This is a genomic window from Nonomuraea sp. NPDC005650 (assembly GCF_040605375.1).
Classification (GTDB): domain Bacteria; phylum Actinomycetota; class Actinomycetes; order Streptosporangiales; family Streptosporangiaceae; genus Nonomuraea.
On the sequence record NZ_JBEXCR010000034.1, the window covers coordinates 25,426 to 140,768 of the forward strand.

The window sequence follows — 115,343 nt, forward strand, 5'->3', positions numbered from 1 at the left end:
GGTACCGGGCCACCGACAAGGCCGGCAACACCTCCGACCCGGGCACCACGACGTTCACCGTGGTGGCCCCTCCAGGACAGGACACCACTCCCCCGCAGGTCACCGCCCAGGTGACGGGCGACCGGAACGACGACGGCAACTACGTCGGCTCCGCGACCGTGACCCTCACGGCGACCGACGCCGAGTCCGGGGTCGACAAGGTCGAGTACTCCCTCGACGGCCAGCCGTACGCGGTGTACGCGCAACCCCTCGCCGTCAGCCAGCCGGGCGCCCACACCGTGACCCACCGGGCCACCGACAAGGCCGGCAACACCTCCGACCCGGGCACCACGACGTTCACCGTGGTGGCCCCTCCAGGACAGGACACCACTCCCCCGCAGGTGACCGCCCAGGTGACCGGTGACCGGAACGACGACGGCAACTACGTCGGCTCCGCGACCGTGACCCTCACCGCGACCGACACCCAGTCCGGGGTCGACAAGGTGGAGCACTCCCTGGACAACGGCGCCTTCACGGCGTACTCGGCTCCGGTGTCGGTCAACCAGCCGGGCGCGCACACCGTGCGCTACCGGGCCACCGACAAGGCCGGCAACACCTCGCCGCTGGGCTCGGTGACGTTCACCATTGCGGCCCCTCCGGGACAGGACACCACCCCGCCGCAGGTGACGGCGCAGATCACCGGCAGCATGGACTGGGCCTGGAACTACGTCGGCTCCGCGACCGTGACGCTCACCGCGGCCGACGCCGAGTCCGGGGTCGACAAGGTCGAGTACTCCCTCGACGGCCAGCCGTACGCGGTGTACGCGCGTCCCCTCGCCGTCAGCCAGCCGGGCGCCCACACCGTGACCTACCGGGCCACCGACAAGGCCGGCAACACCTCGGCTGTCGGCACGGCCAGGTTCATGCTGGTCAAGGCCGCACCGGAATGCCCGAAGCCGGGCAAGGGCAAGGGCTGCAAGGACACGTGATCGCGGCCGGCGGGCGGCCTCCCTCTCGAAAGCCGCCCGCCGGTCTCGGCGTTCCTCGCGAACTATCCCACCGGTTGAGGTGCGGGCGACGGGCGCAGCACGCCGGCCAGGGCCAGCGCCACCAGGATGCCCCCGCCGCCCGCGACCGCCATCGCCGGCCCGGGCCCGATCGCCTCGCCCAGCACGCCGACCAGAGCGGCGCCCGCCGCCTGGCCGGTCATCAGCCCGGCCGACTGCAGCCCGAACGCCTGCCCGCGCACGTCCTCGGGCACCGCGTCCACGAACCGCCGCTGCAGTCCCAGCTGGTAGGCCAGCCCCGCCGCCGCCACCGCCGCCAGCACCGCGGCCCACCCGATCCCCGGCCCGAGCGCGAACCCGATCCAGGGCACCCCCAGCAGCACGGCGAGCGGCAACGACAGCCGCTCCCGCACCGCGGGCGCCGCGAAGCGCCCGACCGCGAACTCCCCGACCGCCATCCCACCGGCGGCCGCCGCCAGCACCACCCCGGCCTGCCCCTGCCCGCCCAGGTAGGGCACCACCATGGCCTCGGCCCCGGCCAGGCACACGCACGGCAGCCAGCCGGCCAGCAGCAAACCGCGCACCCGCCCGTCGGCCACCAGGCGCCGGTTCACGCGGAGCGTCTCCCGTACCGCACTGCCCCGAGTTTCCTGGTCCGCACCCCGTGCGGGCCGGCGCGGCAGCCACACCCGCAGCACCACCATGGCCGCGAGCGACAGCACCGCCGTGACGGCCAGCGCCCCGGAGGGCCCGGCGAAGCCGAGGAACGCGCCCCCCGCCGCCAGCCCCACGATCTGCGCGCCCGCCGAGGCCACGTTGAGCACCGACCGCCCCAGCACGAACGCGTCCCCTGGCAGAATCTCGGGCAACATCGCCGCCCGCGCCGCGAAGAACACCGGCGAGAACAGCCCGGTGACCAGCACGAGCGCCAGCAGCCCCCACACCGGCAGCCCCGCGTACGCCAGCACCAGGCAGGTCACCGCCCTGACCAGCTCACCCGCGATCATCAACGCCCGCGGTGGCACCCGATCGGCCAGCGACAGCAGGAACAGCCCGCCCAGGATGAACGGCAGCCACCCGGCCATGTACGCCGCGGCCGACAGCCCGGGAGAGCCGGTCCGCGCGTACACCAGCACGGACAGGGCCAGCATCTTGATCACGTCCCCGCCGATCAGCAGCACGAAGCTGCCGAACAGCACCCGGAACTCCCTGACGGCGAACACCTCGCCGAACGTCGCGCTCTTCACGCATCCGATGCTGCGGACCCGCCCACCATCACGCGATATTTTCGGATATAACCGAAAGGTGCCTACGACGATCGAGGTCACCCCGCAGGACCTGGTGAGCAGCAGGTTCGCGATTTCCCCGCTGGTCGAGGCCATGCACGCGCAGTGGGTGCTGGCGGGCCGCGTGGAGGCGGGCGTGCACGGGCCGTGGGTCGCCCGGTGGCGCGCGACGTACCGGATGCTGGAGCGCGAGCACCTCGCCCTGCGGGCCGTCGCGCTGATCAGCGGCAACAGGGGCAACGCGAACGTCGACTTCATCGCCCCGCCGCCGACGGCGACAGACGTGCCCTTCGAGGACGAACTGGCCGCCATGCGGGCGACGTCGCCCGCGCAGGCCCACGCGGAGATCGCCGGTGCGCTGGCCGGGCGCCCGCCCGTCACCGGCCCGTTCCGGGAGCTGCTGCTGGGCCCGTACGTGGTCGAACGGCTCGCCGACGCCTACGAGGCGCTCTGGACCGAGATCCTGTCCCACGAGTGGCCGCGCCTGCGGGCGATCCTGCAGCGGGACGTCGCGCAGCGCGCGGGCCGGCTGGCGGCCTACGGCTGGGCGGCGGCGCTGGAGGACCTCAGCCCCCGCGTCCACTGGCGGCGTGGCGGCCAGATCGAGATCGAGATGTACTCCAGCGGCACCCACCGGCTCGGCGGCAAGGGCCTGCTCTTCCTGCCCTCCGCGTTCACGGGCGGCGTCGGCGCCTATCTGGCGGACGCGTGGCCGTACGCGCTGGTCTATCCCGCCAGGGGGACCGCGGCCGCGCTGCCGGCTCCCGACGCGGACCTCTCGCAGCTCATCGGGCGCAGCCGGGCACGCATCCTCGCCGAGCTCGCCGAACCCGCCACGACCACGCAGCTCGCCGCGCTGCTCGGACAGAGCCTGGGCACCACGGGCGAACACGTGGCGGCGCTGCGCCGCACGGGCCTGATCGCCGGCACCCGCACCGGCCGCAGTGTCCTGTACGCCCGCACGCCTCTCGGCGACGCCCTGATCAACGCCCGTCTCGACCGGGAGGCTGAGCCTGAACATCGTGCTGGACCTTCAAGTCGACTCGACGGTCCGGCCGACCGGGTCGCGGGGACGGTCAGCGGGAGGTGAGGGGGGTTTCGGACTCCACGCGGGTGAGCTTTTCGGGGTTGCGGACGTAGTAGAGGCCGGTGACGCGGGCGTTCTCCACGCGCAGGGCCAGAACGCCGTCGATCACGCCGTCCAGGCGCAGGATGAGTCCGGGGTTGCCGTTGACCGTCGTGGACTCGCCGGTGAAGGTGCCGCCGGCCTTGCCGACACTGCCGGCCATGTAACTGAGCACCTTGTCGGCGCCGACGACCGGCCGCAGGGCCGCCAGTCTGAGGCCGCCCCCGTCGCTGACGAAGACGACGTCCGGGGCGAGCACGTCGAGCAGCCCCTGCAGGTCGCCGGTCACGAGCGCGGTCTGGAACGAACTCAGCGCTGCCCGGGCTTCTTCCGGGGAAGCCGGTGTGCGCGGCCGGCGGGCGTCGACGTGCCGGCGGGCGCGGTAGGCGAGCTGGCGTACGGCGGCGGGGCTCTTGCCGATCGCGGCCGCGATGTCGTCGTAGCCGATGTCGAAGACCTCGCGCAGCACGAAGACGGCGCGTTCGGTCGGTGAGAGGGTTTCGAGGACGAACATGAGTGCCAGCGACAGGTTCTCGGACAGTTCGACGTCCTCGGCCACGTCCGGCGCGGTGAGCAGGGGCTCGGGCAACCAGGGGCCGACGTAGGCCTCCTTGCGCCGTTTGAGGGTGCGTAGCCGGTTGAGTGCTTGCCGGGTCGTGATCCGTACCAGGTAGGCGCGCTGGTCCTGCACCTGCGCCAGGTCGACCTTGACCCACCGTAGCCAGGCCTCCTGGAGGACGTCCTCGGCGTCCGCCGCCGATCCGAGCAGCTCGTAGGCGACGGTGAACAGCAGGTCGCGGTGGGCGACGAAGGCCCTGGTAGCGGGGTCGGTGAGGTGGTCGTTCATGTCGTGCGCTTCGCTCTCTCGCGGTCGGCCCCACATTCCGGAAACAGGCCGTGGAAATGTACCCGGTCTGAAGACAGACAGCAGCCTCCCCGCTGATCAGGCCAGGTGGGATGGCGGCGTCGTGCGGTGTTCCGGCTGAGGCGTTTGCAGGGCTGCGCGGGAACCGGCCTTGCGTGCCCCGGACGCCAACTGGTCGAGGGGGAACCGGCAGGCGAACTCCTTGACCTTGGCACCGAGCCGCCCGCTGATGTGGAGCGCGTTCACCCGGTCGTCCAGGTAGGAGAACTGGGTGACGCCCTCGTTCCGGCCGAGGCTGATGCACTGCCCGGCGAACATCAACCGGACGGGAGCGGGTGTTCTCCCCCCGATCCTGCGCAGGATCGTGGCCGCGGCCCCCGCGCCCAGTTGCACGGCGGCCTGGCAGCTCATCCGGAATGGCCGGTCCGTCATCGCCGCCGCGTCCCCGGCAGCGACGATGCGCACGTCGTCCACGCTGGTCAACGTCGCGTCGGTCAGCAGGCGGCCTTCGGTGTCGGTGCGCAGCCCGCTGCGGGCCGCCAGGTCCGGGACCCGGAACCCCGCGGTCCAGATCGTCACCGCGCTGGGCAACTCGCGGCCGTCGTCGAGCCGGACGGCGTCGCGGGTCACTTCCGTCACCGTCGCGCGGGGACCTTCGAGCACGGTCACACCCAGCTCGGCGAGCCGGCGGGCGACCGGGCGGCGGCCCCGGGCATGCAGGTAGGGGCCGAGCACGTCGCCGCAGACCAGGGTGACCTTGCGGCCCTGTTCCGCAAGCTCGGCGGCGGTCTCTATACCGGTCGGGCCGGCTCCGGCCACGGTCACCGGAGCCGTCGCGGGCGTCGCGGCCAGCGCCGACCGCAGTCGTCGCGCCCCCTCGAGGTCCGACACCGAATGAGCGAACTCCGCCGCTCCGGGCACGCCGGGATCGGCGGCACCGCTGCCCACCGCGTAGATGAGGTAGTCGTACGAAACCGTGCCACCGCCCGCCAGCGACACCCGGCGCGCGGCGGCGTCGATCCGGGTCGCGGCGTCGACCACCAGCCGGACGTTCCCGCCCAGAACCTCGCCGAAGCCCTCGACCGCGTCGTCGGAGCCGGTCGCGAGCTGGTGCAGGCGGATCCGCTCGACGAAGTCGGGACGTCGATTGACCAGGGTCACCGACACGCCGTCGCGCCGAGCCAGGCGATTGGCCGCCATCACACCCGCGTACCCGCCGCCGACCACGACCACCTCGACGTTCCCGTTCATCCTGTCTCCCTCGTGTTGTGGACTCGGCATTGAGACACCAGCCGCGCATCCGGCGTAACGGCCCGCGGATGAGACGTGACTCACATTGGACGCGGCGTGTGTCTCGACGCGGTCCTGACGAGGTCGGGCAGGTCGGGGGGGGTGCCGGCGGCCGGCGAGCAGGAGCGGCGGATCTCGGTCCGTACGAGATCAATCAGACAGCTCCCACAACTGGATGATCTTGTCTGCGACGGTGGCGAACAGGGACCCGTCGGGGCTGAAGGCCGCCGCGGTGGACCACCGGCCGTGCGGGACCCGCAGGATCTCCCATACGTCCGTACCGTCCCCGACGTCCCAGAGCCGGACGTCGGCAGGGTGATCAGGCGGGCCGCCTGGGCGCCCGCGGCTGCGGTGTTGACGAGGGCGGCGGTGGATTCCGCGGCGGCCCGGGCGACCTCGGGGTAGACGCTGGTGTAGGTGTCGCGGGTGAAGGTGGAGGAGACGTGGCCGAGGGTTTCCTGCACGACCTTCAGATCGACTCCTGCGGCCAGCATCAGCGAGGCCGCGCCATGGCGCAGGTCGTGCAGCCGCACCGGCGGCAGCCCCACCTGGAAGGCCAGCTGGTAGAACTGGTCGCTGACCTGCTGCGGATGTAGCGGCCGGCCGATCTCGTCGGTGAAGACGAACCCGCTGTCGGTCCAGGCCTCGCCCGCGATCAACCGCTCGGCGGCCTGGCGCTTGCGATGCGCACGCAGCGCGGTGACGGTGTCCTCATCCAACGCAATAATGCGGTCGCTGGCCTCGCTCTTCGGCCTGCCCTGTACCGGCTCCCAGCCTAGCTGCGTGATCTGCCAGTGCACCCCGGCCGTCCCGGCGGACAGGTCGACATCCTTCCAGCGCAGCCCGACCGCCTCCCCCCGACGCAGCCCACGCAAGGCGATCAACCTATACAGGGCGGACAGCCGGTGGGTGGCCGCCTGGGCGAGGAAGGCGAAGGCGTGCGAGGGCGTCCACACCATCACCGGCGACTGCCTCGGCACGGACGCGTACACGTTGATCATGCTGGGCCGGCTGAGCCGGGCCCCACGCCGCCGCTCCTCGACATCGAGCCGGTCCTGCAGGTCGCGATTCCAGGCGGCGACCCGCTCATCGGTCCACACCAGCGCCTTGGGACGTTCGACATCGGGAAGTTCGACCACCGCGGCCGGGTTGAAGTCGATCAGCCGATCCTGCTTGATCGCAATGTTCGGCGCGTGCCGCAGGGTGGCGCGGATTCGATGCATGGTAGCCGGGCCGACCGGCCGCCGGTACCGCACCTTGGCTCGCTCCTCGGGATCGCCGCCGGCGCGGGCGGTAGTGATGACGTCGTTGAACTCCTCGATCGCATCGAACATGCCCGCCACATCCGATACCCGCAGCCGATCCAGCCGGATATCACCCAGGTAGAGGGTGAAGTACAGACGGATGTGCGCCTCATAGGAGCGGCGGGTGGTGGCGTCGATCTTCCGCTTGCGCCGCAGGAACTCCTGCATCCACTCGGCCACGGTCACCGTGCGATTGAGGTCCTGTCGAGTGCGGACCTTGCGCCGTACCTCTTCCACCGGCGGCAGCGCCTTGGTGTCCTTGAGCACCGACAGCATCAGCTCGGCGACCTTCCGCTGGATGTACGGGTCCTCATCCAGCGCCAGCAGCGCCCCGGCCTGCTCCAGTTCGGCCTCGGCCTCCTCCAGCGTGGCAAAGCCCCGGCGGCGCAGCGGGTTACGCCGCCGCCCGTCGGCGTGCGGGGGCAGTTCCAGCTGGTAGGCCCACCGGCCATGGGTGCTGCTCCACCACTCCCCGCCGCCCGGACGGCGCAGCTTCGGACAGGCCTTGCCCAGTCTCCTCCCCGTCGCCACATCCCGGCAGGAACACGTCTTGAAGGTGGTTCCATTCATCGTCGCTGTCGAGCCTTCCCTTTGTTCACTGACCTCGCGTCGCCGCTTGCTGGACGCCGCACTTCCTGCGGCCCACCCCGCCCCGCCGCCGAACACCGCCGATGCGGTATCGCCCGACAGGACGCCACCAGCGGCCTTGCGCACCGGACCGATCCCCGCGCGGGTCACAGCCCAGCGACCCCGGGGTCGGGTATGCCACGCCCCAGGCCGAATGACGACCCCCTATCGGCCCACAGGCCCGTAGGGGCGGCAGCGGGACGGTGGGGGCCATCGATTGGTCGGGGCGGTCGGTATCGACGCCCACCTTCACCGCCCGCGTCAAGCGATATCCGCTGGTCACATATCCCGGCCCACGCACTGGCCGAACGTGGGATGTGAGGATGTGCTACTGCTTGTCCCGGTCGTAGGAAGCCGGCCAGACGTCAAGAGCCCCGCGCTGACCGCATGGCGGCGGCTCCAACCGGCGCGAGGAGGCACGGCATCGAGATTCGGTGAAGTGGCTGGGCTGTACGGTCACCATCAGACGCCCCGATCTGGCGGGCGAATCATCCCTGTCACTTATCCAAATACCGGCCAGAAAGGCCGAGTTAGGACAGCCCGATAGGCCAAATCTTGGTCAAACCGGCATCGGATTCCGAACCGCGCAACCGAGCAACCAGCAGCAGCACACGGTTTTAGATCGCGACATACACGAAGAAATCGCCGCGATCGCTACGTGCATATATGTCCAAATTCAACGCTTCCGCACTGACACTTTCTGGACCCGCGCGACAGAATGCGGCACACTCTGGCATGCAGGAACAGAGCTTCGGGACTTTTAATCCGTAGGTTCCGGGCTCGAGCCCCGGGCGCCCTACCACCTCACACCCCATCCGACCCGCACTTTCTCGATTCTCAACCGTCTTCAGCAAGGCGAAAACGGCCGAGTTCATGCTCGTCACATGCTCTTCGGCACGTGTCCGGCGTATCTGTGGGTCCATAACGAGAGCGAACTGTCCCGGTTTGCGATGTCGGATGTTTGCCGCCCCAGGCCGGACCACAAAGCCAGACCCAAACGACACCCAACAGAAGTGTCCGAGGGAAGGGTTGCCGGGCGTGACGCACCCGGCTTGATCGCAGACCCGTCCAAGCTCTGGTCGAGACTGCGGGTGCTGATCTATCATCCGGCCAGGTCAAGCCGCGTGTGGATATTCCTTCAGGTCACCTCCACACCGATCACGTCGGCGGATATCCAACAAGGCGATCGAGGCGAAGTCGATGCCGGGATCAACGAGTGGTCGAAGCGGAGCAGCCTGCCGAGAGCCCGATGAGACTTGTGTTCGGTATAGAAATTCTCGAACGCGCGCAGCGCATACAGGAGCGTTGCTGCACGTGGATGGGCGGGCCGTCAGTCCGCTGCCAGCGGCTCCGTGGGAGTCAGGGCTTCGTGGGTGGCTGCCCAGGAGGCGAGCAGGCGCAGGCCCTCTTCGGAGGGGGAGCCAGGTTCGGCGGTGTAGATGGTGAGGGTGAGGCCGGGGTCGGCGATCATCTGCAGGCCCTCGAAGGCGAGGGTGAGTTCTCCGACGGCGGTGTGGTGGAAGCGTTTGGTCCCGGTGCCGTGCTGGCGGACGTTGTGCGAGCCCCAGCGGGTGCGGAACTCGTCGCTGCGGGTGGAGAGTTCGCCGACGAGGTCGTGGAGCTCTTTGTCGTGGGGGTTGCGGCCGGCGTGGGTGCGCAGGATGGCCACGCACATGTCCGCGAACGGTCCCCAGTCGGGGTAGAAGCGGTGGGAGGTGGGGTCGAGGAAGGCGAAGCGGGCCAGGTTCTCTTGGTTGTCCGGACAGGCGTAGAGGTCGGCGAAGAACGCGCGGCCGAGTGGGTTGACGGCGAGCACGTCCATGCGGCTGTTCTGCACGAGGGCGGGCCCGGCGGTGATCGCGTCCAGGGTCCACTGCAGGCTGCGATGGAGTGTCTGCGGCCGGGCGGCGCGGCGCCGGGGGCGGGTGAGCACATCGGAGCCTTCGGCGGCCTGGGCCAGGTGCAGGAGGTGGGCGCGTTCGGCGTCGTCGAGTTGCAGGGCGCGGGCGACGGCTTCGAGCACTGCTGGGGAGGCGCCGGCGAGGTGGCCTCGTTCGAGTTTGGCGTAGTACTCGGCGCTCAGGTCGGCCAGGGCCGCGACCTCGCTGCGGCGCAGGCCCGGGACGCGCCGCCGGGATCCGGCGGGCAGGCCGGCCCGGGCCGGGGTGATCTTCGCTCGCCGCGAGGTGAGGAACTCGCGGACCTCGTCACGATTGTCCACACTGCGAGCGTACGGCCTGGTCAGGCAGGGAGGGGTGTACTGGCGGTACACCCTTCGACGGTAACTGGTAGCCGCCGCGAAATGCCGGTTTCCTGGAGTGCGGCGGGTACCCGCGCCTTCAGCGAATGCCGCGGGTGACGCCGCGATCGAACAACTAGGCACGACACCTATACATGTAAGGAAATCCTGATGCGTGGAGCAGTGATCCACGGCCCCGGCGATGTGCGTTTCGAGACTCTGGAGGATGCGAAGATCCTCGAGCCGACCGACGCGATCATCCGGACGGCCGTCACCTGTGTGTGCGGCTCGGACCTGTGGTCCTATCGCGGCCTGGAGCCGACCGAACAGGCTCACCCGATGGGTCACGAGTACGTCGGCTTCGTGGAGGAGGTCGGCGACCAGGTCACCGCGGTGCGGCCCGGCCAGTTCGTCGTCGGCTCGTTCGCAACTTCGGACAACACCTGCGCGAACTGCCGCAACGGCTTCCAGTCCAACTGCCTGAACCGCGAGTTCATGAGCACCTGCCAGGCCGAGTACGTGCGCATCCCCAACGCCCAGGGCACCCTCGTCGCGACCGACCAGGTGCCGGACGAGGAGCTGTGGCCCGGCCTGCTGGCCGTCTCCGATGTCATGGGCACCGGCTGGTGGGCCGCCGACGCCGCCGAGGTCACCCCCGGCTGCACCGCCGTGGTGGTCGGCGACGGCGCGGTCGGCCTGTGCGCGGTCATCGCGGCGAAGGAGATGGGCGCGGAGCGGATCATCGCGATGGGCCGCCATGAGCCCCGGCTGAAGCTGGCCACGGAGTTCGGCGCCACCGACATCGTCACCGAGCGCGGCCAGGAGGGCGTCGCCCGGATCAAGGAGCTGACCGGCGGCATCGGCGCCGACGCGGTCCTGGAGTGCGTGGGTACCGCCCAGGCCATGCAGCAGGCCCTGCGCTCGGCACGCCCGGGCGGGAACGTCGGCTTTGTCGGCGTTCCCCACGAGGTCGCCATTGACGGGCAGGAGTTGTTCTTCTCCCAGGTGGGCCTGCGTGGCGGTCCCGCGCCCGTGCGCCGCTACCTGCCCGACCTGATCGACCGCGTGCTGACCGGGGCGATCAACCCCGGGAAGGTCTTCGACCTCGCTCTGCCGCTGGAACAGGTCGCCGAGGGTTACAAGGCCATGGACGAGCGCCGCGCCATCAAGGCCCTTCTCAAGCCCTGACACCGCCCACCCCTGGACCGGGGGCCGCACGCGGGCGCCTGCGGGCACTGCGCAACCGGATCACGGGAAGGGTCCGGCTCGCGCTGAGCGCCCGAACAGCCCTGGCTGGCGCGAAGCCGTGGGTTCCTGGCACGCCGGCCTACGCGATCGGGAAGAGCCCTCACATGCTTTCGAAGGCGTGCTCCGTAGTGGTGGCCGGTGAGAAAGACCAAGAAGGAAAGTCGAGTATGAGCATTCCGAACGTGACACTGAACGACGGCCATCGCATTCCACAGCTGGGATTCGGTGTCTGGCAGGTCTCGCGGAGAGATATCGTCCGCACCGTTTCGGCGGCTCTGGAGGTCGGGTACCGCCACATCGACACCGCCTCGGCCTACGGCAACGAGGCCGGCGTCGGCCAGGCGATCCGGGAGTCCGACATTCCTCGCGAGGACCTGTTCATCACCACGAAGCTGGATAACTCAGACCAGGGGCGCGCCCGCCAAGCGCTCGAGGACAGCCTGCGACGGCTGGGGTTGGACTATCTCGATCTCTACCTCATTCACTGGCCGGTCCCCGGACTGGACAAGCGGGTCGAGGCGTGGGAGGCGATGGAGCAGGCGCAGGCCGAGGGCCTGATTCGGTCGATCGGGGTTTCGAATTTCACGCCCCGCTATCTCACGGAAATCATCGAGCATGGCAGCGTTGTTCCTGCCGTCAACCAGATCGAGTACCACCCGACGTTCCAGCAACGCGACGTTGAGACAGCGAACGCGGAGCACGGCATCGTTACCGAGGCTTACTCGCCGCTGGGCATGGGTTCGGCCCCACGCAACAGGGTCGTGGCTGACATCGCCGAGCGCACCGGCAGGACCTCGGCTCAGGTCGTGCTGCGCTGGCATGTGCAGGCTGGCCCGGTCGTGATTCCGAAGTCGGTCACGCCTCCGCGGATTGCGGAAAACTTCGCCGTCTCCGACTTCCAACTGTCCTCCGCGGATCTGGCCGCGATTGACGCATTGGATACCGGCAAGCCGCTCGGCTGGGACCCCGAAACAGTGCGCGGATGACGTCGCCGCACTACCGGCAACCAGGCGCTGCCGCGAATCAGCCTTGGGTGAACAGGCCAGTCAGCCTACACGACGGATCTCATTGGCGAAAGAGAGGAGACACGCATGTTGAAGAGAGCAAGTTCCACGGTGGCAGCGCTGACGTTCGCGGTGTTCCTTACCGGTTGCGCGAGCCAGCCGGGCGATCCCGGCGCAGAGTCACGGCAGGTCTCGCCTGCCGCTGGTGAACCAGCGGAAACCAGCAGCAGGGCGCAAGGAGTAGGTTCTACGAACGACAATTTGAGGACGCTGTCTGGCAGCAGAATAGCGGTCCGTATCGGCGACAAGGCGTTCACCATCCAGTTGTACAACAATCCGACGGCAAAAGATCTTGTGTCGCAACTTCCGCTCACTCTGACAGCCGATGATTACCCGGGATACGACGAGAAAGTCGTCAGAGTTCAGAACCCGCTTTCAATGGAGGGTGCGCCTGATGGCGACGAGCCAGCGATCCCTGAAGTTGGCTATTACGAGCCCGGCCAATGGATTGCCCTATATTATGGCCCAATTGGCTACTGGCCTGGAAAAGTGCCACTAGGGCGCATTGACGCGAGCGTAGAGGAGCTTCGTGCGATTCCAGATGGCGCGTCGGTCACCATTGAGGTCGTGAAGAACTAGCCTCGGTCTTTCATCGGGTTGCCGGAAACCCGCATGCAAAGGATCAAACCGCCGGGGCCTGGCACCGACGCGGACCTGGCCAACTCTCCCAGCTTCCCGCTTGACCGGCCCTACGTGACGCAAGGCGTCCATCCGCGGCCCGCGATCATCACTCGTACGCTGGGAAGCGCACGTTCCGTCCCGCCCCTTGGCATCGATCCCGACCCACGCGGCGGACTTCGTCGTCGTGGTCGACGCTGCCCGTCGACGGTGGCCAGACCGCCCGCTGATCACACCAGTCCCGATCGCCGTCACCTCCGGCACCTCGATCGGCGTCCACACGCGGCTACTGAGCCCAGACCCGATCCGATTTCACTTCTGGCCCAGAGGGCGGCCCTACTGTGCCCATCCCCGCCCACACCGGTGCCACTGCAGTGCTGCTGATCCTTTCCACGATGCAAAGGCCTTCCCACATGCCCACCGAACCCGTACCGCAGAGCTCGATGCCCGTGACCGCTGACGAAACCTCCTCCGTGGAGCTCAGCCGGCGCACCTTCATCGCCGCCGGTACTGCCGTCGGCGGGACCGTCGTCGCGGGCGGCGTGCTCGGCGCGAGCCTCATCTCCGGTCCCGAAGCGGAGGCCGCCGCTTCGACGCCCGCCAGCCGCCTCACCCTGACCGTCAACGGCACCCGCCACGCCGTGACCGTCGACAACCGCACCTCGCTGCTGGACCTGCTGCGCGAGCACCTGGGCCTAACCGGCTCCAAGAAGGGCTGCAACGCGGGAGCCTGCGGAGCCTGCACCGTTCTGGTCGACGGGCGTCGGCAGAACTCCTGCCTGATCCTGGCGGTGCGACTCGACGGCGCCGAGGTCACCACGATCGAGGGCATCGCCGACGGCGACGACCTGCACGCGCTGCAGCAGGCGTTCATCGATCAGGACGCCTTCCAATGCGGCTACTGCACCCCTGGCCAGATCGTCTCCGGCATCGCCTGCATCCAGGAAGGCCACACCCAATCGCCGGAGGAGATCCGCGAGTGGATGAGCGGCAACATCTGCCGCTGCGGCTGCTACCCCAAGATCGTGCGCGCGGTCCAGCAGGCCGCGGGCCGGAAGTGAGGGCACCTCACCATGCATCCCTTCACCTACACCCGAGCCTCCGACACGCGTGACGCCCTGGCCGCGGGCAGGCGCGGCGGCCGCTACATCGCCGGCGGCACCACCCTGGTCGACCTGATGCGCGAAGGTGTCGAGCAACCCGGCACGCTCGTCGACATCACCGGCCTGCCACTGGCCGAGGTCAAAGCCACCGAGCGCGGCGGGCTGCGCATCGGCGCCCTGGTGGCCATGGCCGCGGCAGCCGCCCATCCCACGGTGCGCACCCTGTACCCGGTGATCTCCCAGGCGCTGGAGCTGAGCGCATCGGCCCAGCTGCGGAACATGGCCACCATCGGCGGCAACATCATGCAGCGCACCCGCTGCACCTACTTCCGCGACGTGACGGCCGCCTGCAACAAGCGCGACCCCGGCTCCGGCTGCGCCGCCCGCGACGGCTACAACCGCACGCACGCCATCCTCGGCACCTCCCAGGCGTGCGTGGCCACGCACCCCTCCGACGTGGCCGTCGCCTTCGCCGCCCTGGAAGCCCAGGTGCACCTGCTGGGCCTGGACGGCGAACGCCGCCTGCCCTTCGCCGACTTCCTGCTGGGCCCCGGCACGAGCCCGCAGCGCGAACAAGCCCTGCACCCAGGTGAGTTGATCACAGCAGTGGAGATCCCCGCGCTCCCGCGTCCGCTCGCCTCCGGCTATCTGAAGGTGCGCGACCGGCAGTCTTATGAGTTCGCGCTCACCTCGGCGGCCGTCGCCCTGCACGTACGCGGCGGCATCATCCGCGCGGCCAAGGTCGCCGCCGGCGGCGTGGGCACCGTGCCGTGGAAGCTGCCCGCCGTCGAACAGCACCTGGTCGGCGAGCGCCCATCCGATGCCCTGTGGGCGGCCGCCGCCGAGAAGGCGACGGACGGCGCCAGCCCGCTCGCCCACAACCGGTTCAAGGTCGAGCTGCTCCGGCGGACCGTTGAACGCCAGCTGCGCACCGTAGGAGGTCCCCAGTGAGTCCCCAGCCACGGGCAGCCGTCGGCGCCCGGCTCTCCCGCGTGGACGGCCGGCACAAGGTCACCGGCCAGGCCCTTTACGCCGCCGAGCACGACGTGGACGGCGCCGCGCACGCCGTCACCGTCGACGCGAGCATCGGCCGCGGCCGCATCACCGCGATCGACACCCGCGCCGCCCTGGCCCACCCCGGCGTCCTGCACGTGATCAGCCACCGCAACGCGCCCACCCTGCCATACCGGGACAACACCGCATCCAACAATCCACCAGGCCACCGGCTGCGCGTCTTCCAGGACGACAAGGTCCTCTTCCACGGCCAGCCGGTCGCCGTCGTGATCGCCACGACCCTGGAAGCCGCCCAGCACGGCGCGAGTCTGGTCAAGATCAGCTACACCGCTGAGAAGCCCGCCACCGACCTGACCGAGGCCGAGCCGGACAAGCCCACGAACTACACGCGCGGCGATGCGGAGGCCGCCTTGCGGACGGCGGACGTGCGCCTGGGCCTGATCTACCGTACGGCCCGCAACCACCACAATCCGATGGAGCCGCACGCCACCATCGCTCGCTGGAACGGCCACAGGCTCACCGTCTGGGACAAGACCCAGTGGGTCGTCGGCACCCAGACCGAGCTCGCCGCCGTCTTCGGCCTGCCACTGGCCTCCGTGCGCGTCATCTCCCCCTTCGTCGGCGGCGGCTTCGGCAGCGGGCTGCGCTGCTGGCCCCACACCGTCGTCGCCGCCCTCGCGGCCCGCGTGGCGAAACGCCCGGTCAAGCTGGTCCTCAGCCGCAGGCAGATGTACTTCAGCAACGGTTTTCGCCCCTCGTACGAGTACCGGCTGCAACTCGGCAGCAACCGGCGCGGCCGGCTGACCGCCATGGCCCACGAGATGGACGCCGAAACCTCCTCGTACGAGACGTTCACCGAGGGGGTCATGCAGCCCGGCCAGATGCTCTACAGCACCCCGAACGTCAGCCAGGCGTACCGGACGGTGCCGCTGGACGTGAACACTCCGATCTGGATGCGCGGCCCCGGCTTCGCCACCGCCTCCTACGTCATCGAATCGGCCATGGACGAGCTCGCCGACAAGCTCGGCATCGACCCGATCGAACTGCGCCGGCGCAACGAACCGGACCTGGACGAGTCGTCCAAGCTCCCGTTCTCCACCCGCCGCCTGCGCGAGTGCTACACGATCGGCGCCCGCGAGTTCGGCTGGCACCGTCGCGACCCGAAGCCGCGCTCACGCCGCGAAGGGAACTGGCTGATCGGCATGGGCATGGCCGCCGGTGTCTACGACACCGTCCGCGTCACCGCCCAGGCCCGCATCCGCCTGAACGCCGACGGCACCGCGGTGGTCGAAGCCGCCTCCAGTGACATGGGCCCGGGCACGTACACCTCCCAGACCCAGGTCGCCGCAGACGCCCTCGGACTGACCGTGCCCACCGTCACCGTCCGCCTCGGTGACTCCCTCTTCCCGCCGACCCCGCCGCACGGCGGCTCGATGACCATGGCCAGCGTCGGCTCCGCCGTCCTCGACGGCTGCAACCAGGTCCGCCGGCAAGCCATCACGCTGGCGATCGCGGATCGCGAGTCCCCGTTGCACGGCGCGGACACCGACGACATCGTCGTCCAGGGTGGCCGGCTCCACGTGAAGAACAATCCGGCCCGCGGCGAGACCTACCGCGCCTTGCTGGCCCGCAACGGGCATGCTCACCTCGAGGCACTCGGCACGTTCACCGGCCCGGACGGGAAACAGCGGTACTCCTTCTACGCGTATAACGCCACCTTCGCCGAGGTCGCCGTCGACGCGGAACTCGGCCTGGTACGGGTGCGGCGCATGCTCGGCGTCTACGACGCGGGCCGCATCATCAGTCCCAAGCTCGCCGAGAGCCAGGCCATCGGCGGCATCGTGGGCGGCATCGGTACGGCTCTGCTCGAACACACCGCCACCGACCACCGGGACGGCCGGATCGTCAACGCCAACCTGGCCGACTACCTCGTCCCCGTCAACGCCGATGTCCCCGACGTCAAGGTGATCTACCTGGACGGCGAGGACCACGAGGCCGACCCGCTCGGAGTCAAGGGGCTCGGCGAGGTCGTGCACGTCGGCGTGGCCCCCGCGATCGCCAACGCCGTCTTCAACGCCACCGGCCGCCGCATCCGCCAACTGCCCATCACCGCCGACGCCTTGCTCTGACCCGCCGCGTGGACGCACACAGCGTGCACCCGACATGTCTGGCTGACCCGGACCGCCCACGCTGCCAGGCAGGGCCGCCGTCGCACCCGTTCCCCGTCGAGGTCGGCGGCGGCCGGCGCACACGACAGATCTTGATGAAAGAGAGGAAGACAGGCATGGTGAAGCGAGCAAGTTTTACGGCGGTGGCGCTCGCGTTCGCGCTGATCCTCACCGGATGCACGAGCCGGCCGGACGAGGCCGGCGAGCCGGCCCGGCAGGCCTCGCCCGCAGCTTCTGAACCCGTCACAGCCTCGGAACCCGTCACGAAACCCAAGGTTGTGACCAGCGGGCTGGAAGCGCCCTGGTCGATCATCTTCCACGGCGACACCCCGTTGGTCAGTGAACGGGACTCCGGCCGCATCCTGGCTCTCCACGACGACGGCACGACCTCCGAGATCACGACCGTCGACGACGTCCGCGCCGCAGGCGAAGGCGGGCTCCTCGGCCTCGCCGACCACGACGGCTACCTCTACGCCTACGTGACCGCCGCAAGCGAGAACCGGATCATCCGATACCCCCTGCAGGGCGACGGTGCACAGTTGGCCGTGGGCCGCGCGGAGACGGTGCTCGACGGCATCCCCGCGGGGACCTACCACAACGGCGGCCGTATCGCGTTCGGGCCCGATGGGATGCTGTACGCCACCACAGGGGACAACCAGAACTCCGACAACGCGCAAGACCGCGCTTCCCTCGCCGGGAAGATCCTGCGCATGACCCCCGAGGGGGACGTACCCGGCGACAACCCGTTCGACGGCTCCCACGTATACAGCTACGGGCACCGCAACCCCCAAGGGATCGCCTGGGCGGCCGACGGCACCATGTACGCCACCGAGTTCGGGCAAGACACCTGGGACGAACTGAACATCATCAAACCCGGCGGAAACTACGGCTGGCCCATCGTCGAAGGCATCTGCAAGAACCGGCAGTACATCGACCCGGTTCAGCAGTGGCGACCCGCCGAAGCCAGCCCGAGCGGGATGACCATCCTCGGCGACGACATCTGGGTCGCCAACCTCCGCGGCCAGTCGATCCGGCAGATCCCCCTGTCCGCCCCCAGCACCTCCACCCGGCACTACGTCGGGCAATACGGGCGCATCAGCGACGTGGTCGTCACCCCGAAGGGGAAGCTCTGGGCCGCTACCAGCAACACCGACGGCACCGGCCGGCCCAACCAGGATGACGACCGCATCCTCACCATCCCCACCGAATGACCACCGGGCACGGGGGTGGCCTAAGCCACAGCCATCCTCCCTCACCCCCTGCAAGGAAAGCGCGCACGATGTCACAGACCACCACGCCGCCCAAACCTGTAGCGGGACGGCTGCTGCCGTCCCTGTTGCTGTTGCTGACGGTGTTCGGGCCTATCTCGATGGACCTGTACCTGCCCGCGCTGCCGGCGCTGACGGTCGAACTCGGCGCCGCGACCTCGATCGCGCAGCTGACCGTCACCGCGTGCCTGATCGGGCTGGCCGCCGGGCAGTTGATCGCGGGACCGGTCTCGGATCGGTTCGGGCGGCGCGGCATCCTCCTGGTCGGCGTCGCCGCGTACATCGTCACCTCCACGCTCTGCGCGATCAGCCCCAATATCGAAGTGCTCATCATCGCCCGGCTCGTGCAAGGACTCACCGGAGGGGTTGGCGTCGTCATCGCCCAGGCCGCGGGCCGCGACGTCTACTCCGGCGGCCGGCTGATCCGCTTCTACGGGCGGCTCACCGTGACCGGAGCGTTCGCGGCGATCGTCGGCCCGCTGCTGGGCGGACTACTCACCGCGCGCGTCGACTGGCGCGGCCTGTTCGTGGTCCTCGCGATCATCGGCGCCGCCATCTTGATCGCCACTCTGCTGACCTTCGCGGAAACACTCCCGGCCGATCACCGCGTGCAAGGTGGATTCGCCCAGACCGTGCGCGACTACCGCACGCTGCTCGCCGACCGAGTCTTCCTCGGCGCAGTCCTCAACCAGGGCTTCCTGTGGGCCGCCGTGTTCGCCTACCTCGCCGGAGCCACCTACGTCCTGCAGAACATCTACGGGCTTTCCCCGCAGTGGTACGCGGCCGCCTTCGGACTCAACTCGGCCGGCTTCGCGTTCTTCGGCTGGCTCGGCGGACGCGGCGCCGAACGATGGAGCATCACCCGCACCCTCGCCACCGGCATCCTCCTCGCCGGCCTCGGCGCCGCCGGGCTGCTCACGTCCGGCTTCACCCCGATGCCGCTCTGGGTGGTCATCGCCTCCCTGTTCTTCCTGGCCAGCGGCGTGGCGATCTCCGCCGCACCCGCCAGCACCCTCGCCCTGGCGAACTACCCGCAGATGGCCGGAACGGCGTCCTCTCTGCTCGGCACGGTCCGGTACGGCTTCGGCGGTGTAGCGGCCCCGTTCGTCGGCATCGCGGGCGCCACCAGTATCCTCCCCCTCGGCGTCGTCACGATCGTCGCCGTCCTCCTCAGCGCGGGCGCCTGCCTCCTCTTCGCCCACCGACACGCTTCTGCTGCGGATGCCGAAGCTGGGACGGCTGAAACGACGCCGACTCCATGAATGCGGTGCTGTGAGTGCCGAATATTGTGTCACAGGGTTTGACCTGGGGTTTGCTGTGTTCGATGGCTCGGCTCCGGCAGGATCGCAGGATGGCTCTGCGGCTGCTGTACTTGATCGTCTTACGGGTATTCGGCGGGATCGCGCTGCTCGGCCGATCGCAGGCGTCCAAGGATGCAGAGATCCTGGTATTGCGGCATCAGCCGGCTGTGCTCCGGCGCCAGGTCGCCGCTCCCCGGCCATCGTGGGCGGACCAGGCGATCATTTCCGCGCTCGCGCGGCTCCTGTTCCGACGCCGCGATGTCAGCTGTTCGTCATACCGCGGACGCTGCTGCGCTGGCACGCCGACTTGGTGAAGCGACGCTGGACCTACCCCAAGCACGGGCCGGGACGACCATCGATCCGACCCACCATCCGAGCCCTGGTGCTGCGCCTGGCCGCCGAAAACCCGGACTGGGGTTACCGGCGCATCGCCGGGCAGATCGCCGGCCCGGGCCGGAAGGTGTCCCCGGCCACCGTGTGGGCGATCTTGAAGAGGACCGGCTTCGATCCAGCGCCCCGGCGCAGCGGTCCGACCTGGGCTCAGTTCCTCCAGGCTCAGGCGTCCAGGATTCTTGCCTGCGACTTCTTCAGCGTAGAGACGGTCATGCTCGCGCGACTGTACTGCTTCGCCGTGGTCGAGCACGCCACCCGGCGGGTCCACATGCTGGGGTTCACAGCGAACCCAACCGCCGACTGGGTCACCCAACAAGCCCGCAACCTGCTTGTCACTAGTGCGGTGTCCGGCTGCCTGCCGCCGGTGCCTTTGCACTCAGACGGGGCGCCAGGTAGCCGGTGTTCCTTCGACAAGGCTGGTCAGGCGGCGCTGGAGTTCGACACGAACTTCTGGTTGGTGGGATGCGCGGAGGTACGCCGCCAGGGAGCGCAGTTCGCGGGCGGCGCGGAGAGTGGCAGCGGCAGGATGATCTTCCACATCCGAATCGATGCCGTAGTCGCGACAGAAGCTGATCCAGTCGGCGCGTGAACGACCGAAGCGGCGGTGTTGCATCATGGCCGGGACGAGGTCGGACAACACCGGACCGTGAGCGATCGAGTCCCAGTCCCCGAAGACCCAGCGGTCACAGTCGCGGAAGAGATTGCCGGTGTGGGCGTCACCATGCAGGAGTCCTTCGCCGAGCGGTGGGGTCAGCTGCCGATAGTCCTGTTCGATCTCGACACAGCGCCGCAGGAGCCAGCGGTGGTGCTCCTCTGGCAGTTCGGTGGCGTGCTGTGTGAGATCAGCATGTAGAGTGCCCAGCGGCTGCAGGGCGGGCACGTCGATCGGAGCCCGGCGGGTATGAAGATCGCGTAGCAGCACAGCCAGATCATGCGGCGCCGACGCGCTCCTGGCCGTGCCGGAAACATACCGCCAGGCGGTGGCGATCCAGCCGTGCACGGTGACGGGCTGGTCGACGGGCAAGGGTTCGATGGTGGCGAACCCCTCGTCGGCCAGCCAACGGGTCGTCCGGATGGCGCTGTCCAGCCGCTGGAGTGCTTGCCGGTTTCCGGGAGCGTGTCGCATGCGCAGGACGGCGTTCGGACCAGGGAGGTGGTAGACGGCGTTGGCGCGCAGGTGCAGCAATCGAGCGCCGTCGGCCTTCAGGCCGAGCCGCGCGCTGGCGGCACCGAGTGGCGGACTGGTCATGGGACAGGTCAGCCGGTCAATGCGCTGTGCCGATAGTCCTCGAACTCTCGCACCCGACAGTCGGAGGAGCGCGACTGGAGACGTTGAGCAAAATCGTCCATCAGAGCGCGGCCACGAACCGAAGCAAGCTGCTTGGTCGCCGGAACAGCCCTCCGGGCATAGTGCAGCGACTGCTCAAGCTCGCCCAGTTCGAGGTAGGAGCGGGCGGCGTGGAGCTGGTTGAAATGGGTGGAGCGCGGAAAGTCTGAGCCGAACCCCTTGAGGGCTTGCTCGGCGCACGCGGCGGCGCGCTGGTGTTGACCGGCGAGTTGCCAGCAGTAGCCGATCTCGGCGGCCAGCTCGGCTTCGGTGAAGGTCGCGCTCCAAGTCGCGTCCCTACCGCTGCTGTCGCGGTCGAACGCGGTCTCGGCCTGTGCCAGCAGCTTGGCGACCTCGCCTACGGTGTGCGCGTCGTGGTGTTCGCGGTCGTCGTCAGCGACGGCCAGTGCGCGAGCTTGGCGGATCAGCAGCTCGGCTGTCACCCGGGAGGGTGCTCCTGCTTTGCGGGCCGCTTCCACTGCGGCGCCTGCCAGCCGGATGGCCCAGCCAGTCGGCTCATTTGTGAGGCGACGGTGAACAGCTGCGCGCGGACGTCCTCGCTGGCGCTGCTCTGCAGAAGCGGCGCCACCCTCAAGTTCAGGAAGTCCATCACTGCGGGACGTACGAGCCCGGCGCCGTACTGGTGGTCCATCCGCGTGAACGCCTGATGGGCTTCCTGGATGGCTTGCACTTCTGTCATACCGACCCTGACTGACCCTGGGCCCGGCGAGGAGGTTGTGGTCGGTGGATCGAAGCTCCACGAAAGCAGCCACTCGCCAAGAACCGCCGGAGTGAACGGTAGGGCTGTCAGTAGATGACGTCGTGTTGTGTCGATCTCCCACCTCCACAAACGGCACGCCGACTCCGTGCAACACCCGGCCCCGTCATCGTGCTCGTCCAGTGCGGACACGGGCTCGATATGGAGCTGTTCGACGGCCAACCAGCCCTCGACTTCCTCCACCGGCACCTGCCACACCAGGGCGATGCGGACACGGTAGACAGGGCGCATGCTTTGCTCGGCGCGCTCCCAGCGAGCCCAGGTAGTCGCCGAGATCCCGATCAGCTCCGCGGCTTCCTCCTGGGTGAGGCCCTTGCGCTCACGTGCGCGGACCAAGCCGGGACGGCTCTTGCCGGGTTGCCGTTTGGGCTGGTCCACCGCGCCACGCTCCCTCACCGTCTAGGGGACCACACAGTGTGCGACACCGATACCCATCAAGCCAGTCCCCGGCCGAAACGACCAGCAAACGACCACCGCATTGACATGGAGCGTGACCGGGCACGGCAAACGACCACATCACGCCGTTCACAACCCCACGTCGTCCCGATTGCATGGACGTCGTCACAGCGCGTGACCGTCCGGGCTCCCACCGACCGCGCTGGTGACCAACGGGGAATCCTCGCCCGGCCGTGCCTGCCAACTGCCAACGGCCGGGCGAGTCCCCTGTGAAGTGATGAGGAGAAAGGTGGCGCCGTGCTCCGTTGGGACACCGCACGAAACGAGCACACGATGTCGCCGCCGGCTGGTCGGATGCGGGAGAGGCTGGGCGTTGCCTTCCTCGCCACCGGCCTCACCGCAGTATGGCCGGGATTGGCTCCTCCCAATGAAGTGCCCCGGCGACGACCGTACTGCCACCGTCGGCCCTGGCCAGTACCGCCTCAAAGGGTGACCCCTGACCGGCAGATATTCGGCTTCGGGCCGCCCATTCCCCTGGCCGTCCCCTGCGCGCCGCCCAAGCCTGCTTGCTCGACGCGGTTTGCGGCGGCCGGGCCGGGGAGGGCAGATGCCCCTGAAAGCACCACCGTCCGCCCTCCCCCTCAGCCGGTCCACGCTCATCACAGCCCGGAATCCGAGCTGCCGAGTGCGTTAACGCTACCGGTGTCGCTCTCACCCGTGTCCATGGCCATGGCGAGCCACCGGCAATCAAGGCAGTCCATTCCCCCGCCAGCCCGCATACCGGACTACAGGGGACCCATCCACGCTTGGAAAGAGCAGACAAGTGGTTTACGTGGGACGTGGCCCCGGGACGGGTGATCATCGACGCGCCGATCAAGTCGGCGAGCTCGTACGTCATCACGGAGCAGCCATCAGAATCCGGTGGAGCTGCCGTCTCCTGAGCAGTGGGGGCCGGGCTCCGTGCTGAGGTGGGATCCGTATCAGCGTTCGGAACGCGACCCGTCCGAGTCAGGGAAATCTCATGCTGCGACGTCTACGAGTACGTCTGTCAGGGCGGTGAATATGTGATCCTTCGCCGCAACGATGAGGGCCGCCGTGAGGAAACGGCACGCGGGCCTCGTCTCCGAGCTCTCAAGGTGTGGCAACAACTTCTCGCCGAGCACGACCGGACCTGCCACCAGACCGAGGACTCGCCATCGCGGCAAAACACTCTGGCTACCGCCCTCGCGCCACAAGCCAGGAGGCTGGTCCGCTGAGACGATCTGGTCGGCCCACCTCTTCGAGCGGGATGCTCGTAGAGGTGGGCTCCAAGTGGATGGGCCCGTGGCACCCTGCGGGCACGCCGGGTGCCACCTGATGTCACGACATCGGCCCTGCACACCGCCTCAGCTGCTAAGGCTTCGTTGGGACGGCTTCGGCGTTCTGGCCGACGTCAGCCTCGCCTGATGTGGACCCGAACCGCTCGTCGTCTCCATAGCCCAAGAGCCCATGTACGCCGCGAAGCGGCACCGCGTAACGGCCGCCGATTCTCAGGATGGGGCAGGGGAACTGGCCGGCTCGAGCAAGCCGGTATGCCTTGGTACGACCCATCCCCAGCATCCGCCCGGCTTCGACGACACCCAGCACCAAAGACGGCTTGGACACCGCGGACGCCTCGGAGGCATGTTGCTCTGCAGAAGCATTCTGTTCGGCAACGATCTGAGAGGTCTGATCCTTCATTGATCAACACCCCTCAAAGAGGAGCCCGGCGGCCTAGGGAACACCAGCAGGTCCTCATGCGCGACCGCGTGGATCGGCAGGCCGCGCGCCCAGCCCTTGCGTGCCTCGTGGAGCTGGAAGAATGACGCCCGGTTGAGGAGTTGGCCGTCGCCGGGCCCGCACAACAGGCACACGATCCGATCGGCGAACACCAGCCCGGCCTTCTCGGCTAGGTGGTGGACGTGGCCGGGTAGATCGACCAGCTCGCCGCGTACCCGGTACGGCCGCACCGTGACCGCCGCCACGCCGCCCGGCCGCAGCAGTGTCGCGCATCCGGCCAGGATGCGGCCGAACCCGTCGAGGAGTTGCGGGAGCTGCTGGTGGGCGAGGTTGGCGCGGTCGGCCGAGTAGCGCTGGTTCCACTTGCGCACGCCCGGCTCGCCGGTATCGCGGGTGGAGCGGATGTGCCCGTGCGTGGCCGCCCCGTACGGGGGCGAGGTGAGCACCAGCGCCACCCGGCCTGCCAGGTCAGGCAGCAGCCGGGCGATGTGCCGGGAATCTCCGGCCACCACCTGCCCGAACCCCGCCGCCCCCTGCTTGCGGGCGTGGCCAAGGTTGGCGACCGCCAAGCGCGCCCACCTTTCCTCGTACTCCACGCCCGCGGCGTGCCTGCCGAGATGCGCGGCTTCGATGAGGGTGGTGCCGATCCCGCACATCGGATCGACCACCAGTTCACCCGGACGGGTGTAGGTCTCGATCGCCCGGGCGGCGATCGAGGGCAGCATCTTGCCCGGATGCCTCATCGACTCCGGCACGTACCGGCCCTTGCGTTGAACCCGCGACGGCTTTTGCCCCGTCGCCCATACCGACGTGGTCACCTCCACCATCAACGCTCACCCCCGGCCTGAACCGGAGCCTCGGCGCCGTCTGGCTCGACGGCACCTTCCGCGGCCAGGGCCGTCGATCCGTCAGAGCCCAAGGGCGTCCTGGGTTTCGTGAAGAGGATCAGGTCGCTGTGCGCGCGAGCACTCGCCGGCAGCCCGGCGCATTCCGGCAGCTCCTGGATCGCGGCCAGGGCACAGTGGGAGAGGTCCGGGTCGATGTGCTCACCGCGAGCGGGATGCCGCAGGGCGATGATGTGCTGCAGGTACACCAGCCCCGCCTCGCGGGCCTGGGTGATGATCTTCGGCATCGGGTCGACCACACCGGCTTCGCGGTGCAGGCCGGTGACCACGGCCAGGTGCCCGCCCGGCTTCACCAGCCCTGCTGCGCAGGTGACGTCGAATTCCTCGGCTTCACTCTCGGTGCCCGGCCGGTCAGTGCGCTTGGACCGGCTCAGGGACTGTTGGCAGGTCTGCTCGGTCACCACCAACCCTGCACCGCCCGCGAGATCGGCCAGCGCCGAGGACTCATCGCGAGGATCGGTGACGCGCAGTTCGGTGACCTCCAGGTCGTAGTCGGGGTGTGTGCGCGCGAGGCAGGTCCAGGACACACCCGCGCGAGCCACGTCGGCGAAGACGGCCACCGGCAGGCAGCCCGCCGTCAGCGCGGCCGAGACCAGCTGATGATCGCTCGCGCCGAGGTGAACCACCGTCTCGCCGGGCCGGGTGCACGCGGCGACGAGGTGACGGGCCAACCGACCGCTGGCCGGATGGCAGCAACCCGCCGGACAGGTCGCGACCGATTCGGTGTCGGCTTCTGCCAGCCACACCGACAGCGGCAGATGTCCCCGAACCGCATCCCGAACCTCCCCAACCAGCCGAAAGCCTGGCTCACCGAGCCGAGCGTCCGGTTCGGATGCGAGGAACGAGGAGCCGGCCGTGGCAGGCGTGGTGGGAGGGCAGGAACTGGCGGCTGTGGAAGCGGTTGAGGTGGTGGGTTCGGTCATGTGGGTGTGGCCCGAGTACCGGGCCACCGATCCCTGTCACCGTTCCAAATACCTGCCGCAAGACCCGAGTTAGGACAGCCCATCAAGCAAAGGTTCGACAATTCAACAGCCTGGGGCCGGATCGTGTGGTCAGGCACTCACCTGATCATCGAGGCTGTCTCGCACCTGAAAGGACGCATTTCCGCATCCCACCCGCACCTTCACCCTCCGCAACCAATCGGCCACGCAGATAATGGCACGGTGCGGGTCGGACGCTGGGGGTCCGGCCTGTACGGTGAGCTGGCTCGGTGTACCACCTATCCAGGCCAGCGCCCATGTTTCCGCATCTCCTTCCTCCGACATCTCGCCAAGGACACCGTTTTCGCAGGTCACAGCGCTTTCTTACACGTTCCGGGCAACATCCGTCACCGGCTCTGCCACGCTTGCCGGTTGTTCTGTCGCGGCGAAGGTTGAGCGATTCTCATCGAAGTTTGAGTGATCGAAGCTCGGCTGTTGTGCTCTCAGCTGCCTCCTGGTCCTTCCGGTGATGTTCAGAGGGCCAGGGCTCGCTCGACGGTGCCCAGGTCCAGGTCGACGAGATGCGCGTCGGGAAAGCGGAGGTCCGCCCAGGAGTCACCGGGGCTCTGCAGGCCCAGCCGCGCCTTCACCCAAACAGTCATCGCCATGCCGTCTGTCGCCGCCACGAGCGGGCGCCCGCCAGCAAGTGCGAGATGCTCGGTGATCCCGGCGTCGAAGCGCCTGGCGACCTCGGCTCGCGGCTCCCAGTCCGTGTGATCCGCGCCTTCCACGTATGCCCGCCGCAACTCGCGATAGTGGCCTTTCCATGGCTCTACGCGGGTGACCTCGTTGAAGCGTCGATCACGCGCGACCGCGTCGTCGCCGCCCAGGGTCTGCCAGGCCTTTGGCTCGTTGCTGGCGACGAGGCGGGCGTCTTTGGGTACGCCCACTTCACTGCTCGTCAGTATTCCGGTCGTTTGTGAGGGCGGTCAGGTGAAGTCAGGCGCATGGTCGCGCGCCCACTCGGCGAACGGGCGGGCTGGCTTGCCCGTGACGTCTGCGGCGGTCGGCATCGGCCCCAGCATGGCAGGATCGAACTCCTCAGCCACTGAGGGGTCGGCTTCCTCGCCCGAATAGTCCTCGAAGCCGGTAAGGAAGTCGGCGTTCTCCGCGGCGAACCCGCCCTGGGCCAGGTACAGTTCCCGAGCCTGTGCGGGGGTCACCACCTCGAGGCGTATGTCCTCCCCGATGGCCGCGGCAATGGCCGCTACCTGAGCGCGCCGGCTGATGAGCTCGGGTCCGTTGAGGGTGTAGGCGGCGCCCTGATGCCCGTCCTCGAGCAGCGCGGCCGCGACCACATCGGCGATGTCCTGCTCGTGCACCGGGTACCAGGCCAGGTCGGGCAGCGGTTCGTGCACGACACGCTCGGCCCGTATGGACGGTCCCCACAGCCACAGCTTGTTCAGCATGAACTCGCCGGGCCGCACATGCGTCCATTCCAGCCCGGACGCCTCGACCGCCTGCTCGACCGGCAGGTGGAAATCGGTGTCGTAACCGGCGGTCACCGCGCCGGAGGACAGGACGACGATGCGGCGCACCCCTGCCTGCTTGGCCAGGGCGACCACCTGCGGCGCAGTCGCGGCGTGAGGGAAGAGGTACATCCTGTCGACCCCGTCCATCGCCGGGGCGAGGCTCTGTGGTTGCGCGAGGTCGCCCTGGATCACCTCAACGCCCTCGGCGAACCGGGCGCGGCTGGGATTCCTGCTTAGCGCACGTACGGCGACCCCGGCGCGGACCAGCCGGTCGACCACGAGCCGACCCACGTGCCCGGTCGCCCCCGTTATCAAAACTCTCATGGCCATCATCCTTAACGGCCGGCGGTTACCTGCGCAAACGCGAACAACATGCTCATGTATGACATCTGACCTGCGAAAACATCGCTGTTAGATGATGAAAAATTGCGTGGTGCGCCGGTGAGGATGCAGCCTATGCGGGGACCAACGTCGAGCGCGAGGGGCTGTTCAACGGCACCCGCGGACAGCAGATCGCCGGGCGCTTCACCCTGATCCCAACCGCGCCGCTGGCCTACAACGCCGAGTGGCAAGGCCTGGTAGCTACCTTGGAGAACGTGCTCCGCCTGCACGCGCACCGCCCCGGAACCCTCACCTCCTTGGACCGCTACCTGCACCAGCGCACCGGCGGCATGATCGGTTCCCTGTCCCACCTGATCCGCGGCGCGGCCCTGGACGCGCTCCTGACCGGCAACGAGAAAATCACCAAGAAGAGCCTGGAGGCGATCCCGCTCGACCACAGCTCCGAATCCAACTGACCCGCCGACCCCCGGAAAGACCCCCGGCATGCCGCCCAGCAGCCCGGACGACCACCGTCTCCCCGCCCGCCTGCCCATGCCGCGCCGACGCCGGTTGGCGCGTTGATCGCGCGGCTCGGGGATGGTGTGGCGGATCTTGCGGCGGCGCAGGTAAGCGCGATTGGCCCGGGAGGAGTAGGCCTTGTCCGCGGTCAGGCTGTCGGGCCGGGTGCGCGGACGGCCCGGCCCGAGCCGGGGGATGCCGATGCGGCTCAGCACTCGCCGGAACTGCGGGCTGTCGCCGTACTGGCCAGGTGTCAGCACCAGTGACAGCATCCGCAGCGGCCGTCCGCCGACAGGTGGATCTTGGTGGTGAAGCCGCCGCGGGAACGGCCTAAGCACTCCCCAGTCTGACCACCTCCGCCAGCCGGGCGGCCAGCGCGGACAGCACCGGATCGCCCCGTTTTGTCCCTGCGGCGTCCCCCTTTTGCCGCCCTGGCGCGGGTGGTGGGGGTGTGCGGGGCGCGCCGGCCGCGTGCTGGTGCGCCCGCACGGTGGTGGAGTCCACGGCGATGTCCCAGTCCACCCGCCCCTCGGCGTCCTGCTCGGCCTGGATCGCGGTCAGCAGCATCTGCCAGGTGCCGTCAGCCGACCAGCGGCGATGCCGTTTGTAGACCGTGATCCAGGAGCCGAACCGCTCGGGCAGGTCCCGCCAGGGCAGTCCGGTGCGGGCCCGGTACAGCACGCCGTCGATCGTCGTGCGGTGGTCGTTCCATCGCCCGCCCCGCTGGCCACCTTCGGGCAGCAGCGGCCGGAGTCGCTCCCACTCGGCGTTCGTTAAGTCACCACGTCCCATGCACTTATCGTGACAACATCACCACGATTAGTCAGCAGATCTAAGAAACAGCGCTTAGTGGATTCGCCGCTCATATCACGACTGGCCCGCAACCGGACGTCGCAGTGGTGGCGATCGGTGGCGTCCAGCCGCACAGTAAGGGCTAACGCGCCTCGTGCCCACTCGACTCCGTCTCTGTGCACGGCGACGGACTGCCCGTACTGCCGAGCGAGTTCGGGCAGCCTGTCGCCACGGCTACATCAGAGCAACCTCCAGAACGTGCAGTTGTGCTCGCTGTCGAAATCGTTGATCACGTGGTCACGAGTCGACTGGAACTGATGGTTGAGTTCGCCGGTTCGTACGAACCTGCCCCAAGAGTCAGTCATCCGCTCGGACAGTGTCGTCTGCGCTTATCCGCGGAGCCGGTGTGACCCGGTCGTCAGCTGCCGTCCGGGCTCTCCCGGAAGGATGAGGGTTGCCGTGGCGCCAGCGGGAACATGCAACTCGACCTCCCAGGCAGTGCCAGTCCGTCGCCAGTCGATCATCGCTTCGCCTCGCATGGTGGAGTGAGCGATGCGTGCCCAGGTGATGCGATCGTCCATAACAGGCCTGACCTCGAAGGAGGCCCAGCCAGGAGTCGTCGCCCTGAATCCTGCGATGCGCTGCTGGATCCAGGCTGCCACGGATCCGAGGAAGTAGTGGTCGTGAGAGCGGGCGGTCTCGTCCCAGGACTCCAGAAGTGTCTGCGCGCCGGCTCGCCACCACACGCCCCAGCCGGGTCGGGTCTTCTGCGTTGCGACGGTGATGGCGAGGTCGTCGCGGCCGTGGTCGCTCAGCACCGGCAGGAGGTACTTGACGCCTATCGCTCCGCAGTCGAGGTGGCCGCCGGTACGCAGTTCGATGTCGTCGAACAGGCCTTGGGCGACCTTCGCGGCATGCTCCGCAGGGACCGTGCCGAAGGCCAGCGGCAGGACGTTCATGGTCTGCCGGTATCCGACGTTCGGGCAGCGATAGGTCCCGGTGCGCCTGTCGAAGAACGTTTCGTGATAGGCGCTCGCGATCGTCTGAGCGGCTTGCTCGTACCGGCTCGCCTTCGCCTCTATACCAAGCTCGCGGCAAATGGCCGCGGCGCGCGTGATGACGTGGTGCAGCATCATGGTCGCCGTCGGCGCTGGCCCTTCCGGAGCGAATTGGTGCCCAGGCGACAGCCAGTCCCCCCAGCTGTGCAGCGGCCAGACGCCATCGCCGCTGAGGTCCAGCATGCGGTCGACGTACTTGCAGATCGGTTCAACATACCGGTCAAGGATGGCCAGATCCCCGTACTCCCAATAGAGGTTCCAGGGGATGAGCACCATGGACGCGCTCCAGGCAGGGTCAGGACCGTATCCCCAACCGGGGGTGGGGACGATCTGAGGCACCGTGCCGTCGCCCGCCTGCGCATCGACGTGGTCATCGAGCCATTTGCCGAGGGTGGTACGCATGTCGAAGTGGTGCAACACGGCTTCGGTGGCCAGGTGGGCGTCTGCCGTCCAGCCGTTTTTCTCATAGATGGGGGTGTCGGTGGGGATGCCGTGCAGGTTGTTGAGAAAGGTACGGCCGGTCGCTCTGTCGATCCAGGTCAGCAACTCGTTGCCGCACTCGAACCGGCCTATCTTCCGTACGTCCGTGTGGAGCGGAACGGCCGTGACGTCATGGACGGCAACTGGGCCGACCGTTTCGATGCCGACGTAGCGGAACCCCTTGTAGGTGAACTGCGGCTGCCACGTCACCTCCTCCGACGAGGCGAGCACGTACCGGTCCACCTGCGCGGCGCCGGCAGCGAGCACGTTGTCGCAATGGACGGATCCGTCCGCGGCGAGGTGTTCCCCGTAGGTGACAATGATCTGCGCGCCGGGCTGCCCGCGGAGCGTGCAGGTGATGTGCCCGGCCATGACGGTGCCGAAGTCGTGGACGGTCGTCGTTTCGCTGATGTCGTGGCCGGTGACGGGTTCGACAGGGGCGAAGCGCCGGATCGGGGGCAGCGGGGCCGGTCGTAGCACACCGCCGGGCGGTGTTGCCGCGATGGCCTGTTCCCAGGAGGGAGAGTCGAGGCGGTCGTGGTGCTCGCCCGTGTAGAGCAGTTCGCTGACGACGGGTCCTGCCGCGGCCTGCCATGTGGGGTCGGAGTGTACGACGTGCCGGGTGCCCGCCTCATCGAGGTACTCCAGCTGCGCGAGGAGAACGGGTTCTCGATGCCACGGCGCAAGGTTCCACGCCCAGGTGCTGGCGCCACGCGCGGAGTAGAAGCCGCGGCCGAGCGCCGCGGTGATGGTGTTGGTCCCGATGCGCAGCAGGTGGGTGACGTCGTGGCTGCGGTAGAGGATCGTGCGGTCGTAGGCCGTAGGGGCCGGGTCCAGGACGTCATCCGTGACCGCTTCGTCGTTGATGCGAAAAATGCCGTAGCCAAGTCCGACCGCGTGGAGGCGTGCCTGACGCACCTGCCCCGTCACGGTGAAGGAGGTACGGAAGATCGGATTGGCGGCGGGGTGCGTTTCGACGCCGATGGCGCGAACGACGTGCTCGACGTCGCCGTCACGCAGTGCGGTGCCGAGGACGGGCAACGGTGAGAGCCCGTCGTCAGCTTCGTGGTGCGGTGGCCGGGTGTGCGAGCGCCAGCCAATGCGGCCTCGTTCGGCGTGGACCCGCAGCAGATACTCGCCTGCCGGTGGGGCGGGGTCCAGTTCGAGGTAATGGGCGAAGCGGTCCCACGGGAACGGGCCTCCGAACAGCTCGCGCTCCGCCAGGACCTCACCGTCGAGCGTGCACAGCTCCAGGCGACCGACGACGTCATCGCCGAGCTCGGCGACCAGGTCGGCGGTGACGGCGGTGATCGGGCCATCGGCCGTGAAGGTCTGTCCCAGCCAGTGGCCGGAATCCGCCCACGCGACGTGATCGGAGGTGATCGAGCGGACGATACGCCGGCCCGGCGGGGCACGGTGCCCGATCCACGTGGCGCTCCAGTCTTCGGGGCGTAGGAGCGGAGTCTCCCATCGGCCCTCGTCGTTCCAGGCAGAGGCCTGTCCGTCGGCGTCGATGACGCGTACCCGCCATCGGTAGGCGGACCTGCTCGTCAGTGTGCCTCCGCCGTATCTCAGGCGCGGGACCGTCGTCGGAACCGGCCCGGAGTCCCATATGAGGGTTCCCTCCTGGTCGTGAACGACGATGTGGGCGGCCTGCTGGGCCGGGTGTGGGCCCCAGTTGAGCACCGGGGCGTCGGGGCCGATGTCGATGGGGTGGGCGGAGCCGTTGACCCGCAGGCGGCACGGCATGTCGAGAGCTGTCACGACGAACTTTCCATGAAGCGAGGGCGGCCCGAGGGGTGTCGGGAGCCGCCCTCTGTGGCGAGTGTCAGTTGAGGGCTTCCTGCATGGCGGTCAGCACCTGCTCGGGGGTGGCTTTCCCGAGGAACAGGTTCTGGATGCCGACGAGCTGGGCGTTCTGGATCTGCGGGTTGGGCCACCCGGTGTCGGGGAACGGGCTGACGTGGCCGGCCGCGACGAGATCATTGAACGGATTCAGCAGCTCTGCGGGCTGGAATTCCTGATTCGAGATCGCCGGGACGCCACCGCCGACCGTCTTGGCCATGGCGTTGAGGTTCTTGGGCAGGGCCATGAAATTCACGAAGTCGATGGCCAGCTTCTTGTTGAGAGACTTGGCGTTGACTCCTACTCCGTGGCCGGGTGAGGCGGGGATGTAAGTCGCTTTGGCGTCGTCGGTCGCAGGCAGCGCCTGGAATTGGTAGCGGGCGTCCTTGTTGAGGTTCTGGATCTGTCCGAAGACGCCGCCCACCTGGACGATGGCGACGGCCTCGCCCTTGGCTACCGGAGGCAGGGTGTTGTCGAAGCTGATCCCGTTCGGGTCGGCGCTGAAGCAGCCGGCCTTCTGCAGTTCGAGGTACTTGCCGAAGACCTGTTCCCAGGCCGAGTCCGGGAAAGTCACCTTGCCGGCCTGCAATTGCGCGTTCCAGTCGGGAGTGGGCCCGTACACGAGCGTCGCGGCGAGCGCGTACGGGACGAGCTGACCGACCCATTGATCGGACAGGCCCAGGGAGAACGGGACCTTGCCGCCGGCCTTGGCCTTGGCACAGAACTTCAGCAGTTCGCTCCAGGTGGCGGGGGGCCGCAGACCGGTCTCCTGCAGCGCCTGGGTGTTGTAGAAGGCGCCGAGCGGCTGCAGCAGACCGGGCAGGACGTAAGTCTTGCCGTTGATGTCGGTCTGGGAGCGCAGGCTGTCAGGGATTTCGGCGGCCCAGCTCGTACCCGACAGGTCCTCCAGATGGCCCTGCTTGACCAGCGAGCCGACGGTGATGAGGTTGCCGCCGGTTCCCGGCAGCACGTCCACCAGGTCCGGCCCAGATCCGCTGGTGAGCTGGGTGGCCTCGGTCGACTCGAATTCGTTGCCGGACCCCCAGGTGACGTTGATCTTGACGCCGGGGTTGGCCCCCTCGAACGCCTTGATCACTGGCTCGTACGCGCTCTTCGCATCCGTGGAGGCGAACATGGTGAGCGTCCGCGACTCCCCTTGCGGGTTGTTGGAGCACCCTACGAGAGCGGAGACGGCCAGGGCGGTCACCACTGGGATGTGGATGATGCGTCGTCGCATCGCTGATGTCCTTTCATGTGAATCCAACCCCCGAAATGATCTTGTTAAACGTTTTACACAACTAGCCCTTAAGGCCGCCCGCGAAGCCTTTGATGACATGTTTCTGCAGGACGAAGAAGGCTGCGAGGATGGGCAGGGAGGCGATGATGAGGCCGCCGAAGATGAGGTTCCATTGGGTGCCGTACTGCCCCACGTAGCTGTAGAGGGAGACGGTGACCGTCTCGGTGCCGCTGCCGCTGAGGTACAGCCGCGGGGTGAAGAAGTCGTTCCAGATATTGATCGTGTTGAGGATGACGACCGTACCGGTGACGGCCCGCATCATCGGGAATACCACGGAGAAGAAGACCCGGACCGGGCTCGCGCCGTCGACCTCGGCCGCCTCCTCGAATTGGATCGGCAGGGCCCGGATGAAGGAGGCGTACAGGAAGACGGAGAACGGCATGAGCGTCGCCGCGTAGAACAGCACCAGGCCCCAGATGGTGCCGAGCAGGCCGAACTGCTGCATCAACTGGTACAACGGGATCGTCGCGAGCTGGAAGGGCAGCAGCAGCCCGAGCAGGAACGCGACGAACGCGGCCCGCGACCACAGGCTGGTGCGGCGTGCGATGGTGTAGCCGGCCAGCGAGGCGGCGACCACGAGCAGGGCGAGGGACAGCACGACGATCACGGTGGTGTTGATCAGCGCGTTGCCGAGATGGGCCCCGTTCCAGGCCTCGACGAAGTTGTCCAGCGACGGCCGCCTCGCGGGCGCGAGGGGGTTGGTCATGTCGCCGTCGCCCTTCACCGCGACGTTGACCAGGATGTAGAGCGGGCTGACGAACGCGACCCCGGCGAGGATCATGATCACTTCGAGGGCACGGGTGCCCGGACGGTATCGGTTGGTCATGATGCGCTCGACTGCCTTCTCAGGCCCAGGTACTGCGCCCCGGACAGGATGATCACGAAGATGGTCAGCATGACGGCGAGCGCGGCGCCGTAACCGAACTCGCCGAACTGCAGGGCGACGCGGTAGATCACCGTGGACAGCGAGTCGGTCGCGCCGCCGGGGCCTCCGTTGGTCATCGCGACGATCTGGTCGTAGAGCCGCAGTCCGCTGATCAGGCTCAGTGTGAGGTTGACCGTGATGGCCGGTGCGAGGAACGGGCGGACGACCGCCCAGAAACGGCGGAAACCGACCGCCCCGTCCAGCTCGGCCGCCTCGAGCACCTCGCGTGGGACTCCCTGCAGGCCGGCGAGGTAGATCACCATGGTGGAGCCCGTGAACTGCCACACCACGATCCCAACGAGCGAGGCCAGCGCCAGGCCGGGCTCGCCGAGCCAGGGTCGTTGCAGGACGTCGAGGCCGATCGCGCCGAGCGCCTGGTTGAGCGGGCCGTCGGGGGCCAGGATGTATTTCCACAGGAAGCCGGCCACCAGAGGGCTGACGACGAACGGGGCGAAGAAGACCACCCGCAGGATGTTGCGGCTCTTGATGGCGGAGTTCAGCGCGAGGGCGATCAGCAGGCCGAACACGTTCTGCAGCACCGTGATGGCGATCGCCATGATCAGGGTGTGCGCGAGCGGTGCGACGGTGGCGTCGTCGCCGAAGATTCTCAGGTAGTTGTCGAGGCCGACGAAGCCACCTCCGGTGCCGATCGTGGCGTCGGTGAAGGAGAGGCCGGCGCCGAAGGTGGACGGCGCCAGGACGATCACCGCGTACAGCACGATCCCCGGCACGAGGAACCACAGCGGGGCCCCCCGGCGCCGGTTCCGCCGACTGGCCGCGTGCGCGGCGGTGCCGGTCATGTGCGCCCCCCTTCGCCGCCGGGCGCGCTCGCGGGCGCGGGAACGGAGGACCGGCGCACGATGAGGCGCGGCCTGAGGGTCACCTGGACCGAGGGCCTGGCCTCACCGAGCCGGTCGAGCAGCAGCTCGGCGGCACGTCTGCCCAGCTCATGACCGGGCTGGTCCACGCTGGTCAACGAGATGCCGGGATGGTCGGCGAAGCGGGTGTTGTCGTAGCTCACCACCGCGATGCCGGACGCGAGGTCGCCGGGCAGTTCGGCGATGGCCCGCTGGGCCCCGAACGCGGCCTCGTCCGCACCCGCGAAGATGGCCGAAGGGATGCGCCCCGACTCGAACATCCGGATGGTGGACAGGTACGCGGCACGCTCGTCGAAGCTGCTGTCCAGCACGTACAGGTTGTCCGCGAGATTCGCCTCACGCATGCAGCGCTCGTACACCTGACGGCGCACCTGATCGCCGTGTGGGTTCTCCGGACTCGTGTCACCGGCGTGGTGGTTGGCGATATGGACGATGTCACGGTGGCCGAGCTCGAACAGATGCCGCATGACCTGCAGGGCGCCCTGCTCGTCGTCGCCGCACACGGTGTCGTACAAGGTGGACTCGTCATGGCGGGCGACGACCACGACCGCGGTGCTGCTCGTGATCTCTTCGATCCAGGAGCGGCTCACCTGCGGCGCGATCAGGATGATCCCGTCGACCTGCCGATCGAGCAGGTCGTTGACAGCCGTGCTGTAGCTCTCCTCGTCCAGGGAGGCGAGCGCGACGATGGCACGGTACCGGGTATCGGCGATCTCATCGGCGACGCCGCCGTAGACGTCGGAGAAGAACGGGGAGAAGACCCCCGGGACGACGAATCCCAAGGTGAAGGTCGTACCCCGAAGGGAGCGGGCACCCACCTTGGGCCGGTACCCGAGCTCGGCGATCGCGCGGCTCACGGTCTCCCGCATCTGCGGGGAGACACCGTAGGAGCCGCGCATGACTTTCGACACCGCCGCGATCGAGACGCCGGCCGCCTCGGCGACGTCCACGATGGTGGGGCTTGCGCGTTTGTCCATGACACCCTTGCCTTGAGAGTGTTAAACGTTTTACACAAACTTCGGAAGGACGCTCTACACACCGGTACGGGTGTAAAACGTTTTACGTGAGTGTGGAGCGACGTTACACGCCGGACATGCGCGCATGCAAGAGGTAGCGTCTGAGCGGGCGGCCGGGCACCACCGGCCTATCCGAGACAGTGCTGGTCAGAGGCCAGTTTCTGGGTCCAGCAGGACGCTCCGGGCCCTTCATCCAGTTCTGGGTGTCCCGCTCGACGCCGTACAAGAACGTCCCCGAGCTGTCCGGCGGCCGCGCCGACCTGGCTGTCGGGGAGGGTGCAACCACGAGCTGAGGAGCTGGCGCCGCGGCTCCGGTCCTGGCCAGTCGTCCTGCTTTTCGATGTCCTCATCGGCATCCTCGCGGCGGCCGACCGCTGACTGCGCCCGCTCGTCGAATCCGGACCGGGCGGTATCGCCGTCGGGGTCTTTGGCCACGGCGGGCTGGATCCGGGATCGCGCGATTCCGCACGGCATTTCGCGTCGGTTTCTATGCCCCGTGATCACGAGCCTAGTGGCGGTCGCGGTGGTGCGGCGGTTCATCCTCCAACCGGACGGCCTGCTGAACACCGGGCTCAACGCTGTCGGCATCCAGAGGCCGGACTGGCTCAATGCAGCGAGCGCAAAGCCGTCATGGCTCGGCATTCTGCACCACCAAGATCGGAGCCGAAGGCAGAATCCGACAACTCAACCTGGACACCAACACGAGCACCGACAACAACTCGCGAACACCGGCAGCTTCAACTGCACCCGACAGACTCGGACCAGCCTGACCGTCCCTGAGGCATCGAGCGGCTCCGCAGTGGTATCCCCTGGTTCGGTCTCACCGTCGAGCGCGTCTTGCCCAACCAGTTGGCGGCTCGCCATCTGCCCTCGCCGCGGCTCGGAACAGCTGCCTGGCCCCGACTCAAGCCAGCTCTGACCGAGATAGCCAGCAGGGGTCGTCCACCGGGTGAGCGATCGGAACATGGCTGAAATTTTCAGGCATCAGTCCAAATTACCGTGACGGGCAGAAACGGCCTTTGCTCGCGCGCGTAGTGAGCGCGAGTGTGATCTGACGTCGCCTTATGCGCTGTCGAACTCGGTGAAGCGGCATTCGCGGCCGCCTCGTCACCGAGCGCCAACCATCTGACCGCCCCTGGCCAGGCCCCAAGGCCCACGTTATGTTACGTCCCGCTTTTCCGAAACAGCGAAAGGCCCGCGGACTCCCAGCGGCACTCCCACCATCCCGCAGTTTGAGAGTGGACGACAGAGGCCCGATCGCTACGCGGCCTGGACACGCCGTGCTCCTCCCGGGAGGGCGCGTGCAGCGCCTGTGTGTGCAGCTCATCTCCGGCGAGGTGGAAAAGAAGACCTGGCGAGGGGGATGGTACTCGGCTGCCAGTCGGTGCCGGTGAGGAAGTTGGTCAGGGTGAGCTGCGGCACCTGATGGTCACACGCTGGCGGCGACGCGCACCGTCACCGTGCCGAGCCGGTCGAACTCGGCTTGGAACACGTCGCCTGCCTCCATTGGCACAGCCGCGTGCAGTGCCCCGGTCATGACGAGGTGACCGGGTTCGAGCGCGACGCCGTCCCCGCCCAGCACGTTGGCCAGCCAGGCGACGACGCCCACGGGATCGCCCAGGGCGGCGGCCCCGGCTCCGGTGTCGATGACCTCGCCATTGCGGGACAGGACCATGCCGATCAGGCGCGGATCGAAGTCGTCGGCCGGCACGGTGACGGGACTCGTGACCATGGCACCGTTCGAGGCCAGATCGGCGACGGTGTCGGCGAGCTTGATCCGCCAGTCGGCGATCCGGGAGTCGACGATCTCCATGGCGGCGCGGGCGCCGGAGATGGCCTGCCGGGCGTCATCCACCGTGATACCAGGGCCCTTGAGACTTTCTCCGAGGACGAAGACGATTTCGGCTTCCAGCTTGGGAGCGATGAAGCGGTCGAGCGGGATCGTGGCGCCATCGGCGTAGACGGTCGAGGCGAGCACGGGGCCGTAGTCCGGGGAATCCAGCCCAATGAGCCGCTGCATGGCCTTGGAGGTCGCGCCGACCTTGTGGCCGATCACCCGGTCGCCGTCGGCGAGGATCATGGCGACCAGCTCCCGCTGGATGGCGTACCCATCGGCCATGGTGAGCGAGGGGTCGGCATCGGTGAAGGGCGGGATGGGCGTGCGGTCGCGGCGGGCGGCGTACAGAGCACGGGCCTTGGCGGAGGCGTCGGTCGGGGGCATCAGGGTTCCTATCAATTCTCGGAGTGAGCCATCCGGCAGACTCCTGGTGGTAGCCGCCAGTTCCTGGATGTCGTGCCTGCCTGAGGGGCGTCAGCACCGCTTGATCAGGGCGCTGAGGTTCTCCCGCCGGCTGCTCAGGGTGATCGGCATCGAGAACGGGAGGACCGTTGCGACTGTTCGTGGGAGACGGCTGGGCTGAGGACCATCACGAGGTGGAGGTGATGGACGGCTCCGGTCGGCGGTCGGCCAAGGCCCGGCTGCCTGACGATCGGGCAGATCAGTGGCGGGCGACGTAGGCGAAGAATCAGAGGAAGCCTCCGTTACACGTTGACCGGCACCAACTGCGGCATCCGGTACCCAGCCGTGGGCCATGAGATCGACGTCCTCGTCCCCGGCCCCAGGGTTGGCGGCCGGGGCACCGTGGGCAGGATACGTTGTAGATCGTCAGTGCCTCCACCGTTCAGAACCGGACTCTCCGCCGATGAGCAGCGTCGGGCCGCCCGCTTCATCGGCCTCAGGCCCGGTCCGCGGCGAGCTGGATCGCCACATCGATGATCATGTCTTCCTGGCCGCCGACATATCCCAGCTCGCCGCATCGGCGGAGAATGGCGTGAGCAGGCACCTTGTACCGCTCGGCCGCCCGCTCAGCGTGCAGCAGGAACGACGAGTACACCCCGGCCCAGCCCTGCACGATCGCGTTGCGATCCATCTTCGGCCACCGCGTCAGGTACGGGCGTACGACCTCTTCAGCAGCGTCCACCAGCGCCGCCACGTCCAGACCCGTCCCGACGCCGAGCCGGTCGAAGACGGCGGCCAGCACTTCGGTCGGCGAGTTCCCGGCGCCCGCGCCCAGCGCGCACAGCGACCCGTCGATGGAGCGGACGCCGCACTCATAGGCCAGCACCGAGTTGGCGATGCCCAGGCCCAGGTTCTGGTGGCCGTGGTAGCCGACCCACGCCTCCTCCCCCACCTCGGCGACCAGCGCCTCGAAGCGGGCCTTGGCCTCGTCCATGAGCAGTGCGCCCGCCGAGTCGGTCACGTACACGCACTGGCATCCGGCATCGACCATGATCCGCGCCTGCTTGGCCAACTCCTCCGGTGAGGTGCGGTGGGCCATCATGAGGAACCCGACTGTTTCCATGTCCAGCTCGCGCGCCGCACCGAAGTGCTGCGGCGAGACGTCGGCCTCGGTGCAGTGCGTGGCCACGCGCACCATGTCGGCGCCGGCGTCGCGGGCGCGGCGCAGGTCCTCGACCGTGCCGATGCCGGGCACGAGCAGCACCGCGATCCGCGCCTGCGTGGCTTCCTCGCGGGCCGCGGCGATCAGTGTCATCTCGTCGGTGGCGGAGAATCCGTAGTTGAACGAGGACCCGCCCACGCCGTCGCCGTGCGAGATCTCGATGACCTCGATCCCGGCCCGGTCCAGCGCCCGTACTGTGTCGCGGACTTGTGTATCGGTGAAACGGTGCGCCATCGCGTGGCTACCGTCCCGCAGGGTCGTGTCGGTGATCCGCACCTCGTCGCGCAACTCGGACCGGCTCATGCGCTCGCTCCCGTCGTCTCAACCAGCCTGGCCGCGGCGATCAGCTCGCCAACGCGGGCGGCGGCGGCCGTCATGATGTCGAGGTTGCCGGCCCAGGGCGGCAGGTAGTCGCCGTTGCCGCGCACCTCCAGGAAGATCGCGACCCGGCCGTCGCCGTTCCACTCCGGGCGCGGGTCGTCGAACTGTGGCTCCGCCCGCAGTGTGTAGCCGGGCACGTACTGCTGCACCTCGGCGACCATCTCGTGGACCGAGCGGGTGATCCCGTCGCGGTCGGCGTCCGGACCGATCGCGCAGAACACCGTGTCCCGCATGATCATGGGAGGTTCGACCGGGTTGAGGATGATGATGGCCTTGCCGCGGCGCGCGCCGCCGATCTCCTCCACGGCCCGGGCGGTGGTCTCGGTGAACTCATCGATGTTGGCCCGCGTGCCCGGACCGGCGCCGCGTGATGCCACCGAGGCCACGATCTCGGCGTACGGGACCGGCGTCACCCGCGAGACCGCGTGCACCATGGGAATCGTCGCCTGCCCGCCGCACGTGATCATCGAGACGTTCGGGGAGTACAGGTGGGCCGCTCCGTTCACCGGCGGGGCCACCAGCGGCCCCAGATGGGCCGGGGTCAGATCGATCGCCTGGATGCCCGCCTCGGCGTAGCGGGGTGCGTTGGCGAAATGCGCCTTGGCCGAGGTCGCTTCGAACACGATCTGCGGGAGCGGCTCTTGGCGCAGCAGCCAGTCCACGCCCTCGGCGGAAGCGCTGACCCCGTGTTCCCGCGCCCGCCTGAGCCCTTCGGACTCCACAACGCCGACCATGTATCCAACCTCGATCACGGAGCTGCGGCGCAGCTTGGCGAGCAGGTCCGTGCCGATGTTCCCGGGGCCGACGATCGCGGCCGTCACCTTCCTTGATCCCATGCCTCGCACTGTCGCAGCACTGGCCTCGGCGGCTGAAGCGCATTACCCACTCAGCGGGACACTCGGGAATTGTCGGTTTGTTCGGCTCCCATCACCCAGCCGTCAGGACGTGCGCCGAGTCGCCAGTGCGCGAACAGGCGGGGAGATCGCCGGGCGATCCAGGCCGGCCGACGTCGGCGCTCGCCCTGGCGGGCCGTCGATTTCTCCTGGACTCTGGCTTGAATAAGGGTCCTGTTAACGAGCCTGTTACACAGTCTTGACAGCACATCTACCAGATGTGACCCTGACCACGAGAGAAACAGTATCCTGATTAGGCCAACAGCCCGGCGGGAGACTGCCTCGGGGAGGGCGACAGCGCCCCGAACGGGAAGGTGGCAGCCGTGTCATTCAGCTCACCACGAAATGCGCCGGTTATGTCGGCGAGCACACTTGAGCCGTGCGCCGCACGTCCGCCGGCGACGCGACGGAGGCAGGACGAGGACGGCGGTGACCAGCGCAGCCCGGAACGGACCGTTCTGGGACGGATCGGCGCAATCATGGAGGCGTTCAACGACGGTCAGCAGGTGCTTAGCCTCGGTGAGCTCTGTGAGCGCACGCAGCTGCCACGTTCGACCGTGCATCGCCTGGCGGATCAGCTGTGCCGGCTCGGTTGGGCCGAACGCGACCCCGGTGGCTACCGCGTCGGTATGAAACTGTTCGAGCTGGGCAACCTCGCGGTCGAGGGGAACCGGCTGCACGAATCCTCGTTTCCGCATCTGCAGGCTCTCGCGGCCAAGACCGGGATGGCCGCGCAACTCGGCATCCTCGATCAAGCCGAGGTCGTCTATCTCGAACGGATCGTGGCGGGTCCGTTCCGGCTGCCGACCCGGCGCGGCGGCCGGAAGCCCGCCTACTGCACTGCCCTGGGCAAGGCGATGGCGGCGTTCGACGACAAGGCCTTCCGGGCGGTGATTTCCTCGCAGATGCCGAGGAAGACCGCGAACACGATCACGGAACCCCACGCCTTGCGGGAGGAGCTCAACCATGTTCGCGAGGTCGGAATCGCGTTCGACCGTGGCGAAGCCTACGAGGAGCTCGTCTGCGTCGCCGCGCCGATTCGTGGTCAAGGGCGCGTGATCGGAGCGGTGTCCGTCACGGGGCCGACGGGTCGGATGAGGTGGGGCGTCGCGACCGAGGCCGTGCGTAGCACCGCGGCCGCGATCTGGAACGCGACCTTCAGCCTCAGGAGCGCGGGCGCCGGGACGTAGCGCTCCCGGTGAAAGGCCGGCGCGGCTGATCAGCGATGGACCCAGCCCGCGTCATGCCAGTACGTCTCGAGCTTCTCCACCGGTTCGGGCCAGGTCTCGACGTAGGTGACGCCCTCGGGCCCGGCTGTCATGAGGTAGGGCGTTCCAGCCGTGCTGATCCAGAACTCGCCCGGACCGACGGTCCGGCTGCCCTCCTCCCCATCCTTGCCCCAGGCGACATGGAACCGGCCGGCGAACACGATGATCAACTCGTCGAGGTTGTGGTGGTGGCGCGGCACCGCGAAGTTCGGGGCGCATCGAAGCCCGTTCAAGTTGAAGGACCTGTCCATCTTGGTGGAGAGCCACATGTTGCCCTGGAAGGTCTTCTCCATGTCGACCGGGGCGTCGGCGAGCAGGCCGCCGCCGTGCCAGAAGTACGAGGGAGCCGCCTGATCGACCGGCAACTCGATCCAGCCCTCATCGGACACGAGACTGAAGTTCTCAATCGCCATGACCGCGATTCTGCCGAACGCTCTCCAGCGTGTCCTCGATCGATCCCGTTGGGCGGGAACAAATGCCGTTCCGCGGGCTCGTCCCATCGAACGGAATCTGCCGATGACAGCGTGGCCGGCCATGCATACGGTTCACGGCGTGACACTCATTTTCGGCAATCTGGTGGAAAATGCGGACTGGGTCCCGATGGACCTCGATCAGCAGAAGCATCCGAGTTACTTCTGGAAAGACGGTGGCTTGCTGGCCGACGCGCCGGTGGATTTCGCGGCGACGTTCGACGGCGCGATGTGGGTGACGACGAAGCCGATCGACGTACCGCGCTTCAATCGCAACCCGCTGCGCGTCCGCCCGCACTTCACGGTGCCCCGCCACCATCACAACGTCGACGAGATGCTCTTCGTCTTCTCAGGCGAGTACAACATCGAGCACTACGACGCCGGCGAGCCGCGGTCCGTGCGGGTGGGACCGGGAGAGTTCTTCCTCAGCCGGGCCGGCACGCCGTACACGATGACCGCCGGGCCTGAAGGCGTCACCTACATCGAGACCTGGCCGAAGCCGGTGACCCAGCTTGAGACGGTCTGGCATGACTTCGGCTGGGTTCGCCGCTGAGCCATGAGCGAACTGACACATGACGGCACCAGCAGGACCGTCGAGACGCCCAGAGGGACACTGCACCACCACGAGGCCGGTGACGGCCCACCCCTGCTCCTGCTGCACGGCTCGGGCCCGGGCGTCAGCGGCTGGGCGAACTTCCGCGGCAACCTGCCGGTCTTCGCCGAGCACTTCAGGACACTCGTTCTCGACTTCCCGGGATTCGGCAAGAGCTACTCGTGCGAGGGCAGCCCGATGCTCGCGGCGCTGCCGGCGGTGCTCGACTTCCTCGACGCCCTGGCGCTCGGACCGCTTCCGGTCGTGGGCAACTCGATGGGCGGGAACGTGGCCGCCCGGCTGGCGGCCGGCCATCCCGAGCGGGTGAGCCGGCTCGTCACGATCGGCGGCATCGGGCTGCCGGTGTTCAGCCCGTCACCTCCCGAAGGCATCAAGCTCCTCGTGCAGTTCGTCGAGGACCCCACGCGGGAGCGGCTGATGGCCTGGATGGAGTCCATGGTGTACGACACCGCGATCCTGACGGAGGAGTTCGTCGAGATGCGGTGGCAGGCCGCCTCCGATCCGGCCGCGCTGGCCGATGTCAAGAAACTGTTCAACTTCCGGTCGCTGGCCGCCATGCGCGACCGGGCGCCCAACGCGGCCGAGCAGGTCGGCCTGCTCACGAAGATCCAGGCGCCGACGCTCATCACCTTCGGCCGCGACGACCGGGTGACCCCACTCGACAGCTCGCTCGTCCCGATGCGCCTCATCCCGAAGTGCGAGCTGCACGTTTTCCACGACTGCGGTCACTGGGCGATGATCGAACGCAAGGACGAATTCGAGAGCGTGGTGCTGTCCTACCTGCTCCGCGATCTGAAACCCACGGTTGGACCGGGAGCTCTGTGAACACTGCTGAGGGCCCCCTGACGGAGGCCCTCAGCAGCCCTCAGGTCAGAGGGGTCAGCCGACCGGGGGCGGCGTGAACTTGTGGCCCCAGAACGCGCCCTCCGTGATCTCGTAGGTCGGTTCTTCGGCCGTCACCCGCAGGCCGTTCCAACCCACCTCGATGGCGTAGAACTCGGGCGAGTAGACGTAGAACGACACCATATGGTCGTTGGTGTGCTTGCCGAGCGTGTTCATCATAGGAACGCCCAGCTCGGCGGCCCGGTCGAGGGCGAGCCCGACGTCGTCGAGATCGGCCACCTCGACCATGATGTGGACCAGCTTGCCCGGGCCCGGCCGCGGGGTGATGCCGAAGGTATGGTGCCGCGGATTGCACCCCAGGAAGTACGTCGACCCCGCAGTGTTCCGTTCGACGAATCCGAGCACGCGGACGTAGAAGTCGAACGTCGCCTTCACGTCCTCGGCGGTCACGATCGCGTGCCCCATCCCCATGTCCCCGGTGACGAAGCTACTGCCCAGCAGCGGGGTGCGGACACGGACGTGGTCGAGGACCGGGCCGTAGAAGAGCTCAACCGGGTTGCCACCGGGATCGAGGAAGCGCGCGAACCCGGTCACCCGCCTCTCCGCGCACTCGGCCGGCGTGCCCGCCGTCACCTTGATGCCCTCTGCCTCGACGGTGCTCACGAGCTGGACCAGGTCCCGCTCGTTCATCACCTCGAAGCCCATCGCGCTCATCGTGGGCTCTCCCGCAGGCGAGACCACCAGGCGTGGCGGGTAGTGATCGATGCGGAAGTACAGTGATTCCTGGTCGCCTCCCTCAACGCGCATCATGCCGAGGAAGTCCTCGCCGAACACCCTCCACCGCTCCATGTCGGTCACGCCTAGCCGGATGTAACCGAGCGATCTGATTGCCATCTTCCGCTCCTATCGTGAAACGACGTACGCCGCGTGCACGGGCCGCCTCGACCGGAGTCCCGCGCCTGCCCCGGAACAACTCAGCGCTCTCATCAGGTCCAGAGGAACCGGTCGGCGACACGGTGGTGGTTGTAGATGGTCATCTCCTGCTCCTCGCTGAGCCGGTGCCCGTCGAAGCTCGGGGAGTGCATGCCCACCGTGACCTCCTTCGCGTTCATCAGGTCCTGGGTGAAGACCTCGCCCAAGTCCGCCTCGCGGAAGTCCTCGAAGAACTGGGGCTGGAAGTCCCTCTTCTTGTCGTAGTCGGCGACCGGGACCTGATCCAGGCTGAATATCTCGAACAGGCAGCTGTCCGGGTCGGGGCCGTTCGGCCGCGCCCGGTACCCGAATGCGGAACCCTGGTTGGGCAGCAGGATGGTGTTCGGGAACACGTTCCACGCCGTACCGGCCTCCCCCCACTGCTGAGGGGTGATGACCGGCCAGTCGTAGCCCTCCGCGATCGACAGGCCCCGGTACAGCTGGAGGAAGTACTGACCGGCGGTCATCCCCTCCGGCACGTCCGCGGTCTTGAGCGCCTCGGCGGCCCGCCAGCTCCGCTCGTTCTCCAGGCCGCGCATGTCGTCGGCGATGTACTGAACGCTCAGCGCGACGCTGAGCCGCTCGTCGATCACGCCGTCCGTGTTCCGCCGGCTCGGATCCTTGCCGGCGGACTTCGTGTTCTTCTTCTGCCCGACGCTCGAGTAGTGGGCGTGCCGCTCGTACGCCGTCGTGGGCGCCCACATCCGGTTCTCGAGTTCCTTCAGTGAGGCGATGTTCGTGTTCGATTTGTCGAACCGATGAAGCTGCGGGTGCGTCCCCGCCACGTGGTACGCCTCGAGGAACCCGTCCAGCGCGGTCTTCCAGTTGCAGGGCAGGATCACGCCCTTCATCCAGCGGTACCGCATGTTCTGGAACTGGAACGGCTCGAAGATTCTCGGGATCGGGTCGAGGTACTCCAGCAGCGGCGCGGCGTTCGGGTCCATGTTGATGAACACGAATCCGCCCCACTGCTCCGCCCGCACCCTGACCAGACCCAGGTCGTCGTCCGAGCGCGGCACGAACTCCTCACGGTCGAGCACCAGCCGGATCGAGCCGTCCAGGTTCCACCGCCACCCGTGGAACGGGCAGATGATCGAACCGACCCGGCCCCGGCCCCGCGCGAGGCGGGTGCCGCGATGCCGGCACGCGTTGTAGTACGCCCGGATCGAGTCCTTGGCCTCCCGTACGATCAGGATCGAGTGGGAGCCGATCTCGTGCTCGACGAAGCATCCGACGCCTGGCAACTCCTCGACCCGGCAGGCCATGAGCCACGTCCGCGTGAACATCTTCTCGAGCTCCAACTTCAGGAAGTCGGGATCGAGGTACCGGGTCTTGGGCACGTACGCCTGGGCAAGCCGGTACTTCTCCGGGACCATCTCGGCGGGGACGTCGCCCTCGAACCACGGAGTCTTACCGCGCACACGAGGTTCAAGCACCATGGACACCGAAATCACTCCTCCACTACTCGTACGTCTGCGAAGCGGGTGTCAGCCCGCCTCAGGGCCGGCGACCTCGACTCCGTCCTCGCGCCGCACCACATGGATGCAGTTGCCCGGGCACCCGTCAGCGGCGTCGATCACCTCCAAGCGCAGGTTCTCCGGCACGTTGGCCTGCGCGCCCTCCGCCGTCAGCAGTTCCTGCTCCTCGGAGTTCTTGACGTAGGCCAGCCCGTCGCCGCCGAACTCGAAGACCTCGGGCGCGTACTGGACGCACAGACCGTCACCGGTGCACAGGTGCTGATCGATCCACACCCGTACTTCATCGCTCATGAACCGACCTCCTCATCCGTGAATGCTCCGAGCACCTCACGAGGTGCGGACATCCATGAAAAGCATCCACGCCCGTCGCCCTACCGCGGAGCCGCGCGTATTCGCCATTCGTCGCCAGCGCAGTGGCGCTGAAGACGACTCTCTCCACGGTGTCTCCGGCCGTCCACCGCCCGTCCCATCTGATGGAATCAGCGGTGACGGACCGGCTTCGGCGAGTCATACACTCGCCGGACCACCCGCTGCCATGTCGCGCGAGCCGGGTGGCGGCGTCCCGGTCGGCGGCCTCGGGGTGCCTCTGTTCCCATGCGAGGGCCGCGCCCTCGACGTGGGACGACCGGACGCGCGCGGAATCCCGCCGGCGCGGCGGCGGGACGTGATGGGCACAGGACGGCGTCGTCCCAGACGCCGCACCTCGAACGTCAACCCATATCCCCGCTGGCGGAAGCGAGACGCGCCACGACCGCCACCCATCTCCAGCCGGAGGGCTCTCATGGTGGAACCACCCCACGCAGTGAACGGGTCAGCAACCAGGGGCGGCCCCGCCGCCGGCCAGGGCTGGACCGCTCGGCTCGTCCTGTCGACGATCTTCATGGCCATGGTCCTCGAGGCGCTGAGTCTTGGCGCCTCCATGATCTCGATCGGGCTCCCGAGCGTCCTCAAGGAGTTCCCGACGACCCAGGGCGGCTGGCTGACCACCGTCTACTTCCTGGCCGGGGCGGTGTCTGCTCCGCTGCTCGGAAAGGCCGCGGACCTGTATGGCAAACGGCGGACTCTCATGGTCACCATGCTCGTCTCGGGTGTGGGCGCCGTCATCTGCGCGCTGGCCCCCAGCTTCGCCGTCATGGTGGTGGGCCGGACGCTACAGGGCGTCGTCCTGGCGACGCTCTCGCTGGTCCCCTCCCTTATCCGGGACGTCTACCCGCCGCGGCAGGCCGTCCTCGCATCGAGTATCACCGTCAGCGGGATGGGGGCGTTCGCGCTGGTCTCGCCACTTCTCATCGGCTGGCTCATCTCGGTCGGGGGCTTTCGGGGGCTGTTCTGGTTCGACGCGGTCTGGACGTTCACGCTGTGCCTGGCGATCCGGCTGAGCACCCCTGAGTCGACGTTGCGCCGCACGGCCCGCCCGGATGTCCTCGGCGGGGCTCTGCTCGCCGCCGGCGTCCTGGCCGTGCTGCTCTACGTGAGCATGGGCCGAGCCTGGGGCTGGGGGTCGGTGGCCAGCATGATCCTGCTGCTGGCCGGCGCCCTGCTACTGGCGTCCTTCTACCTGCACACGCGCCGGGGACCGGAGCCGATCGTCAAGCTCTCGCTGTTCCGCCGTAAGCCGCTGTTGTTCGTCGCGGTCGGCGGCGCGACCGCTTACGCCATCTCCGCGTCGACCTTCCAGCTGATCCCGATGCTCGCCATGACTCCTCGCGAGGCCGGGGGCACCTACGGGCTCGGGTTCACCACCTTGCAGTACGCCTCCGTCGAGACCCCGAAGGCGCTGGTGTCGGTGCTCGCCGGCCTGCTGCTCGGATTCATGGTCGCCCGTGGTCGGCACCCCCGGCTCTTCCTGACCCTGGGCCTGGTCGCGTGGGCGATCGGCACGACGCTGCTCGCGTTGCGCAACGACACCTACGGCGACCTCCTTCTCGGCGCCCTGGTGGTCGGCATCGGGGGCGGTCTCACGGTCGCAGGTGTACCGAACCTCGTCATGCGTGCGACGCCCGCCGGCGACCAGGGCTCCACCGCCGGCGCCGTGCAGCTCTGCCAGACCGGGTTCGCGTCCATTCTGCCCACCGTGATGTTCGCGGTGCTGGCCCCATACGCCACGATCATGCCCGGGGGCGGTGTGGTCTACGCGGAAACGGGCTTCCGCCTCTGGCTGCTGATATCGACCGTGCTGGCGGTCGGCATGGTCCTGATCGGCGTGACGTTCCTGCGCGAGCGGCGCGACGAAGCCGTGGAGTTCGCCGTCGAGGAGCGACCGCCCGCGGCGGTGTCCGCCGAAGCCGGGACCGCCATCGCCCAATCGGCCGAGACACCAAAGATCTGAGCAGCGAGTGACAGAACGCCCCGCCCGGCGATGGGCGGGGCGCCCTGTGACCGTTCCCTCATCACTCCCAGGAGGTCGAGAGCATGACCACCGACATCAGTACGGACATCCTCATCGTCGGCGCCGGCCCGGTTGGCCTCTACGGGGCCTACTGCGCGGGCTTCCGCGGGCTACGGACCGCCCTCGTCGACGCGTTGCCGCAGTGCGGCGGTCAGATCACGGCGCTCTACCCGGAGAAGGAGATCCGCGACATCGCGGCCGTCCCGGGTGCCCGCGGCCGCGACGTGGTCGCCGGGCTCAAGGACCAGGCTGACGCGTTCGGCCCCACCTATCTGCTCGGCCGTCAGGCGGTCGGGCTCGCCCGCTCCCCCGCCGGGCGGCCGCAGGTCACCCTTTCCGACGGCATCGTGGTCGACGCCGGTGCGGTCGTGGTGACAGCCGGGATAGGTACGTTCACCCCGCGACCGCTCCCTGCCGGAGAGGAGTTCCTCGGGCACGGGCTGAGCTACTTCGTCCCGGAACCAGCGGAGTACTCCGACCGGGACGTCCTCGTCGTCGGCGGAGGGGACAGCGCGGTCGACTGGGCACTGGCCCTGCACCCGATCGCCCGCTCGGTGACCCTCGTACACCGCCGCGGCACGTTCCGGGCACACGCGGCGAGCGTGCGCGAGGTGCACGGGTGCGGCGTCGAGATCGTGACCAACGCCCAGGTCGTGGCCTTGGTCGGCGATGACCGGGTGCGCGAGGCGCACCTGCGGGTCGACGGTGAGGACGAGGTCCGGGTGCTGAAGGTCGACGCGGTCGTGGCCGCGCTCGGCTTCATCAGCAACCTCGGCCCGCTCGCCGACTGGGGTGCGGAGCTGGAACGGCGCACGATCGTCGTCGACACCCGGATGCGCACCACGGTGGACCGGCTGTACGCCGCCGGCGACATCACCGCCTACCCCGGGAAGGTTCGCTTGATGTCCGTCGGCTTCGGGGAGGTCGCCACCGCCGTCAACAACGCCGCGGTCGCCCTTGACCCCGAGCTGTCGCTGTTCCCCGGTCACTCGACCGAGTCCACCTGAACGCCGGCACCCTCTCGGGGAGACTCTCCCGAGAGGGTGCCGGAGCGGTGCCCGGTCGCTATTGGCTCCCGCCGGCCATGTCGAGGGCGGCGATGTAGGAGAAGGCCATCGACGAGCCCACAGGGCCTCCCGCGCCCGGGTAGACCCGGCCGGACATCGGGGCCATCGTGTTCCCCGACGCGTACAGGCGGGGGATCACCGAGCCGTCGGGCCGGAGGACACGCGCGTGGTCATCCGTCTTGAGGCCTCCCTTGGTCCCCAGATCGGACAGCACGATGGTGGCCGCGTAGAACGGCGGCTTGTCGATGACGCCCAAGCACGGATTGGGGCCATCGGTGTGGGCCCCGACGCCCTCCACGATCGAGAGGTCCCAGGGTGCCTCTCCACGATGGAACTGCTCGTCCGTGCCGCTGCGGGCGTACCCGTTGAACTCGTCGACCGTCTTGGTGAGCGCGCCCGCGGGTATGCCGATCTGGTCCGCGAGCTCCTCGAGCGTGTCGGCCCGCTTCAGAACGCCCGCATCGAGGAACTTCTCGACATCGAACCATCCCGGGACCTGTGGCGCGACGGGCAACACCGCGAATGCCTTCTCGTTGTCGATCTGGCGCTGGTCGAACACCCAGTGTGTGGGGATGTGGGACACGCCCGAGATCGTGTGCGCCCGGAGCATCTCGTGGCCGGCCCGGTCGTATGGCAGGCGCTCGTTCATGTAGCGCTGCCCGGCGGCATTGACCCAGATGCCACTCCACACCGACGTGTAGAACACCGGGCGCGAGTCGGGCACGACGAGACCCGGCGCATACCACGACTCCTCGAGCAGGTCGGCCGCCGCACCGATGGCGATGCCCGCGGTCAGGGCGTCACCGGTGTTGCCCTCGCACCCCTGAGTCCATTCGTCGGTGACCCCGGGCTGGAACTGCTGGCGGAGTTCGCCGTTTCGCTCGTATCCGCCGGCTGCGAGGAGCACCCCTCGGTCAGCGCGGAACGTCACCCGCTTGCCTTCGCTGATCGCCTCGATTCCGACCACAGCGCCGTCCTCGACGAGGAGGCGCTCCAGCGCGGTGTTCGTCCGCACCGTGCCGTTGCCGGTCTCCATGAACGCGAGCAACGCACGACCGATGAGGGCCTGCCCACCGATCATCACCCGGCCCGGATCGACGCCCCAGCGCTCCGTCCAGAGCGGCCTGCGCACCAGGGCCTCGAGACTACCGAGTTCAGAACGGGCGAAGTCCGGCGGGAAGATCGTGCGCCCCTGCGGCAGGCTACCGGGCAGCCCGGCGAAGTAGTCGGGGACGCCCCGCCATTCGAACCACTGGAACAGGGGATTCTTCTCCAGCTCGTCGATCATGCGAGGTCCCGCCTGCAAGAACGCCTCCCGCAGCGAGGCCGGCGAGTCGCCACCGACGATGGAGTCGAGATACGGACGTGCGACGTCGGGTCCGTCCTCGATGCCGGCTCGACGCTCGGCGGCGTTGCCGGGGAGCCATATCCCGGCGCCGGAGTAGGCCGTCGTCCCGCCGACGTATTCGGTCTTCTCGATGACCAGCGTACGCAACCCGCGGGACGCCGCGGCGTAGGCGCCGACGAGACCTGCCCCCGAGCCGACGACGATGACATCGTAATGATCAGACACGCCTTCGCCGCTCATGATGATCCTTCCAGGAAATGTCAAGCGTTGGATCGTCACGGCGGAACGAGAACCGAAGACCGCCGTGCCGAGAAATAGTCCGTCTTCATTGACGAAAGCGTTTAGCCTCGGATCAGATTCGAGGCCGCTTCGAGCTGGGCGAACCCCTGGGCGCTGTCCGGCCCGAGTTCCATGACCTCGACGAAGTGCCCCAACTCTGCTCTCATGTCGAGATATCCGAAACGAATGCCGCCGCTGTCCCCGAACTGCTTCCAGGTCTTGCCGCTCGCCGTGACGGCGGCCGCGGCCTCGTCGAAGTCATCGACGACGAAGCCAAGGTGATGCAGCGTCGCCGGCTCCCCGGGCCTGATGGCGTCCCGGTACAGGTCGACGGCGCCGCTGACCGGGCGGATGATCTCCAAGTTCGTCGGACCCGCGTTGACCAGGACTACGTCGATGACCCATTCGTCGGCCACCTCACCATCGACCACCACGAAGGCGGACCTCGGGTCGCCGACGTTGAGCGGGGGGCGACCGCCGCCCAGTGAGGACTTGTAGTGCTTCACGCAGTGCACCGTCCCCAAACGGGACTCGAGGTACGACGCTGCGGCGTCGATGTCATCCGTTACGTAGCCAACCTGCATGAAATTGCGGAAGAGGTCGCTCAACGATCGCACCCAGACCCCCTAGGTTCCGGTGAACGGCGCCGCGTATTCTCGCCGCCCGATTGCCATTCAGCGCAGGAGACGACTCTCCACTGTGGCGTCTTCGGTCGTCCACAGGACGTCCCATCAGACGGAATCAGCGCCGATGAAGGCCCGCCCACCCCATCAAGAGGACTCAGCCCTCCAGGGCACGGGCCGCGGTCCAGCGGGCCACCTGTCGCACGTACTCCCTGTACGCGGACAGCGCGGCGGACACGACCGCCGCGACCTCCTCGGGTTCGGCGTCCAGGCACAGCTGCATGAGGACGTTGTGCGGGCCGTCCGTCGGCGCGAGGGCGATGGCCAGCTCCGCGTCGATCATCCCGGCTTGCGCGGCCGCGCTGAACGAGGCAGCGATCGACTGCGGCGCTTCACCCAGCACTGCCACGGAGACATGCCTGTTGATCGCGAAGGCCAGGTCGACCAGGAGCGCCAGGATCCGCTCGACGACGAGCCCGGTCGCCGGATCGCTCTCCAGACGCGCGAGGTCCACCGGCCCGAGGGCGTCGAGCTGCCCGATCGACCTGCGCATCGTGATGAGCCTGTGCTCGACCGAACCACAGTCCAGGCGTGGGGTCACCGGTCGATCATCTCCAGGTGGAGTCGCCGGTCAGCGTGCGCGCCCATCCGCTCCGCCGGCCCTTCCCTCGATGTGCTCACGTCCGTATCGTCCCACATCTGTGATCTGTGACCCGTAGCCAGATCATCCGCGACGGCGACGGTTGGGCCGAGAGGCCGAGCTCGGCTCGTAGCCGTCGCTGCAGGTCGTCGGGAACGGTGTGCGGCGAGATTCCGGGCCGCGTCAAGGGTACGGGCGCGCACTCGCCAGGAAGGCCGCGCGCGCGAGCACCGGTTCCACGCACCCCACGGCACCAGATCCATTGCCGGGTGCGGCGGGCGGCCCATCGAGCCCGGTTTCGCCTTCGAGTCGGTCACTGCATGGAAGCGAAGGCATCGAGCGAGCCGAGCACCTCCTGACGACGCAGGCGAGACTGCTTGGGCATGTTCCAGCCGAGGACGCCCGTGACCACCCCCTCGCTGTGATAGCGCGCGACGAAGCGCCGGGCTGACACGTCACCGTCAACGATGTGCACCTCTGCGCCGGCGGACAGCACGCCGTGCACCTGGATCTTCGCGTCGAACTGATCGGTCCAGAAGTACGGGACCGGCTCGTAGGGGCGGTCCTCCCCCAGGATCACATCGGCGACGGCCGCGGCCTGCTCCATGGCGTTCGTGCGGTTCTCCAGGCGGATCAGTCGGCCGAGCCGCTCGTGGTACCAGCGCGCTACGTCACCGACCGCGTAGATTCCCTCCGCCGCACGGCACCGGGAATCGCACACCACGCCGTTCTCGAGGCGCAATCCACTGTCCACCAGCCACTCCGTCGCTGGGGATCCGCCGATTGCGACCACCGCCACGTCGGCCGGCAGGACCTCACCCGTCGCCAGTCGCACGCCGACGACCCGCCCTCCATCATCGACCAAGCCCACGACGCCGACGCCCAGCCTCAGCCGGACTCCGCGCTCGCCGTGCAGCTCGCCCAGCAGCCCCGAGACCAGCGAACCCACCTGCAGCGCCATCGGGGCCGGCTGCGGACCGGTCATGGTCACGTCGACGCCCAATGTCCGGGCGGTGGCCGCGATCTCAGCACCGAGAACGCCTTCCCCGACGACCACGAGCCGGGAGCAGGCAAGCAGGTCCTGCCGCAGCGCCAGCGCATCGTCGAGCGTACGCAGCACATGTGCGCCGGTCAGCCCCGTCTGCCCGGGCAGTGTGCGGGGCCGTACGCCCGTGGCGATCACGATCGCTTCCGCCCGGAGACCCCTGCCGGACCGTGTGCGCACCGTCCGCGTCACCGGATTCAGCGCGATCGCCGGGTCGCCGAAGATGAACCGGGCGTCCAGCGCCGCCAGAGCCTCCTGCGCGCGTAACGATGCACGTGCAGGCTCCCACGCACCGGAGAGAACCTGCTTGGACAGCGGCGGCCGGTCGTACGGAGCATGCGGTTCGTCGCCGAGCATCGTGATCTCGCCGGTGTACCCCTTGCGGCGTAGCGCCTCCACGGTGGCGAGCCCGGACGCGGAAGCCCCGACCACCAGCACTCGGGCCGGGGGCGTCATCGGACCGGCCCGTGGAGGCACGTGCCGGTCGCAGCGCGGCACCCGGTCATGGTCGATACCGGGAGCCGGGAGGTGCCTCGGCGGACGCGATTGCCCTGGATGTCCTCGATCGTCACAGCGGACTCCTGTCGCAGCTCTGGTGCGATGTTCACCGCACGCCAAAACGTTCTATGGTTCAGAGCAGGTAGCGGCCACCGTTGGTGCTGAGCGTCTGGCCGGTCACGTAACCGGCTCCCTCGGAGGCGAGGTACGCGACCGCGTAGGCGACGTCCTCCGGCCGGCCGGCCCGCTTCATCGGCATCGTCGCCGCGACTGCGTCCACATCTACGGGGCCTTCGCGCACCAGGGGAGTGTCGATGAATCCCGGCGGGACGTGGTTCACGGTGATGCCCTTGTCGGCGTACTCGATCGCCAGGGCCTTGGTGAGGCCTATGACACCGCCCTTGGAGGCGACGTAGTGGCTCATGGCGGGCGCTCCGGTCTGCGCAGACGACGAGGAGATGTTGACGATTCGGCCCCATCCGGCCTCGAGCATGTCGGTCACCAGTTCCTTCGTGACCAGAAACGGCCCCTTGAGGTTGATCCTGATCATGCGGTCCCAGGATTCCTCGGTGATGCTCGTGAAGGGCTCGTAGGCGGTGACCCCGGCATTGTTCACGAGGATCGCGACCGGCCCGAGCTCGCTCCGAGTCCGGGTCGCCGCCGCGGCCACGGCAGCGGCGTCGGCCGCGTCGCCCGCCAGCGCGATCGCCGTGCCGCCGGCCGCGCGGATCGCGGCGGCCGTCTCCTCCGCGCCCTCTGAACTGAGGTCCCAGACCGAGACCGCGGCGCCCCGGCCCGCGAGCACGGTCGCGATCGCCCGTCCGATGCCGCGTCCGCCGCCGGTGACGACCGCGACCTTTCCTCCTAGCGACATGTGCGCTCCTTGAATGCCCTGATGTCGTGATATCGAGTGCCGATGGCCCGGTGACAGGGTCCCGGCGTCTTTGGGTCCGTGTCCGTCCGCGCGATCGCGTCGCGACGGAGACGCGGGCGCCTTAGCTAGCTCTCCAGCGCCTCGCGGGCGGCGTTGCGGGCCGCTGTCGCCGCGGGGAATCCGGCGTAACCACTGGCGTGGTAGATGACCTCAGCGATCTCTTCCTTGGTCAATCCGTTCGTCATCGCGATCTGGAAATGGGTCTTCAGCTCGGTCTCGGCTCCGAGTGCGATCAGGATGCCGAGCGTGACCAGGCTGCGGTCGCGGCGGCCGAGCTCTGCGCGGGCCCATAGGGAGCCCCAGACGCTGGTGAGGCCGATCTCGACGAGTTCCTCTCCAAGTCGGCCGTCGCGCAGGTCGAGGTCACCCTCGGGGAACCTGCCGGGGAGCGCCTCGCGCATGGCCTGGAGACCGGCCGCCCGCAGATCGGCCTGGCCGTTGTGCCTGGGGGAAACCTGAGCGGGCTCCGCCCCGTCAACGGGCTCATCCCTCATATACGGCTCCTCTCCGTGTCACATCGATGCGTTTCATGGCCAGACGCGGACCAGCCGATCGGAAGTGGTCGCGTGCTACCGCTCACGAGGACGCGGCATCCGCACTCGGCGCGAACTGGTGCTTCAGGAATGAGCCGGACCAGGCCATCAGGTCGGACGGCACGTAGTAGCCGGTCTCATCGTTGATGGCGTCCCAGTTCCCGGAGACGTCCTCGATCGTGGGCATGCCATCGTGATGCAGGTAGCCCTCGGTCGAGGCGATGAACAGCCGGGCGAAGCGTCCGGCCCCCGCCGTATAGATCTCGCCGTTGACCGGGCAGCTCTCGTGCGCGAGGAACGCGACCATCGGCGCCACCGCCTCTGAGGACATGAAGCGCTGCTCGGGGGAGGTCTCCGCGGCGCTGCCCAGGGGATCGCCGCCGGCCATCCGGGTGTACGCCGCCGGCGCTATCAGGTTGACCTTGATCCCGTGCGCTTCTCCGGCCAGCTTCGCGCTGCGGGCCAGGCCCACCAGGCCCGCCTTCGCCGTCGCGTACGACAGGTTGTTGCCCAGGCCGAGCAGACCGCTCGAGGTCGTCAGCACGACGCGGCCGTAGCCCTGATCGACGAAGTGCGGCCAGACGGCCCTGGTCGTGTTGAACGCACCGATGAGGTGGACGGCGAGATGGCGCCAGAGGTTGTCCAGATCGACCTCCGGCAGGCCGGCGTATTTGATGATCCCGGCATTGTTGACGACGATGTCGACGCGGCCGAAGTTCTCGAGTGCGGTGTCAACGATCGCCTGGCCGCCCTCCTGCGTGGACACGTCGTTGATGTCGGCCACGGCGTCGCCGCCCGCGGCGACGATCTCCTTGACGACGGCCTGCGCCGGAGCGGCGTCGACGCCGTCGCCCTCCATCGATCCGCCGAGGTCGTTGACGACGACCTTCGCTCCCCGCTCCGCCAGGAGGCGGGCGTGTGCCCGCCCGATACCCCGGCCGGCGCCGGTGACGATGGCGACGCGCCCGTCGAACCTGAAATCGTTCATGCGTGACTCCTGTCGCGCTCCATTGCCGCGCCAAGCCCGGCTCGACTCAGAATTTCTTGATGGATGACCTGGACCCGGGCGGGCCGAATCACCTGGTCAACGCCCGCGCGATGACGTTGCGCTGCACCTCGTTCGTGCCTTCGCCGATCTCCAGGATCTTGGCGTCGGCGTAGAACCTGGAGATTTCCGATTCGCGAATGTAGCCGTAACCTCCGTGGATCTGCAGGCTTTGGGAGGCGGCGCGGTTGGCGAGCTCCGAAGCGTACAGCTTGGCCATGGCCGCTTCCTTGGCGTGTGGCCGTCCCTGGTCGGCGAGCCAGGCGGCGCGGTAGACCAGGCCGCGGGCGGCCTCGTACTCGGTCGCGATATCGGCGATCTTGTGGGAGACGGCCTGGAAGGCGGTCAGCGGCCGCCCGAATTGCCGGCGGGTCCTGGCATGCTCCACCGCCAGCCGCAGCGCGGCCTTGGCGAGCGACAGCGACAGCGCGGCGACGCTGATGCGTCCCTTGTCCAGGACGGCCAAGAACTGCCGCAGGCCGTTGCCCTCCTGTCCGACCAGGTGCTCCGCCGGAATCCAGCAGTCCTCGAAGACCAGCTCGCGGGTGTCGAGCGCATGCCAGCCGAGTTTCTTCAGCCGCTGCCCCTTGGTGTAGCCGGCCGCGCCGTCGGGGATGAAGAACGTGCCGTAGCGTTTCCCGCCGTCCGGTGTCGTTCCGGTCACCGCGAGGATGGTCACGCCGAGGCTCATGTCGGTGCCGGCGTTGCTGATGAACATCTTGGTGCCGTTGATCAGCCAGCCGTCGCCGGAGCGCTCGGCGCGGGTAGTGATCCCCGCCGCGTCCGACCCGGCTTCCGGCTCGGTAAGGCCGAACGCGCCGAGCTTCTCCCCCGTGGCCAGCGGGCGCAGCCAGTCCTCTTTCTGCTGCTCGGTACCGAACTCCGCCAGCGGCAAGCTGGCAATGGTCGAATGGGCGTTCCACGCGGCGGCCACCGACTGGTCGACCGCGCCGAGCTCCTCCATCACCGCGACGTAAGCCACCATGCCGGCATCAGAGCCGCCGTACTTCTCCGAAACGAGCATCCCCATCAGTTCGAGCTCTCCGAGCTGCCGGAACAGCCGGCTGGGGAAGAGTTCGTCCTCTGACCAGCGCGCCGCGTGCGGCGCGATCTCCTTGGCAGCGAAGTCCCGGCACATCTCCTGCAAGGAGACGATCTCGGGCGGCAGGTCGAAGTCCATCATCACAGCTCTTTCGGGGTCAGCAGCACTTTCAGGTGGTTTCCTCGTCCGGCGGCGAGGCCGGCGAACAGCTCCGGGCCGGCTTCGAGCGGGAACCGACCGGTGATCATGCGGGCGGGATCGAGCGCTCCGCTGTCCAGCAGGGCGACGACCCGGGGGACGTCGTATTGGTAGCCCAGGCTCCCCACGAGCGTGCGCTCGTAGAAGGTGAGCGCGGTCAGGTCGAGCGAGGCGGGCCGGTCGCCGATGCCCGCCAGCACGATGCGCCCGCCGCGGCGCGCCGCGGAGATGGCCACCGCGGCCAGTTCGGGGACGCCGGTGGCCTCCACGACGACGTCCGGGCCGACCCTGCCCGTTCGCAGGTAGACCTCGCGGCGGACATCGGACGCGCCCGGATCGTACGTCTCGGTCGCCAGGTCGGCGATTCGCTTGCGCCGCTCGGGGACCGGCTCGCTGACGAAGACACCGGCGGCGCCGGCGACCCGCGAGGCGATCGCGGCCGCGACCCCGATCGGACCGCCCCCCAGGATCAGCACGTTGTCTCCGGGGGCGACGCCGCCGCGTCGTATGGCGTGCAGGCCGACGGAGAGCGGCTCGGCCAGCGCGGCCAGCTCGTCCGAGACCCCGTCCGGCACCCGTACGAGACCGGCGGCGGGAACAATGACCAGTTCGGCCAGACCGCCCGGCGAGGCGAGGCCGACCGAGCCGCCCTTCGGGCAGATGTGGTACTCGCCGCGAACGCACCAGCGGCAGGTACCGCAGCTCCAGCACGGGTCGACCGCCACCCGGTCGCCGACCGCAACGCCGGGGACCGGGCCGCCGAGCGCCCGCACGATGCCGCTGATCTCGTGACCCAGCGCCAGCGGCGGCCGATGCCAGGTCAAAGGGTGCGGCCCGGAGCGGATCATGTGCGGACCGGCGGCGTACTCGTGAACGTCCGTGCCGCATATCCCGCAGTACGCCACCTCGACCAGGGCTTGGCCGGGCTCTGGAAGCCCCGGCTCCGGCACTTCCTCCAAGCGCAGGTCCCGTGGTCCATGCCAGCGCAGAGCCCTCATAGCTCCCCCTTGGTCGGACGCCCTGAAATTTGAACGGTTGGTCTATGAAATAGTCACATCGTCGCAACTGTCAAGCTCGGAGCCGCTTTTGCGGGGTCGTGACCCAGCGTTTCTGCGTGCTCAAGAACGTCCTTGTCAGGCCACCGACGGCAGGTTTAGGGTGCCTTGCATCCGATTCATAGACCATGTGGAAAAATTTATGAGGCCACGACGGGGCAGGGCCCGGAAGGAGAAGGCCGCACATGTACAGTCTCGCGAGCGTTCTCGACCAGCACGCGGCACGGCGACCTGACAAGACCGTCCTCACCCAGGGAGACCGGCGTCTGACCGGGGCCGAGCTGCGCAACAGGGTCGGCGCGCTCGCCCGCGGGCTGCTCGACCTGGGCGTCGGCCGCGGCGACGTGGTCGGGATCCTCCTTCACAACCACCTCGAATTCCTGGAACTGGTCTTCGCGGTCAACCGGATCGGCGCGGTCTTCCTGCCGCTCAACTTCCGGCTCGCCCCCGCCGAGTGGGAGTACATCCTCCGGGACGCCGAGGCGGCCGCGGTCGTCACCGAGAGCGAGTTCGCGGGGGCGATCGACGACCTGGCGCCGAGCCTGTCGTCGCTGCGCCACCGGGTCATCCTCGACGCTCCTGCGCCCCGCGGCTGGACGTCCTACCCCGCATTGGTGGAAGAGAATCACGGCAGCCCCCGGCCGGAACCGGTGGACGTGGGCGAGGACGAACTGCAGCGGCTCATGTACACCTCGGGCACCACCTCGCGGCCCAAGGGAGTCCGCATCACTCACGGCAACGTGATTTACAAGAACCTGGGGCAGATCATCCACCTGGGTCTCACTCACGAGGACAAGACCCTGGTGTGCGGACCGCTCTATCACGTCGGCGGGCTCGACCTCCCCGCCCTCGCGACCTGGCATGCCGGCGGCAGCCTGGTGCTGCTGCGCAAGTTCGACGCCGGGGATGTGCTGGCGGCGATCGCGAGGGAGCGGCCGACCAACCTCTGGCTGGCTCCGGCCATGGTGAACGCCGTGCTTCAGCAACCTCGGCTGTCGGACTGCGACACCTCGTCGGTGCGGTTCATCGCCGGGGGTGGCGAGAAGACGCCCGAGCCTGTCGTCCGCCGGATCATGGAGGCGTTTCCCAACGCCTGGTTCGCCGACGCCTACGGACTCACCGAAACCGTCTCCGGCGACACCTTCCTGGACCGGGAACACACCCTCACCAAGATCGGGTCGGTCGGCCGCCCGATCCCGCACGTCCGCGTGCGCGTAGTCGACGACGAGGGCCGGGACGTCCCGCCCGGCACGCTGGGCGAGATCGTGCTGCGTGGCCCCAAGGTCTTCTCCGGCTACTGGCGCGACGAGGCGGCCACGAACCAGGCAATCCGTGACGGCTGGTTCCACACCGGCGACATCGGGCGGCTGGACGAGGACGGGTTCCTGTACATCGAGGACCGCAAGAAGGACATGATCATCTCTGGTGGTGAGAACATCGCCACGCCCGAGGTCGAGCGGGTCCTGTACGAACACCCGGCGGTCCTGGAGGCCGCCGTCGTCGCCCTCGCTCACGAGCGCTGGGGGGAAGTCCCCAGGGCGTTCGTCGTCCTGCGGGCCGGCGAGAAGGTCACACCGGCGGAGATCCAGGAGTTCTGCCAGGCCAGGCTGGCCAGGTTCAAGGTGCCCGCGCGCGTGGAGATCACCGACCAGCTACCTCGGACCCCGTCCGGCAAGGTGCTCAAGCGCGTCCTGCGCGACCGCCCGTAGATGACCGCCTTCGACCTGACGGGCGGCCCAGCGGCCGCCACCCGGCCAGAGGGAGAGCGACACATGACCCAGACCGAACTGAGCACCCCCCGGCTCCGGCCCGCCGCCGAGCTGCTGGAGATGTACCGCCGAATGCGGCGGATCAGGAGATTCGAGGAGCGAGCCGCCGAACTGTACCGGGCGTCGGAGGTACCCGGGTTCCTGCACCTGTCGATCGGGCAGGAGGCGAGCGCCGTCGGCGCGTGCTGGCCACTGTCTTCAGACGACGTGGTGACCTCGACGCATCGCGGCCACGGGCACTGCCTGGCCAAAGGGCTGGACACCCAGGGGATGTTCGCCGAGCTCATGGGCCGCGCCACCGGAACGTGCCACGGGCGTGGCGGCTCGATGCACATCGCCGACCCGGAGCACGGGATCTTCGGCGCGAACGGCATCGTCGGCGCCGGCCTGCCCATCGCCGTGGGCGCCGCCACCGCCTCCAGGCTCCGCGGTACCCACGGGGTCGTGGTGGCGTTCTTCGGAGACGGCGCGGTAGCCCAGGGAATGTTCCACGAGGCAGTGAACCTGGCCGCCGTCGAGAACCTCCCAGTGATCTTCCTGTGCGAGAACAACCACTACGCCGAGTTCTCCAGCGCGGCCGACCAGCACCGCGCGCCGCTGTCGGCCCGCGCGGCCGGCTACGGCATCGGATACGAGCACGTGGACGGCAACGACGTCGTGGCCGTGGCCGACCTGATGACCGCGATCGTCGGGCGGATCCGCCGCGGAGCGGGGCCGGTCCTGGTAGAGGCCGAGACCTACCGCTGGCACGGCCACTACGAGGGCGACCCTGAACGCTACCGCTCCGCCGAGGAGGTCGCCGGCTGGAAGGAGCGTGACCCGCTGCTGGTGCTGCGCCGACGCCTGGCCCCGGAGGATCTCCACGCCGCGGACGCCGTCGACGCCGAGATCGAGGCGGAGATCGCCGCCGCAGTCGAGGCCGCCAGGCGCGCACCGGCACCCGCACCCGAGACCCTGTTCCACTACGTCTCCGAGGTCCGGCCCTCCGTTCCCGAGCCCGCCCCGCCCACCGGCGAGGTCTTCCGCACCATGGATGCGGTACGCCTCGCGCTGGAGCACGAGCTGGCCGCCGATCCGGACGTCTTCGTCGCCGGCATCGACGTCGGAGCGGGCGGGAACGTGTTCGGGCTGACCAGAGGGCTGGCCGATCGCTTCCCCGGCCGGGTCAGGGACATGCCGATCTCTGAAACGGCGATCGTGGGGACCGCCGTCGGCGCCGCCATGGCGGGGATGCGCCCAGTGGTCGAGATCATGTACATGGACTTCATCGGCGCCTGCTTCGACCAGTTGCTCAATCAGGCCGCCAAGCTGCGTTTCATGACCGGCGGCCGGGCAAGCCTGCCGCTGGTGGTCCGGACCCAGTTCGGCGCCGGAAAGTCGTCGGGCAGCCAGCACTCGCAGAGCCTGGAGGCCCTCCTGGCCCACATCCCGGGCCTCACCGTGGTCATGCCCTCGACCCCCGCTGACACCTATGGCCTGCTCCGCGCCGCGATCCGCGACCCCAACCCGGTGGTGTTCGTGGAGAACCGGCTGCAGTACGGGCGCAAGGGGCCACGCCCGCCGGCGGACCACCTCGTGCCGATCGGGAAGGCGAAGGTCGTCCGTGAGGGCCGGGACCTCACACTGGTCTCGTATTCACGGATGCTGCACGACTGCCTCGCCGCCGCCGAGACGGTCTCGGCCGAGGGCATCGAGGTCGAGGTCATCGACCTGCGTACGATCGCCCCGCTGGACCGCGAGACCGTGCTGGCCTCGCTGGCCAAGACCAACCGGCTGGTGATCGCGCACGAGGCCGTCAGGGACTTCGGGGTCGGGGCCGAACTGGTGGCGATGGCCGCCAACGAGGGGTTCTGGCATCTCGACGCGCCGGTCGTCCGGGTGGCTCCGCCGCCGATGCCCGCCCCGTACACGCCTGAGTTGGAACGCCTCTGGCTGCCGGATCACGACGCCATCGTGCGGACGCTTCGGCAGGTTGCGTCGGTCTGACGCGGCGCGGCCGACGGTGACGGCCCGGTCAGGAGCCGGCGCTGTCGGCCGCGTCGAGCGGATCCAAGATGATCTCCGGGTGTTCCTCGCGGTACCGCCGGACGCGCTCCTCGAAGTCGGCGGCCTGATGAGATGGCGCGCCGAAACCGGCGAACAGCGTCGCGCAGTATTCACGGGACAGAAAAGACGGGTCCCATTCGCCGTCCGGCCGGATCCATTGATAGGTGTGATTGTGCATGTTGAGAAATTGCAGCATGGCCAGCCGGGGATGCATCTCTCGAAACGTGCCCGCATCCATCGCCTCGGACAGCAGATTGGCGATGATTCCCTCGAATTCGCCACGCTGCCGCAACAGCCGCGCCCGGTTGCCGTCGCTCAGCATCCGATAATCGTGCTCATACACCCAGATATATTCCAGGCGGCGCACGATGATCGAGAGAAGCGCCTCGGAAAGAAGGCGCAACCGCAGCACAGGGTCCTCGTCCAGGCGGGCGATCCGGCGGGCCGTGTCAAGCAACGGCCTCATCACCCTCGACTGGATCTCGACCAGCAGGTCCTCTTTTGAGCCGATGTAGTAATACAACGCGCTCTTGGTGAGCCCGGCCGACTCGCCGATCTCGTTGATCCCCGTGGCCGCGTATCCCTTTCGCGCGAACAGCTGGGCAGCACGTTCAACGATCTCTTGGCGCTTGGTCTCGTAACCCGGTCCATGGCCCGGAGGCCGAGGCATCGCACTCCCCGTTGTTCGGCGCGGCGGGACGCTTCTTACCCCCGCTCGACGAGATATCGTACCAATCCTGAGGCTCTCCGTGAGCGACTGCCCTGGGTCGAGAGCGCTCGAGAATCGCCACGTTTCCGCGCCGGCCGCACGCCGATGCCGTCAGCGAATACGCGACCGGCAGGCGTCCGCCGGTTCCCCGGACACGTTTTCGCGCGCCCGCCGTCGCCGGTCACCACTGCTCCCGCGCAGCGCCTCCGGTCCAGGTGACCGCGAGGGCGACGGCGGCGCCACCGACACCAGTGGCGCGCCGATGTCCTTGGGGCGTGCCGGCGGAGCGCTCACGCACTCGACTTGACCAGCTTGAACATCGAGTACTCCGTTTTCACGGCCTCGGCGATGAGCTCGTGCAGCTTCCACCGCCCGGCCGGGTTCAGGAGCTGCCGGACCGGCTTTCCGGGGATGTTGGATCCGTAGAAGTAGCTGCTCTTCAAGAAGGACGATTGCGTGCTGGAGTTCATCGCCCCCGTCCACTCGTCCTCGGCGGCGCCGTCCACTTCGATGACGCCGTAGCCATGGTCGCGGGCGTAGACCAGCAGATCCGTGATGAAATCCACCTGATCGCCGGAATACCGTGGGTTGTTGCCGGCGGCGCCATGCGGGCCGCCAGGGAAGAAGAAGTTCGGGAACGCTGCCGTCACGACCCCGAGGTAGGTGAGCGGCCCCTCGCTCCAGTGCTCCTTGAGCGCGAGCCCCCCACGGCCTTGGACGCCCATGCGATTGAGCGCGCCGGTTCCGAAGTCGTAGCCGGTCGCCCAGATGACGATGTCGAACTCACGCAGCCCGTCGGCCGTCTCGATCCCCGTTTCGGTGATACGGGTGATCGGCCTCTCGTTGAGGTCGACGAGCGAGACGTTGGAATTGTTGAAGGCCTCGAAGTAGCCGGTCACGAAGGGTGGCCGCCGTCCACCGTAGCCATGGCCCTTGGGGATCAGCTTCTCCGCCGTCACGGGATCTTTGACGATGCCACGAATCTTCCCGGCCATGAACTCGCACCACTCAGCGTTGATCTCGGGATCGGTGGTCATGTCGAGATACGTCTGGCTGAGCTTCCTGAAGCCAGGGCTGTTCCACAGTTTCTCGTAGAACTCCCGCCGCTGCTCCTTCGTCTCGTCGGCGCCCTTCCGGGTGGGCAGCTCATGCAGGAAACCGCTCGGTGACGTGTTCAGCGTCTCGCGAATGGCCTCGAAGTCGGCCTTGAGGTCGGCCTGCTCCACCGGTGTGATCGGCGCGTTGTTGAGCGGCGTACACCAGTCGGCCACCTGCTGATAAACGGTCAACGACGCGACCTGATCGGCGATCGCGGGAACGATCTGCACGCCACTGGACCCGGTGCCGATCTGCGCGACGCGCTTGCCGGTGAAATCGATCGGCGTCTTCGGCCAGCGCCCCGTGTGATGTTGCTCGCCGCGGAAGCTCTCGCGCCCCGGTATCCCAGGGATGAACGGGATCGAGAGAACGCCGGTCGCAGCGATCAGGAAACGCGCCCGGTACAGGAATCCGTCGTTGGACGTGACGGCCCACCTGCCGGCAGCTTCGTCGTACACCGCCGAGGTCACCGTGCTGTTGAAGACCATGTGGCGTCGGAGATCGAACCGGTCGGCCACGTGGTTGAAGTAACGCTCGATCTCCGGCTGACCGGCGAACTGCTCCGACCACTCCCACTCCTCCCACAGCTCCTTGGAGAACAGGTAACCGTAGGTGTAGCTCTCGGAGTCGAAGCGCGCCTCGGGATAGCGATTCCAGTACCAGGTGCCGCCCACGCCGTCGCCTGCCTCGAGCAGCTTCACCGAGAAGCCCGCCGCACGGGCGCGGTACAGCTGATAGATGCCGGTGACGCCCGCGCCGACGACCAGAACGTCGATGTCTCCCGCTCCGTCTGCCCGCTCCGCCGCCGTTTCCGCTGCCCTCGACGATTCGGTCATGTGCCCTCCATGTCATACGGGGCGCTCAGTAGTGAGCATCACAATAGCTTCGACCGATCGGTCGAATGCTAGGCAAGCTTGAGAGTAGGCGACTCGGCAAGTGTTCATCAACCGTCATGTGCCTGCGAAATGCGGCGATCTACCAGCGAGCCGCACCAGTGCCCTCCAGGCGGCGATCGCACCCGCCTTGCCTCACCCCGATCTATCGGTCTCCTCACTTTCCTTCATGGACGCTTGTTTGTATCGATCGATTGGTCTAATGTCGGCGTTTGTGATACCCGCCACACCCCTCCGTACGGGAGTTATGAGGTGAGGATGTTGCGGTGCTCGGGTGGCGAACATGCAGATCACAAACCCCTTTAGGACCGAGATGGCTCGTGCCGGGTCAGTGTGACGGCCGGACCCGCCCACCCAGCAGACTGCGGCCGTCACCGGGGTGATCCCCTGGCGAAGACCGCTCCACGTGCCCGTACGCCATACCTTGACCGATCGGTACGGCATGAACGTCAGCGCCGCGGTGAACGCGCAAAGGGCGACCCGCAGAACCGACGCCTCGTCGCCCGGTATCGCAGCCAGGACATGGTCACCGGCGTTCCCGCCCGGAAGCCGTGCCGGCCGGTCGCACGCCTGATCATTCCTCCCTCTCTCGCATCGACTTGGAAAGGGTCTGAGGCGAACTCTCGTGATACTCAACATTTCAAGACGCGTCGGACGCGCCCTGCTCGTGATCTTCCTGGTCACGGTGGCCGCGGTGGCGCTCCTCGGCGTCGCCCCGGGCTCGGTGGCGACGGTGATCCTGGGTGAGAACGCCACTCCCGAGGCGGTTGCCGAGCTGAACGCCCGGCTCGGGCTGGACCAGCCGTTGTGGCGTCAGTACACCGACTGGATCGGCGCCGTGGCGCACGGGGACTTCGGCACGTCGCCGATCACCGGTGTGGGGGTCACGGAGGCGATCCTCGATCGGATGCCGGTCACCCTGCAGATCGCGGTGATGGCCCTGGCCATCGCGCTGGTCCTTTCCATCCTCCTCGCGGTCGTGTCGGCCGCGACACAGGGAAGCCTGCTCGACCGTGGCATCAGCGCGCTTTCCTCGGCGTTCCTCTCCATCCCGGCTTTCGTCGCCGGCCCCGTCCTCATCTACTTCCTCGCGTTGCAGGTCGACTCGTTCCCCGTCTCGGGCTGGTCGCACATCGAGGACGGTCTGTGGGAGAGCATCCGCAGCGCGATGCTGCCCGCCATCGCCATCGCTCTCACCGAGATCGCCGCCTTCCACCGGATCCTGCGGGCCGACCTGATCGGCACGCTGAGCGAGGACTACGTGGAGGCGGCCCGGGCAAAGGGGATGAGCCGGGCCTACGTCCTGTTCCGGCACGCTCTGCGGCCGTCGTCGTTCTCCCTGGTCACGGTCGCCGGCATCAACCTGGGCCGGCTGATCGGCGGCACGGTCGTCGTCGAGACCCTCTTCGGTCTCCCCGGGCTCGGCCAGCTGGTCGCCTCCTCCATCACGCTCCGCGACGTGATCACAGTCCAAGGGATCGTGGCGTTCGTCGCGATCGTCTACGTCGGCGTCAACATGCTCGTCGACGTCAGCTACGGCCTCCTCGACCCGCGGGTACGAAAGGCGGTTCGCGTATGACCGCCACCGCCACGTCCCACGACGCCGTCGTGCCGCCGCGGGTGGCACAGGCGCCTGTCGTACCTGCCTACAAGAAACGGCGCTCCGTCATCGTCTGGGCGTCGTACGCCTGGCTCTTCCTGATCATCGCCCTGGCAGCGATCGTGAGCCTCCTTCCCCTCGCCGACTACACGGTCCCGGTGGGCACCTCGCGGCTCACACCGCAATTCGGCTCGCCCGACCTGCTCTTCGGCACCGACAATCTCGGCAGGTCCATCCTCTCGCGCAGCCTGTACGGTGCGCGTGTCTCCATGGTGGTGGGAGTCGTGGCCGGGCTCACCGGCTGCCTCATCGGGATGGTTCTGGGGCTGTTGGCCGGCTACCTCGGCGGTCGGACGGACTGGTTCATCTCGTTCCTGGCAGACGCGATGCTCGCATTCCCGCCGCTGATCCTGTTGCTGGCGCTCGCCTCGATCCTGATACCGAGCGTGACCACGATCCTCATCGGCCTGAGTCTCGTGACGGTCCCGACGTTCATCCGGCTGGCGCGGGCGAACACGATCGCGTGGGCCTCGCGTGAGTTCGTGCGCGCCGCGAAGAACATGGGGGCCGGCAACGCCAGGATCCTGACCAAGGAGATCCTGCCCAACCTGCTGCCCGGCATCGGCGCCTATCTGCCGATCGTCGTCGCGGCGCTGATCGTCGCGGAAGGATCGCTGAGCTTCCTCGGGCTGGGAATCCCATCCCCGACGCCGAGCTGGGGCGGCATGATCAACGACGGCAAGGACGCCATCGCCACGTCACCGCACATCGTGTTCATCCCGGCGGCGGTCATCTTCTTCACCGTCTTCTCCCTCAACCAGGTCGGAGACCACCTCCGGACGCGGTTCGACCGCGCGACCCAGCGGTGAGCCCGATCGACTCTCATGGCCCTCCCCCGACGATGACTGAAGGTGAACAGCGATGTTCGGTAAGCATGCCCGGGCAGGCGCAGCGGCCGCCCTCGCCGTATTCGCACTGGCCGCCTGTGGCGGCGCGAACGTGAGCAATCGGCCGTCGTCCGGTGCGGGACCGACCGGCCGGCCGGTGACCGGAGGCGTCGGCCGCGTGATCGAGTCGGCGGAACCACGCAGTCTGGATCCGGCGCTGCTGGCGAACTCCTGGGCGAACTCGACAACCGTCGGCAACGCGCTGTACGGGCAACTGATGATCAACGACCCGCAGACCCAGAAGATCGAGTACAGGATCGCCGAAAGCTTCTCCACCGACGATGGCGGGAAAACGCACACGCTCACTCTGCGCAAGGGCGTCCTCTTCTCCGACGGGACGCCGCTGACCGCCGAGGCAGTGGCCTTCAGCTGGGAACGGATCAAGGACCCGAAGCTCAGCTCCCCCGACCTGCCTCAAGCCTCCTTGATCAGATCCACCAAGATCGTCGACGACAGCACCCTGGTCGTGACCTTGACCGAGCCGGTGCCCAACTTCGCGTTCGCGATCGTCACGACCTCGCTGAACTGGATCGGCAAGCCGGACGTCCTCAAGCAGGGCCGGCAAGCCGTCGATTCCCAGCCGATCGGCGCAGGACCGTTCGTATTGGAGAAGTGGGCGCGGCAGGACCGGATCGTCATGGTGCGCAACAAGCGCTACTGGGACGCTCCGCGGCCCTACCTGGACCGCCTGGAGGTCAGGGGGATGCCCGACAAGGCCCAGCGTTACAACAACACGACCAGCGGAGCCGCCGACGTGGTCGTCGAGGGTGACTCCGACAACCTGAAGAAGGCGTCGCAAAGCGGACGCCAGACGGGTGTGGTCCCTCTCGGTGGCGGCATCGCTCTGGTGCTCAACAACTCCAAGCCCCCGTTCGACGACCCGCGGGCGCGTAAGGCTCTGTCCATGGCGATCGACCCGCAGGGGATCAATGACGCCATCTACAACGGAACGGCTCAGGTTCCCGCCACGCTGTTCCCCGAAGGCTCACCTTTCTACCGGAACATCCCGCTGCAGCAGCGGAACCCTGCCGAGGCGCAGAAGCTTTTCGACCAACTCGCCGCCGCCGGGAAGGCACTGTCGTTCACCTACACCGCGATCAGTCCCGCGACTCGCCAGCTTGGTGAGACCCTCCAGACCCAGCTGAGCACCTTCAAGAACGTCAAGGTCGGCGTCGAGGTGCTCGACCCTTCGGAGTCCGGCGTGCGCACGGTGACCGGCGACTTCGAAGCGATCAGCAGTTCGGTGATCTTCGGCGACCCCGAGCCGCGCCTGTGGTTCGGGGTCCACAGCGAATCCCGTGGCAACTTCAGCCGGGTGAAGGACTCCGCTATGAGCGTGGCGCTGGAGAAGGGCCGAACGGCGCAGTCCGCGCAGGAGCGCGCCGCCGCCTACGAGATCGTCCAGCGGCGGTTGGTCGAGCTCACGCCGGTGATCTTCTACGCGCGGGCCGAGCCCGGCTTCATGGCGAACGCCAACGTGGGCGGCGTCAAGCAGTACGGCTTGGGCTCGCTGCTTCCTGATCAGCTCTGGATCCAGGCGAAGTGAGGCGGCCGTGGTCACGAACGACGGATCAGACGGCGGTCGCGTCCGCCATGAAAGGCCGCGAGGACGATGACTGACGATCCTCTGCTGCAGGTGCGGGATCTGCACGCGCACATCGGCTCGCCACGGGGCGTGGTGCGTGCGGTCGACGGTGTGTCCTTCGAGGTGAGAAAGGGTCAGGCGCTCGGCGTCGTCGGAGAGTCCGGCTCCGGCAAGTCGGTGATGGCGCGGTCCATCATGGGCCTCATGCCGGCTCGCTCCGCGCATTCCGGAGAGGTGTGCTTCCAAGGCAGGGACCTCCTGGCGCTGAACCACAAACAGTCGCAGGAGGTCTGGGGCAAGCAGATCGCGATGGTCTTCCAGGACCCCGGACGCTCGCTCAACCCGGTCGTGCGCGTCGAGCGCCAGCTGACAGAGGGCATGCGGCGGCATCTCGGCGTATCCCGAATCGAGGCCCGAGACCGGGCGCTCGGTCTGCTCAAGGAGGTCGGTGTCCCCGACCCTGAACGTCGGCTGCGGAGCTACCCGCATGAGCTGTCCGGCGGCATGCGCCAGCGGGTGATGATCGCCATCGCGCTGGCATGCGAGCCGGACCTGCTGATCGCGGACGAGCCCACGACCGCCCTGGACGTGACGATCCAGCGGCAGGTCCTGGACCTGCTGCGCAAGGTCCAGCTTGAACGCGACATGGCGCTGATGCTGATCAGCCACGATCTCGCCGTGGTGGCCGGCCGTACGGACCGGGTCGCGGTCATGTACGCCGGCAAGATGGCCGAGATCGGCGCCACGCGCCAGGTGTTCGAGGCGCCCCGGCACCGGTACACCCATGCACTGCTCGGGGCCACGCCGACGATCGACCATGAGCGCCACACGCCGTTGCGCCTGATCCCGGGCTCGCTTCCGGCGCCCACGGATCCTCCCGCCGGATGTCGCTTCGCGGCGCGGTGCGACTACGCCGAAGCGGCGTGCACCGACCCCGGTCCTGCCATGAAGGCGGTGGGGCAGGACCACCAGGTGGCGTGCGTGAACCCGGCGCGTAGCGGCGCCGCCGACTCCAAGGACAGTGATCTCGTTGGCCGGTAGTGGAAGCGCTCACCTCAGGAGCGACGAGGAGACCCTGCTCACGGTCGAGGGCCTTGTGGTCGTCCACCACACCGGAGGCGGGTCTTTCAAAGCGGTCGCGGGCATCAGTTTCGATCTCGCCCGAGGAGAGACCCTCGGCATCGTCGGCGAGTCCGGCTGCGGCAAGTCCACCACGGCGCGGGCCGTACTCCGCCTGGACCCGATCGCCGCTGGACGGATCCGCTACGGCGAGGAGCAGATCAACCACGTGCCGGAGAAGCGCATGCGGGAGCTGCGCCGGGAGATGCAGATGATCTTCCAGGACCCGGTGGCGTCGCTCAATCCCCGCCGCCCGGTGAAGGACCTCGTCGTGGAAGGGCTGGCGATCGCCGGCGCGCCGGCGAAGCAACAAGCCGAGAAGTCCGCCGCGATGCTCGCGGAAGTGGGACTCGGCAACGATCGTTTCGCCGGCATGTACCCGCGTCAACTGTCCGGCGGCCAGGCTCAGCGGGTGGCGATCGGCCGGGCGCTCGCGCTCGACCCGCGCCTGCTGATCTGCGATGAGCCGGTGTCGGCCCTCGACGTCTCGGTGCAGGCACAGATCTTGAACCTGCTGGAAAGGCTCAAGAAGGAGTTCGACCTCACGATCGTCTTCATCGCCCACGACCTGGGCGTGGTGCGAACGATCAGTGACAACGTCCTGGTGATGTATCTCGGCAAGATGTGTGAGTTCGGCGACTCCGTCGAGGTCTACGACAAGCCGGCGCACCCGTACACGCGGGCGCTGCTGGATTCGGTGCCACTGACGGACCCGGACAAGGGCTTCGCCGGACCGGCGCTCGCCGGAGACATCGCCTCGCCGTTGCGGCCTCCCGAGGGCTGCCGGTTCAAGTCACGCTGCCCGATCGCCCAGAACATCTGCGGCGTCGAGGAGCCGACCGTGCGCGAGGTGCGGCCTGGCCAGTACGCCGCCTGCCACTTCCCCCTGAACTGATGCCGATCTACCGGAAGCTTCGGAGGCAACCCCATGAAAGTTGTCATTGACCAGGACAAATGCGTTGCGGCCGGGCAATGCGTGACGGCGGCGTCGGCGGTGTTCGACCAGCGTGACGAGGACGGCATCGTCGTGCTGCTGAACGGGTCCCCACCGGCCGAGCAGTCCGAGGCCGTCCGCGAAGCGGCGGCGATCTGTCCCGCCCTCGCCATCCATATCGAAGACTGATCACCCAGCGGAGGAACGCCATGGCCGACACGACAACCGGCGCGGCAGACAGCGCCGAGCAACTCCCCGAGTTCCCGACACCCCGAGACGCCACCTGCCCGTTCGCGCCGCCGCCAGACCTGCTCAAACTGCATGATGCGGGCAAGCCGGTCGTACGCGTCCAGACGTGGGACGGCAGCACCCCGTGGCTCGTCCTCAGCCACGCCACCCAGCGGAAGATCTTGGTCGACCCCCGGCTGAGCGCGAACATCGGCGCGCCCGGTTACCCGCACACCACCAAGGCCATGAAAGAGCACGCGAGCCACATGCAGCCGTCGATCAACAACACCGACGGTGCCGAGCACGCCCGATGGCGCCGGATGCTGACCAGTTCGTTCACCCGCAACCGGATGGAGAAGCTGCGGCCAGCCATCCAGGCCATCACCGACGACCTGATCGACAAGATGCTGGCGGGTCCCAACCCGGCCGACCTGAACGAGGCGCTGGCACTGCCACTGCCGTCGCTGATGATCTGCGAGCTGCTGGGCGTGCCCTATGAGGACCACGTGTTCTTCCAGGAGCATGCGGGCGCGACCAACGCCCGGTACAAGACCGCCGAGGAATCGGCCGCAACGGCTGCCGCGCTGCGTTCCTACATCTCCGGCCTGATCGTGAAGAAGATGGACGCCCCGGCCGACGACGTACTGTCGGACCTCGGTGAACGTGTGAAGGCGGGCGATCTGACCCTCGGGGAAGCGGCGCCCTTGGGCCACATCCTGCTCGTCGCCGGCCACGACACCAGCGCGAACATGATCACGCTGGCCACCGCGCTGCTGCTGCGGAACCCGGACCAGCTCGCGATCCTGCGTGAGGCGTCCGACGACCCGAAGGTGGTGGCCAACGTCGTCGAAGAGCTGCTGCGCTACCTCACCATCCCGCACCTCCTCGCGCGGCGGGTCGCCGTCGAGGACATCGAGATCGACGGCGAGACCATCCGGGCGGGCGAGGGCGTCATCGCGTCTTTGCCGGCGGCCAACTGGGATCCGCAGGCGTTCCCCGAGCCCGAACGGCTCGATCTCACCCGCCCGGCAACGCACCACCACGCCTTCGGCTGGGGCCCCCACCAATGCGTCGGACAGCAGCTCGCGCGCATCGAGCTGCAGGTCGTCTTCAGCACCCTCTTCAGGCGGGCGCCGACGTTGCGGCTCGCCGTCGGCTTCGAAGAGCTCAAGTTCAAGGAGGACTCGCAGGCCTACGGCATCTACGAGCTCCCTGTCGCCTGGTGACCAGGAAGCGCCCGGTCGGTCCCCCCGCCGACCGGGCGCAGCCTCCTTACGGCAGGAAGGTCGTGACTCTTCGCTGGAACCGCCATGCGCCACCGTGCCGGTGCAAGGTGTCGTCGTAGCGCCCGACGAGCTGCACGGCCCAACCCGGCTCACCGCGGTGGAAGAACGCCAGGTTGCTGGTCGCCGTCGCCTCGTCCTCGGTCCACGAGGTGATGACGGTGTTGGCCACCAGGTGCAGCTGCGGCGCCGTCGGCACCCAGCCGGAATAGCCCGCCCGGATGTCGTCGTGGCCTTCGAACGTGCCGGCGCCGGCGATTTCGGCGACGCCGTCGGGGCAGAACAGCTCAACGAGATCGTCGATGTGGCCGGCGTCCAGCGCATGTGCGTAGGCGGCGATGGCCGCGTGGACTCCCGCCGCGACCGATGCCTCGATGGATGGGTTCATCTCTCTCCAAGTTCGACTGGCAGTCCGTTCGGAACGGGGACGCTATGGCTGGTAGGTCGTACTCCTCCGGGCCAGCCGCCATGTGCCGTCCTGGCGGCGCATGGTGTCGACGTAGCGCCCGATGACCTGCACCGCCCAGCCGGACTCCCCGCGCTGGAGGAAGGCGACGTCACTCACGGCCGTCGCCTCGTCCTCGGTCCAGGAGTTGAGGACGGTGTTGGCCACCAGATGGAGCTGCGGCTTCGTCGGCGCCCATCCTTTGAACGCCTCGCGGAGCGCGTCGTGGCCTTCGATCGGCGCGGCGCCGGGCAGCTCGAGAACTCCGTCGGGCGTGTACAACGCGACGACGTCGTCGGTGCGGCCGGCGTCCTGTGCCTGGGTGTGCGCGCCGATCACGGCACGCACACCCAGCGCGACCAACGCCTCCATGGGCTCGCTCATCGTGTCTCCAGGATTCGGAGGGGTCGCCGCTCGGAGGCGACGACACGCCTATGTTTCGACCAACCAGTCTAATATTGCCTTCGCAGCAATGGGAATAGCTGCTCAATGGCCTGTCAATGAAGCGTGAACAGGTTTTATCTATTGACCGATCAGTACAACCGTCCATAGCATGCGAACGTCGTCAAGGTGGAATTGCCGCCAGGAACGAGAAGGAGTGACCATGACGAAGCGGTGGGAGCAGCGTCCGCCAGGCTCGACGTGGGGCGATTGGGGCGAGGACGATGAGCTGGGGCGCATCAACCTGATCACTCCCCAGAAGGTCCTGGAGGGAGTGCGTGAGGTCGAGCACGGGATCAGCTTCAGCCTGAGCCTGCCCCTCGACTATCCCGGCGGAACGGCGCTCAACCAGCGGCGATACCCGCCGATCCTCAAGCCGACCGAGGATCTGCAGCACAAGCAGGACACCTTCTACAACGTGATCGCGCGTGAGTCGATCAACCCCGACTACATCGACCTGTGGGCCGATGACGTGGTGACCCTATGGCTGCAGTACTCCACGCAGTGGGACTCACTGTCCCATCAGGGCGCCGAGTTCGACGCCGACGGCGACGGGATCGACGAGCCGGTCTACTACAACGGATTCCGGCCTGGCCACGACGTCGTCGGACCGCAGGAGGACGCCAAGGGAGACGGCAGCGGGAGCCTCAGCTTCGCCCGCCACCTCGGTCTGGAGCACATGGCGGCGCATGGGGTTCAGGGCCGGGGCGTGCTCGTCGACCTGGCGCACCACCTGGGCACCGACTGGAAGCCGGTGAACCTGAAGACGCTTCAGGAGATCATGGCCGCGGACAACGTGGTCGTCGAGCCCGGCGACATGCTCCTCCTGCACACCGGCTTCGCCACCCAGGTCCTCGCCTGGGGGCGCAACCCGGACCCTGTTGCGATCCACACCACGGCCTCCTACCTGGACGCCGAGGATCCGGCGTTGCTGGACTGGATCGCCGATTCGCAGATCTCGGCGCTGGTGGCGGACAACTACGCGGTCGAAGGGGTGGGCGTCGACACCCGCGAGGGCAGGCGAACGCTGCTTCCGATCCACCATCTGTGCCTGTTCAAGCTCGGTGTTCCGCTCGGCGAGCTGTGGTACCTGCACGAGCTCGCGGCCTGGCTCCGTGAGCACAACCGCAGCCGATTCCTGCTCACGGCTCCCCCGCTACGCCTGCCGGGAACCCAGGGCAGCCCGCTCACCCCGGTCGCAACCGTCTGACCGGAGGCGACGACACACCACAGGCCGCTGCTCCCGTCCGGCGAGGTCCGATGTCGCGCTCTCCCCCGCTGAGCCGGTTCCGAAGGGAACCAACGAAATCCGGCAGCTGATGATCGCCCGAGAGCTGAGTCCCCCGTACAGATGGAGAGTGAGATACGAATGCCGACGGTCCATGCCGCCGTGTCGGGGCGGCGAGTGGTGATCACGGGCGCCGGGCGCGGCCTGGGACGTGTCCTCGCTGCCGCCTTCGATGCGGCGGGGGCGCAGGTGGGACTGGTGGCGCGCTCCGAGGCAGCTCTGAAAGAGGTGGCCGGCTCCCTCCGCGGCGACCCCCTCGTGTGCGCGGGAGATGTGCGTGACGCCGCGTTCAACGAGTCCGTCGCTGCCGGCATGCTGGAACGCTTCGGCGGTGTGGACGCGTGGATCTGCAACGCCGGGGTGTCGCCGGAGATCTCGGCAGTCACGGAGACGACGCCCGACGTCTGGCGGGAGATCGTCGATGTGAACCTGACCGGGACGTTCCTCGGGGCGCGGGCGGGGGCGGCGGTGATGAAGGCCGGTGGCCGCATCATCGTGACAGGCTCGGTGCTGGGCGACCGGCCGCGGGCCGGGCTGGCCGCGTACTCGGCCTCCAAGGGCGGCGCGCACTCCCTGGTAAAGGCCCTTGCACAGGAGCTCGGGCCGCAGGGCATCACCGTCAACGCGGTGGCACTGGGATGGTTCGACACCGGGCTGGGCGCCCACTGGCGCCGCGACACGGAACGCGACAACGACATCGTGTCGCACACGGCGCTGCGACGTTGGGGCACGCCCGCCGACCTTCCCGGCATCTATCTCTTCCTGGCCTCCGAGTCATCCGCCTATGTGACCGGAACGACGATCACGGTCGACGGCGGATATTCGCTGCTCTGACGGGGTGCCCTCCCGAGCGCGACCCCGCACCGTACGTTGCGCGGTATCAAGGGCGGGACTCCAGGTCGTCGCGGTCGCACGGACCGGACGACGCCGGATCTGCCCCTGACCGCGTACCCGTTCCTACGGCTTCTTCCTGATGAAGAAGCACTCCACCTCGGATCGCCGGTAGCTGAGGCCGCTCTCGACGAGTTTGCGCACGCACAGAAGCTGAAGCCTGGTGAGCTTGGGCCGGCCGCAGAGTGTCACGCTCGAATACGTGCGGCATCTGAGCGTGGGCCTCTTGACTCCGGCAGTGCCGCTGTTCCCGGCCTTCACCCAGCAGTGCTTGCGGGCGGGGGCGGTCTTCGCCCCGATGTGCCCGCACTGGTCGATGAGGATCTGCTGCGGCTTCCTGCCGGTCGACTCCAGGGCGGTATGGCTCGTCGCGTGTCCGGCCCCAGCGGTCGTGAGCACGGTCGTCGCGGCGAGCGCCGCGACGCAGATGATCCTTTTCATAACTCTCCTCATTTCGAGATGCGTTGAGACATCGCCCGATTCGGGCGCCAGCCGGCCCGATAGATCGCCAAGGCGACCCGCCGATGGGTCCATGTCGTCGCTCGTCGTCCACCGGATGCTCCCCCGCCCCGCCTGTGTGGGACGGGGGTGAAAATTGGTGGCAACTGCGTGATCGTTTCGTCGTACCGGCGGGGCATGGGCTGGTGGTCAGCTTTCGCAATCAACCCTGCCGTCCCCCGTGCTGTCGCCGCGATGGGCTGCTCCCCCGAACCCATGGTGTAGCCCGCTACACCCCGGGAGTGGCATCGGCCCCCTGGAGGCACTCAGAAGTGCGTTTATGCTGGTCAGCATGCGTGCAACGGTGGGGCAAGCGGCCCGGGCGACGCTTCAGCTTGCGCTGAGCGCGTGGCTGGCCTTCGCCTCATACCTCTTCGTCACCGTGCTGTTGTTCACCGCCGTCGCCACCCTGCTTCTGATCGGCGCCGCGACCTTGCCCGAGACGGTGCTGCTGGTGCGCAAGATAGCCGGCTGGAAACGGCAGCGGACCCAGGCGTGGACCGGGCAGACGATCCCAGAGGCATACCTGCCGATCGAGGGCCGGCTCCGCCAGCGGTTGCGCACGGTGATCCACGACCCCGGCACGTACACCGATCTCCGCTGGCTCGTCGCTCATTTCATCTACGGCCAACTGGTGTGGACCGCCGTACCGTTGTGGCTGGTGGGGCTGCCGATCGATGGGCTGTGGTGCGGCCTCATGGGCCGCAGAGCGGTCGTACTCCCGTTGATCGGCCGGCTGGCGGACCTCGACGCCGCATGGTCGACCACTCTGCTCAGGCCGTCGCCGAGAGTGCGGCTCACCGCACGCGTCGAGCAGCTGACGGCCACCCGGGCCGGCGCCGTTGCCGCGCACGGCGCCGAACTGCGTCGCATCGAGCGGGATCTGCACGACGGCGCCCAAGCCCGGCTGGTGTCGCTGTCCATGCGGCTCGGCCTGGCACAACGTGCTTGGGAGCACGACCCGCAGACCGCGCGCAAGCTCCTTGGCGAAGCACAGCATCAGGCCGAGACCGCCCTGGCGGAGCTGCGACAGGTGGTACGCGAGATCCATCCGCCGATCCTCACCGACCGCGGTCTCATCGGAGCGGTACGGGCCCTGGCCGCAAGCAGCGGCCTCGACGTCCGCGTCGGCGTCGACGGCATGAACGACGGAGTACGGGCACCGGCGGCCGTCGAGGCCGCCGCTTACTACGTCGTGGCCGAGGCGCTGACGAACGCCGCGAAGCACAGCGGATCCGACACCGCTGAGGTCCAGCTCGTTCGGGCCGAGAACGGCCTGAAAGTACTGGTACGGGACGAAGGCCGGGGCGGAGCCGAGGAGGTCACATCGGCGTCCTGCCTGGAGAACGGAGCGAGCAGGTCCGGGCTGCTCGGCATCCACCGACGAGTCGCCGCGCTCGACGGGATCTTCGCCGTCACCAGCCCTTCGGGCGGACCGACTCTGATCGAGGTGAAACTGCCTTGCGTGTGGTGATCGCCGAGGACAACGCCCTGCTGCGGGAGGGCCTTGTTCTCCTGCTCGCCAGTGGGGGACACGACGTCGTGGCCATCGCGGGCAGCGGGCCCGAAGTGCTTCCGGCTTTGCTTGCCCACCGCCCTGACGTCGCCGTGCTCGACGTCCGGATGCCGCCCGGCTTCCGCGACGAGGGCCTGCGGGCGGCGCTCGCGGCCCGCCAAGAGATTCCCGGGCTGCCGATACTTGTGCTCTCGCAGTATGTCGAGGAGTCTTACGCCGCCGAATTGCTGAGAGGAGACGCCAGCGGCGTCGGCTACCTGCTCAAGGACCGGGTGGGCCGGGTGGATGAATTCCTGGACGCGCTCGAACGGGTCGCGGCCGGCGGCACGGCACTCGACCCCGAAGTGGTGACCGAACTCCTCACCCGCCGCCCGGACTCGCCTCTGGACTCACTCACCCCGCGTGAACGGGAAGTTCTCGCCCTGATGGCCCAGGGGCTCGACAACACGACCATCGCATCGACCCTGGTCGTCACCGAGCGGGCGGTCAGCAAACACGTCGGCAACATCTTTCTCAAGCTGGGCTTGCCACCCAGCGACAGTGGGCACCGGCGGGTGCTGGCCGTGCTGACCTACTTGAACAACTCCTGAACGGCCGGCCCACGCCCCCGTATCGATCATCCTTGCCGCGCCGTAGTCACGACGTGCGCGTCCATCTCGCCCTTCCCGGGGCGCTCGTCTGGGTGTAGCCAGGTACACCCAGGATCCGGGGGCGCGCTCTCTCGAGCCGAAATGAGCCGGTCGGGATGCTGGTAGCACCAGATATCGCTGCCGGCCTGGTCCGGAACGCGGAACGGCCCTTCACCTGTGACGTCGGACAGGCCACCAAGCGTTACGCCGCCTCATACGTCGGCGGAGACAGGAGAGTGGACATGATCGATACCACTGGTGTCCTCGTGGTCGGTGCCTCGGCGGCCGGGCTTTCGACGGTGGAGGCGCTGCGGCGTCACGGCTACCGCGACAAGGTGACCGTGCTGGGAGCCGAACCGTGCCTGCCCTACGACCGTCCGCCACTGTCCAAGCAGATCCTCGCCGGCGCTTGGGAGCCGTACCGGACGCAACTGCGGTCCCCAGCCGCGCTTGCCGGCTTGGATGCCGAGTTCATTCTCGGTGATCCGGCGCGGAATCTGGATCTGGGGACGCATACCGTCTGCACGGATCAGGGCCGGGTCGTGCGTGCTCGCCGCCGCGGACGTGTTCGACCAGCGCGACGAGGACGGGCTCGTCGTCCTCGTCAATGACCGCCTGTCGGACCGGCACGCCGCCGACGTCCGGCGCGCCGCCGCAGTCTGCCCAGCACAGGCCATCGCCGTCGAAGACTCACCGAGCAGCTGATCAAGGCAGGAGCCATCCTGTCGGACCCACGCGTCAGCGCCGACGACAGACACCCGGGATTCCCGCACCAGAACGCGGCCAACGCCGGGATGGTGGATCACCGCGCGTTGACGATCTTCAACGCGGACGCGCCGGAACACAGCCGGTTCCGCCGCCTGATGACGTTCCCGTTCACCCTCAAGTGCGTCCAGGCGCTGCGCCCGGTGATCCAGCGGATCACCGACGAGCTGATCGACACGATGCTGGCCGGCCCCAATCCGGCGGATCTGGTGACCGCGCCGGCCCTGCCCCTGCCGTCGCTGATGATCAGCGAGATACTCGGCGTTCCCTACCGGGACCACGAGTTCTTCCAGCGCAACAGCGTCATCGCCGTCGATCGCAACGCCACGCCCCAAGAGAGCAGGCGGGCCGGCCGGCAACTGCGCGAGTACCTGGGCAAGCTCATCGAGACCCGAACCGACTCACCCGGCGAGGGTTGGGTCGCCGACATCGCCGAACGGGTCAAGGCCGGAGAAGTCACCTTGGCCGACGCCGCCCAAATGGGCGTGGTGCTGCTCATCGCCGGTCACGAGACCAGCGCCAACATGATCGCTCTCGGTACGCTCGCCCTGCTGCGCAACCCCGCACAGCTCGCCGTGTTCCGCGATGCCGGCGACCCGAAAGTGATCGCAGGGGGCGTCGAGGAGATGCTGCGCTACTTGTCGATCGCCCACCACGGCCTGCGCCGGGTCGCGTTGGAGGACATCGAGATCGGCGGCGAGCTGATCCGGGCCGGTGAGGGCATCGCCGTGGCCCTGGAAGGCCACCAAGTTGGCGACCTCCTCGGGGCGGGCGATCCGCTTCATCGGGTGGACGCTGATGAACTGCTGGTCGATCTCCTCCGGCGTCATCTGGCTCAGACCGGCCTCCAGCAACGGGGTCCTCATGGCGCCGGGGGCGACGGCGTTGACCGTAATGCCGTGCTCGGCGTGCTCCAGCCCAGAGTTCCGGGTCAGGCCGACCACGCCGTGTCGGTCGCCCCCGAAGAGGGCCAGAGGAACTCCAGGGCCGTCGTCCACACCTCACAGCGTCATGCAGTGGTGCTGGGCTGCTGGATGCTGTCGGGCGTCATGGCCGGTTGCCGCTCGTCGTCGGCCACCCGTTCCGCTCCGGAGGTCTGATCACCGTTGCGGTCCTGATCGCCGGTGAGCAGCGGCAGTTTCAGGACGAAACGGGATCCGCGCTCGGAGTCCTCCACCCTCAGGGTGCCCTGGTGGCCAACGGCGATGGCGCGGCTGATGGCCAATCCCAGACCACTCCCCTTCGGGTCGCGGCGGCGGCCGTCGGGAAGCCGGACGAAGGGGTCGAAGATGCGCTCGCGATCCTTGGGCGCGATGCCGTCGCCGTCGTCGGTCACGGTCACCACAACCTGCCCGTCGAGGCCTTCGGCGGTGATCTGGACACCTGTCCTGGCGTGCCGCTGGGCGTTGACCAGCAGATTGTTCACCACGCTCACCAGATGCGTGGGGTTGCCGAGGACGGTCAACCCGGCCGCCACGTGGCCGCGGATCGGCGGATCGCCGACCCGCGCTTTCACCTCCTTCCCTATCAGGGTGGTCAGGTCCACCGGCTCGAATTCGGCCGTGTGCATCCGCGAGTACTCCAGTAGCTCGTCGATGAGCGAATGCAGCCGCTCCGTCGTGGACAGGGCCGTGTGGATAGTCGTGCGCGGATCCACGTCCGAGTACAGCAGCGCCTCCTCCAACTGGGCACGCAGCCCGGCCACCGGGGTCTTCAACTCGTGGGCGATGACGGAGGTGTGGTGCCGCCTGCGCTCCATCGCGTTCTCCAGGCGCTCCAGCGTCTCGTTGAAGGTGCGGGCGAGCTGAGCGATCTCGTCATGCCCGGACGGTTGTGGCACGCGCAGACTCAGCTCACTGGTAGTGAGCTGAGCCATCTGGCTCCGGATGACTGTGACCGGGCGTAGCGTCCGGCCGACCACCGTCCAGGTCGACCAGGCAGCCATGGCGGTGGCCAGCAGGGCCACACCCAGCAGGACGAACTCCAGGTTGTGCCGGCTGAGGGTGGCCGGACTCTCCCGGGCCGCGTACACCACATGATTCTGACCAAGCCGCATCGCCACCAGCATCAAGCACGGATCCCCCGCCGCACAGTCGATGTGGTACTGGAAAGGGTCGTCGCTCGAAGGCCAGACCGTACTCAGCCGCGGCCTGGCCTCCGCCGCCTTGCTGGCCGCCACCACGTGCCCACGCTCATTGACGAGCTGGAGCAGGTTCACCGAGCCGACCGGGGTCGGCAGAAGCTTGCTCCCCAGCCGCGTCGTGGCCGCCCACTCGGCGGCCACCCGCTTCCCCTCCATGAACACGCGCGCCTCGACCTGGTCGCGGATCAGCAGATCAGCGACCAGACCGACCAGCGCAAACGCCACCAGAGTCAGCGCCGCCACAACCACCGTGAACCGTGCTCGGACGGAGTGCGGCCGCAACCGCGACAACAGACGCTTCCTCATCATGATTTCCCTCTCACTACTGTCCGACGATGCTCCGCCTCTGCCAGCGCCGGCCGCACCAGCGGACCCGGGACTGGTAATCGCACAGGGCGGGCCCTTCTCCCCCAGCCCCTACGCGCTGCGCCGCGAGGGTCCTCCGGTCAGCGACGACGCGGGATCCGCTTGTACGCGCTGCGGACCGGAACCGCTGAGCACCCGTCCGGCGTCCTGAATTTCCGGTGCCTGCTTGGCCCGCTGTCTGAGGCCCTGGGCAAGGAGGGCGACGCCTGCCTTGACCGAGACAAGGCCCATGCCGACGGTGACGGCGAAGCCAGGGGCGTCGTCGTAGACGAAGTGGATGACCGCGACGGCAACCAGGTTGAACAGGAACAGGAACCAGAGCACCGGCTTCATCGTGAGCAGGGCCTTCATGATGTCGTCCTCTCGCGCAGACGGGTGTGAGCTTCTGATGTTCACGATCCCGTTGACCGTCGACGGCCGCGAGGGAGTGCTCTCCCGGACCGATGGTGTAGCGGGCTACACCGACTCGCCGTTGCGCACGGGCCCGGTTCGCCGTCCAGCCGGACCGTCATAGCGCGAGAACCTGCGACAGGGCTGCAGGCACGACCCGCCGGCATCGGCCTGATGCCCGCACACGCGACGTATCCATTCGCGGACGCCCTCGGCCGGGGCCGTTCAGCTTGCGCTCCAGCCAGGCCACGAATGCGGGACGCCGGTCATTGATGAGCATCCCCATCTCGGCCATGACCTCGGTCACTCGCTCAGCGCCGAGGCCGGGTGCCGCGCCGATCGGGTTCCGCCCAACCCCTCCACCCGCATGGCCGCCCGGTAGCCCTGTTTCGCCCCCGCAGCTTGAGCTTGGTCGTGGTGGAGTCGCTACGGTTCATCGCCGGCAGCTTCACCACCACGACCAGCTGGCCGCTGTCGGTTACCGTGGCTTCCTTCGCGCTGGAGTGCACCCGGTCGGGCATCAGGCCGGCCGACGGCAGCTCCTCCAACCGCACGACAATGGCGCCGCGACCGGGGAGCGCTGAGGGACGGCTGTCCGGGCGGATGAGAAGCCACAGTCGGCGTAGGATTTCGCGCGGTAGAGGCCAGCGGTATATCGAGACCGTGCGGCACGGAAGTGAGCAGTCAGGACTCCACCCGTATGGCGTCGATCAGGGCAAGGCTTGCGCGGGCGTACGCGGTACGGCGCTTGGGGCTCACCAGGAAGCTCGGTGGAGCGAAGTAGCCGACGCTGCGCGGGAGCGAGCCGGCGCGGCGGGTGAGCATGTCCTTCGCGTCGGCGGTCGTCCCGCAGAGGGCGATCTCGGTCAACATCTCGTCGGTGACGGCCGCGGCCATCCCCTCGGTGTCGCCGGTACGGAACGCGGCGCGCAGTCGCGCAACGGGAGCATCCCAGCCGTGGTGGGCCACGAACGGGTCGTAAGTCTTGACCGTGAGATAGAAGGCGATCATGCGGCGAGCGTCAGCGATCGCGCGCTGAGGGGCGGCGTCGTCCACGGCGGTAATGATCCAGCCGTGTTCGGCGGGCGATGCGGCACGCGGTCTCTCGGCAACCCCCTTCTGCACGGCCGGGCGCACGATGTCGTTCCACCAGGAGCGGGTGAACAACCCATGCCCGATCACACCATCGGCAACGCGACCGGCCGTGGCGGCCATGCGCTTGTTGAATGCGGCGAGCAGCACCGGGATGTCCAGGCGCCCGAGCACCGGGGCGCGGACGTCGGCGTCGATCGAGTAGAACTCGCCGGAGTAGCGGATCTGCTCGCCGTTCTCCGCATGAAGCCATGCGCGAACAGCGTCGACGGTCTCGGCGATCCGGTCCACCGGCCGATCGGCCGGCACGCCGAGCCAGTCCCGGTTGACTCGGAACGCCGCCGAGCCCAGCCCGAGAAACAATCGGCCCGGCGCTCTGGCGTGCAACTGGCGCATCGCGGTGGCGTGGGCGTACGGAGTACGGGCGAACGCGTATGCGATGGCGGGCCCGACCAGCGCCCGCTCGGTGCTCGCGACCATCTCGCTGAGCGTCATGTACGCGTCGTGGTCGGCGAACTCCCCTGTGCAGAACGCGCTGACGCCGGCCTGTTCTGCCTCGCGGGCGACGTCGGCGCCGGACCATGGCATACCGAACCGCATGAAACCCTCCAAAAAGAGTACACTCTTTTATTGGGAAGGGTACTTGAGCGCTAGCGCAACGTCCACACACGCCGAGGCACCGCGGACCGGACCACCTCCGCCTTCCCAAGGGGATTGCCGAGCTGGGTATAGGACAGCCCGGTACGCAGTGCGTGGGTGCGGCCCGTGTCGAGCGACTCCCAGATGGCCCGGACAGTCCCCTGAATCGCAGCCGGCGGCTTGGCGGCGATCAACCGGGCGATCTCGTCAGCGCGATCCCACAGCCGCTCGCGAGGAAGCACCTCGCTGACCAACCCGATCTGCAGAGCACGCTCCGCGGACAGACGCTCGTCCAGCCCGAGGAGGGCGATGCGCAGGGTCTCGCCGAGCGGAATGCGCCGTGCGAGCCCGATCGGCTCGAGCGCAGCGGTGAGCCCATAGCTGACGTGGGGATCGAAGAACGTGGCGTCGTCTGAGCAGATGACGATGTCGGCTTCGTTGAGCCAGTAGAACGCGCCGCCGGCCGCCATCCCGTGCACCGCGCACACAAGCGGTTTCCACACCTGGTTGAGCTTGGGGGACAACCGCTCGCCCGGGTCCGACTGGCTCCAGATGTTGGCATGACGGTCGATGCCCTCCTTCACGTCGACACCGGTACAGAACGCGCGGTCGCCCGCGGCTCGCAGCACGAGGACGTGCACGTCGTCGTCGGCCTTCACCTCTCGCCAGATCGCCTCGAAGTCGTCCAGCATCGCTTGGTTGAAGCTGTTCATGACTTCCGGTCGGTTCAAGGTGATCGTCGCGACGTGGTCGGCCACATCGAACAGGACGGTCTTCAGCTCCATACGGCAACTCCGTCGGTGAGCACTGAGGAGGCGGGTCCCTTTCCGCCAGCGGCGGATTAGAGTATAACGAATTGTGCGGCCGAGGTCATTTCCCGATCTGAGGCACTTCGGTCTGTGGAGCCTCCGCGGTGGACAGGGCCGTGTGGACGGCCCCAGGGCGGGCCCGCATCCCGGTACGGCAGCGCCTTTCCCTTGCGTACGCAGGCCGGGCGCAGGGTCTTCGACTCGTGAGCGACGCCAGCGGAACCCGCCCGAGGAGGCCCGCCACCCTGACGCGAGCCGTCGAACCGCGTGCCCCGGCGATAATTCTCGTCTCGCGCTCCCAGGACCACGCCGAGCCCGGCACCGCGCGCGTTCAGCCCCGGTTTGCAGGAGCTCGGATTCTGAAGAATAGTAACCTGAAACTGGTCTGCCGAATCCTCAAGACGCACGTCACGCTCGCCGGCCCACAGTGAGCAATTAGACTGAGGATCCGCAACATCCCTCGTGAGGAGTTGGCCGCATGTCGACTGCTGTCGACGTCGAATTCGCCGACGGTGAGCGGAAACCGGGTGCCGCCGTCGAGGATGGCGCGCCGGTCGGCAAGCTTGCCGCGCAGGTCGCGCGGGGCATCGAGGCGGAGGTGATTCGCCGAGGCTGGCCTGTCGGCGAATCGCTCGGCTCCGAACTGGAGTTGCGTGAGCGTTTCCGGGTGAGCCGCTCCGTCCTTCGCGAGGCGATCCGGCTCGTCGAGCACCATCAGGTCGCCCGTATGCGCCGGGGCCCCAACGGCGGCCTGTTCGTCTCCGCCCCGGACGCGGGTCCCGCCACCCGGGCGATGGTGATCTACCTCGAGTACGTCGGCACCAGCGTCAGCGATCTGCTGCACGCTCGTCTCCTGCTCGAGCCGATCGCCGCCGGGTTGGCCGCCGACCGGATCACCGAGGACGGCGTCACCACCCTGCGCTCCATCCTGGAATCCGAGGCCGCGCACAGGGAGGAGCCGGGGATCCGGTCACAGGACCGGCTGCACCCCATTCTGGGCCAGTCGTCAGGCAATGCGGTCCTGCATCTGTTCATCGACGTCCTGACCCGGCTCACCGCACGGTACGCACGTACCTCCAGGAGGCTTTCGAAAGCGGACATACTCGCTGCGAAGGACACCTCGCACCAGGAGCATCGAGCCATCGTCGACGCTGTGATCGCCGGTGACGGCGCCTACGCGCAGACCACGTTGATCGCGCATCTGGAGGCGGTGGCCGACTGGATCGAGAGGCACCGGGTGCGCCGTGGACCGCAGATCACGGGCAACGTGATCGAGCCGGAAGTGGTCGAAGGCCCGGGAGCCAAGCTCGCCGAGGTGGTGGCCGCGCGGATCCACGACGATATCGCCGCCCGCGGCTGGCAGGTCGGCTTGTCTCTCGGTTCGGAGGCCGATCTGCTCGCTCGCTACCGGATCAGCCGGGCCGTGCTGCGCGAGGCCGTCCAGCTACTCGAATACCACTCGGTCGCCCGGATGCGTCGCGGTCCTGGGGGCGGGCTCATCATCGCCCGGCCCGAGCCGCAGGCCAGCGTCGACACGATGGCGCTCTTCCTCGAATACCAAGGCGTCACGGCTGAGGACCTGCGAATCGTCCGCAACGCGATCGAGCTCGGCATCATCGCCCAGGTGACCGCCCGGCACGCGGAAGGCGATGAGGAGGTGGCCCGGCGCCTGACGGCGGCCGTCCGGTGGGCCACGGAGGGCCCAGCCGATGATCCACGCAAGGCCGACCTGTTCCATTCCGAGCTGGCCCTCCTGGCCGGCAACCCTGTGCTGTCGCTGTTCCTGTCCATCATCACCGAGCTCTTCCGCCGGCACGCGTCCGGCCACGATCGCCCGCTGCCCGGCGACAGGGCCCTTGACGAGGTCCAGGACGTGCACCAGCGCATACTCAGCGCGATCCTCCAGAAAGACGCCGTCCTCGCCCGCCACCGGATGCGCCGCCACCTGGAGGCCCTCATTCCTTGGTGGCACTGATACGTGAGCCTCCCGGTTTCGACCGTGAGGTGCTCGCGTGATGCCAGCGACGAATGTCCCGGCCGCCGGAGCGGATCGCTCGGCGCCCCTCAGCCGGAACGATTCGGCCGCTACGCCTGCGGTGCTGGGACGTAGGGCACGGCGTCGAGCAGCTCGCGGGTGTACTCCTGCCGCGGGGCGCGGAAGAGCTGCTCGACCGTGGCCTGCTCGACGATCGCTCCGTTGCGCATGACGGCCACGGTGTCGGCGAACGCCTCGACAAGTGCGAGGTCGTGCGTGATGAACAGGTAGGCGATGCCGCGCTCGGCCTGCAGATCGGTGAGCAGGTTGATCACCTGGGCCTGGATCGACACGTCGAGCGCGGACACCGGCTCGTCGCAGACGATCAGCTCGGGGTCGGTGGTCAGTGCCCTGGCGATCGCGGCGCGCTGCAATTGGCCGCCGGAGAGCTGTGCCGGGTAGCGGTTCAGGAGATGCGCCCCGATCCCGACCCGTTCGAGCAGATCCGCCACTCGGTCACGGCGCTCGGCGCGGGACCCGATTCGGTGTACGACAAGTGGCTCCGCCACGGATTCAGCTATCGGGATGCGGGGATCCAGGGAGGAATGGGGATCCTGAAAGACCATTTGCGCCCGCCGACGAAACGTGCGCAGATCGCGCCGGGAGAGCGCCCGCACGTCGGCGCCGCCCAGAGCGACGGACCCTGAGTCGGGCTCGATCAGGCGCAGAACGAGCCGCCCCGTCGTCGACTTGCCCGCCCCGGACTCACCCACCAACGCCATGGTCTCGCCCGGTTCGACGGTGAACGACACCTGGTCCACGGCGCGGTGGCCGGGCTCCCCATGATGGCGGCGGAACACCTTCGTGAGTGCCTCGACCTCCAGCAGGCTCATCCCGCCCCTCCCGCAATCCGTTTATTCAGTAACCTCTTGTCTGCGATGTTGGCACAGCATAGCGTTCCTTCAGCACAAAAGTTCGACGAAGAGGAACCTAAATGTCAGCTCGACGTGTGCACCGCGTCGCTGCCGCCATCGCAGCACTGCTCGTGGCCGCGACCGCCTGTGGGGCACCGGTCAACGGTTCCGGTGGAGCGGCACCGTCCGCGAAGGCCGCGGTCGACCCGAACGGCAGGCTGGTGGTCGGAACGGTCGCCGTTCCCACCGGTTTCGATCCGCATCAGGAGCGAACCGCGGGCGAGCGGCCGTACACCTTCCTGGTCTTCGATCGGCTCACCAAGCTGGACCAGAGCATGCGGGCCCAGCCGATGCTCGCGACCGCGTGGAAGTTCTCCTCCGATGGGCTCTCGATGACGATGGACCTGCGCGCGGACGTGAGGTTCCACGACGGCACTCCCTTCGACGCGACCGTCGTCCAGGCGAACATCGAGCGGGCCAAAACCCTCAAGGGCTCGACGTCCGCGAACAAGCTCACCGCCGTAAAATCGGTCGAGGTCGTCTCCCCGGCTCAGGTTCGGTTCCTCCTCAGCACCCCGTCCCCCGAACTGCCACAGGTCCTCTCCGGACCACCCGGCGCCATGATCAGCCCGAAGGCGATCAACGCCCAGGCCGACCTGGTCAAGGATCCCGGCCTGGCCGGGACCGGACCTTACACGGTGGCGACGTTCGTGCCCAGTGAGCGGGTCGTCTTCGCCCGGGCCGCCGGTCAGAACTGGGACCGGCAGGCAGGACGGCTCGCCGAGCTGGAGGTCCGGTTCGTCCAGGACGGCCGGACGCGTTCCTCGGCGCTGCGGGCGAATGAGCTCGACGTCAGCTACGTCGACCCCGCCGACTCAAGCGCGGTCAAGGAGGCCGAGGCGCTGGGCGGCAGCGGCCAGTTCGTTCACCAGCACACCCCGTCCGGAGTGGCCAACGCGTTGCTGATGCGTTCCAGCCTGCTCAAGGACGCGCGAGTACGCCAAGCCGTCGTCCGCGCGATCAACCGCGACGCGATCGTGAAGGGCCTGCTGCAAGGCACCTGCGCCCGCAGCGACCAACTCGTGCGCGAGGGCTTCCCCGGCCACATCGACGGCTTCACCGATCCGTACCCGTACGACCCCGAGGCCGCCCGGCGCCTGCTCGCTGAGGCCGGCCATGGCTCCGGCATGGACCTCGAGATCTTCTTTATCGCCGGCCGCCAGCAGATCCCCGAGGCTGTGCAGCAGCAGCTGCTCCAAGTCGGGATCCGGGCCCAGCTCACGCCGCTGACCTCTGTCGAGGCGTTCACGGCGTACCGCTCGGACAAGGCGGAGACCTGGAATTACCAGATAACTCCCGATACCAGCGTGGGGGCGACGCTCGACAACGTACTGTCGCCGACTGGCCTCGGCGGGCAGAGCAAGGCCGTGGCGGCGGCTCTGACCAAGGCCCGCGCCACCTTGGACGACGCCGGGCGTGACCGCGCCTACCAGGACGCGATGCGGGCGCTGGCCGACGAGGCGTTCTTCGTGCTCTACTGCCACCTCGACGCGCACTACCTCACGGCCAAGTCCGTGATCGGCTTCGACACCGCGCCGCTGCCCTATGCCCAGTACATGCTCGACCTGCGCTACGTCGCGCAGGCCAAGCTGTAAGGGGTGCGATGCGAACCATCGGACGCTTTCTCATCGCAGTCCCGCTGTTGTTCGTGGTGGTGTCGTTCGGGGTGTTCGCCCTGGTCGATCTGGCTCCCGGCGACCCAGCAGTCGAACTGGCCGGCCAGGGCGCATCGCAGGCGGACGTCGCCCGGGTGCGGGCGGAACTCGGGCTGGATCGCCCTTTGCTGGAACGCTACACGCACTGGCTGGGCGGCATCTTCACCGGAGACCTCGGCACATCGCTGTCGCGGCGCCAGGATGTGGGAGAGCTCCTGGTCTCGCGCTTGTGGCCGACGTTCTCGCTCGTGCTGCTCGCGCTCCTCATAGCGATCGCGATCAGTCTGCTGCTCGGTACGCTGGCCTCGGTCAGAGCCGGAGGCGTCCTGGACCGGGTGATCTCCGTGTTCGCCGCCGCCGGGATCGCACTTCCGCAGTTCTGGGTCGGGCTGTTGCTCGTCCTTGCCTTCGCCCTCTACCTGAGATGGCTCCCGGCCACCGGCTATTCGCCGTTGAGTGAAGGAACGTGGGCGTGGCTGTCACACCTGCTGCTGCCCGCACTGGCTCTGGCGTGGCTCCCGGCAGCCGAGCTCATCCGCCACGTCCGCAGCGCCACCACCGAAGTACTCGAACGTGACCACGTCCTGACCGCCCGCGCCAAGGGCCTGCTCACACCGCAGATCGTGATGCGACACGTGCTGCGCAACGCCGGCATCCCCGTCGTCACGGTGCTCGGTACACGCATCGCCCAACTGCTGGGCGGCACCGTCGTCATCGAGACCGTGTTCGGTATCCAAGGGCTGGGGTCCCTGACCGTGGACAGTGTGCTCGCCCGCGACATGCCCGTGATCCTGGGCGTCGTCGCATTCGCCACCGGGGTGGTACTCGTGATCAACTTCATGGTTGATCTGTCATACAACGCCATCGACCCGCGAACGGTCCGGCAATGAGCCCGCTCGGCGCCGGCGCGCCGTCCACTGACCGTCCGCACCGGGTCCGGTCGCCGCTGGTCGAGCGCTTCCTCGAAGAACGGGCCGCGATCGTGGCCACGGGGTTCCTCGCCCTCCTGGTGGCCGTGGCCCTGCTCGCGCCCGTGCTCGCGCCGTCCGGCTATGCCCAAGGCGACCTGTCCATCGTGTCGAGCCCGCCGAGCTCGACACACTGGCTCGGCACCGACGAACTCGGCCGCGACGTGTTCAGCCGCTTCCTCTACGGTGCGCGCACCTCATTGTTCGCAGCCGTACAGGCGGTCGGCGTCGCGCTGCTGATCGGGCTGCCAGCTGGACTGATCGCCGGCTACGTCGGCGGATGGGTCGACACCGTACTGTCCCGGCTGAATGACGCGGTGATGAGCGCGCCCGCGCTCGTACTCGCGGTCGCCGTCGTCGCCGTGCTCGGGCCCGGCCTGAGCAACGCGATGCTCGCGATCGGCATCGTGTTCGCACCGTCGCTGTTCCGCATCGTCCGCGGGGCCACGCTGCAGGTACGCGCCGAAACCTATATCGAGGCGTGCCGAGCCATCGGCTGCACTCCCCTGCGGATCATGGTGCGGCATGTGCTGCTGAACATCGTCGCGCCCGTCGTCGCCCAGGTGACGATCTTGCTGGGCCTGTCGATGCTCGCCGAGGCGAGCCTCAGCTTCCTGGGGCTGGGCGTTCGCCCGCCGGAGCCGAGTTGGGGTTCCCTGCTGCGCGAGGCGTTCGACAACCTCTACGTCGCGCCCTACCTCGTCTACGCCCCTGGCATCACGATCGGCCTCACGGTCCTCGCGTTCTCGCAGGTCGGCGACGGGGTGCGGGCGGCACTGTCCGCCAGCCGAAAGCGGGTTTGACCATGACCGCCACGAGCCACGTCCACGCGCTGCTCGAGGTCCGTGATCTCGCCGTCGAATTCGCCACCCGGCGCGGGGTCGTCCGAGCCGTCGACGGGGTCAGCTTCACCATCGACCGTGGCCAGACGCTCGGCCTGGTCGGCGAGTCCGGGTCGGGCAAGAGTGTCACCTCTCTCGCCGTCATGGGGCTGACCGGCTACACGGGCGGCCGCGTCGTCAGCGGATCGATCCGCTTTGACGGGCGCGACCTGCTCACCCTCGATCCCCGAGCCCGCGCCGAGATCCTCGGCCGCGACATCGGCATGATCTTCCAGCAGCCGATCCGCAGCCTCAACCCGACGATGCGGGTCGGCACGCAGATCGCCGAGGTCGTCCGGCGCCATCGTGCCGTCTCCAAGGCCGAGGCGTGGGAGCGGGCCGTACATATGCTCGACCGGGTGCGCATCCCAGATCCCGCCCGCCGGGCGAGGGACTACCCGCACACCTTCAGCGGCGGCATGTGCCAGCGTGTCATGATCGCGATGGCGCTCGCCTGCGAGCCGAAGCTGCTGATCGCCGACGAGCCCACCACCGCGCTGGACGTGACCGTTCAGGCGCGCGTGCTGGACCTGCTCGGTGAGCTTCAGGCCGACACCGGCATCGCCGTCCTGCTCGTCACGCACGACCTTGGCGTCGTCGCCCGCTCCTGCAGGCGGGTCGCGGTGATGTACTGCGGGCAGGTCCTGGAGAGCGGTCCGGTCCGCGATGTGCTCGACCGGCCCTCCCACCCCTACACCGAAGGGCTGCTCAAGGCGATCCCGGTCCGAGGGGCACGCACCCGGCTCGCCGCCATACCCGGTGCGGTGCCACCGCCGGACGCGCTGCCGTCGGGCTGCCGGTTCCACCCACGCTGCTCGTACTCCGAGCCTGGCCTCTGTGACGTCGAAATTCCTCAGCTCCAGGAGGGCCCGGCAGGACGCCTGGACCGCTGCATGCACCCGGGTGGGCAGCGCCCCGCTCCCCGTGCCGCCACTCAAGCAGCCCTGCTCCCGCCGGACGGCGGCTCACCGTGACCGCGTCGTGCCCGGGGAGCGGCCGCGATCGCCACAAATAAGGATGCTGAATAGCAACGCGGGAAGCAGGTCCACTGACGCGAGTGCTGCTTGTACAGGCATTTTTGCCGAACTGCTCGACTAACCCGTTAAAAGAGAATACTTTTGTTCGTAAGTGGTGGCATGATGCGCCACTGCGCGTACGACCGGATGGTGAGTGGTGGACTTCGAGCTCAGCGAAGAGCAGGCGATGCTGCGGGAGGCGTCCCGTGACCTGCTCATCGACCATACGCCGATCGACGTCGTCCGGGCGCAGATCGATCGCGACGACGATGTCGACCCCGCGTTCTGGCGCCTTGCGTGCGAGTTGGGGTGGACCGGCATCGCACTGCCAGAGGAGCACGGCGGCGCCGGGCAGGGCCTGGTGGAGCTCGCGCAGGTCGCCGAGGAGATAGGGAAGGCCGCCGCACGTGGTCCGTTCATGTCCACGGCACTGGCCGGTCTCGCCGTCGCGCGCACCGGGCCGGACCGGTTGCGGGCCGATGTACTACCCGCCCTCAGCGAGGGGACGGCTTCGGCCACGTGGGCATTCGCCGAGCATGGGGCCCCGTGGACACTCGAAGGCGTGCGGGCCACCGCGCGCCCTGCGGACGGCGGTCACGTGCTCGACGGTGTGAAGACCGCGGTGCAGGACGCCGGAAGCGCCCGCTGGCTCCTGGTGACGGCGTTGCTCGGCGATGCTCCGGCGTCGTTCCTCGTCGACCGCGAAGCGCCAGGAGTGACCGTTCGCCGTCAGCGGGTCCTGGACCTCACTCGCGCGTTCTACGAGGTCCGCTTCGCCGGCGTGCCGGTTCCCTCCGATCGGATGCTCGGCGGCGGGCCGGCCGAAGTGCAGCGCCTGCTCGACCACGCTTGCGTGCTCACCGCGGCGGAGACTCTTGGCGTCATGGATCGGATGTTGGAGCTCACCGTCGAGTACGTGAAGGTGCGTGTCCAGTTCGGCAGGCCGATCGGCATGTTCCAGGCCGTCAAGCAGAAGTGCGCGACGATGGCGATGCTCGTCCACGGCACCCGCGCGGCCACCTACTACGCGGCCATGGCTGCCGACGCCGGCACGGCCGACGCGGCTCGGGCCGCCTGCGCCGCTGCTTCCTACGCCAGCACCGCGGCAGGCGAGGTGGCGGGCGACGCGCTGCAGTTGCACGGCGGGATCGGCTTCACCTGGGAGCATGACCTTCATCTCTACCTGCGCCGGGCGAAGGTGGACGGCATGCTCTACGGTGATGCCGCCGTCCATCGGGACCGGCTCTGCCGGCTGATCCAGCGCTCCGCTGCGGCGAGCTGACCGGCGGATCGCCTTCCGATGACGACCCCACTCACCACTCGGGGCGCATCTGCTTGATGCCGTACATGTCACCGTGCTGTTCAGGCTCCTGTCCTTCGGCAGGATACTGAGCCGACTCCGTCGCGACCGAACGGCGATGGCGGTACGGCTGGCCTTCTCGGTAGGGGTGGCCATCGTCGCCGAGGCGAGTCTGAGGTTCCTCGGCTCGGCGAACGACCCCCGCGGGCCAGTCAGGGGGACTCAGCGGGGCGGCATCGCCGGATCGTGGGGCAGGCCCAGCACCTGCTCGGCAATGATGTTCCGCTGGATCTCGGCGGTGCCCGCGCCGATCGTCGACGCCCGGGTGGACAGGAAACCACCGATCCAGCGGCCCCGTTGCAAGGCTCCGGGGTCATCCCGGGTCAGCAGGCTGTGGGCACCGAGCATGTCGACGGCGAACTCGTGCAAGTCCTGCTCGAATGTGGAGATGAACAGCCGGGAGGTCGACGACGCCGGCCCCGGCTCGCCCTTCTGAAGTATGTCCGAGATCGTCCGCATGCCGGTGTAGCGCATGATCCGGACCCGGACCTCAAAGTCGGCGAGCCTGTCCCTGACCAGGGGGTCGGACGCGATGCCACGCTCCCGGGCGAGCTCGACCAACTCGTCGAGCACACGGCGGTACAACGCGGCCTGGTTCATCGCGCCTGCCGCCCGCTCGTGGCCCAGTGAGGTGCGAGCGAGCTTCCAGCCGTCGTTCTCCGCGCCGACGCGGTCCTCGACGGATACCTCTACGTCATCGAAGAAGATCTCCGAGAAGTGTGTGCCGCCGGTGAGGTCGCGCAGCGGCCGGACAGTGACGCCCGGAGCGTGCGCATCGATGATCAGGTAGCTGATTCCCTTCTGCCGCGATTCCTGCGTACCCGTGCGAACCAGGGTGAAGAGGAGGTCGGCGTGATCGGCATGCGTGTTCCACACTTTTTGACCGTTGACCATGTAGCGGTCGCCGACCCGTTTGGCGGTGGTCCGCAGCGCGGCGAGGTCGGAACCCGCATCGGGCTCGGAGTACCCCTGCGCCCACACCGTGTCACCCCGCAGCATCGGAGCCAGCCAGCGCTGTTTCTGTTCGTCTGTCCCATACTTGATGATCGTCGGCGCGGCGATGCCCAGGCCGGTGCCCAGCGGCCCCGGAACCCGGGCACGCTGGTACTCCTCCTGGTAGATGACCTGGCGGGCGAACGGCAGGTCCATTCCGCCGTACTCGTGCGGCCAACTGGGGCCGGCGAATCCGGCGTCGTACAGTGTGGCGAGCCACGCCTTTTGCCAGGAGCGGCGCTCCGCGGCGCTCCGCGGGCGGCTGCCAGGGTGGTTCTCCCGCAAGAACGTCCGCAACCGCGCGCGGAACAGCTCATCCGTCTCGGTGGGCACGAGCTTCATGAGTTACCCCCTCGAATGTTGACGAGGTCGGCCAGCCGGGCACGGTGCATCACGGGTGAACCGAGCAGCAGCTCGCTCGACTTGGCTCGCTTGAGATAAAGATGCGCGTCGTGCTCCCAGGTGTAGCCGACGCCGCCGTGAATCTGGATCATCTCCTTGGCGAGGTGCGTGAATGCCTGACCGCACCAGGCGCCGCATACCGCGGCGGCCGAGGACAGGTCGGCCGAGTCCGTCCCGTCTCGGGCCGCCGCGATCGCGACCGCGTGGTAGAGCGCGGAGCGGGCCGCCTCAAGCTGCAGGAGCATGTCGGCGCACTTATGCTTGATCGCCTGGAACGACCCGATCTGCCGGCCGAACTGCACCCGTACCTTCGCGTACTCCACGGTCATGTCGAGGCATGCCTGCGCCCCACCGACCTGCTCCGCCGCCAAGGCGATGATCGCCAGGTCCAGGACCTCCCGCAGGTGTCCCGACCGCGCCTCGATCCGGCGGGCCGGGGTGCCCGCGAACTCCAGGCGGGCGAGCCGACGGGTGGGGTCGACCGCCGCGAGCCGGGTGCGGGTCACGCCCTCCTCCGACTCCACCGCGAAGAGTGCCAGGTCATGGTCGGTACGGGCCGCGACCAGCAGCAGATCCGACGAGTCCCCGTCGATCACGAACATCTTGACGCCGGTGAGCGCGAATTCGGCGCCGGACGGCTCCGCCGTCGTCGACACGTCGTCGAGGCTCGAACTGCCGCTCTCCTCGCTGACGGCGAGCGCGGCGGTCAGCGAGCCGTCCACAATGCCGGGAAGCCAGCGCCGCATCGCCTCAACATCGTCGCTGATGGCCAGCGCTCGACCGGCGAACGCGACCGAGGACAGGAACGGCTCGGGGCTGAGTGCGCGCCCCAGTTCCTCCAGCACGATGCTCAACTCGATGGGACCGAACCCCATGCCCCCGTGTTGCTCCGGCAACACGATGCCCTGCAGGCCGAGCTGTCCGGCCATCTGTGCCCAGACCGCATGGTCGTGCCCCTCGGCCGTCTCCATCGAGAGGCGTACGGACTCGGTGGGCGCCTTGTCCGCCAGGAACCGACGAACCGAGATCCGCAGCTCCTCTTGCTCATCGGTGAATGAGAGCGTCACCTATGTCCTCCACGGCTACCGGCTCCACGGCCAGGAAATGAGAAAAGGGGGTTGCATCGTCTGATCAACAAGAGCGGTGGCATCGCCAGGGATCGTTCACGCGGGGGCAGGCTCGGCCATCCGGGCGCGGACGAGGTCGAGCAGGTCCATCTTGCTCACCTTTGAGGACGGCGTACGAGGCAGCGCCTCGACCACGATCACGTAGGCGGGCACCTCGTACGGGGTCAGTTCGGCGCGGCAGCGCTCGATCAGGTCGGCGACCAGTGCGGCCTCCCCGACCGTGGTTCCCGGCTCCAGCTCGACGGCCGCGACAGGCACCGCTCCGAGCCGTCCATCCGGAAGCCCGGCCACCCCCGCCTCACGGACGGCCGGGTGCGCCTCCAGGATTCTCGCCACGACACTGGGCTGGACCTTGAAACCGCCGCGGATGATCGCATCGTCCGCCCGGCCGGTGATCCAGAGGAAGCCATCGGCGTCGATCCGGGCCAGGTCGGACGTCTGTACCCACTCCCCCGCCCCCTGGACGGACTGACTCGTTCGAACTTCCAGGTGGCCGACCTCGCCCACCCGGAGTTCGGCACCGTCCGTGTCGGTCACCCTGAGAACGGTGTCCCCGAACGGCCGTCCGGCGCTACCTGCCTTGGTGGCCCACCATGCCTTGTGCATCTCGTATGTCCAGCCCGCCACGGCGCCCGCGAACTCGGTGGCACCGTAGGTCATCAGCACACGAGCGCCGTAGGTGTGGAAGAACCGGTCGGCCAGTTCGGGTGGACACGCCGTGGTGCCGGAGGTGATGACCTGCAGCGACTTCAGCCGCTCCGGCGGAACCCCGGCGTCGAGGACGGAGCGCAGGGCGGCGGGCACCAGGCCGGCGGCACGCGGCCGATATCTCTCGACCGCCGAAACCCATGGCTCCAGCACGAACTTTGACATGAGCACGATCCGGCGCCCGGCGCACAGCGCCCCGAGCACCCGCCACATCCCACCGATGTGCACCATCGGGGCGACGGCAACCGTCACCGAGCGCGAGAGCAGCCGGCCTTCGCGGGGCACTTGCCCGCTTGAGACCAGCGATCCGTCGAGCTGCCGGTCTGAGAGCCGGACGCGCTTGGGCGGCCCGGTGGTGCCCGAAGTGAGCATTTCGATCGCGACGCCCGGGCAGGTCTCGGCGTCGTGCGGGACGGTGCCGCCACGTTCGCGCACCTCGCCTTCGTCGTCGACCTCCAGGGCGATCCCTCGGGAGGTGACGGCGTCGAGGACGCCCTCGCGACTCAGCGTCTCCGGTGAGCCGATCACCAAAGCGAGCCGGGCCTGTTCGATGTCGGCCGCCAGCCGGACGGGGGGTTGGAGCGGGCTCAAGGTGACGACGACTCTCCCACCGGCCAGTAACCCGGCCAGTGCTGCCACGTGCTCGGGCCGGTTCTGCAGGATCAACCCGACCCGCGAGTGTCGCCCCAGTCCCGCGCCGTCGAGCGCTGCGGTCACCGCAGAGGCGATCTGCTTCAGCCGGCCCCACTGCCACCAGCGCGCGTCATGCTCGATGGCCTCCGCATCGTCCGGAGTCTCCCGCAGCAGTTGCGCGAGGCGCTCACGGATCTCCACCATAACCCCGGCTTTCCGGTGCGTCCCAAACGATGCACCATGATCGTCTAGCCTTTTTAGTGCCCTTAATTATGCCCAATCCGCCCATGAGTCCGTCGGCTACCGGGTTAACTTCCTGTCAGACACTCATTTCATCATCCTCATCTTGAGGTTACGGCGCTGCGGCGGCCCCGTCTGAGACCGCATTCACCGTGGCTCGCGCGGCAGGCCGAGGCCGCGCTCGGCGATCTGGGTCCGCAGCACCTCGTTCGCGCCGCCCGCGATCGTGTAGGCGCGCGAGTACAGATGTGCGTCCTGCCACCATCCGTCGGACAGCGCCTCAGGGTCTCCCTCGGCCAGGATCCCGTCGACGCCCTGCAGCTCCACACCGTAAGCGGCGAGATCGTGATTGATCTCGCTGAAGAAGACCTTCCCGAGCTGCGCGTCCGCCGGGCGGTGGGTCCCGCTCGCCATCCGCGATTGCGCCATGTTCACGATCGCGGTGTTCACGTACACGCGGGTCGCGAGCTCGCCGATTGCCTGCCGGGTCGCGGAGTCCTCCAGCGCCGGCCGATCTTCTACCTTCCTCTCCGCCGCCAGCCCCAGCAGGTCGTCGAGTGCCGCGACGAGTTCCACCCCACGCGCGGCGACGCCGGATCGCTCGTGCCCGAGGCTGCTCATCGCAACCCGCCAGCCGTCACCGACCTTGCCGATCACGTTCTCGGCCGGAATCCGTACGCCGTCGAAGAAGACCTCATTGAAGTCGGTGGTACCGGTGATCTCCCGCAGCGGACGGATGGCGATGCCTGGCGTACGCATGTCGACGGCGAAGGCAGTGATCCCTTTGTGCTTGGCTGCTCCGGAGTCGGTGCGGGCCAGCAGGTAGCCCATGTCGGCGTGCTGGCCGTTGGTGGTCCACACCTTCTGCCCATCGACGACGAACTCCTCGCCCTCACGCCGCGCGCGCGTGGTCAGCGCGGCCAGATCGCTACCGGCATCCGGCTCGCTGAAGAGCTGGCACCATACGTCCGCACAGGTGCGGATCCGCGGCAGGAACCTGGCGCGCTGCTCATCGGTGCCGAACTCGATGATCGCGGCCGCGGCCAGCGTCCCGGCGCCCACAGCCGGCCACGTACGAGCCCGGGTGATCTCTTCCACGACGATGAACTGCTCCAGCGGGTGCGCGTCGGGCCGACCGCCATACTCGGCGGGCCAGTCGATGCCGAGATATCCGGCCGCGTACAGCCTTGCGGTCCATTCCCGGATCGCCTGCATCAGCTCGGGTTCCGGTGCGCGCACTCCGGCCCGCGTCTTGCGACCGGGCGCGTGCTCAGCGATGAACGTGCGCACTTGCTGGCGGAACGCCTCGAGCTCCGCCGGGGAGTCCAACCGCATCGCTCTCCTCAGGTCCGTTGATGACTACAGCGCCGCTACCCGGTTCGCTCCAGTTGGTGGCCTTTGCCTGTGGCACGGCGTTCGGCGACATCGGTCTGTGCGATCTCGGACGTAGTCGACACCTCCCGCCGCCCCCAAGCCGAAAGCGACCCGGTCTTCGCTAGACGCGGTGGCCATGACGCGCGTGCCCAGCAGGGTGACGACACCGGCGAATTCGCTGCCGAGCATGAACTGCGGGGGTGCCGGCATCCTGGTGTTCGTTCGCCGTGATGAACACGTCTGGATGATCGGCGCGCTGCGGCACGTGGAAGACCACCGCTACACCCCATATTAAGTATCATCTATTCTGCGTTGCCGCCACCCGTAGCTGCGGCCACGACCATCCTGCCTGGAGGTCTCCACAGCGCTTCTACTTGCCATGGAGCTGCCTCAATGGCAGTGGGGCAGACCGGCCGCCCGCATCGGAGCTCTGCCCGCCAAGGTGCCAAACATGAACCTCTTCATGCCCGAGGGCACACGGCCCGGCGGGCAGGGCCTTCAACCGTTCGGCGACGTGACCGCGGTTCAGGTGCGCGGACTACGCGGTTTCGGCGAGGCGGCCAACGAATGCCAGCCGGGCCACGGAGATCTTCGACGCCGACGGCGAGCGGCGGGCTCGCGTCGATCTGTGCAAGTTCGTGGTTCAGCTGAACAGGTCGACCACGGGCTTGTTGTGAAGATCGTCCTTGAGCAGGTAGTGTGCCGCCGCCTTCATATGGCTACGCCAGTGCCGCTCAGCACCGTCGGCGTCCTGGGCCTCGACCAGCGCCACGAGCTTCTTGTACGCCTTGATGGCCCGCTGGAAACGCTCCGGCGACTCCGCCCTGTCGAAGTGCAGGGCGACCCGCAACGTGATGTGCGTCGCCACGATGTCGTGCAGGACAGCCCCTTGCAACGCGAGGGTCTTGTTCCCGGATCGCTGCATGATGAGCTCGTGGAACTGATAGGTCAGGCGCGACCACAAGGAATGATCGGGCACTGAGTCGTCACGCAATTCGATGGCGGACTCCAGGTCCTTGATGACCTCGTTCAGATCCGCGAGGTCCTGCCCTGAGCGGCGCTCGGCCAGCATCCGGGCACACGCCGGCTCCGCGACCATGCGGGCTTCATAGACATCATCGATTGTCGTGCCTTGAAACTGAAGCAGCAGGCCAACATAGCGCGCCGCAACCGACACATCGGGCGCCAGGACCAGGGCACCACCACGGCTACCGCGCCGAATCTCGAGGAGATTCTCGGTCTCGAGGATGCGGAAGGCTTCACGCAACGTCGGCCTCGAGACGCCGAACTGCTCCATGAGGTGGATCTCCGACGGCAACATCGCACCAGGCTTCAGGCTGCCCTGCACGATCCGACGACGCAGTTGCGTGGCGATCAGCTCTGCCGTCTTGGGCGCACGGACGATCTGGCCGACCCGCGCTGCCATTGGGGCACTCATACAGATGATTGTACCTGTGGAACCGGCGACGCAAAGCGTACCGGCCCATGCCGCCGATGACGCTCGCGTACCTGAGATCCGGCAGGTCAAGGCCGCCGAAGCGGACGCGGCAGCGACCGGCGCGAACCGTCTTCACTGCGGCCACGGCACTCGCGCCACATCCGCGAGCACCTCATAGATCTTGGAAGCCATATGCTAAAATGAGATAACTAATTAAGCTAAACGACCCGAAAGGGTGGCATGACGAACACACCACGCGCACTTGCCGCGGAGCGCGGCCTCCCCTTGCTGTCGAGCCGGCTCCGCCAAGTGTTCGACATCGATCCCGACGCGCGAGCGCTGACCTTCGAAGGTTCCACGTATCAGTGGTCGTACTTCGCCGAGGCGAGGCGAGAGCTGGTCGCGCTCCTACGGGACCACCCGGCGGCACAACGCGTCGGCGTCATCCTGCGGAACAGGCCGGGCCAGCTCGCCGCCGTGCTGGCGACAATCGCCACTGGGCGCCAGGTCGTCACTCTCAGTCCGCACGCCGGCGAGACGGGGCTCGCCGACGACATCAGCACACTCCGGCCGGACGTCGTCATCGCCGACGAGGAGGACTGGACACGCCGATCCGTCCTCTCGTCGGCCGAGCACATCCGCGCCGTCCCCGTCATCACGTCGAGCCGACCAGGTTTACGGCGCTACCCGACGTCCTGGGAACCCGCACCATCGTGTCTGCCGATGGAGGACGTGGTGCTGGTCATGATGACCAGCGGCACGACCGGGAGGCCCAAGCGTGTCGCTCTCACCTACGCGCAGCTCACGGCTGCCTTTCTCGCTGCGGGAACCGTGATTGATGAGACCTGCGAGCCTCGTCTGCGCAAGGGAACCGTGATCTTGTGGTCATCGCTCGCCCACATCAGCGGCCTGTACTTTGCGATTGCACACGCCGTCGAAGGCCGGGCCATCGCCCTCATGGAACGCTTCGAGGTGAACGCCTGGGCGGAGTCGGTGCGCCTGCACCGCCCCCGGTCCCTCCGCTTGCCACCGGCTGCGATCCGCATGGTGATGCAGGCCGACATCCCCCGCGATACCTTTGACAGCGTACGCGCGATCGGGTCAGGCACAGCCCCCCTGTCGCCCGGGCTCGCCGAGGAGTTCGAGTCCAGATACGGCGTGCCGATCCTCACGACCTATGGCGCCACCGAGTTCGCGGGCGCCATCGCCGGCTGGTCTCTCGAAGACCATCAACGTTGGGCGGGGAGCAAGCGCGAGAGCGTGGGGCGCGCCCACCGGGGGATCGAGTTGCGCATCGTCGACCACCAGACGGACAAGGTGCTGCCAACGGGATCCGTCGGCCTGCTGGAGGTCCGCGGCCCACAACTTCCAGCCGCCGACGGCGGATGGCTACGCACGAACGACCTGGGCTCGTTGGACGATGACGGCTTCCTCTACATCCACGGACGCGCGGACGAGGCGATCAACCGTGGTGGATTCAAGATCCCACCGAGCCTGATCGAGGACGCGCTGCGCGACCATCCGGCCGTGAGCGACGCGGTCGCCGTCGGGCTCCCGGACGAACGGCTGGGCGAGGTGCCCGCCGTCGCGGTTACGCTACGCGGCCACGCCACCGAGCCGGATCTGCTCGACCACCTGTCCGCCCGGCTGACGCGCTACCAGATGCCGGTGGTTCTTCAGATCTTGGATCAGCTACCGCGCACACCGTCAATGAAAGTAAGCCGGCCCCAGGTCCGTGCGGCGTTCATCGCCGCGCTGGCGTCGAACACGACAGAGGACGAACCGGCAACGTGATCGGTACTGGACTCGGGTGCCGCAGCGGGCATTCCCGTCGGGTGCGTACCGTAGCGGGCGTCACGAGAGCCACGCAGTCGCATCACGCGAAAAGATCAACGACGGGCTTATTGTGCAAGTCGTCCTTGAGCAGGTAGATCGCGGCAGCCTCCATGTGCCTGCGCCAATGGCGCTCGGCGCCATCAGCATCGCGCTCCTCGACGAGCGACACGAGCTTCTTATAACCCCTGATCGCGCGTTGGAACCGCTCCGGGGACTCCTTCTCATCGAAGTTTCGCGCGACGCGCAGCTCCAGATGTGTCGCGACGATGTCCTGGAGCACCGCCCCCTGCACCGCGAGGGTCTTGTTCCCCGAACGTTGCATGATCAGCTCATGGAAACGATAGGTGAGCCGTGTCCATGACATCGGGTCGACGGCTGCGCCATCCCGCGAGTCCACCGCCGATTCCAGGTCCTTGATGACCTCGTTCAGATCGGCGATGTCCTGCTTCTTCCGCCGCTTCGCGAGCATGCGCGCGCAAGCGGGCTCCGCCACCATACGAGCCTCGTACACGTCGTCGATCGTCGTGCCCTGGATCTGAAGCAACAGCCCGACGTACCGCGCTGCGACCGACTGGTCGGGCTCCAAGACCACGGCGCCGCCACGGCTCCCGCGGCGAATGTCGATCAGGTTCTCGGTCTCGAGGATACGGAACGCCTCCCGCAATGTCGGTCGAGAGACGCCGAACTGCTCCATCAGGCTCACCTCGGCCGGCAGCGTCTCGCCTGGCTTCAGTTCGCCACGGACGATCCGGCGACGCAGCTGCGCCGCGATAAGCGAGGCCGTTTTAGGGGCGCGGACGGTTTCACCAACCTGCGCGACCGCAGGATTTGGGAAGCTCATACGATTCATCTTACTAGTTCGACGCTTGCCCAGTTGCCTCTCCTGACGATGGAGAAGCCTCTCCGGCCGGAACTCCGACAACTCCAGCGGCGCGTCCGGTCGCATGCCCCGCCCGAGTTCGGGACAGACGCCGCCGCGCGTGCCGGCATGGCCGGCGCAGCCACCGCCTTCTCTTCTCCGAAGCCGACGAATCGAGATGGAGACGGCGGCTGACCCGGCTCACGACGACAGACCGTATCGTCGAGAACATCATCCGCTATGACGGATAAATCACCTTTGGTCCCGATCGAGGCAAATACGCGGCTCAGTGGGTGGACGCCAAATACTGGAACAGGAAAAGCGAAATTTCTTCGGCGCTCACCGCAATGAGGCGGACATCACCATCCGCAACAATTTCGACAAAGGCACGTTACCTCGATCGGCCCGCAGCCTTGTCAGGGAATCGCGACGACCTTCTCGGTGATCGGCAGGGTCATCGTTCCGAAGACGAAATCCTTCGGTGTGCCGGATCCGGCGACGGCGATCTGGATCGTGTCCGGTTCGATGAACGCCTGGATCGTCTGGGCCCGCTGCTCCTCAGGGGTGAGCTCGAACAGCCATTCCCATTCTCTCTTGATCAGGCCTCTCGCGTGGAAGTCAATGAATGGAGCGATCACGTCCGAGATGCGCGGACGGATGTTGTGCAGCAAGAACCTCGCGACGGCCGCCTTCGACAGGCCCGCTGCAGAGAAACGCTTGGCCGTCTCGGGCGGGAAGAGGTAGAACAGGCCGTCCTCCTGGCGTTCCAGCCCGCCGAGAGTGGTCGTCATGAAGCCCACCTGGGTGAGCGTCGGTGTCCGCGCGACAATGGAGCGGATGCGAATGTCAGCGTCGCCGTGATTCGACCCGAGGTCCCACTCGCCCACCGAGTGCAACACGGTCACCGTGTCGTCCTCAGGACGGAAACCACGACTGACATGGAACGGCTCCCACGGACTCTCGTCCTCGTTCTCGGCCAGGACCTGAATGAACTTGCGTGACGTGCCGATCGTGTCGAGATCCATGCGCCCGGGGATCCACAGGCCGAGATTTCGCAGCGCGAGCCCGATCGCACGGCCGATCCGGATGCCCACCCGGTTGTTGCGGCCGGGGCCCAGCGGGTCGCGACCACCGTTGATCCCCAGTCGCTTTGCCAGTGGGCCGTTGACGAGCACGACCGGCGCGAACGCCCCCGTCGACATCAGCACGGAGAGATTCATCGGCGGCGGGCACTTGAGGATCGCCTTGAGAGCGGCGATGACGACCGGAAGTTCCTGGGGCAGACATCCCGCCATAGCGGCGTTCACCGCGAGCTTTTCGAGCGTGCCGTGACCATGGGCCGGCGGAACGGTGAGAACGAGTTGGTCCCGCGGAATCCCCTGGGCGGCGATGATCGCCTCTACGCGCTCGCGCGTCGGCGGATACAGCGGGAGCCCATCACCGTACTCGCGCTCGACGAAGAACTCGTTGAAGGCGTCGACCGCCTCGAGCTCATCCGTGCCCTCGAACGTGTAGGTCTCCTGCTTGTCGCCGACCAGCTCCGCGCGCGGGGAGTCCCCGCTGCCGTCGGGTTGAGTGGTCAGCAGCCGGATGACGTCGTCTGCGACAGCTTCCGACTGCTCAACTGCCTGTTGCCTGCTGAGCGCGGTGTACACGCGCGGCACGACGACGTACTGGATGTCGGGGACGCCGAAGACCTTCGCGCTCGCCTCGGCATCGCGCTCGAAGCCACGGGCAACGATCGTCACCTGCGGGACGCCGGCCTTCTCGGCCTGAGCACCGTCGTGGATCAGCCATGACGTGCACGCGCCGCAGTCGGCATTGGCGCCGATGAGAGCGTCGCACACCTCTATCGCCTGCTCCAGCAAAGACGGCTCGAACCGGATCGAGCCGTGATAGAGGCGCACCTCAACGTCAGGGAAGCGCTGCTTGATCTTCGCCGCTGTCGCCTGAAGCGCGATCTCGGCATTGGGCTTGCTGTTGGACAGCAGTCCCAGAACCTTCCCGTCCAGGGTGTCAAGACGCGGCGCCAAAGGCGTCGCCGTCGTACCGATCTTGTCCGCGGTCGGATCGACCACCTCAAGGATGGTCCGGGTCCCGATGGCATCGGCCGTCATTGTCATCTCCCTGATAAGCGAACTGATAGATAGGTTCCTGTTGTCGCGGCCTCTGGCCCAGGCGACCTCCGCCGTGCCCACGCTGATCGTCGACGCGCCTACCCTCAAGAACCCGCCCAGCCGGCGTCCGCGTTGATTCCGGCAGGGTCGGGGGACGGCGATCGCGTTGAGAGCGAGATCGCGAGCAGGCCGGGTCCCCACCACCGGAGTGCCGCGGGCGTACGTCGCGGCTCCGCAGCGAGCGCTGGAGTACGTCCATATCCACGTCCACCTCCTCCGCCGAGGCCCCTAGAAACAGTATAATGATTCAACATAATTAGCCACAGCCGTCCATCGCTTGCGTCAGGCTCACTTGAGCGACGTGCTCCTGCGGCCGACCCACAGCAAGATCATCGCCACCGCGGTGGAGACGAGCGCCATGATCACACCGAGTGCGGCGATGGTGGAGAAGGTGCCGTTGGCCCAGAGGTCCAGCATGACGAAACCGATCACGGGCGTACGGGGTCCAGCCAGCAACGCCGACCCGGTCACCTCGCTCATGATGAGAACGAACAGGATGATCGCTCCGCCGACGAGTCCGGGCAGCATGAGCGGCAGGATCACCCGGGTCAGCGTCCGCCACGGGCCGGCCCCGCAGATGACGGAGGCTTCGCTGAGTTCCTTGGACAGCTGCGCGTACGCCGCACTCGCGGAAACGTATGCCTGCGGCATGAAGAAGACGAGGAATGCGAGGAAGAGAATCGCCTGGCTCGCGCCGAGTCGGAACGGCGGGCCGGAGAAGGCGATGAGGAGCGCGATCGCAAGGACGAGGTGCGACAGGCCACCCGGGGCCTTCGCGAGCCCGTCGAGCAGCTTGCTCGGCCACCCGCCGCGCTGTGCGACGAAGATCGCGATGAGCGTTGCGGCGATCATCGTCAGCAGGCCGCCGACCACGGCGAGCAGCACGCTGTTTCGCAGGGCCCCGCTCGTCATCTGGTTCTCCACGAGCACGGCGACGTAACTGTCGAAACCGAGCCCGTCGAAGTTCAGCGAGGGTTGCCAGCTGCCTCGCAGGGAGATGTACAGCAGGCCGAGCAGCGGGATCACCGAGGACAGGATGATGAAGATCACCATGACCGCTCGCGCGACCCACTTCCACCAGCCCAGGTCGACGGCGGCGACGACGACGCCCTTTCCGCCGATGGTCGCGTGCGCGCCCTTTGAAGTCACCCGCTGTTGCAAGGTCGACACGACCAGCACCGTGAGCAGGAGGAAGCCACTCAGTACGACGGCTTCGGCGGTCCTAGGCGGAAATCCCTGCGTGAGCAGGGTGTAGATGCGCACGGCCAGCACGTCGATCCTGGCCCCCGCACCGATGATCACGCCGATCGAGAAGGTGGCGAGGCCCACGGCTATGCCGAGAAGCAGCCCACCCGCGATCGCAGGCCGAATCGCCGGGATCGTGACCTTGAACAGCGTGCGAATCGGACCGACCCCGGACACCCGCGACGCCTCGTCCAGCGACGGATCGAGCCGTGACAGTGCCGCGGACACAGGAAGGTAGATGAAAGGCACCAGTTGCAGGGTGTAGAGGTAGACCATGCCAGGAACGCTGTAGATGTTCAGCGGCCCGGTCTCCAGCTGAACGCCGAAGATCGCCAGGAGATCGCGCAGCAGGACGTTGAGGATGCCGGCGCGGTCCGCGCCCAGAAACACCCAGCCGATCGTCGCGGCCAGCGAGGGCACGAGCAGCGGGATGAGCGGGAGGAACGCGGCGATGAACCCCAGGCGCGCGTTCGTGCGCTCGTTGAGCCAGGCGAACCCGACCGCGATGACGACCGCGCATACCGTCGAGGAACTGACGACGATGGCGGTGTCCAGGAAGACCTTTCCCGTTCCCGTCATCGTGAGCGCGCTCACGAACGGCTCGACGACCGACCCTTCGCCTTCCACGAAGGTAGTGACGATGACGCTCACCAGTGCGTAGACCAGCGTTGCCGCGAAGACCAGCCCGATGACGATCGTGATGATCTCGACCGGGGTGAGCCGGCGACCGGAACGACGACCGCCGCCACCCGCCGACGCGGATGCGTCGAGACCGATGGTCATGCGCCGGCCTCCTCGGCGAACACCCGCAGGTCGGCTGCCGCGACGGCGAGTCGCAGGCCCGCTCCGCGCTCCTTCGGCAGGGGCTTGGGCGTGACGACGCGCACCTCGCTGCCATCGCGCAAAGTGGCGATGGTCTCGCCGAATGCTCCGAGATAGCGCCCGAGCAGGTACTCCGCCTCCAGCACGATTCCGTCTCCCGTCCTGGCGGAACCCACGATCGTCGTGCGCTCCGGACGCCAGATGACGTACACGCGCTCTCCCACTGCCGGCTGCCGCCCGCACTCCGGGGCCGGCAGCCGTACTCGGTCGAGCACGCCGGGCAGGGACACTGTCACGGTCGTCTCGTCCCGGCCGACCACCTCGGCGGACAGCTCATTCGCGGTCCCGATGAATTTCGCGACGTAGCGCGACGCCGGCGAATCGTAGACCACATCCGGGGCGGCGAGCTGGGCGATCTTCCCGTTCCGCAGCACGGCGATGCGATCGGCCAGTTCCATGGCCTCAACCTGGTCGTGCGTCACGTAGACGGCCGTGAACCCGATCCGGTGCTGCATCTCCAGCAGATGCAGCCGCAGTTCCTCGCGCACCTTCGCGTCGACGTTCGACAGCGGCTCATCGAAGAGAATCAGGCTCGGCTCGGCAACGAGCGCTCTGGCGAGCGCCACCCGCTGTTGCTGGCCACCGGACAACCGCCCGGGCAACTGCTCGGCCACTTCCGACACCCCGACCAGTTCAAGGGCTCGCGCGACGCGTTCTTGACGCTCGGCCTTGCGGACCTTGGCCGCTTCCAGCGGGTATGCCACGTTCTTGGCCACGCTGAGATGCGGCCACAAGGCGTACGACTGGAAGATCATGCCGAGCCGCCGCCGCTCCGGCGGCACCATGACCGGCCGCGATCCGGCGCGATCGAAGACCCGGCGGCCGAGGATGTCGATCGAGCCACGATCCGGCGTCTCCAGACCCGCGATACAACGCAGCAGCGTTGTCTTCCCGCACCCGCTCGGGCCGAGAAGCACGAGAAACTCCCCCTTCTCGATCGACAGCGTGACATCGTCGATCGGCGTCACTGTCGTGCCGTTCGCCCGGCGGAAGGTTTTGAGCAGGCCCTTGACGCGCACTGCCGGCGTATCCGTCACCACCATGGCGACCTCGTGTTCCTGGTCGATCGTCACGGCTCCACTCTCCTGCGCGCTCATCTTCATTGACTGCAATGCACGATCCGGTAGGCCACGGGGAGTCCGAGCCACGTCATCAGCGGAAACCGAGCAGCTCAGCCGCCCGCTCGCCCGAGGCGCGGACGGCGCCGGGGTCGGGCGGAGTGGTGGCGATGCCCGGCGGCGACGGGAACGTGCCCTTCAGCTCGCCAAGCGGGGAGGCGGTGCCCTCGGCCGTGTTCAGCACCTGCGAGCCTTCCTCGCCGGCCAGCCACCGGGCGAACAGCTGCGCGGCGTTCGGGTGCGCGGCGCCCTTGACGATCGAGACCGACGTGTAGGCGACCGGCGCCGGGTTCGTCGGCGAGAAGAAGGCGATCGGCGCCCCCTTCGCGATCTGCGCGTTGAACACGCTCGGCGTGCTGGCGACGAGCACGCTGCCCTGACCGGCGGCAAGCTGCTCGGCACCGACCAGCGAGCTCGCCACCGGCTGGAAGTCCTGCGCGACAAGTGCTTTGACGTACTTCTCGCCCAGCGCGGGAGTCTTCAGGATCGCGTGCCATATCTGCCCCCAGGTCGCAGCGGAGCGGGGATCGGCGATCATGAGCTTCCCCTTGAGCCGCGGGTCGAGCAGGTCGTCCCAGGAATCCGGCACGAAACCATCGAGCGACCTGGTGTTGTAGCCGACAACCGGCACGGCGAACTGCACGAGCGGCCCGATCTCGCCGTACATCATCTTCTCGGGGAAGCCCGGGAACCGCTTCGCCGACAGCCGTTCGATATAGCCCCCATCCCGCAGGGACAGGGCCAGCGCGTTGTCGGTCTGGGTCGTGACGTCGGCGTCGATGCGGCCGAGGCCGCGCACATCGCTCTCGATGCGCTGCGCCATGTCGGCGCTGGAGTACCGCGCCACCTTCACGGAAATGCCATACCGCTTCTCGAAGGCGGCGGCGACGGCATCACTGGTCGCCTGGGTACCGGCCGCCAGCCAGCTGACCTCGCCCTCCGTCTTGGCGAGACTCTCGATCTGGGCTGGATCGGTGGCCTGTACGGCATCAGCCGATGACGTGTTCTCCTCCGCACCCGCGGCGCACCCCGTCACGGTCCCGACGGCGAGCACGAGGGCTATGACAAGGGCACCTTTGCGCATAGTGTCCGCCTCCACAGTGTGTTGCTTTCGTTGGCCCGACCGGCCGAGGCGCTCGCCGGATCAGTTGAACCCGAGCAGGTTCAGAATGCGTGGCAGATCCTGCTGCACCTTTTCGGGCGGCGGCGCCTTCAAGTAGTTCGCCGGGAGGGGAACCACGGCGCCCTTGATGTTGCCCAGCGGAGAGGCGACACGGTCCGGGATCGTCATGGCCGCCTGCCCCTCTTCCGTCATCAACCACTGCAGGAAGAGCTTGGCCGCGTTCGGATGCGCCGCCGCCTTGGTCAGGAGGCACATGTCGAAGGCGACGGGGGCGGGGGCGGTGGGATACCAGATCTCGATCGGCTTCTTGTCGGCCATCGCCTGCGCGAAGAGCCCAGGGATCCCGGCGACGAGGACGCCGCCCTGGCCGGCGATGAGTTGCTCGGCACCGACCAGCGAGCTCGCCACCGGCTGGTAGTTCTGTTTCTTCAGCGCAGCCAGATAGCCCTCGCCCAGCTTCGAGTCGTTCAGGAGGCTGGAGAACAGCTGCGCCCAGGCCGCTGAGCCGCGTGGGTCGTTCACCATGATCTTGCCGGACAGCTTCGGATCGAGGAGGTCGTCCCACGACTTGATCTTGAAGTCGCCGAGCACGCTCGTGTTGTACGCGATGATGGGAACGATCACCCCGCATCCGACCGCCGCGTCCCCTTGCATGAAGTCCTTGTCCAGGCCCGGGAACATGTCGATCGACACCGGCGTGCTGTAGCCCTTGTCCTTCAGGTATGCCGACAACGCCAGGTCGGTGGTCAGGACGACATCCGCGCCGATGACGCCGTTGCTGCGCACATCGGCGTCGATCCGCTGCGACAGGGCGGCACTGGACAGGCGCTCCGGCACGACGACGTCGATCCCGTAGGCCTGCTTGAACGCCTTCTGAACGGACTTGACCGCAGGCTCCAGGTTGCCCGTGTACCAGACGACCTGCCCTTCTTTCTTCGCGAGGGCGACGAGTTCGTCCCCCTTCGCGGACGTGCCCGATCTGGGCGGCTCGCCGTTCCCCGAACACGCCACCAGCGCGGCCGCGGCGAGGACCGCGACCACCATCAGCGTCCACTTGCGACGCATGGAAACTCCCTATCGACATGGGAACAGATCCCTCGGGGGCCGACCAACCGGTCTTGCCCGTCGACGACGACGTTGCATGCCCTGCGGGGAAACATAACGTTAACCTAGATAACTGATTTATTCCATAGAGAGCTTTGCCGGAGGGCGACGTCACCTGCCCGCAGGACCTGCCTCGGTGATCAACGGTTCGAAGAGGGCCGAGGTCGACGCGCCGCGACCGGAGGTCGGAGACGGCTGTATCCTGCCCTGCGCCCGGGCCTCGGCCAGGACGGCGAACGCCGCCGCCGGATCGCCCTCGATCTCGAAGACGGTGAGATACCGCCTGAGCTCCGTACCGCCCTTGGCCGGTTGTTCCGGCGCGAGCTCGAAGTGCCGGCCCGAGACGATGGCCGGCACCGCGGCCACAACCTCGGGAATGTGGACGGTGCGATACCACTGACTGAACTCCTCCTCGTGCTCTCCGTTGATCACCAGAAGGTGGCGTTCGTTCGTCGGGTCGGTCATCGGTCTGATCCCTTCGTTGGCAGTGACATGAGGAGGCTTGATGCCGGGCAGCGCGTCGATCCCGCATGGCGGATCACCCCGGGGAGGCGTGGCTCGTACATCGTCATGACGGGCTCGACAGCGGGGGCCTCGTCGATCACCCGTCGGCTATCGCAGGGATCGGGCGGAAGGCATGCCGCAGCATCTCGGCGTTCGCGCTCGACCTGCGTAGCTGCTGCGCCGCTCGTTGTCGCCGAAATCGTGGACCTGGTCCGTCGCAGCTTGATCGCCATACGGACGCCGGGCAGAGGGCAGATGTGCCGTCACGTCGAGGGCGGCGATGGCCCGGTCCTACCGCCCAAAACCACGTTCGCAGATCGAATCAGGAACCGGCCCCTGACACCCGTTCGACCACGCGGATGTCCGCGATCTCGGCCCCTCGTGCGCGGATCCCCTCGTCGATGAACGCCTGGAGCGATTCGACGTCGAGCACGCACGCCGCACACGCGTCGTTGACGCCCTTGTTGTAGTCGACCGCGAGCCGGGAGTCCGCTTCGGAGAAGGCGGCGATCCGTAGCGATCCGCCGTCATCCGCCACCATCGGCTCAAGGAGCGAGAGCACCTCATTGATGATGTCGACCGTAGCAGCCACGATGTCCTCCTACCTCAGTATAAATAGTATACTAATTAAGAACTATCGTCCCCGCTGCGCTCACTGTCAATCATCGGTGCGCGTCTCAGCGGTCAGGCGGCACCGCCGTACGTGGAGTTCGTTTTCGGGAACCGAGCATCCATCCTCCGATCGCGGCGAGCGCGATCGTCCCCACGACGACGAGGGCCGCCACGCGCGGCCCGCTCGCGTTCGCGATCGCACCGCCGACGAGCGCGTAGAAGGCTCGGCCGCCCAGGAATGCCATGAGCCACACCGCCATCACGCGGCCGAACAGCTCGGGCGAGATCAGCGACTGGACCGTCGACAGCGCGCGGTTCGAGCTCAGGATGAAGCCGGCGCCGAACACCACACAACCGGCCAGTGCGTACCCCGGCGCCGGCGCCATCGCGAACAGGAGCGCGCCGAGCGCTTGTGCGCCGATCGTCCAAGGCAATCGCCTGCGTACCCGCTGCAGCAGCGGGACCAGCCAGAACGCGCCCACGGTCGCACCCGCGCCAAAACCGGCGATGAACCCGCCGGCCCATGTGTCGGTCCCCGTCAGTTCGACGGAGATCGCCGGGCCGATGGTGCTCACCGAGTCCGTCGAGCCGCTTACGACGAACCCTATGGCGAGAAGCGGCAACAGAGCCCGCTCGCTCATCACCGCCGCCAGGGTGTGCCGTAGCCGGGGGCGTTCCTTGGGCATTTCCTGCGGCAACGGCCTGGTGAAGCGCAGCAGTACGACGAAGACGATGAACGACGCCGAATTGAACAGGAAAGGTGTGCCCAGATCGCCAACCAGAATCAACCCGCTCGCGATCACCGGGCCGATCGCGCGAGCGAGGTTGAACTGGCTGGAGCTGAGCGACAGCCCCAGCTCCCGGTGCTCGCGTGCGACGAGCAGCGGGACCAGCGCGAGCTGGGCGGGCGCCTGGAAGGACTGGAGTACGCCGAGCAGGGCGATGGCGGCGAGGGCGACGGGGACGTCAACGAGCTCTGTCATCGTCAGCACGGCCAAGACACCGCTCACGACCGCGGCGGTGACCTGAGTGACGATCAGGACCGTACGCCGGTTGAACCGGTCGGCGACCATGCCCGTCCACGGCCCGAGCACGATGGGCCAGATGAACTGGCACACGGACGCGAGCCCCACGATGAAGACCGACTGCGTCAGCCGGTACACGAGCAGGATGCCGGCCAGGCTCTGGCACCAGTTGCCGAAGTTCGACAGGGCGGCGCCGATGAAGTAGACACCGAATCGGTGCTCGTTGGTGAGCACCTGCCACGTCACCCACTTGCGGTGGTCCGCCTTGCGCCCAGCATGGGTGTCGTCCTCAATGGCGGACACGGGCTCGCCGCTCTCCGCGGTGGACGTCCAGCGCGTCGTTGCGGCGAACGTCATCAGGGTCACGCGGCCGGCGGCAGGAGATCGTGCTTGCGAAGCTTGCCCGTGGCGGTACGCGGAAGTTCGTCGATGAACTCCAGATACTCCGGCACTTTCTGCTTGGAGACCCCAGCGGCGATGAAATGCTCAAGCAACTCCCCAAGCGTGAGGGTACGGCCCTTGTTGAGGACGACGAAGGCACATGCGCGCTCTCCGTACCGGTCGTCGGGGATCCCCACGACCGCGGCCTCGGCGACGCTCGGGTGTGTGCCGACGATCTCCTCGATCTCGGTCGCCGAGAGGTTCTCTCCACCGCGGATGATGATGTTCTTCTTTCGGTCCACGATCGAAAGCAGGCCGTCCGCGCTGAGTTCGCCGATGTCTCCGGTCGGGAACCAGCCGTCCTGGGTGAAGATCTGCGAGTCGGGCACGTTCGTGTAGCCGGCGAACATCTCCGGCCCACGTAGCTGGATTTCCCCGCGGCAGCCGGGCGGCAGGATGTTGCCGTCGTCGTCGGCGATCCGGACCTCATTGCCTCCGCTCGGCCGGCCGATGTACGTTGATCGGATCTCGATCGGGGCGTTGACATCGCCGAGAACGGCCGTCGGAAGCTCGGTGAGGCCGTAGGACTTCACAATGGGCACACCGGCCCGCTGAGCGCGGATCACCAGGCCGGCGGCGACCGGCGCGCCGCCGATCGTCGCCATCAGGAGCGAGGACAGATCCAGCCCTTCCTCATCGGCGATGTCGAGCATCGAGATGAGGTGGAACGGCAGACCGGCCATGACCGTGGGCTTGTCCTGGTCGACGATCCGCGCGGAGAGTGGTGCGTCCCAGCCGTCCAGCACGATGCACCGCATGCCTCGCGCCAGGACGCGCAGCGGGTACACATAGCCGGCGATGTGCCCGGCGCCTGAGGTGTAGAGGTAG

General features: G+C 67.9%; 100 protein-coding genes and 3 pseudogenes (1 of these 103 running past the window's edge). 41 read left to right on the forward strand and 62 right to left on the reverse strand.

Translation table 11 applies throughout. The features are described from left to right. A pseudogene (locus ABZS69_RS44870) lies at positions 1-968 on the forward strand (hypothetical protein); the annotation flags it as partial. Positions 969-1,030: 62 nt separating this feature from the next. On the opposite strand, the gene ABZS69_RS44875 reads toward ABZS69_RS44870, so the two are convergent. Next, complete coding sequence (locus ABZS69_RS44875; protein ID WP_355383907.1) at positions 1,031-2,233, reverse strand: MFS transporter; 1,203 nt, start codon at positions 2,231-2,233, stop codon at positions 1,031-1,033. 58 nt (positions 2,234-2,291) lie between these two features. Here ABZS69_RS44875 and ABZS69_RS44880 point away from each other — a divergent pair, with 58 nt between their 5' ends. Then, positions 2,292-3,362: a DUF5937 family protein gene (locus ABZS69_RS44880; RefSeq protein WP_355383910.1), complete on the forward strand. Its 1,071-nt coding sequence runs from the start codon at positions 2,292-2,294 to the stop codon at positions 3,360-3,362. Here the strand turns inward: ABZS69_RS44880 and ABZS69_RS44885 are convergent. The 4 genes from ABZS69_RS44885 to ABZS69_RS44900 form a co-directional block, all read right to left on the reverse strand. After that, entirely contained in the window at positions 3,349-4,245 is an 897-nt protein-coding gene (locus ABZS69_RS44885; RefSeq protein ID WP_355383913.1) for an RNA polymerase sigma-70 factor, read from the reverse strand. The genes ABZS69_RS44880 and ABZS69_RS44885 overlap by 14 nt on opposite strands. A 96-nt stretch (positions 4,246-4,341) precedes the next feature. Next, a complete protein-coding gene (locus tag ABZS69_RS44890; RefSeq protein WP_355383916.1) occupies positions 4,342-5,514 on the reverse strand; it encodes an FAD-dependent oxidoreductase in 1,173 nt (390 codons plus the stop codon). Positions 5,515-5,594: 80 nt separating this feature from the next. Next, positions 5,595-7,595, reverse strand: coding sequence for a site-specific integrase (locus tag ABZS69_RS44895; RefSeq protein ID WP_355383919.1), 2,001 nt, complete (start codon positions 7,593-7,595; stop codon positions 5,595-5,597). A gap of 1,219 nt (positions 7,596-8,814) precedes the next feature. Beyond that, positions 8,815-9,705: a helix-turn-helix transcriptional regulator gene (locus tag ABZS69_RS44900; protein WP_355383922.1), complete on the reverse strand. Its 891-nt coding sequence runs from the start codon at positions 9,703-9,705 to the stop codon at positions 8,815-8,817. A gap of 189 nt (positions 9,706-9,894) precedes the next feature. Here ABZS69_RS44900 and ABZS69_RS44905 point away from each other — a divergent pair, with 189 nt between their 5' ends. The 10 genes and pseudogenes from ABZS69_RS44905 to ABZS69_RS44950 all read left to right on the forward strand — a co-directional run. Then, on the forward strand, positions 9,895-10,911 hold the full coding sequence (locus ABZS69_RS44905) for a zinc-dependent alcohol dehydrogenase family protein (RefSeq protein ID WP_355383925.1): 1,017 nt from the start codon (positions 9,895-9,897) through the stop codon (positions 10,909-10,911). A 227-nt stretch (positions 10,912-11,138) separates the two neighbouring features. Further along, entirely contained in the window at positions 11,139-11,957 is an 819-nt protein-coding gene (locus ABZS69_RS44910; RefSeq protein WP_355383928.1) for an aldo/keto reductase, read from the forward strand. A gap of 105 nt (positions 11,958-12,062) precedes the next feature. After that, complete coding sequence (locus ABZS69_RS44915; RefSeq protein WP_355383931.1) at positions 12,063-12,614, forward strand: cyclophilin-like fold protein; 552 nt, start codon at positions 12,063-12,065, stop codon at positions 12,612-12,614. A 599-nt stretch (positions 12,615-13,213) separates the two neighbouring features. Then, positions 13,214-13,714: a (2Fe-2S)-binding protein gene (locus ABZS69_RS44920; RefSeq protein WP_355384238.1), complete on the forward strand. Its 501-nt coding sequence runs from the start codon at positions 13,214-13,216 to the stop codon at positions 13,712-13,714. 12 nt (positions 13,715-13,726) lie between these two features. Continuing rightward, a complete protein-coding gene (locus ABZS69_RS44925) occupies positions 13,727-14,707 on the forward strand; it encodes a xanthine dehydrogenase family protein subunit M (RefSeq protein WP_355383934.1) in 981 nt (326 codons plus the stop codon). Beyond that, positions 14,704-16,899 (forward strand): xanthine dehydrogenase family protein molybdopterin-binding subunit, encoded by a 2,196-nt coding sequence (locus tag ABZS69_RS44930; protein WP_355383937.1) that lies wholly within the window; start codon positions 14,704-14,706, stop codon positions 16,897-16,899. Before ABZS69_RS44925 ends, ABZS69_RS44930 begins: the two co-directional genes overlap by 4 nt. Before the next feature lie 8 nt (positions 16,900-16,907). After that, positions 16,908-18,149: a PQQ-dependent sugar dehydrogenase gene (locus ABZS69_RS44935; RefSeq protein ID WP_355383940.1), complete on the forward strand. Its 1,242-nt coding sequence runs from the start codon at positions 16,908-16,910 to the stop codon at positions 18,147-18,149. Between the two features lie 68 nt (positions 18,150-18,217). Then, entirely contained in the window at positions 18,218-19,468 is a 1,251-nt protein-coding gene (locus tag ABZS69_RS44940; protein WP_355383943.1) for a multidrug effflux MFS transporter, read from the forward strand. Positions 19,469-19,557: 89 nt separating this feature from the next. Continuing rightward, entirely contained in the window at positions 19,558-19,821 is a 264-nt protein-coding gene (locus tag ABZS69_RS44945) for a hypothetical protein (protein WP_355383946.1), read from the forward strand. Continuing rightward, positions 19,818-19,985: pseudogene (locus tag ABZS69_RS44950) on the forward strand (helix-turn-helix domain-containing protein); the annotation flags it as partial. The gene ABZS69_RS44945 and the pseudogene ABZS69_RS44950, both read left to right, overlap by 4 nt. A 291-nt stretch (positions 19,986-20,276) precedes the next feature. Here ABZS69_RS44950 and ABZS69_RS44955 read toward each other — a convergent pair. The 8 genes from ABZS69_RS44955 to ABZS69_RS44990 all read right to left on the reverse strand — a co-directional run bounded on the left by ABZS69_RS44955 (position 20,277) and on the right by ABZS69_RS44990 (position 27,849). After that, a complete protein-coding gene (locus ABZS69_RS44955) occupies positions 20,277-21,149 on the reverse strand; it encodes a phosphotransferase (RefSeq protein ID WP_355383949.1) in 873 nt (290 codons plus the stop codon). A gap of 8 nt (positions 21,150-21,157) precedes the next feature. Then, a complete protein-coding gene (locus ABZS69_RS44960) occupies positions 21,158-21,670 on the reverse strand; it encodes a hypothetical protein (RefSeq protein ID WP_355383952.1) in 513 nt (170 codons plus the stop codon). Next, positions 21,667-22,383, reverse strand: coding sequence for a helix-turn-helix transcriptional regulator (locus ABZS69_RS44965; RefSeq protein ID WP_355383955.1), 717 nt, complete (start codon positions 22,381-22,383; stop codon positions 21,667-21,669). Before ABZS69_RS44965 ends, ABZS69_RS44960 begins: the two co-directional genes overlap by 4 nt. Positions 22,384-23,793: 1,410 nt before the next feature. Further along, positions 23,794-24,120: a helix-turn-helix domain-containing protein gene (locus tag ABZS69_RS44970; RefSeq protein ID WP_355383958.1), complete on the reverse strand. Its 327-nt coding sequence runs from the start codon at positions 24,118-24,120 to the stop codon at positions 23,794-23,796. Continuing rightward, the gene (locus ABZS69_RS44975) at positions 24,117-24,986 is read right to left on the reverse strand and encodes a DNA methyltransferase (RefSeq protein WP_355383961.1); all 870 of its coding nucleotides are present in this window, start codon (positions 24,984-24,986) and stop codon (positions 24,117-24,119) included. The genes ABZS69_RS44970 and ABZS69_RS44975 overlap by 4 nt, the downstream gene beginning before the upstream one ends. After that, a complete protein-coding gene (locus tag ABZS69_RS44980; RefSeq protein ID WP_355383964.1) occupies positions 24,986-25,987 on the reverse strand; it encodes a hypothetical protein in 1,002 nt (333 codons plus the stop codon). Before ABZS69_RS44980 ends, ABZS69_RS44975 begins: the two co-directional genes overlap by 1 nt. A gap of 530 nt (positions 25,988-26,517) precedes the next feature. Next, complete coding sequence (locus ABZS69_RS44985) at positions 26,518-26,934, reverse strand: hypothetical protein (RefSeq protein WP_355383967.1); 417 nt, start codon at positions 26,932-26,934, stop codon at positions 26,518-26,520. A gap of 39 nt (positions 26,935-26,973) precedes the next feature. Continuing rightward, positions 26,974-27,849, reverse strand: a complete 876-nt coding sequence (locus ABZS69_RS44990) for an NAD(P)H-binding protein (protein WP_355383970.1) — start codon at positions 27,847-27,849, stop codon at positions 26,974-26,976. 263 nt (positions 27,850-28,112) lie between these two features. Here ABZS69_RS44990 and ABZS69_RS44995 point away from each other — a divergent pair, with 263 nt between their 5' ends. Continuing rightward, positions 28,113-28,313, forward strand: a complete 201-nt coding sequence (locus tag ABZS69_RS44995; protein WP_355383973.1) for a hypothetical protein — start codon at positions 28,113-28,115, stop codon at positions 28,311-28,313. Between the two features lie 60 nt (positions 28,314-28,373). On the opposite strand, the pseudogene ABZS69_RS45000 reads toward ABZS69_RS44995, so the two are convergent. The 10 genes and pseudogenes from ABZS69_RS45000 to ABZS69_RS45045 form a co-directional block, all read right to left on the reverse strand. After that, positions 28,374-28,696, reverse strand: a pseudogene (locus ABZS69_RS45000) (transposase); the annotation flags it as partial. Beyond that, positions 28,687-29,148, reverse strand: a complete 462-nt coding sequence (locus ABZS69_RS45005; RefSeq protein ID WP_355383976.1) for an IS5 family transposase — start codon at positions 29,146-29,148, stop codon at positions 28,687-28,689. The pseudogene ABZS69_RS45000 and the gene ABZS69_RS45005, both read right to left, overlap by 10 nt. Before the next feature lie 389 nt (positions 29,149-29,537). Continuing rightward, positions 29,538-32,372: a family 78 glycoside hydrolase catalytic domain gene (locus tag ABZS69_RS45010; protein WP_355383979.1), complete on the reverse strand. Its 2,835-nt coding sequence runs from the start codon at positions 32,370-32,372 to the stop codon at positions 29,538-29,540. Between the two features lie 142 nt (positions 32,373-32,514). Further along, positions 32,515-33,768 carry an extracellular solute-binding protein gene (locus ABZS69_RS45015; RefSeq protein ID WP_355383982.1) on the reverse strand — a complete coding sequence of 418 codons (1,254 nt, stop codon included), beginning with the start codon at positions 33,766-33,768 and terminating at the stop codon, positions 32,515-32,517. Between the two features lie 61 nt (positions 33,769-33,829). Then, positions 33,830-34,654 carry a carbohydrate ABC transporter permease gene (locus tag ABZS69_RS45020; protein ID WP_355383985.1) on the reverse strand — a complete coding sequence of 275 codons (825 nt, stop codon included), beginning with the start codon at positions 34,652-34,654 and terminating at the stop codon, positions 33,830-33,832. Then, positions 34,651-35,553 carry a sugar ABC transporter permease gene (locus ABZS69_RS45025; RefSeq protein WP_355383988.1) on the reverse strand — a complete coding sequence of 301 codons (903 nt, stop codon included), beginning with the start codon at positions 35,551-35,553 and terminating at the stop codon, positions 34,651-34,653. The genes ABZS69_RS45020 and ABZS69_RS45025 overlap by 4 nt, the downstream gene beginning before the upstream one ends. Then, complete coding sequence (locus tag ABZS69_RS45030) at positions 35,550-36,608, reverse strand: LacI family DNA-binding transcriptional regulator (RefSeq protein ID WP_355383990.1); 1,059 nt, start codon at positions 36,606-36,608, stop codon at positions 35,550-35,552. The genes ABZS69_RS45025 and ABZS69_RS45030 overlap by 4 nt, the downstream gene beginning before the upstream one ends. A gap of 1,468 nt (positions 36,609-38,076) precedes the next feature. After that, the gene (locus tag ABZS69_RS45035) at positions 38,077-38,868 is read right to left on the reverse strand and encodes a fumarylacetoacetate hydrolase family protein (RefSeq protein WP_355383993.1); all 792 of its coding nucleotides are present in this window, start codon (positions 38,866-38,868) and stop codon (positions 38,077-38,079) included. A gap of 514 nt (positions 38,869-39,382) precedes the next feature. Next, entirely contained in the window at positions 39,383-40,411 is a 1,029-nt protein-coding gene (dmpG, locus tag ABZS69_RS45040; protein ID WP_355383996.1) for a 4-hydroxy-2-oxovalerate aldolase, read from the reverse strand. Then, on the reverse strand, positions 40,408-41,325 hold the full coding sequence (locus tag ABZS69_RS45045; RefSeq protein WP_355383999.1) for an acetaldehyde dehydrogenase (acetylating): 918 nt from the start codon (positions 41,323-41,325) through the stop codon (positions 40,408-40,410). Before ABZS69_RS45045 ends, dmpG begins: the two co-directional genes overlap by 4 nt. 380 nt (positions 41,326-41,705) lie before the next feature. On the opposite strand from ABZS69_RS45045, the gene ABZS69_RS45050 reads away from it, so the two are divergent. After that, complete coding sequence (locus ABZS69_RS45050; protein ID WP_355384002.1) at positions 41,706-42,572, forward strand: IclR family transcriptional regulator; 867 nt, start codon at positions 41,706-41,708, stop codon at positions 42,570-42,572. 29 nt (positions 42,573-42,601) lie between these two features. On the opposite strand, the gene ABZS69_RS45055 is transcribed toward ABZS69_RS45050, so the two are convergent. Beyond that, positions 42,602-43,063: a hypothetical protein gene (locus tag ABZS69_RS45055; protein ID WP_355384005.1), complete on the reverse strand. Its 462-nt coding sequence runs from the start codon at positions 43,061-43,063 to the stop codon at positions 42,602-42,604. Between the two features lie 139 nt (positions 43,064-43,202). Between ABZS69_RS45055 and ABZS69_RS45060 the strand changes: the two genes are divergently transcribed. Next, positions 43,203-43,673, forward strand: coding sequence for a cupin domain-containing protein (locus ABZS69_RS45060; protein WP_355384008.1), 471 nt, complete (start codon positions 43,203-43,205; stop codon positions 43,671-43,673). A gap of 3 nt (positions 43,674-43,676) precedes the next feature. Further along, the gene (locus ABZS69_RS45065; protein ID WP_355384011.1) at positions 43,677-44,558 is read left to right on the forward strand and encodes an alpha/beta hydrolase; all 882 of its coding nucleotides are present in this window, start codon (positions 43,677-43,679) and stop codon (positions 44,556-44,558) included. Between the two features lie 54 nt (positions 44,559-44,612). On the opposite strand, the gene ABZS69_RS45070 is transcribed toward ABZS69_RS45065, so the two are convergent. From ABZS69_RS45070 to ABZS69_RS45080, 3 genes are all read right to left on the reverse strand, one after another. Continuing rightward, positions 44,613-45,470 (reverse strand): VOC family protein, encoded by an 858-nt coding sequence (locus ABZS69_RS45070; RefSeq protein ID WP_355384013.1) that lies wholly within the window; start codon positions 45,468-45,470, stop codon positions 44,613-44,615. Positions 45,471-45,562: 92 nt separating this feature from the next. Beyond that, positions 45,563-46,969: an aromatic ring-hydroxylating dioxygenase subunit alpha gene (locus ABZS69_RS45075; protein WP_355384016.1), complete on the reverse strand. Its 1,407-nt coding sequence runs from the start codon at positions 46,967-46,969 to the stop codon at positions 45,563-45,565. Between the two features lie 66 nt (positions 46,970-47,035). Further along, on the reverse strand, positions 47,036-47,317 hold the full coding sequence (locus ABZS69_RS45080) for a ferredoxin (RefSeq protein WP_355384019.1): 282 nt from the start codon (positions 47,315-47,317) through the stop codon (positions 47,036-47,038). A 511-nt stretch (positions 47,318-47,828) separates the two neighbouring features. Here ABZS69_RS45080 and ABZS69_RS45085 point away from each other — a divergent pair. Further along, positions 47,829-49,355, forward strand: a complete 1,527-nt coding sequence (locus tag ABZS69_RS45085; protein WP_355384022.1) for an MFS transporter — start codon at positions 47,829-47,831, stop codon at positions 49,353-49,355. Positions 49,356-49,438: 83 nt separating this feature from the next. Further along, positions 49,439-50,422: an NAD(P)/FAD-dependent oxidoreductase gene (locus ABZS69_RS45090; RefSeq protein WP_355384024.1), complete on the forward strand. Its 984-nt coding sequence runs from the start codon at positions 49,439-49,441 to the stop codon at positions 50,420-50,422. 58 nt (positions 50,423-50,480) lie between these two features. Here ABZS69_RS45090 and ABZS69_RS45095 read toward each other — a convergent pair whose 3' ends face one another. From ABZS69_RS45095 to ABZS69_RS45135, 9 genes are all read right to left on the reverse strand, one after another. Continuing rightward, positions 50,481-52,070 carry an FAD-dependent oxidoreductase gene (locus ABZS69_RS45095; protein WP_355384027.1) on the reverse strand — a complete coding sequence of 530 codons (1,590 nt, stop codon included), beginning with the start codon at positions 52,068-52,070 and terminating at the stop codon, positions 50,481-50,483. Positions 52,071-52,171: 101 nt separating this feature from the next. Continuing rightward, positions 52,172-52,717, reverse strand: a complete 546-nt coding sequence (locus ABZS69_RS45100) for a VOC family protein (protein ID WP_355384030.1) — start codon at positions 52,715-52,717, stop codon at positions 52,172-52,174. 172 nt (positions 52,718-52,889) lie between these two features. Next, a complete protein-coding gene (locus tag ABZS69_RS45105; protein WP_355384031.1) occupies positions 52,890-53,333 on the reverse strand; it encodes a HepT-like ribonuclease domain-containing protein in 444 nt (147 codons plus the stop codon). Between the two features lie 352 nt (positions 53,334-53,685). Beyond that, complete coding sequence (locus tag ABZS69_RS45110; RefSeq protein ID WP_355384034.1) at positions 53,686-54,873, reverse strand: FAD-dependent oxidoreductase; 1,188 nt, start codon at positions 54,871-54,873, stop codon at positions 53,686-53,688. Positions 54,874-55,048: 175 nt separating this feature from the next. Continuing rightward, entirely contained in the window at positions 55,049-55,789 is a 741-nt protein-coding gene (fabG, locus tag ABZS69_RS45115; protein ID WP_355384037.1) for a 3-oxoacyl-ACP reductase FabG, read from the reverse strand. A gap of 125 nt (positions 55,790-55,914) precedes the next feature. Then, positions 55,915-56,343: a carboxymuconolactone decarboxylase family protein gene (locus ABZS69_RS45120; protein WP_355384040.1), complete on the reverse strand. Its 429-nt coding sequence runs from the start codon at positions 56,341-56,343 to the stop codon at positions 55,915-55,917. Between the two features lie 82 nt (positions 56,344-56,425). After that, a complete protein-coding gene (locus ABZS69_RS45125; RefSeq protein WP_355384043.1) occupies positions 56,426-57,370 on the reverse strand; it encodes an SDR family NAD(P)-dependent oxidoreductase in 945 nt (314 codons plus the stop codon). A gap of 88 nt (positions 57,371-57,458) precedes the next feature. Beyond that, positions 57,459-58,610, reverse strand: coding sequence for an acyl-CoA dehydrogenase family protein (locus ABZS69_RS45130; RefSeq protein WP_355384046.1), 1,152 nt, complete (start codon positions 58,608-58,610; stop codon positions 57,459-57,461). Next, on the reverse strand, positions 58,610-59,665 hold the full coding sequence (locus tag ABZS69_RS45135) for a 2,3-butanediol dehydrogenase (protein WP_355384049.1): 1,056 nt from the start codon (positions 59,663-59,665) through the stop codon (positions 58,610-58,612). The genes ABZS69_RS45130 and ABZS69_RS45135 overlap by 1 nt, the downstream gene beginning before the upstream one ends. A 242-nt stretch (positions 59,666-59,907) precedes the next feature. Here ABZS69_RS45135 and ABZS69_RS45140 point away from each other — a divergent pair, with 242 nt between their 5' ends. Together ABZS69_RS45140 and ABZS69_RS45145 are read left to right on the forward strand one after the other, a co-directional pair. After that, on the forward strand, positions 59,908-61,431 hold the full coding sequence (locus ABZS69_RS45140; protein ID WP_355384052.1) for a long-chain fatty acid--CoA ligase: 1,524 nt from the start codon (positions 59,908-59,910) through the stop codon (positions 61,429-61,431). Positions 61,432-61,494: 63 nt separating this feature from the next. Further along, complete coding sequence (locus ABZS69_RS45145; protein ID WP_355384055.1) at positions 61,495-63,477, forward strand: dehydrogenase E1 component subunit alpha/beta; 1,983 nt, start codon at positions 61,495-61,497, stop codon at positions 63,475-63,477. A gap of 28 nt (positions 63,478-63,505) precedes the next feature. On the opposite strand, the gene ABZS69_RS45150 is transcribed toward ABZS69_RS45145, so the two are convergent. Continuing rightward, positions 63,506-64,207 (reverse strand): TetR/AcrR family transcriptional regulator, encoded by a 702-nt coding sequence (locus tag ABZS69_RS45150; RefSeq protein ID WP_355384058.1) that lies wholly within the window; start codon positions 64,205-64,207, stop codon positions 63,506-63,508. Positions 64,208-64,536: 329 nt separating this feature from the next. Beyond that, entirely contained in the window at positions 64,537-66,180 is a 1,644-nt protein-coding gene (locus ABZS69_RS45155) for an NAD(P)/FAD-dependent oxidoreductase (protein ID WP_355384061.1), read from the reverse strand. Between the two features lie 682 nt (positions 66,181-66,862). Between ABZS69_RS45155 and ABZS69_RS45160 the strand changes: the two genes are divergently transcribed. The 7 genes from ABZS69_RS45160 to ABZS69_RS45190 all read left to right on the forward strand — a co-directional run bounded on the left by ABZS69_RS45160 (position 66,863) and on the right by ABZS69_RS45190 (position 73,876). After that, entirely contained in the window at positions 66,863-67,816 is a 954-nt protein-coding gene (locus ABZS69_RS45160) for an ABC transporter permease (protein WP_355384064.1), read from the forward strand. Then, the gene (locus ABZS69_RS45165; protein ID WP_355384067.1) at positions 67,813-68,706 is read left to right on the forward strand and encodes an ABC transporter permease; all 894 of its coding nucleotides are present in this window, start codon (positions 67,813-67,815) and stop codon (positions 68,704-68,706) included. Before ABZS69_RS45160 ends, ABZS69_RS45165 begins: the two co-directional genes overlap by 4 nt. A gap of 52 nt (positions 68,707-68,758) precedes the next feature. Then, entirely contained in the window at positions 68,759-70,330 is a 1,572-nt protein-coding gene (locus tag ABZS69_RS45170; RefSeq protein ID WP_355384070.1) for an ABC transporter substrate-binding protein, read from the forward strand. Between the two features lie 66 nt (positions 70,331-70,396). Further along, positions 70,397-71,410: an ABC transporter ATP-binding protein gene (locus ABZS69_RS45175; protein ID WP_355384073.1), complete on the forward strand. Its 1,014-nt coding sequence runs from the start codon at positions 70,397-70,399 to the stop codon at positions 71,408-71,410. Continuing rightward, complete coding sequence (locus tag ABZS69_RS45180) at positions 71,400-72,383, forward strand: ABC transporter ATP-binding protein (RefSeq protein WP_355384076.1); 984 nt, start codon at positions 71,400-71,402, stop codon at positions 72,381-72,383. Before ABZS69_RS45175 ends, ABZS69_RS45180 begins: the two co-directional genes overlap by 11 nt. Positions 72,384-72,416: 33 nt before the next feature. Further along, the gene (locus ABZS69_RS45185; RefSeq protein WP_355384079.1) at positions 72,417-72,611 is read left to right on the forward strand and encodes a ferredoxin; all 195 of its coding nucleotides are present in this window, start codon (positions 72,417-72,419) and stop codon (positions 72,609-72,611) included. A 20-nt stretch (positions 72,612-72,631) separates the two neighbouring features. Further along, on the forward strand, positions 72,632-73,876 hold the full coding sequence (locus ABZS69_RS45190) for a cytochrome P450 (protein ID WP_355384082.1): 1,245 nt from the start codon (positions 72,632-72,634) through the stop codon (positions 73,874-73,876). A gap of 46 nt (positions 73,877-73,922) precedes the next feature. On the opposite strand, the gene ABZS69_RS45195 is transcribed toward ABZS69_RS45190, so the two are convergent. Together ABZS69_RS45195 and ABZS69_RS45200 are read right to left on the reverse strand one after the other, a co-directional pair. Beyond that, complete coding sequence (locus tag ABZS69_RS45195) at positions 73,923-74,321, reverse strand: nuclear transport factor 2 family protein (protein WP_355384085.1); 399 nt, start codon at positions 74,319-74,321, stop codon at positions 73,923-73,925. 42 nt (positions 74,322-74,363) lie between these two features. Continuing rightward, complete coding sequence (locus ABZS69_RS45200) at positions 74,364-74,762, reverse strand: nuclear transport factor 2 family protein (RefSeq protein WP_355384088.1); 399 nt, start codon at positions 74,760-74,762, stop codon at positions 74,364-74,366. A gap of 220 nt (positions 74,763-74,982) precedes the next feature. Between ABZS69_RS45200 and ABZS69_RS45205 the strand changes: the two genes are divergently transcribed. Further along, the gene (locus ABZS69_RS45205) at positions 74,983-76,029 is read left to right on the forward strand and encodes a cyclase family protein (protein WP_355384091.1); all 1,047 of its coding nucleotides are present in this window, start codon (positions 74,983-74,985) and stop codon (positions 76,027-76,029) included. 159 nt (positions 76,030-76,188) lie between these two features. Continuing rightward, positions 76,189-76,941 (forward strand): SDR family NAD(P)-dependent oxidoreductase, encoded by a 753-nt coding sequence (locus ABZS69_RS45210; RefSeq protein ID WP_355384094.1) that lies wholly within the window; start codon positions 76,189-76,191, stop codon positions 76,939-76,941. 123 nt (positions 76,942-77,064) lie between these two features. Here the strand turns inward: ABZS69_RS45210 and ABZS69_RS45215 are convergent, their stop codons facing one another. Further along, positions 77,065-77,439, reverse strand: coding sequence for a hypothetical protein (locus tag ABZS69_RS45215; protein WP_355384097.1), 375 nt, complete (start codon positions 77,437-77,439; stop codon positions 77,065-77,067). Between the two features lie 349 nt (positions 77,440-77,788). Between ABZS69_RS45215 and ABZS69_RS45220 the strand changes: the two genes are divergently transcribed. The 4 genes from ABZS69_RS45220 (at position 77,789) to ABZS69_RS45235 (ending at position 80,346) form a co-directional block, all read left to right on the forward strand. Then, complete coding sequence (locus ABZS69_RS45220) at positions 77,789-78,970, forward strand: histidine kinase (RefSeq protein ID WP_355384100.1); 1,182 nt, start codon at positions 77,789-77,791, stop codon at positions 78,968-78,970. Beyond that, positions 78,958-79,602, forward strand: a complete 645-nt coding sequence (locus ABZS69_RS45225; RefSeq protein ID WP_355384103.1) for a response regulator transcription factor — start codon at positions 78,958-78,960, stop codon at positions 79,600-79,602. The genes ABZS69_RS45220 and ABZS69_RS45225 overlap by 13 nt, the downstream gene beginning before the upstream one ends. Before the next feature lie 281 nt (positions 79,603-79,883). After that, entirely contained in the window at positions 79,884-80,252 is a 369-nt protein-coding gene (locus ABZS69_RS45230) for an FAD/NAD(P)-binding oxidoreductase (protein ID WP_355384106.1), read from the forward strand. After that, positions 80,206-80,346, forward strand: a complete 141-nt coding sequence (locus tag ABZS69_RS45235) for a ferredoxin (protein WP_355384109.1) — start codon at positions 80,206-80,208, stop codon at positions 80,344-80,346. The genes ABZS69_RS45230 and ABZS69_RS45235 overlap by 47 nt, the downstream gene beginning before the upstream one ends. A gap of 461 nt (positions 80,347-80,807) precedes the next feature. On the opposite strand, the gene ABZS69_RS45240 is transcribed toward ABZS69_RS45235, so the two are convergent. The 5 genes from ABZS69_RS45240 to ABZS69_RS45260 all read right to left on the reverse strand — a co-directional run bounded on the left by ABZS69_RS45240 (position 80,808) and on the right by ABZS69_RS45260 (position 85,821). Next, positions 80,808-81,404, reverse strand: coding sequence for an SDR family oxidoreductase (locus tag ABZS69_RS45240; protein ID WP_355384112.1), 597 nt, complete (start codon positions 81,402-81,404; stop codon positions 80,808-80,810). Positions 81,405-81,415: 11 nt separating this feature from the next. Continuing rightward, on the reverse strand, positions 81,416-82,798 hold the full coding sequence (locus ABZS69_RS45245; protein ID WP_355384115.1) for a HAMP domain-containing sensor histidine kinase: 1,383 nt from the start codon (positions 82,796-82,798) through the stop codon (positions 81,416-81,418). Between the two features lie 168 nt (positions 82,799-82,966). Continuing rightward, the gene (locus ABZS69_RS45250) at positions 82,967-83,266 is read right to left on the reverse strand and encodes a hypothetical protein (RefSeq protein ID WP_355384118.1); all 300 of its coding nucleotides are present in this window, start codon (positions 83,264-83,266) and stop codon (positions 82,967-82,969) included. Positions 83,267-83,989: 723 nt separating this feature from the next. Next, positions 83,990-84,997: an LLM class flavin-dependent oxidoreductase gene (locus ABZS69_RS45255; RefSeq protein WP_355384121.1), complete on the reverse strand. Its 1,008-nt coding sequence runs from the start codon at positions 84,995-84,997 to the stop codon at positions 83,990-83,992. Positions 84,998-85,047: 50 nt separating this feature from the next. After that, positions 85,048-85,821 (reverse strand): enoyl-CoA hydratase/isomerase family protein, encoded by a 774-nt coding sequence (locus ABZS69_RS45260; protein WP_355384124.1) that lies wholly within the window; start codon positions 85,819-85,821, stop codon positions 85,048-85,050. Between the two features lie 502 nt (positions 85,822-86,323). On the opposite strand from ABZS69_RS45260, the gene ABZS69_RS45265 reads away from it, so the two are divergent. Beyond that, on the forward strand, positions 86,324-87,820 hold the full coding sequence (locus tag ABZS69_RS45265; RefSeq protein ID WP_355384127.1) for an FCD domain-containing protein: 1,497 nt from the start codon (positions 86,324-86,326) through the stop codon (positions 87,818-87,820). A gap of 110 nt (positions 87,821-87,930) precedes the next feature. Here the strand turns inward: ABZS69_RS45265 and ABZS69_RS45270 are convergent, their stop codons facing one another. Beyond that, on the reverse strand, positions 87,931-88,713 hold the full coding sequence (locus ABZS69_RS45270; protein WP_355384130.1) for an ATP-binding cassette domain-containing protein: 783 nt from the start codon (positions 88,711-88,713) through the stop codon (positions 87,931-87,933). A gap of 101 nt (positions 88,714-88,814) precedes the next feature. On the opposite strand from ABZS69_RS45270, the gene ABZS69_RS45275 reads away from it, so the two are divergent. The 5 genes from ABZS69_RS45275 to ABZS69_RS45295 all read left to right on the forward strand — a co-directional run bounded on the left by ABZS69_RS45275 (position 88,815) and on the right by ABZS69_RS45295 (position 94,596). Then, positions 88,815-90,389, forward strand: coding sequence for an ABC transporter substrate-binding protein (locus ABZS69_RS45275; RefSeq protein ID WP_355384133.1), 1,575 nt, complete (start codon positions 88,815-88,817; stop codon positions 90,387-90,389). A gap of 8 nt (positions 90,390-90,397) precedes the next feature. Next, entirely contained in the window at positions 90,398-91,339 is a 942-nt protein-coding gene (locus ABZS69_RS45280) for an ABC transporter permease (protein ID WP_355384136.1), read from the forward strand. After that, on the forward strand, positions 91,336-92,220 hold the full coding sequence (locus ABZS69_RS45285) for an ABC transporter permease (RefSeq protein ID WP_355384139.1): 885 nt from the start codon (positions 91,336-91,338) through the stop codon (positions 92,218-92,220). Before ABZS69_RS45280 ends, ABZS69_RS45285 begins: the two co-directional genes overlap by 4 nt. 2 nt (positions 92,221-92,222) lie before the next feature. Continuing rightward, positions 92,223-93,272: an ABC transporter ATP-binding protein gene (locus ABZS69_RS45290; RefSeq protein WP_355384142.1), complete on the forward strand. Its 1,050-nt coding sequence runs from the start codon at positions 92,223-92,225 to the stop codon at positions 93,270-93,272. Positions 93,273-93,471: 199 nt separating this feature from the next. Further along, positions 93,472-94,596, forward strand: a complete 1,125-nt coding sequence (locus tag ABZS69_RS45295) for an acyl-CoA dehydrogenase family protein (RefSeq protein WP_355384145.1) — start codon at positions 93,472-93,474, stop codon at positions 94,594-94,596. Between the two features lie 240 nt (positions 94,597-94,836). On the opposite strand, the gene ABZS69_RS45300 is transcribed toward ABZS69_RS45295, so the two are convergent. The 4 genes from ABZS69_RS45300 to ABZS69_RS45315 all read right to left on the reverse strand — a co-directional run bounded on the left by ABZS69_RS45300 (position 94,837) and on the right by ABZS69_RS45315 (position 100,112). Further along, complete coding sequence (locus ABZS69_RS45300) at positions 94,837-96,009, reverse strand: acyl-CoA dehydrogenase family protein (RefSeq protein WP_355384148.1); 1,173 nt, start codon at positions 96,007-96,009, stop codon at positions 94,837-94,839. Beyond that, the gene (locus tag ABZS69_RS45305; RefSeq protein WP_355384151.1) at positions 96,006-97,136 is read right to left on the reverse strand and encodes an acyl-CoA dehydrogenase family protein; all 1,131 of its coding nucleotides are present in this window, start codon (positions 97,134-97,136) and stop codon (positions 96,006-96,008) included. Before ABZS69_RS45305 ends, ABZS69_RS45300 begins: the two co-directional genes overlap by 4 nt. A 96-nt stretch (positions 97,137-97,232) precedes the next feature. After that, positions 97,233-98,741 (reverse strand): fatty acid--CoA ligase family protein, encoded by a 1,509-nt coding sequence (locus ABZS69_RS45310; protein WP_355384154.1) that lies wholly within the window; start codon positions 98,739-98,741, stop codon positions 97,233-97,235. A 183-nt stretch (positions 98,742-98,924) separates the two neighbouring features. Further along, the gene (locus ABZS69_RS45315; protein ID WP_355384157.1) at positions 98,925-100,112 is read right to left on the reverse strand and encodes an acyl-CoA dehydrogenase family protein; all 1,188 of its coding nucleotides are present in this window, start codon (positions 100,110-100,112) and stop codon (positions 98,925-98,927) included. A 169-nt stretch (positions 100,113-100,281) separates the two neighbouring features. Between ABZS69_RS45315 and ABZS69_RS45320 the strand changes: the two genes are divergently transcribed. Further along, on the forward strand, positions 100,282-100,446 hold the full coding sequence (locus ABZS69_RS45320) for a hypothetical protein (RefSeq protein WP_355384160.1): 165 nt from the start codon (positions 100,282-100,284) through the stop codon (positions 100,444-100,446). 348 nt (positions 100,447-100,794) lie between these two features. On the opposite strand, the gene ABZS69_RS45325 is transcribed toward ABZS69_RS45320, so the two are convergent. Then, on the reverse strand, positions 100,795-101,589 hold the full coding sequence (locus ABZS69_RS45325; RefSeq protein WP_355384163.1) for an FCD domain-containing protein: 795 nt from the start codon (positions 101,587-101,589) through the stop codon (positions 100,795-100,797). A 240-nt stretch (positions 101,590-101,829) separates the two neighbouring features. On the opposite strand from ABZS69_RS45325, the gene ABZS69_RS45330 reads away from it, so the two are divergent. Continuing rightward, positions 101,830-103,383: a class I adenylate-forming enzyme family protein gene (locus ABZS69_RS45330; protein ID WP_355384166.1), complete on the forward strand. Its 1,554-nt coding sequence runs from the start codon at positions 101,830-101,832 to the stop codon at positions 103,381-103,383. A gap of 82 nt (positions 103,384-103,465) precedes the next feature. Here the strand turns inward: ABZS69_RS45330 and ABZS69_RS45335 are convergent, their stop codons facing one another. From ABZS69_RS45335 to ABZS69_RS45380, 10 genes are all read right to left on the reverse strand, one after another. Then, positions 103,466-104,266 (reverse strand): FCD domain-containing protein, encoded by an 801-nt coding sequence (locus tag ABZS69_RS45335; RefSeq protein WP_355384169.1) that lies wholly within the window; start codon positions 104,264-104,266, stop codon positions 103,466-103,468. Between the two features lie 434 nt (positions 104,267-104,700). Then, complete coding sequence (locus ABZS69_RS45340) at positions 104,701-106,401, reverse strand: hypothetical protein (protein WP_355384172.1); 1,701 nt, start codon at positions 106,399-106,401, stop codon at positions 104,701-104,703. 348 nt (positions 106,402-106,749) lie between these two features. Further along, the gene (locus ABZS69_RS45345; RefSeq protein ID WP_355384175.1) at positions 106,750-108,489 is read right to left on the reverse strand and encodes an iron ABC transporter permease; all 1,740 of its coding nucleotides are present in this window, start codon (positions 108,487-108,489) and stop codon (positions 106,750-106,752) included. Then, positions 108,486-109,661: an ABC transporter ATP-binding protein gene (locus tag ABZS69_RS45350; RefSeq protein ID WP_355384178.1), complete on the reverse strand. Its 1,176-nt coding sequence runs from the start codon at positions 109,659-109,661 to the stop codon at positions 108,486-108,488. The genes ABZS69_RS45345 and ABZS69_RS45350 overlap by 4 nt, the downstream gene beginning before the upstream one ends. A 79-nt stretch (positions 109,662-109,740) precedes the next feature. Then, positions 109,741-110,760: an extracellular solute-binding protein gene (locus ABZS69_RS45355; RefSeq protein ID WP_355384181.1), complete on the reverse strand. Its 1,020-nt coding sequence runs from the start codon at positions 110,758-110,760 to the stop codon at positions 109,741-109,743. A 90-nt stretch (positions 110,761-110,850) separates the two neighbouring features. Beyond that, positions 110,851-111,873 carry an extracellular solute-binding protein gene (locus ABZS69_RS45360; RefSeq protein ID WP_355384183.1) on the reverse strand — a complete coding sequence of 341 codons (1,023 nt, stop codon included), beginning with the start codon at positions 111,871-111,873 and terminating at the stop codon, positions 110,851-110,853. 171 nt (positions 111,874-112,044) lie between these two features. Continuing rightward, positions 112,045-112,398, reverse strand: a complete 354-nt coding sequence (locus ABZS69_RS45365; RefSeq protein WP_355384186.1) for a hypothetical protein — start codon at positions 112,396-112,398, stop codon at positions 112,045-112,047. A gap of 361 nt (positions 112,399-112,759) precedes the next feature. After that, positions 112,760-113,029: a hypothetical protein gene (locus tag ABZS69_RS45370; RefSeq protein WP_355384189.1), complete on the reverse strand. Its 270-nt coding sequence runs from the start codon at positions 113,027-113,029 to the stop codon at positions 112,760-112,762. 85 nt (positions 113,030-113,114) lie between these two features. Then, entirely contained in the window at positions 113,115-114,431 is a 1,317-nt protein-coding gene (locus ABZS69_RS45375) for an MFS transporter (protein WP_355384241.1), read from the reverse strand. A gap of 5 nt (positions 114,432-114,436) precedes the next feature. Beyond that, positions 114,437-115,343, reverse strand: the 3' portion of a protein-coding gene (locus tag ABZS69_RS45380) for an AMP-binding protein (protein WP_355384192.1). It continues 563 nt past the right edge of the window; only the last 907 of its 1,470 coding nucleotides appear in the window; its start codon lies beyond the right edge, outside the window; the stop codon is at positions 114,437-114,439.

Excerpts from the sequence above, each read along its gene's own strand:
- ABZS69_RS45300 (WP_355384148.1), bottom strand. The coding sequence starts at position 96,009 with ATGAAGCTCGTGCCCACCGAGACGGATGAGCTGTTCCGCGCGCGGTTG.
- ABZS69_RS45150 (WP_355384058.1), bottom strand. The coding sequence starts at position 64,207 with ATGCCTCGGCCTCCGGGCCATGGACCGGGTTACGAGACCAAGCGCCAA.
- dmpG (WP_355383996.1), bottom strand. The coding sequence starts at position 40,411 with ATGAGCCGGTCCGAGTTGCGCGACGAGGTGCGGATCACCGACACGACC.
- ABZS69_RS45255 (WP_355384121.1), bottom strand. The coding sequence starts at position 84,997 with ATGCGGTTCGGTATGCCATGGTCCGGCGCCGACGTCGCCCGCGAGGCA.
- ABZS69_RS45170 (WP_355384070.1), top strand. The coding sequence starts at position 68,759 with ATGTTCGGTAAGCATGCCCGGGCAGGCGCAGCGGCCGCCCTCGCCGTA.
- ABZS69_RS45330 (WP_355384166.1), top strand. The coding sequence starts at position 101,830 with ATGACGAACACACCACGCGCACTTGCCGCGGAGCGCGGCCTCCCCTTG.
- ABZS69_RS45135 (WP_355384049.1), bottom strand. The coding sequence starts at position 59,665 with ATGAGGGCTCTGCGCTGGCATGGACCACGGGACCTGCGCTTGGAGGAA.
- ABZS69_RS45365 (WP_355384186.1), bottom strand. The coding sequence starts at position 112,398 with ATGACCGACCCGACGAACGAACGCCACCTTCTGGTGATCAACGGAGAG.
- ABZS69_RS45325 (WP_355384163.1), bottom strand. The coding sequence starts at position 101,589 with ATGAGTGCCCCAATGGCAGCGCGGGTCGGCCAGATCGTCCGTGCGCCC.
- ABZS69_RS44890 (WP_355383916.1), bottom strand. The coding sequence starts at position 5,514 with ATGAACGGGAACGTCGAGGTGGTCGTGGTCGGCGGCGGGTACGCGGGT.
- ABZS69_RS45200 (WP_355384088.1), bottom strand. The coding sequence starts at position 74,762 with ATGAGCGAGCCCATGGAGGCGTTGGTCGCGCTGGGTGTGCGTGCCGTG.
- ABZS69_RS45165 (WP_355384067.1), top strand. The coding sequence starts at position 67,813 with ATGACCGCCACCGCCACGTCCCACGACGCCGTCGTGCCGCCGCGGGTG.
- ABZS69_RS44970 (WP_355383958.1), bottom strand. The coding sequence starts at position 24,120 with ATGAAGGATCAGACCTCTCAGATCGTTGCCGAACAGAATGCTTCTGCA.
- ABZS69_RS45195 (WP_355384085.1), bottom strand. The coding sequence starts at position 74,321 with ATGAACCCATCCATCGAGGCATCGGTCGCGGCGGGAGTCCACGCGGCC.
- ABZS69_RS45250 (WP_355384118.1), bottom strand. The coding sequence starts at position 83,266 with ATGAAGGCCCTGCTCACGATGAAGCCGGTGCTCTGGTTCCTGTTCCTG.
- ABZS69_RS45035 (WP_355383993.1), bottom strand. The coding sequence starts at position 38,868 with ATGCCCCCGACCGACGCCTCCGCCAAGGCCCGTGCTCTGTACGCCGCC.
- ABZS69_RS44980 (WP_355383964.1), bottom strand. The coding sequence starts at position 25,987 with ATGACCGAACCCACCACCTCAACCGCTTCCACAGCCGCCAGTTCCTGC.
- ABZS69_RS45315 (WP_355384157.1), bottom strand. The coding sequence starts at position 100,112 with ATGCGGTTGGACTCCCCGGCGGAGCTCGAGGCGTTCCGCCAGCAAGTG.
- ABZS69_RS45260 (WP_355384124.1), bottom strand. The coding sequence starts at position 85,821 with ATGGAGCTGAAGACCGTCCTGTTCGATGTGGCCGACCACGTCGCGACG.
- ABZS69_RS45280 (WP_355384136.1), top strand. The coding sequence starts at position 90,398 with ATGCGAACCATCGGACGCTTTCTCATCGCAGTCCCGCTGTTGTTCGTG.
- ABZS69_RS45120 (WP_355384040.1), bottom strand. The coding sequence starts at position 56,343 with ATGAGGGATGAGCCCGTTGACGGGGCGGAGCCCGCTCAGGTTTCCCCC.
- ABZS69_RS45210 (WP_355384094.1), top strand. The coding sequence starts at position 76,189 with ATGCCGACGGTCCATGCCGCCGTGTCGGGGCGGCGAGTGGTGATCACG.
- ABZS69_RS45230 (WP_355384106.1), top strand. The coding sequence starts at position 79,884 with ATGATCGATACCACTGGTGTCCTCGTGGTCGGTGCCTCGGCGGCCGGG.
- ABZS69_RS44925 (WP_355383934.1), top strand. The coding sequence starts at position 13,727 with ATGCATCCCTTCACCTACACCCGAGCCTCCGACACGCGTGACGCCCTG.
- ABZS69_RS45140 (WP_355384052.1), top strand. The coding sequence starts at position 59,908 with ATGTACAGTCTCGCGAGCGTTCTCGACCAGCACGCGGCACGGCGACCT.
- ABZS69_RS45310 (WP_355384154.1), bottom strand. The coding sequence starts at position 98,741 with ATGGTGGAGATCCGTGAGCGCCTCGCGCAACTGCTGCGGGAGACTCCG.
- ABZS69_RS45015 (WP_355383982.1), bottom strand. The coding sequence starts at position 33,768 with ATGCGACGACGCATCATCCACATCCCAGTGGTGACCGCCCTGGCCGTC.
- ABZS69_RS44940 (WP_355383943.1), top strand. The coding sequence starts at position 18,218 with ATGTCACAGACCACCACGCCGCCCAAACCTGTAGCGGGACGGCTGCTG.
- ABZS69_RS45030 (WP_355383990.1), bottom strand. The coding sequence starts at position 36,608 with ATGGACAAACGCGCAAGCCCCACCATCGTGGACGTCGCCGAGGCGGCC.
- ABZS69_RS45340 (WP_355384172.1), bottom strand. The coding sequence starts at position 106,401 with ATGACGGCCGATGCCATCGGGACCCGGACCATCCTTGAGGTGGTCGAT.
- ABZS69_RS44885 (WP_355383913.1), bottom strand. The coding sequence starts at position 4,245 with ATGAACGACCACCTCACCGACCCCGCTACCAGGGCCTTCGTCGCCCAC.
- ABZS69_RS45110 (WP_355384034.1), bottom strand. The coding sequence starts at position 54,873 with ATGACGCCCCCGGCCCGAGTGCTGGTGGTCGGGGCTTCCGCGTCCGGG.
- ABZS69_RS44905 (WP_355383925.1), top strand. The coding sequence starts at position 9,895 with ATGCGTGGAGCAGTGATCCACGGCCCCGGCGATGTGCGTTTCGAGACT.
- ABZS69_RS45335 (WP_355384169.1), bottom strand. The coding sequence starts at position 104,266 with ATGAGCTTCCCAAATCCTGCGGTCGCGCAGGTTGGTGAAACCGTCCGC.
- ABZS69_RS45185 (WP_355384079.1), top strand. The coding sequence starts at position 72,417 with ATGAAAGTTGTCATTGACCAGGACAAATGCGTTGCGGCCGGGCAATGC.
- ABZS69_RS45080 (WP_355384019.1), bottom strand. The coding sequence starts at position 47,317 with ATGAGCGATGAAGTACGGGTGTGGATCGATCAGCACCTGTGCACCGGT.
- ABZS69_RS44915 (WP_355383931.1), top strand. The coding sequence starts at position 12,063 with ATGTTGAAGAGAGCAAGTTCCACGGTGGCAGCGCTGACGTTCGCGGTG.
- ABZS69_RS45275 (WP_355384133.1), top strand. The coding sequence starts at position 88,815 with ATGTCAGCTCGACGTGTGCACCGCGTCGCTGCCGCCATCGCAGCACTG.
- ABZS69_RS45360 (WP_355384183.1), bottom strand. The coding sequence starts at position 111,873 with ATGGTGGTCGCGGTCCTCGCCGCGGCCGCGCTGGTGGCGTGTTCGGGG.
- ABZS69_RS45205 (WP_355384091.1), top strand. The coding sequence starts at position 74,983 with ATGACGAAGCGGTGGGAGCAGCGTCCGCCAGGCTCGACGTGGGGCGAT.
- ABZS69_RS45090 (WP_355384024.1), top strand. The coding sequence starts at position 49,439 with ATGACCACCGACATCAGTACGGACATCCTCATCGTCGGCGCCGGCCCG.
- ABZS69_RS45375 (WP_355384241.1), bottom strand. The coding sequence starts at position 114,431 with ATGACGTTCGCCGCAACGACGCGCTGGACGTCCACCGCGGAGAGCGGC.
- ABZS69_RS45065 (WP_355384011.1), top strand. The coding sequence starts at position 43,677 with ATGAGCGAACTGACACATGACGGCACCAGCAGGACCGTCGAGACGCCC.
- ABZS69_RS45130 (WP_355384046.1), bottom strand. The coding sequence starts at position 58,610 with ATGATGGACTTCGACCTGCCGCCCGAGATCGTCTCCTTGCAGGAGATG.
- ABZS69_RS45265 (WP_355384127.1), top strand. The coding sequence starts at position 86,324 with ATGTCGACTGCTGTCGACGTCGAATTCGCCGACGGTGAGCGGAAACCG.
- ABZS69_RS45175 (WP_355384073.1), top strand. The coding sequence starts at position 70,397 with ATGACTGACGATCCTCTGCTGCAGGTGCGGGATCTGCACGCGCACATC.
- ABZS69_RS45095 (WP_355384027.1), bottom strand. The coding sequence starts at position 52,070 with ATGAGCGGCGAAGGCGTGTCTGATCATTACGATGTCATCGTCGTCGGC.
- ABZS69_RS45145 (WP_355384055.1), top strand. The coding sequence starts at position 61,495 with ATGACCCAGACCGAACTGAGCACCCCCCGGCTCCGGCCCGCCGCCGAG.
- ABZS69_RS45155 (WP_355384061.1), bottom strand. The coding sequence starts at position 66,180 with ATGACCGAATCGTCGAGGGCAGCGGAAACGGCGGCGGAGCGGGCAGAC.
- ABZS69_RS45270 (WP_355384130.1), bottom strand. The coding sequence starts at position 88,713 with ATGAGCCTGCTGGAGGTCGAGGCACTCACGAAGGTGTTCCGCCGCCAT.
- ABZS69_RS45215 (WP_355384097.1), bottom strand. The coding sequence starts at position 77,439 with ATGAAAAGGATCATCTGCGTCGCGGCGCTCGCCGCGACGACCGTGCTC.
- ABZS69_RS45290 (WP_355384142.1), top strand. The coding sequence starts at position 92,223 with ATGACCGCCACGAGCCACGTCCACGCGCTGCTCGAGGTCCGTGATCTC.
- ABZS69_RS45190 (WP_355384082.1), top strand. The coding sequence starts at position 72,632 with ATGGCCGACACGACAACCGGCGCGGCAGACAGCGCCGAGCAACTCCCC.
- ABZS69_RS45345 (WP_355384175.1), bottom strand. The coding sequence starts at position 108,489 with ATGACCATCGGTCTCGACGCATCCGCGTCGGCGGGTGGCGGCGGTCGT.
- ABZS69_RS45025 (WP_355383988.1), bottom strand. The coding sequence starts at position 35,553 with ATGACCGGCACCGCCGCGCACGCGGCCAGTCGGCGGAACCGGCGCCGG.
- ABZS69_RS44975 (WP_355383961.1), bottom strand. The coding sequence starts at position 24,986 with ATGGTGGAGGTGACCACGTCGGTATGGGCGACGGGGCAAAAGCCGTCG.
- fabG (WP_355384037.1), bottom strand. The coding sequence starts at position 55,789 with ATGTCGCTAGGAGGAAAGGTCGCGGTCGTCACCGGCGGCGGACGCGGC.
- ABZS69_RS45045 (WP_355383999.1), bottom strand. The coding sequence starts at position 41,325 with ATGGGATCAAGGAAGGTGACGGCCGCGATCGTCGGCCCCGGGAACATC.
- ABZS69_RS45005 (WP_355383976.1), bottom strand. The coding sequence starts at position 29,148 with ATGGGACGTGGTGACTTAACGAACGCCGAGTGGGAGCGACTCCGGCCG.
- ABZS69_RS45285 (WP_355384139.1), top strand. The coding sequence starts at position 91,336 with ATGAGCCCGCTCGGCGCCGGCGCGCCGTCCACTGACCGTCCGCACCGG.
- ABZS69_RS45070 (WP_355384013.1), bottom strand. The coding sequence starts at position 45,470 with ATGGCAATCAGATCGCTCGGTTACATCCGGCTAGGCGTGACCGACATG.
- ABZS69_RS45020 (WP_355383985.1), bottom strand. The coding sequence starts at position 34,654 with ATGACCAACCGATACCGTCCGGGCACCCGTGCCCTCGAAGTGATCATG.
- ABZS69_RS45220 (WP_355384100.1), top strand. The coding sequence starts at position 77,789 with ATGCGTGCAACGGTGGGGCAAGCGGCCCGGGCGACGCTTCAGCTTGCG.
- ABZS69_RS44945 (WP_355383946.1), top strand. The coding sequence starts at position 19,558 with ATGGCTCTGCGGCTGCTGTACTTGATCGTCTTACGGGTATTCGGCGGG.
- ABZS69_RS44955 (WP_355383949.1), bottom strand. The coding sequence starts at position 21,149 with ATGACCAGTCCGCCACTCGGTGCCGCCAGCGCGCGGCTCGGCCTGAAG.
- ABZS69_RS45125 (WP_355384043.1), bottom strand. The coding sequence starts at position 57,370 with ATGAACGATTTCAGGTTCGACGGGCGCGTCGCCATCGTCACCGGCGCC.
- ABZS69_RS44990 (WP_355383970.1), bottom strand. The coding sequence starts at position 27,849 with ATGATGGCCATGAGAGTTTTGATAACGGGGGCGACCGGGCACGTGGGT.
- ABZS69_RS45055 (WP_355384005.1), bottom strand. The coding sequence starts at position 43,063 with ATGGCGATTGAGAACTTCAGTCTCGTGTCCGATGAGGGCTGGATCGAG.
- ABZS69_RS44910 (WP_355383928.1), top strand. The coding sequence starts at position 11,139 with ATGAGCATTCCGAACGTGACACTGAACGACGGCCATCGCATTCCACAG.